Source organism: Acetobacterium wieringae, assembly GCF_001766835.1.
Lineage (GTDB): Bacteria > Bacillota > Clostridia > Eubacteriales > Eubacteriaceae > Acetobacterium > Acetobacterium wieringae.
Window position 1 is genome coordinate 1 of the sequence record NZ_LKEU01000024.1, and the last position, 115,343, is coordinate 115,343.

A 115,343-nucleotide genomic window follows, 5' to 3' on the forward strand; every position below is an offset into this window, starting at 1 on the left:
TTTTTCTTCATTTGAGAGATTTGAATTTGTTTTTTTTTAAGCCAATCGACATCCAGTGTTAATTCGCCTATTTTCTTTACGAGCAGCTCCTTTTCATCTTCATGCTCCTGTTTGAGTTTGTCAACATCTTCATTTTTCTTATTGAAGACGGCTGACATATTGGCGATAAATTCGGTTTTCCAACGGCTTAACAATTGCTGAGATACTTCATGCTTTTTTGCGATCTCAGCTAACGTATTTTCTTCTCTGAGGATTTCCAGTACGATGGTTGCTTTTTCCTCAGGGGTCCAGGTTCGTCGTTTTTTACTCATGTGTATAGTTTATCTTATTTTCTGGATTTTGTGTCCAACTATTTGTGAACATTATATTGAAATGGACAGCTTGGGAGAGAAAGAACAATGGAAACTTAATTTTCTTGCAAATGCTGAAAATTTTGAGTTGAAAGAAATAGCTTCAATAGAAACTCCGGTACGTAGTATCGATATTGCAAATATCCAATTAATCGTGTGGCTTATACCTGCAGAAAGCAAAGTTTTTGCCGAAGATTTTTTTGCGAAGTTCTATGATGTAACAATTGTCGGTACTACGCTAGCCCTTTGTCGATAACATAAAACCAGGCAATCATTTTGCCTGGTTTTTGTGCTATAATAAGATACCCTAATAAATCAAAGGAAAAAAATAATGGCAGATAATAATAAAAGTGGCATTCGCCAAAGCTATATCAATGAACTGAATGACTTGATTGGTTATCAAATGGAAAATCAGGTCCTGCTGGATGAATACGTACTGGAAATTTTAAAACGACTGACCCTGATTACAAAACGGGAGGTGTTGATCTGCACCAATGACAAAAATCGGGTTCAATGGGTAAATATTGGTGATGCATCCACTGTCAATATCGGCAATGCGGAGATGCTCTATCATGTCAAGGCCCTCAATAAATACCGGGTCATTCACACTCATCCCGGTGGCAATCCGCGGCTGTCGGCTGAGGATTTTTCGGCGGCTAAAAAACAGAGCCTCCAGTGTATTATTGCCATTGGTGTCGACGAAAAAATACCGACCAGCTTTAGCATTGGAGTACCGGTGGTAGAAGAAGGAACCATGGAGTATGGTCAGGGACTGTTCAAAACCCTTAAGGAACTGAACAAATTTCCGCTGGAACACTACATCCTGTTGGCTGACCGGTTTATTAAAGATGACCCCAATAATCGCTTCGATGCCGAGGATGAAGAGGAACGGGCATTACTGATCGGATTGGATCTGCCGGGAAATAAGGGCATTGAACTGGTGGATTCGATGGAAGAATTACGGCAACTGGTCAAGACAGCCGGTGGTATTGTGGAGGAAGAGGTTTGTCAGTCAAAAAGTCAGATCGATCCAACCTTTTATGTCGGTAAGGGGAAGCTCCAGGAACTGATCAAGGTGATTCAGAATCATGACATTAACCTGATTGTCGCTAATGATGAACTCAATTCCCGGCAAATAGCCAACATTGAAGCCGCCACCGGTACCAAAACGGTTGATCGTACCACTATTATTCTGGATATTTTTGCCCGCCACGCAAAAACCAAAGAAGGCAAGCTTCAGGTGGAACTGGCCCAGCAGAAATACCGGATGAGTCATTTAAAAGGTCTGGGGATTGTAATGTCCCGGACTGGCGGTGGTATTGGCACCCGAGGCCCTGGTGAAAAGAAACTGGAAACGGATCGCCGCCATATCCGCAAACAGTTAGAAGAGCTGGAAGCCCGGATTGAACGGATCAATAAGAGCAATCAGCTCAACGCCGTCCAGCGCAGTAAAAATAAAATCAAAACGGTCAGCTTAATTGGTTATACCAACTCTGGGAAGAGTACCCTCTTTAATCGGCTGACTCAAAGTGAAGTGGTGACCAAAGATGGCCTTTTCATTACCCTTGATTCGACCCTGCGAAAGGTCGATCCGGAACATGGTGAGTATTTGGTCTCAGACACTGTTGGCTTTATTGACAAACTACCCCATGATCTGATCAAAGCGTTTAAAACCACCTTGATGGAAGTCGAAACCGCTGATCTATTGCTGCATGTGGTGGATGTGTCCAATCATAATTATCAGGCTCAGATCGCTGTGGTTAACCAGGTGCTGTCGGATATTGGTTCCGGCAATAAAAAAGTCATAATGATTTATAATAAAATCGATAAGCTGACCCCGGAAGAACAGGATGCTTTGTTGCAAAAGAATCAGGTGGCGGTTGAGGAACTGGCTTTGTATATTTCCGCAAAAGAAGAGATGGCAATCGAGAGTCTCTTTGAAACCATCAATCGGGTGCTGGTAGGAGAAAAACGGGAAATGCAGATGCTGATCCCTTATGATGACAATAAATCACTGGCACTTCTGCATGAGATGAAAGTGGTTTTGGCGATTGACTATCAGGCTGACGGCAATCTGGTGACCATCGAAATGACAGATGATTTTCCGACCCATCTGTTTGAAAAGTATCAGGTGACAGAGGTATAAGTGTGGAAGATTACAAAACGGTATTAATTCCTGATGAAACGGAGATTGAAATCAAGAAGTCCCGCTTTATCAATATGGTCTTTCATATTGAAACCGAAGCAGAAGCTGAAGCAATTCTCGCCGAAATCCGAAAAAAGCATTATAAAGCCACCCATGTCTGCTGGGCCTATGTGCTTAACACCAATCCCCGGCGCCAAAAAGCCAGTGATGACGGCGAACCTTCCGGTACCGCCGGTAAACCGATTCTGGAGGTCATTGATCATCGGGAGCTTAGAGATGTACTGGTGGTGGTCATTCGCTATTTTGGCGGCGTGAAGCTGGGTACCGGCGGTCTGATCCGGGCCTATGGCGGCGGCGCCAGTGATGTCCTGAATCATTGTACCGTGGTCAAAAAGCAGTTTTCGGATCAATTGCAAGTGGTGGTCAGTTACGCAAGTTATGGGGGCCTGAGCAACGGTTTAATGGAACGGGAGGTGATTCCGGTAAATGAAGATTTTGGCGAAAATGTCACCCTGTTTTTTCAGATCCCGGTGGCGGAAACAAACGGATTTTTAGCCTGGATCGAGGATAAAACCAATGGTACGGCCCAGGTTATTCGTAGTGAACCAGCTTTTGTGGATGTTGTGGTTAGTTTATAACAACAATGATTCTAAAATTGTTGTTGTTATAAAGTGAAAGGTTATGAAAAAGATGCATCGTTAGATAAATAACTAACGAGCGAAACCCTTTACAAATGCCAAAAAGTTGGATATAATTGCCATAGTAAAAAATTAATGCTGAGTTTTAAATTAGCATGGATACAATAATGTATTCTAATTTAAAACAAAGAATAAAAATATCGAGGGGTTACTTTCGATATTTTTTCTTTTTTTTGCAAAAATTTCCGGTCAGGAAAATTTCTGTGGCACTCTAAAGGTTTATTCGTTATAATAGCAAGGCTTACACGAGCAATCAACCAGGAAGGACCAGGATATGAGTAAAAACAACCGTGTCGCATTTCTCTTTAAGCTGCTGTTGCTGGCTTATTTGGGATTTCTAGTTATATTGACGCTATTACCCGATGCTTCTAATATTACCTATGAGACTACCGTAAACTTGATACCGCTGACTACGATTGATAACTTTTTTTATGACATTATGGTTAATGGCTTTATTGATTGGGAGTTTTTGGCAACCAAACCAACGAATCCAACAGAAATTCTTTTATACACCTTTACCGATTCGTTCAAAAACCTGGCCGGAAACATCATTTTGTTTTTACCGCTGGGGTTCCTATATCCGTTAGCACGAAAAAACAAGGTCGGCTTCTTCCATGTCTTTGTGGTGATACTGGGAACCACCTGTGCTATCGAGCTGATCCAATACTTGTTTTTAGCCAGTCGTCGGGCGGATGTCGATGATATTATTTTAAATCTGATTGGCGGTTTGATCGGTTATCTGGTTTATAAATGGATTGAGTAGTGAATAAGGGGAAAAGATGGCAAAGAAAAAAAGTATTTTTGTCTGTCAGAGCTGTGGTTATGAATCGCCCAAATGGATGGGTAAATGCCCGGAGTGTGGGCAGTGGAATAGCATGGTGGAAGAGTTGGATTTTTCTAAGCAGGGAAGTAAGGAAACGATTCGGGAACGGGGCGTTTATTCTAAACCGAAGTCCCTAGCGGAGATTACCTATACTGGGGACACCCGCTACCCGACCTGCAATGAAGAGTTTGATCGGGTTCTGGGTGGCGGGATTGTCCCTGGGGGGATGATCTTGCTGGGCGGTGACCCGGGGATCGGGAAATCGACGTTGCTTCTGCAGACCACTGAAGCCCTGGGAAATCAGGGCTATAAGATTTTATATATTTCCGGCGAAGAGTCGGAACAGCAATTAAAAATGCGGGCAGAGCGAATGAAGGTAAAATCTGAAAAGATTTCTTTCTTATCGGAGATTAATATTCCCTATCTGCTGACGATTATTCTAGAAGAGCGGCCAGATATTGTCATTATCGATTCGATTCAGACCATGTACAGCCCGGACATCAGCTCAGCTCCAGGCAGTGTCAGCCAGATCCGTGAAAACACCGGCGCACTGATGCAATTGGCCAAAAAAGATAATATCGCAATGGTGTTGGTGGGGCATGTCACCAAAGATGGGGCCATTGCCGGTCCCCGGGTGATGGAGCATATGGTTGATACGGTGCTTTATTTTGAGGGCGAAAAATATCACGCTTATCGGATTCTAAGGGGTGTCAAAAATCGTTTTGGCTCCACCAATGAAATCGGGATTTTTGAAATGACTGAAAATGGCTTGCAGTCGGTAGCCAATCCATCGGAGATGATGCTCGACAGCCGTCCCGAAAATACCTGTGGATCGGTGGTGGTGCCCTGTATTGAGGGGTCCCGGCCGTTGCTGATTGAGCTGCAGGGGCTGGTTTCGCCCACTGGCTTTGGAAATCCCCGACGAATGGCCACTGGCATGGATTATAACCGGATGGTATTATTGCTGGCAATTATGGAGAAGCGGCTGGGAATTCAGATGCAGTCGGTGGATGCGTACATCAATGTGGTGGGTGGCATCAAGGTGGATGAACCCGCACTCGATCTGGGAGTAATTGCTGTACTTTACTCCAGCCTCCGGGATTTTCAGATCCCCGGCGATTTGATGATTCTGGGCGAGGTGGGATTAACGGGTGAAGTCCGTAACATCCAGCACATCGAAAAACGCCTGATCGAAGGAAAAAAACTGGGCTTTAAGCGTTGCATTATCCCCAAAGGCAACCAGAAAGGCTTGAAAATTGCCGGAATGACGATTCTCCCGGTAGATAGTATTCGTTCGGCCCTGGACATTTTACTGTAGACCATCCGGTGGGTTGAAATAAGTGAATTTGACTGCTGGTTTGCGGCAAAAATTTATCCTTTGATTTCCGTAGAAAACCGTGTATAATTAAGTTATCCCAAAGTGTTCGTTTTTTACTTTATTTTTGAACCTACATCAATACTCAGGGAGTCTGATTGTTCGCTGGCAGATGTTAGGCCTCATTATATCAGTGGAAAACAGAAACTAGAGACAAGACACCCACCTAGCTTTCGCTAGGGCGTCAAAAATGGAGTACGACACGTTGGGATAGCACCTAAGGGTGCTTTTTTTGTGTTGTAATATTTTTTTGTTTTGGTACAATGGGTAAAGCATGTTTGAATTTTGAAGGAGGGCTTATGTACGAATATATGATCGGGAGCTTGGAAGAACAAGCCATGGATTATGTGGTCATTGATCAAAACCGCATGGGATATAAGGTAAAGGTGTCGACCAATACATTAAATGAGCTGCCGAGTCTGCATTCGGAGGTCAAGCTGCACCTTCATCAGGTGATCAAAGAAGACGAAGTTTCGCTGTATGGGTTTGCCACCACCGATGAACGGGAGATTTTTAGAACCATGATCGGGATTTCCGGGATCGGACCCAAAGCAGCTATGGGACTTTTGTCGCAGTTTAGCCGCAACGAGCTGATTGGCCATATTGTCAACGATGATCCTAAAAGCATTGCCAAGGCCCCGGGAATTGGCATAAAAACGGCCAGTCGGATTATCCTGGAGCTGAAGGATCGCTATAAGGATGTTTCAGTCGGAGATCTGAAGTCTGTTTCCTTACAGGCTAAAGATGATACGGTTACCCAGGCGATTAACGGACTGGTGGGATTGGGTTATAGTATTTCAGAAGCTTCCGAAATGGTAGCCCGGGCATTTACCCCCGAGAGTAGCATTGAAGCGCTGATCACCGGGGCGCTTCGCTCGGCTAATCCATTGAAGGGACGATAACACATGAAAGAACGAATCATCACCTCTGATTTTACGGAATTGGATGTTGAAATAGAAAAAAATTTGCGACCCCAGGGTCTGGATGAGTATATCGGGCAGGAAAAAGTAAAAAAACAGATGGGTATTTTTATCAAAGCTGCTCAGAAGCGGAAAGAAAGCCTGGATCATGTGCTTCTTTATGGACCACCGGGGCTGGGAAAAACCACCCTGGCCAATATCATCGCCCGGGAAATGGGGGTCGGAATCAAAACCACCTCTGGCCCAGCCATTGAAAAGGCTGGCGATCTGGCAGCCATTCTGACCAGTTTAAAAGAGGGCGATATCCTCTTTATTGATGAAATCCACCGGCTGCAGCGCTCGGTCGAAGAGGTGCTTTATCCAGCCATGGAAGACTATGCTCTGGATATCATCATCGGCAAAGGCCCGGGTGCCCGTTCGATCCGGCTGGAGCTGCCACCCTTTACTCTGATTGGTGCCACCACCCGGGTAGGCCTGTTAACCTCACCATTACGGGATCGTTTTGGAGTGATTCAGCGACTGGAATTGTATAATCCGGAGGAGCTGGCCACCATTATCCGCCGTTCTTCCGGCATTATCGGCATCGAAATGGATGACGAAGGGGCGATCGAACTGGCCATCCGCTCCCGGGGAACACCGCGTATTGCCAACCGCTTGTTAAAACGGGTTCGGGATTATTGTGAAATCGAAGGCCGGGGTATTATCGACCTCAAGACCACCCGGGAAGCCCTGGATCTTTTTGAAGTGGATGATGTCGGGCTGGATGAGATCGACCGGATTATGTTAAAAACCATCGTGGAAAAATTTGACGGTGGACCGGTCGGGATTGACACCCTTGCTGCTGCCATCGGTGAAGAAAAAAACACCATCGAAGAGGTGTATGAACCCTATCTGATTCAACTGGGTTTTCTTTCAAAAACACCTCGTGGTCGGATGATCACTAGCCGTGGTTATGCCCATTTGGGACTGGAGGACTATGTGAATGAGGCACAAAGTCCGCAGCAGCTAAAAATAAATTTCTATGACAATGAGGAAGGTATTGATGAATAAAACGGACTTTTATTATGATCTCCCGGATGAACTGATTGCCCAGTGTCCCCTGGAAAAAAGGGACAACTCCCGGCTGATGGTGATTAACCGGGAGAAGAATACCATTGAAGATCATAAATTTTTTGAGATTACTAATTATTTACGACCTGGAGATTTGCTGGTGATGAATAACACCAAGGTATTACCGGGACGGTTATTCGGGACCAGGGAAGATACCGGTGGAAAGGTGGAGATCCTGTTGCTGCGGCATCTGTCCCAGAAAGACTGGGAAATCATGGTCAAGCCAGGAAAACGGGCCCGGGTTGGGGCCCGGATTGTTTTTGGTCCCGAGCTAAAGGGTGAAATCACGGGAACCACCCAGGGGGGACTCCGAATAATCAGTTTTGAATATTCCGGTGTGTTTGAGGAAATCATTGACGAGATCGGCCTAATGCCGGTGCCGCCCTATATTCATGAAACCTTGACAGACAATAACCGCTATCAGACCGTTTATGCCAAGCGGGAAGGCTCGTCGGCAGCTCCTACCGCTGGGCTTCATTTCACCCCGGATCTGCTTTCGAAAATTGAAGCCATGGGGGTGGAAATTGCCGAGGTGACCCTCCATGTGGGCATTGGCACCTTTCGTCCAGTTAAATGTGATGTGATTGAAGAACATCATATGCATGAAGAATATTATGAGGTGCCGGAAGAAACAGCCAGGGCTGTTAAACGAACCAGAGAACGGGGTGGCCGGGTTATCGCTGTGGGGACCACCTCGGTGCGGACCCTGGAAAGTAATGCCAAGCTACATGATGGGGTGGTTACTCCTTACACCGGGGTAACGGATATTTTTATTTACCCGGGCTATGAATGGGAGGTGGTGGATGCTTTGATCACGAATTTTCATCTGCCAGAATCGACCCTGCTGATGCTGGTCTCAGCCTTTTATAACCGGGAAGCGATTATGAAAGCCTACCAAACGGCCATTGACTGGAAATATCGTTTTTTCAGTTTTGGGGACGCCTTGTTTATTGAGTAAAATAGGTAATTGCAAAACTGCCGTGAGCTTTGCGCCCAGTTTTGCACGAAACAATTTTTACACTGTACGGCGGACAGTTCGCTGAACTGTTCGCCTACACGTTACAAAATTGTTTTCGCGAAGGCAACGAGCCAATCACAAGCTTGCTTGTAGTTGGCGACTGCCCGCGAACAATAAGAAATTCGCATCGCAATTTCTTATTGTTGTGGAAACCGCACACAAAGCTATCATTGTTCGATGGTTTTTCATTTCGCAATTACCTATATTGAGTAAAAAATAGGAGAAAAGAATGAGCGAATTTCGTTATGAATTGATTAAGGAGTGTAAGGACACCGGAGCCAGACTGGGAAAGATCCATACCAAGCGGGGGGTTATCAATACCCCGATTTTTATGCCAGTGGGAACCCAGGCGACGGTGAAGTCCCTATCATCCGAAGATTTAGTGGAGATGGATGCCAATATAATTCTGGGCAATACCTACCATCTTTATTTGAGACCCGGCCAGGAGATTATGGATAAGGCTGGCGGGATCCATAAGTTTATGAACTGGAACCGGCCGGTGCTCACTGACAGCGGCGGCTTTCAGGTATTTTCTTTAAATGACTTAAGAAAGATCACCGAAGATGGCGTTGAATTTATTTCACACCTGGATGGCTCCCGACATTTTATGACCCCGGAAAAGGCCATTGATATGCAAAATTCCATCGGGGCCGATATCATCATGTGTTTTGACGAGTGTGCCCCGGCTGGTGCCGATTATGAGTATACCAAGAAATCCATGGAAATGACCACCCGCTGGGCGCGGCGCTGTAAAGAGGCCCACAAACGCCCCGAGGATCAGGCTTTGTTTGGGATTGTTCAGGGGGGGATGTTTGCTGATCTGCGGGCGCAAAGTGTAGAACAGCTCACTGACATCGGCTTTCCGGGTTATTCCATTGGCGGACTCAGTGTGGGGGAACCCAAAGATGTGATGTATAAGATGCTGGATGCCACCACCCCGCTTTTACCCAAAGATAAACCCCGCTATTTAATGGGGGTTGGTTCCCTGGATGCGCTGTTTGAAGGCACGATTCGGGGCATTGACATGTTTGATTGTGTGCTCCAGAGTCGGATTGCCAGAAACGGCACCGCTTTTACCAGTCATGGTAAGGTGGTGGTTCGGAATGCTACTTATAAGGAAGATTTTACACCGGTTGATCCTGAATGTGATTGTTTCGTTTGCCGAAACTACACCCGGGCCTACATCCGTCATCTCATTAAAACCAATGAAATTTTAGGGGCCAGGTTATTGACATATCATAATTTATACTTTACACTTGTAACGATGAAGAAAATTCGACAGGCCATAATGGATGACAATTTATTAGCCTATAAGGAAGCTTTCTTTGAGAAATTCGGTATAACTGAATAAAGATGAAGGAGAATGTGAATGTTTGGAATTGATTTTACATTAATTCTCCCGCTGATTTTAGTACTGGTGTTTTTTTATTTCTTTGTTTTACGACCACAGCAAAAACAGCAAAAAGAGATTAAAGAAATGCGATCCAGTATGAAACCAGGGGACGAGATTATTACAATTGGCGGATTTTATGGAATCGTCTATGCGATTGGTGAAGAAAATGTTACCATCGAGTTATTGCCAGATTATCATAAGGCGTTGATTACCAAATCGGCCATTGCCCGAATTGTCAATGTTGGGGACGCTGTTGTTGCAACAGAAGATGACAATTTTGAAGAACTAGAAGATCTGGATAATGAAGAAATCGTTGTCGATGCTGAATTTGAAGAAATCGACGAAGACAAAAAATAAAGAGAACGGACCTGCACTCGGCGACCCGGATTTTAGCGGGTCTGCCGGTAATTGTCGGGAAAAATTATTTTTGAAGGGAGTGAACAATTTGAAGCACATTAAAATCATTAAAGAAGGTAAACTCACTGACGTGAAGAACAGAGGATGCGGGGAATGTCAAACTTCCTGTCAATCTGCCTGTAAAACATCCTGCACCGTAGGAAATCAAAAATGCAAACAAACGACTGAAAAATAATAAACAAGCCTGAAAGGGGCTGTCTCGTAAGAGATAGTCCCTTTTTTCATGATGGGAGAAAAAATGATACATAAATATAAAAAGAATGGTCTCAATATTGTTTTGGACGTGGATACCAGCACAGTACTGACGGTTGACGAACTGACCTTTGAAGTGCTGGATCACTATGAAGGTAAAACCAGAGCCGAAATCATTGCCAGCTTTCAAGAAAAATATTCAGTGACCGAACTCAATGAATGTCTGGATGAATTGGATGGTGTCAAAGCGGCGGGGCTATTGTTCCGGGAAATGAATTATCAACGGGAAAACTATGCCAATGAAGATCTGATCAAGGCTTTGTGCTTGCATGTCGCCCATGACTGCAATCTGAAATGTGCTTATTGCTTTGCTGCGCAAGGTGACTTTGATGGCGAAAAACTGCTGATGCCGCTGGAAGTTGGCAAAAAAGCCATCGATTTTATCATCGCTCAGTCCAAAAACCGAAAAAACCTGGAAGTTGATTTCTTCGGTGGTGAACCGCTGATGAATCTGGATGTGGTTAAGCAATTAGTGGTGTATGGCAAAGAGATGGCCGCTAAAAACGATAAGCAGTTCAAATTCACAATGACCACAAATGGGGTGCTGTTAAATGCCGAAACCCGGGAATATCTAAACGAAACGATGGATAATATCGTGCTTAGTCTGGATGGTCGTAAAGAAGTCAATGATCAGATGCGGCAAACGGTCAATGATCAGGGCTCTTTTGATGTGATTATCGACAACATCAAAGCGATGGCTAAAATGCGGGGTGATAAAGATCATTATGTCCGGGGCACCTATACACATCATAATCTTGATTTTGCCAAGGATGTTGAGTTTTTGGCGGCAAAGGGTTTTAAAAGCATTTCGGTGGAACCGGTGGTGGCCGAGGCAACTCACGATTACGCCCTGACCGAGTCCGATCTCCCCACTATCATGGCAGAATATGATGCGCTGGCCTTGTCTTACCTCACGCGTCATGAAGCAGGACTGCACTATAACTTTTTCCATTTTAATGTGGATCTCGATCATGGCCCCTGCGTTTACAAACGGCTGTCCGGATGTGGGGCCGGTAAGGATTATGTGGCCGTAACGCCGGAGGGGGACATTTATCCCTGTCATCAGTTTGTCGGCAATGAAGCATTTAAGATGGGGGATGTGAGTAATGGCATCACCAATGGCGAGATCAAAAAAATCTTCGATGCTGGCAACCTGCTAGAAAAAGAAGACTGTCAAAGCTGCTGGGCCAAATATTTTTGCGGTGGGGGCTGTCATGCCAATGCCTATAACTTTAACGGTACGATTATGAAACCTCATTTCGTCAGCTGCGAAATTGAGCGGCGGCGGGTGGAAAATGCCATTATGATTTCAATTATTGAAGGCGAACAGGAATAAGCGGTTAAGGTTTGCTTGGACTACCGTACCGATCAATGACCAAGGGGTCAGACCCTTGTTAATCTGTTGTTCGCTGCGGAATCGGACAGGCGATGCCGTGTCCGCTCCGATGCGTAGGGTCTGACCCCTAGGTCACAACATGATGTAACAATTGTCGGTACTAGGCCAGTTAGAAAACACCAAATAGTAATGTGTCACCTGGATTTTTTGACAAGAATGGATATTTGTGGTAGATTAAGGTATCTACATTAAACAAACCTTCAGATTATTCTGCGACTTGAAGCATCATATCAGCACAGCAAAATCGAGAAAAATCATAACATTCATTCTAAAACCATCTACAACCCATGGAGGCACATATTGGAAAAGAAATCACTGGACGATTTAACGGTTGTTGAATTGCGTAAACAGGCGGAAAGTCTGGGTATCGAAAAAACCAGCCGCCTTAAAAAAATTGAACTGATCGAGGCCATTGAAGAAAAATTGGAGTCCTCGGCAGAGCAATTGGCGCATCAACATCATCAGCATGAGATAAAGGAAAAAGAAGTATTGACAGACACTAACGAAATATCGGAAAAAAAAGCAGCTGAAAAAAATAATCCAGAAAAACAGCTGGCCCAAACCCATTCGCGGATCACGAATGGGTCAAACGGCACCCGATCACCCTATTATAAGATTAAAGATTCCATGGATAATGTGGTGGTAGTGGAAGGGAATCTGGAAATTCTACCGGAAGGTTTTGGTTTTGTTAAAAACAAAGAGATGAAATCCAATGAGGAATTCGTCTATATTTCCGGTTCGCAAATCCAGAAATTCAAACTGGAAACCGGGGATGTCTTAAGCGGCAAGGTACGGCCGCCCAAAACTGGCGAAAAATATTCAGCGATGCTGTTTCTGGAAAAGGTCAACGGCACCAAAACGGCAGATATTATCCAGAAGATCAACAGTATGCTTTATGTTGATGACAAAAAGGATCGGGATCGCTTTAAAAATTCCCAGGAAGGAATCCTGGATGTTAACCCCGATGGTTTTGGATTTCTGCGAACCAACCATTATCTATCTGGCGACCATGATATATATGTTCCGGCCAATCAGATCCGACGATTTAATCTTCGGACAGGTGATAAAGTTGTCGGTAAGATTAAGATGTCCAGTGAGAATGAAAAGTTTGACGCATTGCTTTATGTCGAAACGGTCAACGGCGCTATTCCCGAAAAAATTGCCAATCGGCCTCGATTTGAACGATTGACACCAATTTTCCCAGAGCAGCGGATCACTCTGGAAACCACCCAGGATGTTGTGTCAACCCGGATGATTGATCTCTTTTCTCCGATGGGTAAAGGTCAGCGAGGACTGATTGTGGCCCCGCCGAAGGCAGGAAAGACGATTCTTTTAAAGGAAATTGCCAATGGCATCACCACCAATCACCCCGAAATCGAACTGATTATTCTGTTGGTCGATGAACGGCCGGAAGAAGTCACCGATATGAAACGATCGATCGATGCCGATATTGTCTATTCGACCTTTGATCAGCCCCCTGAAAATCACATCAAGGTGGCGGAAATCGTACTGGAACGGGGCAAGCGCCTGGTTGAACAGGGCAAAGACGTGGTGATCCTGGTTGACAGTTTAACCCGGTTAACCCGGGGAAACAATCTGGTGGTGTCGCCATCCGGGAGAACCTTGTCGGGGGGGCTCGATCCGGAAGCCTTATTCTTTCCCAAAAAGTTTTTTGGTTCGGCCCGGAATGTGGAAGAAGGTGGCAGTCTGACGATTCTGGCCACCGCTCTGGTGGATACCGGTAGCCGGATGGATGATATCATCTTTGAAGAATTCAAGGGGACTGGTAATATGGAATTGCATTTGGAGCGGGAACTGGCGGAGCGAAGGATCTACCCGGCCATCAACCTGAACCGGTCTGGTACCCGTCGGGAGGAAAAACTGTTATCCGCCGAAGAACTGAAAGTCAGCTTCGATATTCGCAAGCTTTACAAGGGCACTACGGTTTATGATCTCACCGATAAGATTATTTCGATTCTGGAACGCACCAAAGACAATGAAGCATTTATGAAAAAAATTATTGATAAATATAAGGCACAAAATATTTGATCTTTTAAGAAAAGTCTGATATAATATCACGGTTGATAAAATAACAATAAGCAATTAAATAAATAAGAAACGAGGTGGATTCGATGAAAGAAGGCATTCATCCAAATTACGGCAAATCAATAGTTAAGTGTGCGTGTGGAAATACATTTGAAACAGGTTCTATCAAACCAGAATTAAAAGTGGAAATCTGTTCAGTTTGTCACCCATTTTTCACTGGAAAACAAAAACTAGTTGATGCTGGCGGACGTGTTGATCGATTTAATAAAAAATACGGCATTAAAAACGAGTCAGCAGAATAAAAAAGAAGTCGGTTCTTGTAACCGGCTTTTTTCTTGTTCAGTTATGCACGGTTTTTTTGTTTTAAGTTGAGGTAGAAAAATGACCATCAAAGAGATTTTGGATTTTGGACGGCAGGCGCTGGCTCAGGCTGGAATCGAACATCCCGGTTTTGAGGCAGAAATTCTGCTTAGCAGAATTCTGGACACGGATCGGGTTTATTTTTATACCCATTCACAAGAAGCGGTGGATTTAAAACGAGAAGCACATTATCGTAGTGCGATAAAAAGACGGTGTCAATCAGAACCAGTCGCCTATATTCAGGAAAAGAAGGAATTTATGGGGATGGAATTTTTTGTCAACCGGGATGTTTTAATCCCCAGACCCGACACCGAGCCGATGGTGGAGTATCTGCTTAAATATTTACAGCTAAACTACCCCAAGGGTGCTAAAATTCTGGATCTGTGCACGGGCAGTGGGGCGATTGGCATTTCGATCAAGAAATATTTTAAGCAGGCCGACGTCAGTCTTAGTGATATTTCGGAGGCAGCACTGGCAGTGGCTCAGACAAATGCCAATCAATTGGCAAATGGGGATCTGACCTTGTATCATGGAGACCTATTTGCGGCAATCCCGCAAGGAGAAACCTTCCAGGTAATTGTTTCGAATCCGCCTTACATCAGTCGGGCAGAGATGGACCGTCTGGATCGGGGCATCCTTGACTATGAACCCTATATGGCACTGGATGGCGGTGAATCCGGTTTGGATTTTTATCGGCGGATCATTAGCGGGGCCCATTTGTTTTTAGAAAAAGATGGTCTTTTAGCCCTGGAAATAGGGGATCACCAGGCTGATGATGTAACTGATTTATTAAAAAATAATGGATATCGGGAGATTCAAACCATAATGGATCTCAGTGGTCAGATCCGGTGTCTGACCGGAAAAATATCTGTTTGATAACGAAGCGATAATAATAAATTGGGATGACGGTTCATAGAAATTGTGATAGAATGATAGTATTAAATTGAAAAAGAAAAAATTAACATATGCATATCGGAGGTTAACATGGTATCAGCAGGAGATTTTAAAAAAGGTGTAACGTTTGAAATGGATGGTCATACATATACGATCATCGAATTCCAACACGTTAAACCAGGTAAAGGCGCCGCCTTTGTTCGAACAAAGATTCGAAATGTTATTACAGGAGCAGTGGTTGAAAAATCATTCAGCCCGACCGAACGCTATCCGAAAGCACAGGTTGAAACCCGTGAGATGGAATATTTATATGAAGATGGTGGTCTCTATTATTTCATGGATCTGGAATCCTATGAGCAGATCCCATTAAACTTTAATCAAGTTGAGGAAGCCCTAAAATATTTGAAAGAAAACGATATTGCGACAGTAAAGTCGTTAAAAGGCGTGGCATTTTCGGTAGCAGCCCCCAATTTTGTCGAATTGGAAGTTGTCAAAACCGATCCTGGCTTTAAGGGCGACACCGCAACTGGCGCCAATAAACCAGCAACGGTTGAGACTGGAGCAATTATCACCGTACCGCTTTTCGTGGAACAAGGTGATAAGATTCGTATTGACACCCGGACGGGTGATTATATGGAAAGGGTATAAAATGAAATATATTAATGAAAAAGTCGCTTATACCAAAGGACTGGTTGACGGTCTGGAGTTAGATCAGGCTTCTAACGAAGGCAAGGTTCTGGTTCAGGTATTGGATATTCTCGAAGATATTGTTGATGCCCTGGATGGCATTACCGAAGCTCAGGAAGAATTAGAAGAATATGTGGAAATGGTTGATGATGATCTTTCCGAGCTGGAAGAATTCATTCTCGATGAAGACTTCGGTGACGATGATGATTACGAATTTGACGAAGAGGAATATTACGAGATCATTTGTCCCGAGTGTGGCAATGTTTATATTACCGAATTTGAGTCGTTTGAAAATAACACCGTAGCGTGCCCGGACTGTGGCGCCCCATTTATCCTGAATGAAGAAATTTCATGCTGTGGCGAGGATGGTTGCGACTGTCATCAGGAAATCTAAAGAACATAGGTAACTAAGATGAAACTAGAAATGAAAAACAATCAGGCACCGAATATCAATGACGAAATGATCGCTTCGATTGTCAGCTTGGCGGCTACTGGCGTTAATGGTGTAGCACGTATTTCATTAAGAATCACCGATGAAATCATGGATAAACTCTATCTTGCCTCAACAATTAAAGGGGTCAAAATAGCCAGGGATCCGGAGGGTTTGCTGATTTGGGTTTACGTGATTACCGAACCAGGTGTCGACATTATCAAGGTTTCTAAAGCAATTCAAAAAAAAGTAAAGGTTGCCGTGGAATCCATGGCCGGTTTTCAGGTAGCTGCAATTAATGTCCGAATAGAAGGTTCAGGCATCTAGGGGCGAAAGCCCCTTTTTTAGAATATTAGAATCAGAAGGAGAAGCGCATGAGTCGAAAAAAAGAACGGGAATATGCGTTAAAAGGGGTATTTCAATTAGATTTTCATCCGGAACCAGGAGATTTCACTGAAAGTATTGCATATTTTTTAGAGGATAATGAGCTCGATCTGACTTATGGAAAGACTCTGATCGATACGACCGAAACTCATCTTCCAGAAATCGATGATATTCTCGATGACTATCTCAAAAGCACCTGGAAAATTGATCGCATTCCAAAGGTGGAAAAATCAATTCTGCGTCTGGCCATTTGTGAGCTGAAATATATGGACGAAAAAGTACCATTTGAAGTTGTCATTAACGAGGCAATAGAGCTCACAAAAAAATTTGGAGATGAGGATGGAAAAAATTACGTTAATGGTATCTTGAATAAAATCGTTAAGGATGAACTCAATGAGTGCCCTTAGCCTTGGTATCGATACCAGTAATTATACAACTTCGGTTGCCTTGGTAGACGAAAATGAAAACATGATTTATAACAAGGGCATCCTATTGGAAGTGAAGTCAGGAGAAAGAGGGCTTCGTCAATCGGATGCCCTTTTTCAGCATGTCCACCATTTGCCGATACTCCTTCAGGAGTTGCCCCGGGGCCGGGAAATCGAGATTATCTGTTATTCTGAGCGTCCCCGACCACTGTCTGATTCCTATATGCCAGTTTTCCGTTCGGGAGAATCACTTGCGTGTTCGCTGGCCGGGGTATTGGGGATAGAACGGCTGGCGGTGAGCCATCAGGAGAATCATATTCGGGCGGCCATTTATGGGAGCGGATCCCCAGATTTGGAAGCGATCTTTTGTGCGGTTCATTTTTCTGGTGGCACATCGGAAATATTGCTGGTTGAAAAAAAGACGATTGGTTATAAGTGCGACATTATTGCAACGACCCGGGATCTCAATGCCGGGCAATTGGTTGATCGGGTTGGGGTTCTGATGGGATGTGATTTTCCGGCAGGTAAGGCGCTGGAAGTACTGGCAAACCAGGTGAATCCGGCATCCTTTAACAGTAATGTTTTTATTTCTTCAACCATGAAGGATCTGGATTTTCACTTTTCCGGACAGGAAAATCAGGCCCGCCGCCTTTTGGAAACTGGTGTGGAACCGCCGGTAGTCGCTTATCTGGTGCTTAAAGCCATTGCCAAAACGCTCTCTAAAGCCATTGGCGGTTTGGCAAAAAAATATCCATTTCAGTCGGTGCTTTTTTCTGGTGGTGTGATGTCCAATCAGATTATCAAAAAAATAGTGATTAACGAACTGCAAGCGACCGGACTGAAGCTTTATTTTTCGCCTGGGGAATATTCCCGGGATAACGCCGCTGGCAATGCTCTGATGGGTATGGATTATTATAAACATGCGAGGTACAGTCAGTGATGAAGGCAAAAATTCTCAGCGTGTCTGAGGTTAATCAATATGTTAAAACGCTTTTGGAGTCCAATAGTCTGCTAAAAAATCTGATAATCCAGGGTGAACTTTCCAATGTCAAGCGGGCGGCTTCGGGACATTTGTATTTTTCACTAAAGGATGCAGGTAGTAAAATTGATTGCGTGATGTTTAAAAATGTCGTTACGGGTCTTAAATTTCTGCCCAAAGAAGGTCTGAAGGTCACGCTTCGGGGGAGTCTGGGCGTGTATCTGCCCAGTGGTCAATACCAGATTACGGTACGTTCCATGGAACCCCAGGGATTGGGGGACTTGTTCCAGGCATACCTGGTATTAAAAGATGAACTGGCATCCAAAGGTTATTTTGATCGGGATCATAAAAAAAAGCTGCCAGAAATAATCAGCCGGGTAGGTCTGGTGACGTCACCGACAGGGGCGGCCATCAAAGATATAATTTCAATTATTAAACGCCGAAATCCGCTGATGGATATTGTCATTTATCCCAGTCTGGTTCAGGGTGACGAAGCGGCCGGAACGATAATTAAAGGGATTCAAGCCTTCAATACGGCCCGGTCTGTGGACGTGATTATTATCGGCCGGGGTGGCGGTTCCATCGAAGACCTCTGGGCATTTAATGATGAACGTCTGGCCAAAGCTATTTTTGAATCGGAGTTACCGATTGTTTCGGCGGTGGGGCATGAAATTGACTATACGATTGCCGATTTTGTGGCTGATTTACGAGCACCGACCCCTTCTGGAGCAGCAGAATTGGTAGCGGAAGAAACTCTGAGTATGATTCAGAACCTGGTTGCTCAAAAAAAAAGGCTGAGTCAGAGCATGGCAGCGACTATCGACAGAAACCGCCGACTGTTGTTGCAGATCAGAAAAGAGCTATTGCGTTATCGACCGCAGGAACGCATCGAAGAGAGACGTCTTTTTTTGGATATCATTAACGAACGGTTGGTTCGGGCGTTAATGGGGCAACTTAAAAGTGAGCGACAGCAATTGATCAATATTAAAACCCGGATTGAAGCCATGAGTCCGGTAAATGTACTTAAAAAAGGCTATGTTCGGGTGACGGATAACTATGACAAGTCCGTTGTTTCGGTCGCCGGTTTACAGGTTGATCAGCCGGTGACGCTCCACTTTGTGGACGGTCAGGCCAAAGCAAGGATTCAATCCACGAAGGAGACTAGATAATGGCAGTTAAAAAACTGAAAACAAAAATGAATCGTTTGGAGGCCATTGCCGAATTATTGGAAGGTGATGAGCTGGAAATCGAAGCATCCATGAAGCTTTTTGAAGAAGGAATGAAGCTCATTAATGAGTGTAACGCAGATTTGGACACCCTGGAAGGAAAAATAACCATCATGATTGATGGCGAAGAAAAAGAATTCGAGGGGAGTTTGGAGGTATGAGTGGGTTCAAAATTCAGCTAAGGGATCGGGTAGCAAGAATCAATGAGGAGCTTGGAAAAGTTTTTCAACAGAATCTGGATACACCAGAAGTAATTATCGAAGCCATGAAATATAGCCTGTTTGCCGGAGGAAAAAGACTGCGTCCGATGTTAATGATGGAAACCTGCCAGGCTCTTGAAGGGGATGTAGAGGTAATCAAGCCGCTGGCCATGGGGATTGAGATGATCCATACCTATTCGTTGATCCATGATGATTTGCCAGCCATGGACAATGATGATCTGAGACGGGGCAAGCCGACTAATCATAAGGTGTATGGCGATGCCATGGCCATTCTGGCTGGAGACGGGCTGTTGAATTATGCAGTTGAAATCATGCTACAGGGCACCCAGGGACTTACGGGAAGAGCGTTGACAAATTATCTTTGTGCCATGAAATGTATCATGGGGGCTTCCGGTATTCTGGGAATGATTGGCGGTCAGGTGGCCGATATCCTCAGTGAAGACAAGGTTATCGGGCTCGATGAAATGGACTATATCCATTTGCACAAGACGGCGGCCTTGCTGGAAGCCTGTGTCCAAAGTGGCTGTATTATCGCCGAAGCTGAACCAGCCACCCAGGGACGACTGATCAGCTATAGTCACCGAATTGGGTTGGCTTTTCAGATTGTTGATGACATTCTGGATATTGAAGGTAATGAGGCCGATCTGGGCAAACCCATCGGTAGTGACGAGAAAAATCATAAATCCACCTTTGTGTCACTCTACGGGTTGGAGGCTTCAAAAATCAGGGTTGACGAGTTGGAAGCGGAAGCCATCGAACTGCTTAGACCAATTGGCGAACGGACTGTTTTTCTTCAGGAATTAGCCAGCTATATCTGCCATCGCCGAAAATGAAATCCAAGTTTTTAGAATCACTCCAAAAGATGTTTAAGTTGGTTAAAAGATAATTGGAAAAAGGAAACAGACCCATGAAAAGAGGAAAAATTGAAAGAACGTTTAGATAAATTATTGGTGAGCCTGAATTATTTTGATACCCGGGAGCGGGCTAAAAAAGCCATTATGGCCGGGTTAGTTCAGGTCAATGACCAGGTCAGGGACAAGGCTGGCGATCTGGTGGACACTGAGGCGATGATTCAGGTCAAGGGTAGCGATCTGCCTTATGTCAGTCGGGGCGGTTTAAAACTGGAAAAGGGACTGGCAGTCTTTGATCTGGAGGTGGCAGGAAAAGCCTTTATCGATATTGGCTCATCCACCGGAGGTTTTACCGATTGCTTGCTACAAAATGGTGCTACAAAGGTGTACGCAGTCGATGTCGGTTATGGACAGCTGGACTGGAAGTTGCGCACCGATTCCCGGGTTGTTTCCATGGAACGAACCAATTTTCGCTATTTGACAACCGAGAATATTTCAGAACTGGTCGATGGTACCGTGATGGATGTCTCATTTATTTCAATAACCAAATTGATTCCGGCGATCAAATTGTTTATGAAACCTGGAGCTCGGGGGATCTGGTTGATTAAGCCGCAATTCGAAGCAGGACGGGAAAGAATTGGTAAAAACGGTGTTATCCGGGATAAAAAGGTGCATGAATCGATTTTGCTTGAAGTGATGACTGCCATCGAAAAGCAGGGATTTTTGATCAAAGGTCTGGACTTTTCTCCGATACAGGGGCCTAAAGGCAATATTGAGTTTTTAGTTTTTGTTGAAAATACCGAACCCGAGATTGAGGGAAACTGGGCATCACTGATTCATCAAGTGGTAACCATCGCCCATGAAAGTTGCAAAAAAAAGAAAGAACCCCAGGACGAATAGGATGTGAGTACGATTGGAAGCTGAATTTAAAAACTTTAAGGAAATCGGTATTTATCTCAACATGGATAAGCCGGACAGCCCTGCTTTGGCAGAAAAATGCATCGGTTATCTAATCCAGCACGGCTTTAAAATAGCCCTACTGGAAGGCCAGATAAAATATCCCCATGAATGTGTTATTTATTATCCTAAAAACCTTTTTTACCGAAAGCCGGATTGTATTCTGGTGCTGGGCGGGGATGGCACGCTTTTATTTGTAGCACGGAAAGTTTGTTTTTATTCGATACCAATTTTTGGCATTAATCTGGGTAAATTGGGTTTTCTTACCGAAGGCGAGGCGGGTAATTATGAAGAGGCGCTTAAGAATTTAACTTCTGGAGATTATTACATCGAAGAACGGATGATGTTAAGTTGCAGCATCAAAAAAGAAAATGAAAGCGCCTGCTTTTATATGGCATTAAACGATGTTCTGGTTAAGAGTCGGGGCTTTCGAATGATGGATATTGAAGCCCGGGCTAACGGCTCAACCATTGACAAATTTCGGGCTGATGGGTTGATTATCGCCACTCCCACCGGATCCACCGGTTATTCTTTGGCTGCTGGAGGGCCAGTGGTGTCACCCCAGGCGAGAGTGATGATTCTTAACCCGATCTGTCCCCATCGACTTCATGACCGATCTTATATTTTGCCGGAGGATGAGGTCATCAAACTGGAATTCGGAGATCGTGAAAAAGACATTATGGTTACCTTTGATGGACAGACCACCGTTTCGATTTCACCACAAGATGCGGTTAAGGTCAAAAAGGCCACCTATTGCACCCGGTTGATTCGGCTCAACCAGATGAGCAGTTATGACCGGCTACGAATCAAGCTTTCCAGTGAGTATTAAAAAATCAAAAGGCAAAAATAACTAACACGACAACAGGTGGCGATCTTGACAAACTTTGGAGAAAGAAGGGAAAGACATGAAAGTATCGAGACAATTAAAAATTATTGAAATCATTGAAAATAATCTCATCGAAACTCAGGAAGAGTTGGCCCAGGCATTGAAAGATGCCGGGTTTCCGGTAACCCAGGCCACCATCTCCCGAGATATTAAAGAATTGAAGCTGATCAAAGTGAGCAGTCACGATGGTATTCAGCACTATGCCCCATTAAAGGACATTGGTACTATTTATAATGAACGGGTTACGGCAGTTTTTAAGGAGTCGGTGCTTACGATTGACTATGTGGAAAACACCATTGTCCTGAGAACCCTGCCAGCCATGGCCCAGGCAGCGGCTCTGGCCATTGACTCAATGGATTGGAGTGAGATTGTTGGAACCATTGCCGGAGATGATACCATTTTTGTGTTGGTTCGCAATCGGGATATGGTTGGAGAAATTGTCGGTAAATTTAAAAAGTTGATGAAATAGGGAGGGACTGATGCTGAGAAATCTTGTTGTTAACGACTATGCGCTGATTGATCATCTGGTGGTGGATTTTCATCCAGGTCTCAATGTGATCACCGGAGAAACCGGAGCCGGAAAATCCATTGTCATTGACGCTTTGACATTGGTTCTGGGTAACCGCGGTAATAAGACCAACATCCGTCAGGGCAAGGGCAAGATGACGGTACAGGGACTTTTTGATGTCAGTGACCAGCCAGCTCTGATTCAAAAATGCGAAGCATATGGTATCCCCATGGAGGATGGTCAGTTGATTTTAATCCGTGAAATCGATGATCGGGGTCGTAATATTTGCCGCGCCAATGGTCTGATTATCACCGTCACCCAATTAAAAGCAATCGGTGATGAGCTCATTGATATCCACGGCCAGCATGAACATCAATCCTTGTTCAAAAGGGAGAATCATCGCCAGCTACTGGATGCCTTCGGCGGCGAAAAAAGCCGAAAATATCGAGATCAGATAGCTGCTGCGGCAGGCGAGATTAAACGGATTCACGAGTTGATTGCAGAATTGGAAACAAATGAACGTGAGTTGGAGCGAGAAAAAGAAGCCTTGCAGTTTGAAATCAATGAAATTGAAGCGGCGGCTCTTGTTGTTGGTGAAGATGAAGAACTGGAAGGGGAAAAACGGATTCTGGAAAACCGGGAACGTCTTTTTACACACACCAGCAGAGCCTATGAATTGCTAAGAGGAGAAAACGCCGAGCAGCCCCCGATTCTTGATGCCCTTAGTCTACTGGCGGCAAGTATGACTGAAATTGCCAAAATAGACACAAGTTTTGAGGAACGTCTGGAGACGGTTAATGGCATTTTAAGTGAAACAGAAAATCTTTCGTTTGAAATCCGTTCATATCTCGAAGATATGGAGTACAGCTTGGGTGATTTGGATGAGATTGAAACCCGACTAAGCATCATTGCCAAGTTGAAGCGGAAGTATGGTCATGATATTACCGAAATTCTTTGCTACGCCAGAGAGAGCAGCATTCGTTTAAAAAACCTGTTGAATCGGGATGAAAATCTGCAGAAATATTATCAGGAATTAAGCGGTCTTCAAGATAATTATAATAAGATCAGTAATAATCTCTATCAATTGCGTTTAAAAACAGCCAGTGCGCTGAAAAAGGCCCTTGAGAATGAGTTGGCGGAGTTAGCTATGGAAAAGACTCAGGTTGAGATTTCAGTGGAACATGATCCGGAGCGGGTCAGTGTCCATGGTCAGGATCTGGTGGAGTTTTTAATATCTGTCAACCCGGGTCAGGCACCCAAACCACTCGGGAAGGTGGCCTCAGGAGGGGAAATATCCCGAATTATGCTGAGTTTAAAAAGTATTTTCGGAAATCTGGATGCCATTGAAACGATGGTGTTCGACGAAATTGATACCGGGATCAGCGGTCGAACTGCCCAGGTGGTAGCCGAAAAAATTCAGGCCCTCAGTGTTACGCCACCCAGAGGCCGACAGATTATTTGCATTACCCATCTGCCCCAGATTGCGGCGATGTCCGACCAGCATTTTATGGTGCAAAAGCTTGCGCAGAATGAGGGGGTAGAGGTACGATTTTTACCCTTGGATGAAAAGGGTAAAAAAGAGGAGCTTTCCCGAATGCTGGGCGGCGCAGAAGTAACCCGAAAAACCTGGGAACATGCCCAGGAAATGCTGGAATTAAGCCAAAAAATAAAAAAATCGAAAAAAAGTAAAGAAGACAAAATATTATCTTAACATTTGATTGGTTATTAGATAGAATAAAGATTGTTAAAAATATATTTATTTAAGGAGATATAAATTGGAAAGAAAAGTACCCATCGGGTTGTCTAACAAACACATTCATGTATCACAGGCAGATTTAGAGGTATTATTTGGTAAAGGCTACCAATTAACACCAATGAAAGATTTATCACAACCAGGTCAATATGCCGCCGAAGAAAAAGTAGATGTGGTTGGACCAAAAGGAACTTTAAAAGGAATTCGTATTTTGGGACCCGTTCGACCAGAAACCCAATTGGAAGTTTCTGTTGGCGATGGTTTCTGTTTAGGGATTCAAGCACCACTTCGTAATTCCGGCGATATTGCAGATACGCCTGGCGTTAAAATTGTCGGACCAGCTGGCGAAGTCGAAATTGCTAAAGGTGCCATCGTTGCAGCCCGACACATTCATATGAGTCCAGAAGAAGGCGCAGCATTTGGCTTGAAAGACAAAGATATTGTTTCGGTAAAATTAGATGGACCTCGAGGTTTGATTTTTGACAATGTCCTGGTACGGGTTCACCCAGAATTTAAATTAGACATGCATCTTGATGTTGAAGAAGGAAATGCTGCCGGAGCTAAAAACGGTCAATTGGCAACAATTCTTTAATTATGATTGCACCAAACCCAATCGCATTTACTGCATTTGGCTTTGATGTCAGGTGGTATGGGGTTTTAATTGCCTCGGCATTACTGATCGGATTGTTCATCGGGATAAAACGGGCACCCAAATATGGGCTTGATCCTGAGATCATTATGGATTTCTTTTTGTATATGACCCCAGCGGTGATCATCGGAGCCCGACTTTATTATGTCATCTTCAGTTATGACTATTATCTGGCCCATCCGGAAGAAATCATTGCGACCTGGCATGGTGGGTTGGCTATTCATGGCGGCATTATTGCTGGAATCATTGTGGCTATTATCTTGTGTCGGGTTAAAAAGATCAGTTTTTTTGCGCTGGCCGATGTTTTGATACCGGCGCTGCCCTTAGGTCAGGCGATTGGGCGCTGGGGGAATTATTTCAATCAGGAAGCCTATGGTTCGCAAACCGATTTGCCCTGGGCCATTACGGTCAATGATGCTGCTCTGGGAATCATCAGGGTGCACCCGACTTTTCTGTATGAATCGGTCTGGAATCTGCTGGTTTTTGGTTTTATCTTTTTCTATGAAGACAAAATTAAAAAGGTCGACGGCGAATTACTTTTTGTCTATCTTGGCCTGTATTCCATCGGGCGTTTTTTCATTGAAGGCCTGAGAACCGACAGCTTGATGTTTATGGGGCTGAGAACTGCTCAACTGATCAGTTTGGCATTGGTGGCAATAGGCATCGGCGGGCTTTGGTATTTGCGCAAAAATGAAGATCGCTTTGTGAATTCGATGATTAGAAAAAAATAATTTTAGTACTAAGATAAAAAGACTATCAGCGATAAACGGATAGTCTTTTGTCTTTTTTGCACAGCGAGACGCAACATCGATTGCCGACATCAGGACAATCGGTTCATCCCCCGATACTGAATCGCTTCGGATAAATGGTTGACTTGAATGGTTTTGGATCCATCTAAGTCGGCAATGGTACGGGCTAACTTTAAAATCCGATGGTAGCCACGGGCACTGAGTTTCATCTTGGTATAGACATTTTTCATCAGGTTTTCTTCAGCTGGGCCAAGTTTACAGTAAATCTCCATAAGTTTTGGCGTAAGCTGGGCATTATAAAAAATATCCAAATTCTGATAGCGTTGATTTTGTCGTTCACGGGCAGCATCGACCCGTTTTTTGATAACAGAAGAACTTTCACCCTTGGGTTTGGTCTGAAGCTCATCGTAGGTGGTGCTGGGAATCTCCACAAAAATATCCAGTCGATCCAGCAATGGTCCGGATATTTTGCCTTGATAGTTTTTAATCTGCTGGGGCGTGCAAATACATTCATGGGCTGGGTCTGTGAGATAACCGCAGGGACAGGGGTTCATTGAAGTGATCAGGGTAAAGCTGGCCGGAAAAGTCAGCGAGGCGTTGACCCGGGAAATCGTCACCTCCTGATCTTCAATCGGCTGACGCAACACCTCCAGAGCCGATTTTTGGAATTCCGGCAGCTCATCGAGAAAAAGCACCCCCAGGTGGGCCAGTGAAACCTCACCAGGCTTGGGGATTCGGCCACCACCAACCAGTGAAACTTTAGAAATGGTATGGTGGGGAGAGCGAAAAGGACGTTGACTGATGATGGCATTATTTTTCAGGAGTCCGGAAATGCTGTGAATCTTGGTGATCTCAAGCGCTTCGTCCAAGGTGAGATCCGGCAGGATGGAAGGAAAACCTTTAGCCAACATGGTTTTTCCCGACCCGGGAGGTCCGCTCATCAGACAGTTGTGAGCCCCGGCGGCGGCAATTTCTAACCCCCGTTTGGCCAGATCCTGGCCCCGGATATCGGAAAAATCGATGCTGTGACAGCTGTTTTCAACATTCAGGAGAGAATCAAGGTTGATTATAAAGGGGTCGATGACGAGTTCCTGTTTCAAAAAGGAAACTGCTTCGTGAAAATCTTTTACGGGATAAACATTCACATTCTGAACCACCGCTGCTTCATGACGGTTATCAAAGGGCACCAGAATGTTGGCAATGCCAGTTTCTTTAGCCGCCAGTACCATCGGCAGCACCCCATTAACGCTTCTAATTTCGCCGCTGAGGGATAGTTCTCCGATAACCAAAAAGCTCTCGGGATGATCCCAAGTCAGTTGCTCTGAGGCAGTCAGGATGCCCAGAGCAATGGCCAGATCAAAGGCTGGGCCTTCTTTTTTGAGATCGGCTGGAGCGAGGTTAATGGTGATTCGTTCCATCGGATATTTGAAACCATTGTTTTTGATGGCTGAAAAAACCCGATCCTTGGATTCTTTAATGCCGGCATCTGGTAGACCGACCAGTGAATATGCGGGCAGACCCCGGGAAATATCAATTTCGACTGTGACAATAACGCCATTAACACCCAGTAATCCGCTACTTTTTATCTGTGATAACATGCAAAGTTTACCTCCACCTTATTATGGACATTATACCGGAAATAAACGTAAAAATATAGAGAAATAATTTGATGGTTATGGTATTATGATAAAACAAGTTAAAAAATGAAAAGGAGGTGCCCATGGAAAAAACGACAAAGGGAACCTTATATGTGCTCATTGCCATGATGTTATTCAGCACCGGCGGGTTGTTTATCAAGCTGATCAATGCGAATGCCTTTACGATTACATTTGGTAGGGCAATCATAGCGGGTCTTATTTTTTTGCCCATGATTCAATGGAAGAAAATCAAATTTTCGAAATATTATGTTGGTTTGGTGGTCTCCTACTGTTATTTATGCATGATGTTTGTACTAACAACAAAGATTACAACGGCAGCTAATGCCATTATTCTTCAATGTACGGCACCACTATGGCTTTACTTGTTTTACGTGGTCAAAGGGAAAAAAATAACAAAGCGTGATTTGATTCCACGACTGTTTATCTTACTGGGGATCATTCTAATACTAAGTGCGGCTGATGGTGGAAACCCCTGGGGTGATCTGCTGGCTTTAACCAATGGGATTGCCTATGCGGCAGTTCAGTATTTACTGGACAAAGACTATCCCATATCGGATGCTTCAATTGTGGGGTTAAACAACCTATGGTTGAGTTTGATCATTCTGTTAACCATGTCCAGTCAGCTGGACTTCACCGGCATCTCAGTTTATGGTTGGTTGGGCTTGATTTTTCTGGGTGTTTTTCAGATTGGTATTGCTTATCTCTTTTTATCAGGGGGGGTGCGCCTGATTTCACCATTGAAAGCCTCGATTCTATCATTGGCCGAACCCATACTCAATCCGATTTTCGTGTTCTTTTTTGTGGGAGAAACCCCGTCATTTCTTTCATTGACCGGTTTTGCGATCATTCTGATGGGGATTGGTCTGACAATGGTACCCCCTAAGACGCATCTAAGCGAGATTAATGAGTAACTCAAAATATCAAAGATTAAAAAACCACAACGCATTTTGCAGTTGTGGTTTTTTAGGTTGAAATTCAGATTGATTATTCCGGTTGAGCTGCACTTTGCTGCTTCGGTTTAATAAAGAGAAGAACGATCGCAATGGCAGCAACAGTGATCATTGAAACATAGAAAGGAAATTTAATATTAACCATCATGTCAACGCCCATAACTCCAGCTAAAAGAGCGAAGAAATAAGCCGAACAGAATCCACCGACATTCATGGATGCCATGACAATTCCCGAGGCGGTGGGCATCTGGCTGGGATGGACGGCTGCGCCCAAATTCATGAAGATGCTTGGCATGATAAAACCTAAACCAACACCGGCAACAGTTGTACCAATGTACATAAAGGCAATGGAATTTCCCAGACCAATACTGACCATGGCGACAGCTATTAAAGCAACGCCTAATGGCATGGTATTACTTTTGAAAATACCGAAGACTTTCGCAAAAATTAAACCTCCCAGCATTCCGCCAACTGTGAACATCGTCAAGACGAGGGCAGCATCTCCAGCAGTTCCCATACCACCGGCAGCGATAATTGAAGACATGTTAACCAGCATCGGGTAAATCAGAACCATCAAGAAGAAAATTAAACCGGCAAAAGCAAACACGGCCCCGGGTAATTTGGGCTTTGCTTCGCCAACTGCTTGAACGGGAGCTTTTGCTGGCTCAGGCAGGAACAGAATAATCACTAAGGTTATAATCCCTAATCCGTGAACTAAAAACGCATATTCCCAGGAAATTGTCGCCGCAAAACCACCGAGTAATTGGAAGAGAATTCCACCTACGTTGCCAACGACACCGCTGAGGCCCATCATTTGAGCCCGTACCTCACCATCAAAGAAAGCGATAATCAGTGCGGCGCCCAAAGGTGTAACAATCCCGAGTCCAATACCGAAGATGGCTCGAACGATCAGAATTGCCGTAAAACTGGAAGTCGTCATAAAATAGGGGGCCATACCACCACCGATAAAGAGAATCATACCAATGATTAACAGCGTTTTGTATTTTACAACACCACCGGCAAGTCGACCGGAGATCAGGGTAGCCGGAACAGACATTAATACTGCCAGAGTAGAAACAAGCAACAGGGATGTAAATGGAACATCAGGGAAGGCCGCAGCAATACTGGCGATAGCCGGTGTGATGGTACCAACCCCCATTTGGACAAAGAAAACCGATAATACTGCAATTTTTAGGAACGTATTATTTTTCATAATTTCACCTCTTCTAAAAGATATCACCCTGGAATCAGACCAGGATGTTTAAAGTTTACCCAGCCCCGATTTTCGAGATGGGTATGTAGCCAGTCAGCCGCGAAAAATAACATGATTAGTTAGGATTCAAATGTCATTTAAACGTTTGCTGTTTGGCTTGGTTCACAACGGATAATAGCAAGGGGGTTATAACATGCGTTTTTTAAATCCTCCTTCTTAAATTGGTGTGCGAATCACCCCCAAAAGCACTATTTCAATCACTGAGCCGAAAAATAGTTCGATAAAGCTAAGATAGTGGTTCAGTGATCAATAAGTTATACAAGTACAATATTAGTTACGTTTAAGTGTATGATGATAATAGCATGCAAAATCGGGAATGTCCAGCATTATTTACATTAAAAGTGAATAATTACGAAAATATATAGAATTTTACACATTTATAAACGTTTAAAACATGAATTATAAAAATTTTACAGTGATGAGTGGAGCGTTAAAATAGTGTGTTGACGTTATGTAGTTCAAATATTAATTGAAGTTAAAAAAAATGGGAGAAAGAGTATAAAAAAACAGCGCCATGTTAAGCATGACGCTGTAAGGATACCGGAGAAGCCAGAAAAAATGATACGATCAGACAATGTTAAAATTTTTTTCGATTCGCACGGTAAACATTTTTTCGATTTCGTAGGATTCGCTAATTACCTGTTTGATAAGTTCTGGATCAAGACCCATATTGTTCAGCAATAGATGAATACTGGAGTTAATGAAATCTTGAGAAGAACAATCAATAAGCCCGGCATCATAAGCAAGATTAATACCTTGTGTAGCACCGGCGCTGGCGAACGCAATAAAGGCAATCTCAAAGTCGCTGTAGTGAAGGTCGCAGCTTTCAGCCAGATTGCGGTAAAAATCGGTGACCACACTTTGTTCCTTGTAAAGAACATTTTCTCCCAGTAAATCGTAGTAAAATCGACTGAAATTTTTATTGAATCGCATATTGTTGTTCAATACCCGCCACTCAACGGCGGTTTGAAGTAAAAGGGTTGTTTCGAGCCCTAATTTGTAAAGATTTTCGGTAACCTTCGCTTTGATAGTCGACATGAGTTCGTTATATAATTCAATTCCAAGGCCGCCTTTTGAACCATAATAATAATTGATCAGACCAACATTCGCCCCGGATTCTTTGGCAATCTTCAGGCAGGTGGTGCTGGTATAGCCATATTCATAAAATAAGGCTTTAGATGCCTCATAAATCTTTTCCTTGGTTTCTTTACCAACCTTGTATTTTCCCATTTTATACTCTCTATTTCTATATTTTAATTCTGTGTAAAAATGCGTAAGATATAGCTAAAGCATACCATATTTCTTTGTGAAAAACAAGACAAAGGAAGCTAAAAAAACTTTCTTGATTTAATTGCGTTGTTAAGACAGGGCATTTAGCGTTTAATTCTGAACTAACCATTGGTGGTTCAATGCGATGGCTTTGCGAACCTGCTCTTCGGCTGGTCCGCCAATAATATTTCGTTGGTTGACACAGACATTCAGATCGATGGCAGAAAAAATGGATTCATCAAAAACTGGTGAGATACTCCGGTATTCGTCCAGGGTCAGTTCATCCAGACTTTTTTGCTGTTCCAGCGCAAAAAATACTAACTTACCAATGATTTCGTGGGCATCACGAAAGGCGATCCCGTGCTTAACCAGCCAATCAGCGGCATCGGTGGCGTTGGAAAATCCGCCGGCGGCTGCCTTTTTCATGGTTTCCTTATTAACGGTCAGGGTTTTGATCATTTTGGCAAAAGTGATCAGACAGATCTTAATGGTATCATAGGTATCGAATACTGGTTCCTTATCCTCCTGCATGTCCTTATTATAGGCCAGGGGAATCCCCTTCATGGTGGTCAGCAGGCCCATCAGGTTGCCATATACCCGGCCAGTTTTACCCCGCACCAGTTCAGCGATGTCCGGATTTTTTTTCTGAGGCATGATGCTACTGCCAGTACTGAAGGCATCATCGAGAGTGATGAAATTAAACTCGCTGCTGCACCAGAGGATGATCTCTTCCGAAAAACGGCTGAGGTGCATCATTAAGACGGAGGCTGCTTCAAGGAAATCAAGACAGAAATCCCGATCCGAAACGCCATCCAGACTGTTCAGGGAAACAAAGGCAAAGTCCAATTCTGCGGCAACTGCTGATCGATCCAGTGGATAGGTAGTGGTTGCCAAAGCACCGGAACCCAGCGGTAAGGTATCTGCCATCGCTTTAACCTGGGTCATTCGGATCATATCCCGCTTGAACATTTCCACATAAGCCATCAGATGATGGGCAAAAGTAATGGGTTGGGCCCGTTGCAGATGCGTATAGCCGGGCATGATAGTGTTGGTATGGTCATCAGCCAGATCGAGCAGGGTCAGAATCAGGTTGCGAATTAGAGACTTGCAGTCATCGGCAATCTCCTTGACATAGAGGCGCATATCGGTCGCCACCTGATCGTTGCGGCTTCGGCCGGTATGGAGTTTTTTGCCGACGTCACCAATTCGTTCAGTCAAAATGGCTTCGACATTCATATGAATATCTTCCATTGATACCGAAAACTCAACGTTTCCGGCTTCGATATCGATAAGAATCGTTTCTAACGTTTTGATGATCAGTTCAGCTTCGTTGGGATCAATAATATTTTGTTTTCCAAGCATTCGGGCATGGGCAATACTTCCAGTGATGTCCTGTTTGTATAGGCGTTGATCAAAGGATATGGACGAGTTGAAATCATCAGTTAAAAGGTCGGTTTTTTTAGAAAACCGACCTCCCCACATTTTTTTCATTTTATTCTATTCCCCTTTTTCTTCGCGGCTGAGTCGCATTAAAGCACGAACCTTAAGCGGTAAGCCAAATAAATGGATAAATCCTTCAGCGTCCTTATGATCATAAAGATCACCAGTGGTAAAGCTGGCAATTTCGGCATTGTAGAGTGAGTAAGGTGAGGTCACGCCAATGAGAATAATATTGCCCTTATATAACTTTAAACGAACATTTCCGGTAACCGTTTTTTGGGTTTCATCGACAAAGGCTGTTAAAGCTTCCCGCAGCGGTGTAAACCACTCGCCGTTGTAGGCCAGTTCAGCAAATTTAACGGCTGCCTGTTGTTTAAAGCCAAAGGTTTGACGATCAAGACACATATGTTCCAATTCTTCATGGGCTTTGTAAAGGATTGAACCGCCGGGAGTTTCATAAATTCCCCGGGATTTCATCCCTACCACCCGGTTTTCAATCAGATCAACGACACCAATGCTGTGACGGCCACCAATAATATTGAGTTGTTCAAGTAGTTCCCGGCCCGTCATTTCTACACCGTTTAGTCGGACGGGAATGCCCTGTTCAAAGTCAAGACTGACAATTTCAGCCTCATCAGGTGCTTCTTCCAATGGGGTAGTCATTTGCAGTAATTTCTTGTATTGTGGTTCCAGGGATGGATCTTCCAGTTCCAGACCTTCGTGGCTCATATGCAGAATATTTTTATCCCGGCTATAGCTGTTGCTGATCGACATAGGGACCTTGATATCATGCATGACACAATAGTCCATGGCATCTTCCCGGGACTTGATATCCCAAATTCGCCAGGGGGCAATGATTTTTAACTGTGGTGCTAAAGCACCAATGGTCAATTCAAAACGAACCTGGTCATTTCCCTTGCCGGTGGCACCGTGACAGATGGCTTCAGCGCCTTCCAGTTCAGCATATTTTACCAGCACCTTGGCAATCAAAGGACGGGCCAGGGAGGTGCCCAACAAGTATTTTTTTTCATAAATGGCATCAGCTTGAAGCGCGGGCCACACATAATCTTCGACGAATTCGTCGGTTACGTCTTCAATATATAATTTGCTGGCACCTGAAGCCAGAGCTCTTTCCTCGAGACCGTCAAGTTCAGTACCCTGTCCCACATCGACACACACAGCAATAACATCATAGTCATAGGTATTTTTAAGCCATGGGATAATGGTTGTGGTATCCAATCCCCCGGAATAGGCAAGAATTACTTTTTTCTTCAATTTTATATCCTCCTGATAATTATCTCGTTGGTATAATCAACTTAATCACATGAATGATTATACAATCATTTCAAGAGAAAAGCAAGTATAAAAAGAAAATAATTCGCATAAATTTATAAATATACATAAAAACGCTTGATTATGCATATAAAAACTAGTATAATACAAAAATAATATATTATATATTTAAGAAACTAACAGACAGACTTCACATATTTTGGTAAAATAAATATTTAAAGAGTTTACTTGGATAGTATAAAAATAGAATACTAAGATTGTAGATAAACCGCATCTCGATTTTTTGTGGGATTGTGTGACCCGGTTTGCCTAAACTCTTACTATTCTTAAACAAAGACATTTAAGAAAGGAAGTAAAATAAAATGATTAAAGCATCTGTTATCGGAGGAACTGGTTATGCCGGACAGGAACTGATCCGTATTTTAATGCGGCATCCTGAAGTAGAAGTGGTGACAATCGGAACCAGAAGCTTTTCCGGACAAAAATTCAGTGATATCTATGGAAACTTTCAAGGTATTACCGATCTCGTTTGTGAAGCAACCGACATCAAAGAATTGGCAGAGAAGTCGGATGTGGTATTTTTAGCCTTACCCCATGGAATTGCATCCAAAACCGTTACGGCAGAGGTACTCACAAAAACAAAGGTCATCGATCTGGGGGCTGATTTCCGGATTAAAGATATCGATGTATATGAGGATTGGTACCAAACCGAGCATTTTAACCATTCATTACTGAATGATGCGGTTTATGGATTATGTGAATTGCATCGGGAAGAGATAAAAAAGGCCCAGCTTATTTCAAATCCCGGCTGTTATACAACCTGCAGCATTTTAAGCCTGGCGCCATTAATTAAAAATAATCTTATTGATATGGGTAGTATTATCGTCGATGCCAAATCGGGGGTAACTGGAGCTGGCCGGGGAACAGTCACCGATTTGATGTACTCCGAGTGCAATGAAACCATCAAGGCTTATAAAATCGGTTCCCATCGACATACGCCGGAAATTGAGCAGGAATTGCGGCTATTAAATGGTCAGGATTTTAATATTCTGTTCACCCCCCATCTGGTTCCAATGAATCGGGGCATTCTGGCCTTATCCTATGCTAAATTAACCGCTGACCTGAGTCTGGAAGCGATCAAGGCGATTTACTGTGAATTCTACAACGACGAATATTTTGTCAGAATTCTGGAAAATCGGATGCCGGAAACCCGCTGGGTGAAAGGAACTAATTTTTGTGATATCGGGTTGTCCATCGATCCTAGAACCAACCACGTCATTGTTGTAGGAGCCATTGATAATCTGATTAAAGGAGCCGCCGGGCAGGCGGTACAAAATATGAATATCTGTTTTGGACTGGCTGAAAAAACCGGTATCGACTTTATTGCCGATTTTCCCATTTAAATAAGCAGTGACAAATCAGTTAATAATGGTGTGATATAAGAATATAGAGTCCGCACCGACAACAGATTAGCAGTTGGTCGGTATGACAGTTTGGTGAAAACCTGACGGATCATAGATGATTCATTAAAATACGAGGAGCAAAGACATGAAACTAATAAAGACAGGCGGAGTGACAACCCCCCTGGGTTTTAAAACCGGGGGAATCAATTGCGGCATTAAAAAGAACGAAAAAAATGATCTGGCGATGATTTTTTCAGAGGTACCCGGGGCAACCAGCATCATGACAACCACCAATGTTGTCAAAGCAGCCCCGATTCTCTGGTGTAACAAAGTCATGAATAATCCCTACAAGCAGGCGGTGGTGATCAACAGTGGCAACGCCAATGCCTGCACTGGACAAAAAGGCGAGGAAGCTGTAGTCGCCACGGCCAACAAGGCGGCGACGGTTTTAGGGGTGCAGCCGGAGGATGTGTTGATTGCCTCAACTGGGGTGATTGGGGTGATTTTACCGGTTGAGAAAATCCTGGCTGGGATTGAGACCCTGGGGCCAAAATTGGGAAACAGCCCAGCAGACGGCGAGATTGCTGCCAATACGATTCTGACCACCGATACAGTAAAAAAGACCATTGCCGTCGAGGTGGAAATCGGCGGTAAGTCCGTAAAGATCGGCGGCATGGCCAAGGGCTCCGGGATGATTCATCCCAATATGGCGACGATGCTGTCCTTTGTGACGACTGATGCAAATATTGAACCAGCCCTGCTTGATCAGTTGCTAAAAGAAACCACTGTTGATACTTACAATATGATCTCTGTGGATGGCGACACCAGTACCAATGACATGGTAGCGGTGATTGCCAACGGGATGGCTGGAAATCTGCCCTTGCAGGAAAATACCCCGGATTATGAGATCTTTAGAGAAGCTTTCATATATGTACATAAAACCCTGGCAAAAAAAATCATTCGCGATGGCGAAGGCGCTTCCAAGTTTGTGGAAGTGGAAGTTCGTGGGACAAAAACCAAAGAGGATGCCCGCAAGCTGGCTAAATCGGTTATCACCTCCAGTTTGGTCAAAACCGCCTTATTTGGGGAAGATGCCAATTGGGGTCGGGTGCTCTGTGCCTTGGGCTATTCCGGGGCTGAATTTGATCCCTTGAAGGTTTCCCTGGTTTTTTCCAGTCAGGCTGGGATGATTACCCTCTTAAACGATGGTGCCCCGATTGCCTTTGATGAAGATGAAGCGAAGAAAGTGCTGTCCGAAACAGATATTTATATTGTGGTTGAAATGGAAGAAGGCGATGAAAAAGCTGTGGCCTGGGGATGTGATTTGTCCTACGATTATGTCAAAATCAACGGCGATTACCGAAGTTAAATAGAAAAGAGTAAATAATGGAAAAATATATTGAAAAGGCCAAGATTCTGATCGAAGCTTTGCCCTATATCCAACAGTTTAAAAAGAAAACCATGGTCATTAAATATGGTGGTAGTTTTATGTATGATGAGGCCAGAAAGCAGTCGGTGATGGATGATATTTCGCTGATGCGTCTGGTGGGCATCCGTTTGATCATTGTTCATGGCGGCGGCAAAGATATTTCCGGAATGCTGAGTGACTTGGAAATCCAGACCGAATTTGTCGAAGGGTTGCGGATTACCAATGAAAAGGTGGTCGAAATTGCCGAAATGGTCTTATCCGGAAAAATCAACAAGGAAATTGTCCAGCTGCTTCAGAACCGTGAAATGAATGCTGTCGGCCTTTCAGGAAAAGATGGCGGGATGATCAAGGTGAAGAAGAAATTTGTTAATAATCTGGACATCGGTTTTGTTGGGGACATTATCCGGGTTGATAACCGGCTCTTGAATACCCTGTTAAAGGACGATTATCTGCCAGTGATTGCGCCGATTGGCACGGATAAAACCGGCCAGAGCTACAACATCAATGCTGATCATGTGGCTTATGCCATTGCCAAGGCAGTCAAAGCTGAAAAGCTGATTTATCTAACCGATACCGACGGGGTCTACATGGATCCGGACAATCCGGATTCGATTATCCGGCGCCTTTTCGCTGAAAATGTGCCCAAACTGATTGAAGAGGGGATTATTTCCGGCGGGATGATTCCCAAGGTGGAAAACAGTGTCGATGCCCTGAATCAGGGAGTCAATTCGGTTCATATTTTAGACGGCAAGGTGGAACATTCAATGCTACTGGAATTGTTCACGGCTGCCGGGGTCGGAACGATGATTCGTCGTTCCATTATATAAGGAGGACAATATGGATTTAATAACACGAGGAAGTAATGTGATCATGGAAACCTATAAGCGTTTTCCTCTGGTCTTTGATAAGGGTCAGGGCTGTGTTCTGACTGATCATAATGGCAAAGAATATTTGGATTTTGTGGCTGGGATTGCTGTTGATGCCCTGGGTCATTCCCATCCGGGTCTGCTGGCAGCAATGCAGGCACAAATGGAAAAACTGGTTCATATTTCCAATCTTTACTGGTCCAAACCGGGCATTGAACTGGCCGAAATGCTGACCAAGGCCAGTGGCCTGGATAAGGTATTCTTTTGTAACAGCGGGGCAGAAGCCTGTGAAGCGGCCTTAAAACTGTGCCGGGTGTATGGCAAGCTTAAAAAAGACGTGGAAGCAGTGGAAATCATTGCCATGAATCAATCTTTCCATGGCCGAACTTATGCGGCGATTACTGCTACAGGCCAAAAAAAATACCAGGAAAATCTGGAACCGCTGATGCCGGAAATTTATCATGTGCCTTATAACGACATTGAGGCATTGAAGGCGCAGATCAGCCCCAAAACCTGTGGGATTATTTTAGAACCGATTCAGGGCGAAGGGGGAATCTATCCCGCCGATCCGGACTATTTAAAAGAGGTTCGAAAGATCTGTGATGAACAAAACATCGTGCTGATTTTTGACGAGGTGCAAACGGGGATTGGTCGTTCAGGGAAATTGTTTGCTTACCAGCAATATGGTGTTGTACCGGATGTGGTGACGATGGCAAAAGGCTTAGGGGGCGGGGTTCCCATTGGTGGCATCATTGCCAAAGACCATGTGGCCGAAGTCTTTACCCCGGGAACCCATGCATCCACCTTTGGTGGCAATCCTTTTGTGACGGCCACCGCCAAATATGTGATTGAAACCCTGACCGCACCGGGATTTTTTGAAGCGGTGGAGGAAAAAGGGGATTATCTTAAAGCCCAACTGGAAGCCTTAAAAAAAGAGCATCCGGCTATTAAAGAGGTGCGTGGTATGGGACTAATTGTGGGGGTTCAGATTGATGCCGATTTGGGGGCTATCGTTGCCAAAGCGATGGAAAAAGGCTTGTTGTTGATTACTGCTGGCAGCAATGCCATTCGTTTTGTGCCACCGCTGGTGGTTGCCAAAGCCGAAATTGATCAGGCGGTGCAGATTTTTGCTGAATGTTTATAGAAATAAAACGGGGCGATCCGCCCCGTTTCAGACTGTCAGAAAAGATAACCTAGTACCGACAATTGTTACATCATGTTGTGACCTAGGGGTCAGACCCTACGCATCGGAGCGGACACGGCATCGCCTGTCCGATTCTGCGCGCAGGCAACGAGCCAATCATAAGCTTGCTTATAGTTGGCGACTGCCCGCGACCAATGCGAAAGGAGCGTAGCGGATTTCGCATGGTGCAGCGAACAACAGATTAACAATTGGTCGGTACGGTAGTTTATCGACAACCTCAAACGGGGCAATCCGCCCCGTTTTTTTACTGTTTTTTTAGCAAGATAGTCGCTTTGGTGCCCTGATTGATTTCGCTGGTGATGATCAGTTTGCCGCGATGAATGCTGACGATGCTGTCAATGATCGATAATCCCAGGCCCGAACCGCCAGTGGCCCGGGAACGGTCACTGCTGATGCGGTAAAAACGTTCCTTGATTTTGTCAAGCTCGGCGGCGGGGATTCCACAACCGGTATCGCTGACAATGATTTCATTAGTGGTTTTACTATGGACGCGACAGCTCAGGGTGATGGTTCCACCAGTCGGAGTGTACTTGCGGCTATTATCCAGCAGACCGCGAATCGCCTGGATCAGCAGGCCTTCATTACCCCGGACAAAGGCGTGGTCACAGGATTCCATGATGTATTGGTGATCGGGATCAATCATCTGACACTGATAAAAAATCTTTTCCAAAAGCGTCGAAATATCCAGAATAATAAAATCTTCATCAAAATAATTGTTTTCAATTCGCGTAATCAATAATAAATCTTCGACCATCTTATTCATCCCCTGAATTTCATCCCGAATCGCTTCAATTGATTCATCCCGGAGTTGCGGATCATTTTTGCCCCAATCGGATAAAATATCAATATAGCCCTGAATCACCGTTAGAGGAATCCGCAGTTCATGGGAGGCATCCGAAACAAAACGCTTCTGGTTATTAAAAGCGGATTCCAGTTTTTTGATCATCTGGTTTAAAGACATGATCAGCTGATCCAGCTCATCCTTGTTGCCGGTTTCTTCGATCCGCACATTTAAATTGTTTTCGGTGATATTTTTAGCGGTTTCGGAGATTTCAATCAGCGGTTTCAGGGTTTGCTTGGTACCATAAATGCCGATTAGAATTATGGCAATCAGTCCGAGAATGCTGATGGCGATCATCAGAATAAACAGGGTAGTCATGAATACATAACTATCATTGAGGTTTTTGATAATCTGGAGATAGATAATGTCGCCGTCTTCCAGCACATAGTAGGACCCCAGATAATAGTATTCGATCTGGTTGTAGCGCAACGAGTTTACGGTAATGGTTTGATCGTTGTCGTCATTAAAGCTGAACTCGAATAAATGAAAATTATACTTATCGAGGTTTTCAGCAACCAGCAGATCAGTCAGGATTTCGGATGATTGATAGATATTGCCTTGGTTATCCTTGAGTTGATAGGCAATGAGCGAATTATCCTTGACATAGGGATAAAGTTTTTCTGAAATGAATTCCAGTCGTTGGTCAGCTGGTAAGCTGAGTAGGGCGGGCATGTTCTCGTCCAGGGTATTGATGACGTAATTATTAAAGCGGATCATCGTCGCTTTGCTTTCGTTTAAAATAAGTTGCTGGGAGAAAAAGAAAACCATCAAAAACGAAAGCGTTAATACAGCCGTCAAAGCCAGAATAAAAAAGAACACAATGCGATGATATATTTTTAACGGCTTTTTACGACCGGGAATATTTAGCTTATCGAACCACATAGCCCCGCCCCCGAACGGTATGGATCAGTTTTTCATCAAAATCCCGGTCGATTTTGTCCCGCAGATATTTAATATAAACATCAACAATATTATCACCACCGTCATAATCAAAGCCCCAGACCTTGGTGAGGATCTGTTCCCGGGACTGAACCAGATCGTGGTTCAGGACGAGATAATAAAACAGGTCAAATTCGGTTCGGGATAAACTGATTTCCTGGGATTGGCGCTTAACGCTGAAAGCATCCAGATCGATCTCAATATCTTTAAAAATCAAATGGCTATTTGGTGCGGATTCAGGAGCATTTTTTCGAATATTGGCTTTAACTCGGGCCAACAGCTCGTCAAAATTAAAGGGTTTTGTCACATAATCATCGGCGCCAAGGTCAAAACCGGTTACCACATCATTGGTATCGTCTTTGGCGGTCAACAAAATAATTGGCAGGTGATGATTTTGGCTCTTGATATATTTAAGGACATCATAACCAGAGACCTCCGGTAGCATAATGTCAAGTAAAACCAGATCAAAGCCGGGATGTTGATGATAGGCTTCGATCCCTTCCCGGCCAGTAAACGCCTTAACCGTCTCAAAACCGGCATGCTTAAGCTGCAGTTCAATGATCCGGGATATTTTCTTATCATCTTCAATAATCAGTATCTCTTTCATGGGAACCTCCATAACCAATCGATAAATAAAAAGATAAAAGTAGTACCGACAATGACCCTGGAGTCAGATAGAGTGATCATCGATAAGTGTCAGGTCGGTACGGTTGGTTTCGATTATCTTAGAATAATATCATATTTTCCTTGTTTTATATAGCTTTAAGATTTTGGCTCTATAATTAATCTGTTAACTTATAATCAAAATTCAAAAGGTGGAAGGAGTCGCTTTATGCGTATATTATTTGTAGAAGACGAAAAAAAAATAACCGATGCACTCCAGGAATTATGTAAAATACAAAACATCGATTGTGACATTGCCAACGATGGGGAGGAAGGTCTGTTATTTGCTCTAAACCCTATTTATGATGTCATTGTTTTAGATATTATGTTGCCGATCAAAAGCGGCATTGAAATTTTGCAGCAGATCCGCGACCAGGGCATTAACACCCCGGTTTTGATGCTGACGGCCAAAGGGACTATTGATGACAAGGTCAAAGGTCTGGATTTGGGTGCTGATGATTATCTGATCAAACCATTTTCTGCCAAAGAACTGTTTGCCCGGATTCGGGCCCTGGGCCGTCGTCCTGATCACGGGATCAAGGGCGAGACGATTGTTTTTGAAGATGTCAGCTTTAATACCAAAAAGAATATTCTGCAAACTGAAAGCAAAGAATTCAAGCTGTCAGTTAAGGAAGCGAAGATTCTGGAAATGTTGTTAAAGCGCCCCAATCAGGTGTTTACCCGGGAACAAATTCTGGATCGGGTGTGGGGCTTTGATAAAGAGGTCAATGAAAATAATATTGAAATTTATGTTCATAATCTGCGAAAAAAAATTGTCGATACTCAGGTTAAAATTGATACCATCCGAGGGGTAGGATACACGCTTGGGAAAAAATAGGTTGGAGAGTTAAGTCCCATGTTTAAAGAAATCAAACGCAAGATCACCATGTTTAATACCTTGATTCTGGTTATCTTCATGTTCATGTTTATCTTTCTGCTGGGTTTTTTAGTAAACTGGAGTCTTACGCTTTCCGGAGAAATGTATTTGACTACGGTGGCCAAGGAAATCATTTCAAACAATGGACAAACAACCGCTCAACCGATCAATTCCGGGGATTCGGTTCATGATAAATTTGGTTATCAATTTATTATGTGGGACAGCAGCCATGTTGTAAAATCGATGAAGGTCGAAGACCGTAATCTGATTATGCTGGGGTACGAGTTGGCGATTGAAAAAAAGGATGCTCCGCAGTTCAATCTGCTAATCTCAGACAATGTTGAGTATCGGGTTTATACCTTGCCTTACTCCAATAATTCCAACGACTATGTGCTTCAGGTTTTTCAGCAAATTTCGACGGAGCGATCGATTATTGCCTATGTCATTTCATTTTTGTTTTTAATTGGCTTAGGATCGATTGCGGTGTTGATTCCGATATCTTATTTTTTAGCTGGCAAATCCCTGCAGCCGATTAAAGACACCTTTGAGGATCAGAAGAAATTTATTGCCAATGCGTCTCATGAACTGCGAACCCCGCTGACGGTTATTCAAACCAATGTTGAGGTGCTGAAACTCAAAGAGGATGAACAAATCAAGGACAACATGAAGTGGTTAAACAATATTGCCAGTGAAGGGGAAACGATGGCCAAACTCATTTCTGAGTTATTGCTGTTGGCCCAGGCTGAAAATCAGCGCCTGGCTATCGACAAGGAAGTATTTGACATATCCTCGATGTGTCAGCAAATGGTTGAGCTGATGACCGAACTGGCCAACGAAAAGGAAATTGAACTCAGTGAGAATATTTCGCCTGGGATCCAATACCGGGGCGATGAAGAACGACTCAAACAGGCGGTCCGGATTTTAGTGGATAATGCCATTAAATACACACCAGTCGGTGGAAAGGTTCAATTATGTCTGGTTCAGGGAAAGCGCCACCTGGTGATTGAGGTTAAGGATACTGGAATTGGGCTTACGGACGAAGAGAAGGCTAAAGTCTTCAGCCGTTTTTATCGGGTTGACGATGCCCGAAACCGTGAAACCGGTGGTGTTGGGCTGGGTTTGAATATCGCTGATTATATTGTCAAAAAACATAATGGCAAAATAAAAATTGACTCCATCCCCAACAAAGGAAGTACCTTTTCAATTGTTTTGCCAAAAAGTAATCAAAAGCCGGATTCAAAGAAAAACAATATTAAAGGGGATACTCTGCAATAAATGATTTGAAAAAACAACCTGTAACAGAAGTTCAATTTCTTTGTTGGTATTAAGATCATCCCGGTCTTCCAGGATGAACTTAAAAAAAAGAAAGAAATTGGACTTTTTTCGATTATAATAAAATCAACAAATAACTTATAATGAGAAGGAAGAATATGAATATTTTACTTTATCAACCAGAAATCCCCCAAAATACCGGAAATATTGCCAGAACGTGTGCATTGACAGAGACGAATCTGCATCTGATCAAACCCCTGGGTTTTTCATTGGACGAAAAACATTTAAAGCGGGCCGGCCTGGATTATTGGGAGCTTGTCAATGTCAGCGTCTATGACTCCTTTGATCAGTTTCAGGAAAAGAATCCTGATGCCAAACTGTATATTCTGACCACTAAAGCCACTAAGTTTTACCATCAAATTGAGTATGATCAAAATGCTTTTTTGATGTTCGGAAAGGAAACTGCCGGGATTCCCACCGAAATTCATGAAGCCCATCCCGATAATCGCTTTCGTATCCCGATGAGAAATCATGAAAAGGCCCGATCACTGAACTTGTCAAATGCAGTCAATATCGTTTTATATGAGGCGTTACGACAGCATGGCTTTGTGGGTTTGATTTAGGATGCTATTTTCATGAAAATTTCATGAAAATAGCTGAAAATTACATTACTTTACCATAACAGTATGTTATAATTAATTCAATCGAGATCAGGATGGTACACAATGGATCAAACAGGAAGAAAAGAAAAATTCTGGAAATCAAAGTTTTGGAAAAAATACTCGAACTATTTGTTCTTTGTTTTTCTAATCAGTGCAACAGCAATTGTTATCTTAACACAAGTTGATCCGGAAACCTTTTTAAGAACAATTAAACAAGCCAATGTTTATTGTCTCATTTTGGGGATTGGTTGTGTTTTCATCTATTGGATCTTGGAAGCTTATATGCTGCTAAAATTGATGCGGCGGGATAATCCCAATGAGAGCTTTCATTTTGCCTGGACTGTGACCATGGTTGGTCAGTATTATAATCTGATTACCCCCAGTGCCACCGGGGGTCAACCCCTGCAGCTCTATGAAATGTCGAAAAAAAATTATGGAATCGGTTCCGGAACAGCGGTGCTGGTGCAAAAATACGCACTGTATCAGGTAACGGTTACCTTTTTGGCCATTGTCGCCACCATTTTCAGCATTACAGCCTTGCACCAGAGCCTGGATGCTGCCAAATGGCTGATTGCCATAGGCTTAATCGTAAACATCGCCGGAGTGGTACTGATCTTTATTCTGGCCTTTAATGCCAATGCTGCCAAAGCGATTATGCTTGGCTGTGTGCGTCTTTTACTGACGCTTCACATCATAAAAAATGCCGAAAAATATTTTGAAAAAGTCAATCACTTTATTAAGGAATACCAGATCGCCATTGATGCCTTAAAAAGCCATAAACTGCAGACCTTAAAATTATTTGCTGTTTCAATCGTGCAGATCCTGGTATTTTACTCAGTCAACTATTGGGTGTATCGATCATTGGGTTTGAATGAAACCAATGCGCTGACGATTATTTCCTTGCAAGCGATTCTTTATGTGGCGGTAGCCTTTGTGCCGACACCAGGTGCTGCCGGCGGGGCAGAAGCGGGATTTTTATTGTTGTTTGGGCCCATTTACGGCTCTGGCAATACCGCAGTCGCGATGATTCTCTGGCGCCTGATTACTTTTTATTTCGTCATTCTTTTTGGTGGGATCTATCTTTCGATTTATTCCATCAGAGTTGGCAAAGAAAAGGCCCAGCAAATTGAAGAAGAATGTGATGATCAAGTTGATAATCTATAGAAAATATTAAACAACAAGGAGATTTCAGTGAGAAAAATTGGAGTTTTGCAGATTGTCGATCATGTCGCTGAAATGTGTATTGAAGCCAATACATTTTTATCAGATGATATGATGGAGGGGCTGCGTCGGGCGAGGCAATTAGAAGAGTCTGAAAATGGTAAAGAAATTTTGGAAACCATGCTCAGTAATTTTGAAGTCGCAAAAAATAAAAATATACCCATTTGCCAGGATACTGGCATGGTGGTGATGTTTGTCACGTTTGGTCAGGATCTGATCATCGAGGGTGGCAGTCTTGAAGAAGCCCTCCAGGCTGGCGTCGCCAAAGGTTATGAAGAAGGCTATCTGCGAAAATCCGTGGTTGCCGACCCGTTTATCCGAACAAATACCGGCAATAATACCCCGGCGGTGATCCATTATCAGGTCGTGCCTGGTGATGGCTTAAAAATAAAGATTTTACCCAAGGGCTTTGGCAGCGAAAACACCAGTGCTCTGAAGATGCTTAAACCGGCAGATGGGATGGCCGGGGTTAAAGAATTTGTGCTCCAGACCGTGGAGACTGGCAGTCCTAATGCCTGTGCACCAATTGTGGTTGGGGTGGGCGTTGGCGGTACCATGGAAAAAGCGGCGATCATGGCCAAAGAAGCCTTGAGCCGACCCTTGGGTGAACACAATCCGCTGGAACATATCGAAGCGCTGGAAGAATATCTGCTTGAAGCCAGCAACGCTTTGGGAATTGGCCCAATGGGACTTGGGGGAATCAACACGGTACTTGGGGTTAACGTGGAAGTCTTTCCGACCCATATCGCCGGTCTGCCGGTGGCGGTTAATATCACCTGTTACGTTAATCGACATGTGGAAAGGGAATTATAAAATGGCTGTTGTAGAGATCAGAACACCTTTAACTAAAAAGGATCGAAAAAAACTAAAAGCCGGTGACCATGTGCGGATTTCCGGGATCATATATACAGCCCGGGATGCAGCTCACAAGCGGATGATTGAAGCGCTGGAAAAAGGTTTGCCTTTGCCGATGGATTTTACTGATGAAATTATATATTATGTTGGGCCCTGTCCTGCGAAACCCGGAGAGATCATTGGCTCAGCCGGACCAACCACCAGTGGTCGGATGGATACGTATACCCCGGAACTGCTGGATCGTGGATTGGCTGGTATGATCGGCAAAGGAAATCGAAGTGAACGGGTCATCAATAGTATGGTAAGTAATGATGCCGTTTATTTTGCCTGTGTCGGCGGTGCCGGGGCCTTATTGCAGGATTGCATCAAGTCAGTCGAAATCATTGCCTATGAGGATCTGGGAACGGAAGCAATTCGAAAAATTGAAGTTAAAGATTTTCCGGCGATTGTCGTGATTGACACCAAAGGAACCAATTTATACGAAACTGAAAGAAAAAAATTCACAAATAAGCTATGGATTTAGTGGGAGGAAACATGAAAAAAGCACAAATGGTTATTGAAACATCATTAAGAGCAGGTGGTACTGATCCGATCTTTCGAATCGCCGGAGAAGCGGCAAACCGTACCAAAGAATTGGGACCGGAAGCCGTTATAAATTCAACCATTGGAGCACTGATGGACGATGATGGCGAATTGGTAACATTCAAATCAGTGTATGACACCTTAAAAGGCCTGCCGAATCACCTGATTGCCGATTATTCTGGGTTAGCCGGGCAACCGGATTTTTTAGAAAAGATCACGGAAGCCTGTTTTAAAAACTGTAAACCAGAAGGTTATATTCGGGCGGTGGCAACCCCGGGGGGAACCGGAGCAGTCCGCCATTCGTTCTGTAATTATACCGAACTGGGAGATACAATCTTACTGACAGACTGGTATTGGGCCGCTTATGCGACCATTGCCGATGAAAATCATCGCAAAGTCACAACCTTCCCACTTTATAATGAAGCGGGTGGATTCAATTTAGAAGGCTGGAAAAAAAGCATCCTGAAGCTGCTGGAAAAACAGCAGCGGGTATTAACGGTTCTTAATACCCCAGCCCATAATCCCACTGGCTATACCATTTCCCTGGAGGAATGGCAAGCGATCAAGACCTTTGTCACCGAAACCGCCACCGCCCAGCCGACATCTAAAATTATCCTGCTGGTGGATCTGGCCTATATCGATTTTGCTGGCGAAGGGGATGAGGCTCGTCAGTTTATGAAAATGCTGACTGGGATGCCGCATAATGTTTTGACCCTTTATGCCTTTAGTTGTTCCAAGGGTTATACCATGTATGGACTGCGAAACGGCGCCATTCTCTGTGTTGCGCCCACCGCAGAAATTGCCGATGAATTTGCCAATGCCTGCACCTATTCCAACCGCGGTAACTGGTCAAACGGCACCCGGGGAGCGATGGAAACCATCACCAAAATCTTCGGCAATGACGAATTATATAATCAGGCCATGGCTGAGCAGAGCTTCTATAAAAGCATTTTAAGACGTCGGGCCGCTGCTTTCGTGGAGGAAGCCAATAAAATCGGCCTGAAAATGGTTACCTATTGCGATGGCTTTTTTATCAGTATCCCCTGTGATAAACCCCAGGAAGTCAGCAGTCGTTTAATGGAAAATAACACCTTTGTTGTGGCATTGGGAAAAGGTCTCCGTTTTGCACCCTGCGCCGTTTCAGAAGAAAAATGTCGCCGATCACCTCAGCTGATTCTGGATGCCATCAAAGAGGTGGAAGGCCGTTAACTATTGGCATTAATAATATAGGTGGCTGCGAAGCAAATAAGTGCTTCGCAGGCATCTGTTGTTGTGAATTTTGAAAGGAAAAGAGATGAGAGTAAAAATCGTTGATGTTGCCAGAGAAGCAAATGTTTCCGTTGCAACAGTATCCCGAGTTGTTAATAATATTCCGTTAGTAAACGAAGAAACCAAGGAACGGGTATTGGAAGCCATCAAAAAAACCGGATACAAACCCAATGCCATTGCCAGAAGTCTGAAAATTCAGAAAACCAATACCATGGGAATCATGATCCCGGATATTACTAATCCTTATTATACCGAAATCGTCCGGGGCGCCGAAGATGTTTGTGGTATCTATCATTATAATATCATTTTAAGTAATACCGACTTTGATCCTGAAAAAGAAAAAAAATCGCTGAACGTGCTGGTTGAAAAACAATGCGATGGAATTATCTATGTGGGTAAAGATCTCAGTGACGAAATGCAGGCTGAGTTGATTGATGCGCCCAGCGAGGTTGTTTTAGGTTGTATTCCTGATGACAGTGGCGTGCTCAGTGGCGTTTTGATTAATAATGAAACAGCAGCCTATGAGTTGGCGACTGAGCTGATAAAAATGGGCCATAAAAAATTCATGCTGTTTTTTGATGAGTTGGAAGAAGGCTATATTTATCAGGAACGAAAAAAAGGTTTTATTAAAGCCTTTGAAGAAAATAACATCGAATTTGATGACAGCCGCATCTTAAGAGAAAAACTGAGTCTCTCCGGTGGTTACACGATGATGCAGGAAGCCATTAATTCCGGGATCGATTTCACCTGCGTTTTCTGTTTTAATGACCAGACGGCACTGGGGGCGATTCGCTGTGCTGAAGAAATGGGCAAGAAAATTCCTGAAGACATCAGCATCTGTGGCTTTAACAATTTCTGGATTGCGGAATGGACCAGACCGCAGATTACCACAGTAGCTCAGCCGATGTACGATATCGGCGCGATTGCCATGCGGATGCTCATCAAGCTGTGCGAAAAAGATGGCGATCGGACCGTTAAAAATGTTTATGTACCGCATGAGGTTCATATTCGTGGTTCGGTTACTGAGATTAAATAATAGCCGGGGCTTTTATGAAATACATTGATTGGAAAGAAACCGACCCACAAAAGAATCTGGCCTTTGAAGAATATGTCTTTAATCAAATGGATAAAGACGAGAGTTATTTTCTGTTGTGGCAGAACGATAATGCCGTAATTGTCGGAAAACACCAGAACACCATTGAGGAAATTAATCAGGAATATATCAAAGAAAATGATATCAAGGTTGTTCGTCGCCTTTCTGGTGGTGGGGCAGTTTACCATGATTTAGGAAATCTCAACTTCACCTTTATTGTTAATGAAGCGGGTCAGGAACAGTTTGACTTTCAGACCTTTACCCGCCCTCTGGTGGAAGCGCTTAAAACGCTGGGGGTCAATGCAGAATTCAACAGCCGGAATGATCTTGCCATCGATGGAAAGAAATTTTCCGGCAACTCCCAGTATGCTAAACGGGGGCGGATTCTTCACCACGGTACGATCCTGTTCAATTCAAATCTGGCTACCATTCAGAGTGCTTTGAAAGTAAAGAAAGATAAAATTGAATCCAAGGGGATCAAATCAGTTAAAAGTCGGGTCACCAACATTGTCGACTACCTGGATGAAGACTATACCCTGGAAGATTTTAAAGCGGCGCTGCTAAAAGCGATGTTTGAAAATGACAATTTGGAAATGATCACCCTTTTAGAGGAAGAAATCCAGGCGATTGAACAGTTGAAAACAGAAAAATATGCAACATGGGATTGGAATTATGGAAAATCGCCCCGGTATAATTTGCGAAAAGAACGAAAATGCGACTTTGGTCTGATTACAGTTTTGCTTCAGGTTGAAAAGGGTGAAATCAAAGAGCTTCACTTTTATGGCGATTATTTTGGTAATGGGGACATTCAGGAACTGGAAACGCTGCTAATTGGGGTAAAACCAACCGAGGAAGCGCTGTCAAAGGTTCTCAAAGACATCGCGCTGACTGATTATATTAATGGGTTGGATGTAAAAACTTTAATTGACTTAATACTATATTAAACGCAGCAATTAGGCATTGGAGTAGCTGGTCAGCGTGATTGAGTTAAATCATACTGCGTTGACCAGTTTTTTCTATTGAGCCTGAAGAAAGGAAGTTCATTGGAATCAAATATAACACGGCTAAATTATCATGGCAAAGAATTGGTTTTGATTGGGACGGCTCATGTTTCCAAAAACAGCGTCGATGAGGTTCGGGAAACCATAAAAAACGAACAGCCGGATTCCATCTGCATTGAACTGGATCAGCAGCGCTACGAGGCCATTAACCAGAAAGACAAATGGTCCAATACGGACTTGGTTCAGATCATCAAAAGCAAACGGGCGGGTTTTATGTTTGTCAATATTCTGTTGTCCAACTACCAGCGTAAGCTGGCCGAACAATTCGGAATTGAATCCGGCCAGGAAATGATGGAAGGAATTGCTTGTGCTAAAGAGTACGGAGCGGAGCTGGTACTGGCTGATCGCAGCATCCAGATTACTTTTAACCGAATCTGGCGGGGCTGCAGTTTATGGGAGAAGGTCAAGGTGCTGTTCTCGATTATTCTCAGTGTGGTGGATGATGAAGAAATTACTGAAGAAGATCTCGAAAATCTGAAATCCGATGATATGTTGACGGCCGCACTGTCAGAAATGGGTTCGGCTTTTAAAGGCGTCAAAAAATATCTGGTCGACGAGCGGGATCAGTATTTAGCCTATAAAATCAAGCATGCTCCGGGACATAAGGTTGTGGCCGTGCTGGGAGCGGCTCACGTGCCGGGGATCAAAGAAGAAATTTTTAAAGACCAGAATATTGCCGAGCTGGAGGTGATCCCACCGAAATCCAATGTTGGCAAGGTGATTGGTTGGATGATCCCGATTATTTTGCTGGCGCTGATTGTGGTAACCTTTATTGCCAGTCCCAGCTCGGGATGGGAGCAAGCTAAAAACTGGATTCTCTGGACTGGTCTGCTGGCAGCGTTGGGCACCCTGCTGGCAGGTGGGCATATTCTATCGGTATTGACAGCTTTTGTAGCGGCTCCAATTACGACCCTGCATCCATTACTGGCAGCAGGATGGTTTGCCGGCATGACCGAAGCGCATTTCCGTAAGCCCAAAGTGGAAGATTTTGAATCCTTGCCTAAAGACTTGGGTAGTATCAAAGGCCTCTGGCGCAACAAGGTGACTAAGGTGCTGATGGTCGTGGTATTTGCCAATCTGGGAAGCAGTATTGGCACCTGGCTGGGTGGGCTTAACATTATTGGGATTTTTATTAATACCTTTTCCTGAGAAGTGAATAATGCTTCCTGCAGGACGTTTAAATATGCATCAGCTTTCAAAAAAACTTGTTAATGTTTACAAAATAATATATAATTAACACCATTAGGAATTTAGAAAGGAGAAACGATGAAAAGAAAATTATTAGGTTTATCACTGGTTGTTTTATTGTTATCAGCATTGATGCTGACTGGTTGTTCTTCCGGAGGATCAAAAACATCAGAAGATGCATTAGCCGATGGCGTGTTAAGTATCGGTGTGGATGATACCTACCTGCCAATGGAATTCAGAGATGATCAAAACGAACTGGTTGGCTTTGATATTGACTTTGCCAACGCTTTAGCTGAAGAATTAGGGGTCAAAGCGGAATTCCAGACAGTAGCCTGGGATGGTATTTTCAACGGTTTAAATGCAAAGCAATACGATGCTATCATTTCCAGCACCAGTATAACACCTGAACGCCTTGAAGGTTTCAGTATGTCTGATCCTTACGTTGCCAACGGGATTGTAATTGTTTCACGAAAAGATGCAACCCCGGTTAAAACATTCAAAGAACTTGAAGGAAAAACTTTGGGTGCTCAGATTGAAACCACAGCTGATATCGCAGCCGAAAAATTAAAGGTTGAAGAAGGCGTCAATGTTGAAATTAAAAAATTTGATGGAATGCTGGATGCATTTGCAGCCCTTCAAGGTAAACAAATCGATAACGTCATCACTGATGTCGGGGTCGCCATGTACTATGTAGCTCAGAATCCTGATCTCTATGTTGTCAGCTCTGATGTTTTAACCAATGAGCCGATTGGGATTACTTCCCGTTTAGCCGACACGGCGACAACCGAAAAGTATAATGAAGCCATTAAAGCTTTGCAGGAAAGTGGCAAAATGTCAGAAATTTCAATGAAGTGGTTTGGTCAAGATATGACAAAAGATATTGACACTGAACTAGTAGTCATTGAATAGGATTATCAATAATTGAATAAATAAATGGAATAGGACTTGGTACAGTTGCTGTGACAAGTCCTGTTCATATGTTTATAGACAGCAGCGTACTGGTAAATGTCTCAAACTTGGCCAGTCTGTATGTGTCAATATACACCTGAGCAAATTTTCGTGAGGGTTGTAGACAAAGTAATTAAGCGGTTAATGTCTTTTTCTGTGATGCGGTATTAGAAGCGTCATCCGAGATGAAAAAGGCTTTGTCTGCAGTCTGACATGGAGCGCTGTTCAAATTTTTTATGACGAAGGGAAGATCAACGTGTTAACTGAAATCCAATTATGGGCAATTTTAAACGGAACCATTGTAACAATTGAGATTGCACTAGTAGCAATCGTTTTTGGTGCGATTTTCGGCGTAATTGTAGCTCTTGGGCGACTCTCAAAAAATAAGGTAGCCAATGGCCTATCCTGGTTTTATATCTGGTTTTTTAGAGGAACCCCTTTATTGCTCCAATTATTCATTATTTATTATGCCATCCCGATAATCTATCTGGATGCAACGGGTATCACATTTGAAGTCAATCCAATGATTGCAGCATTTGTGGCGTTCTCCTTAAATGCCACAGCCTATCTGGCCGAAATTATCCGGGCGGCCATTGAGTCCATCGATGGAGGGCAAATGGAAGCGGCTAAAGCCCTGGGAATGAGTTATCGCCAGGCGATGACAAAAATTATTATCCCCCAAACCTATAAACGGCTGGTTGCTCCTTTGGGTAACGAGCTGATTATGCTGTTAAAAGATACGTCACTGGTATCGACCATTGCATTATTTGATTTGCTGAGAACCACCAAAACAATGGCGAGTGCGACCGGATCGTGGATTTATTACATTTATGCCGCCGCCATCTATCTGTTCTTAACAACGATTATTCAGGTTGTATTTGATATGATGGAAAAGAAACTGGGAATTTACGAAAGATAGGGAAAAAAATATGAGTATGGTAAAATTAGTGAACGTACGAAAGTCTTTTGGAGATTTGGAAGTGCTCAAGGGTGTTAATCTCGAGGTTTCGCAGGGCGAAGTCGTCTGTATAATCGGTGCCAGCGGTTCAGGAAAAAGTACCATGTTACGGTGTCTTAATCATCTGGAACGGATTTCTGACGGAGAAATTTACATTGAAGATGTCCTGTCAGATAAACGGGCCAACAATAAAGACCTGATGAAGATTGATCCGGTCACCGTGCAGTCCTTGTGCACCGATTTGGGCATGGTTTTTCAAAATTTCAATCTCTTTCCTCATTTGACGGTACTGGACAATGTGACTATTGCTCCTCTGATTGTCAAGAAAGAGGATAAAAAAGTAGCTGAAACCAGAGCCCTGGATTTATTAAGTATGGTTGGTCTCTTTGAAAAGAAAGATGAGTACCCATCCCGTTTATCCGGTGGTCAACAACAGCGGGTTGCTATTGCCAGAGCTTTGGCCATGGATCCCAAAATTATGATGTTTGACGAACCAACCTCAGCGCTGGACCCTGAACTGGTTGGCGAAGTTCTGGCAACCATGCGGCAATTGGCTGAAAAAGGGATGACAATGCTGATTGTTACCCATGAAATTGGTTTCGCCCGGGAAGTAGCCGATCGGGTTATTTTCATGGATGGAGGGGTCATCTGCGAAGAAGGCACCCCGGAAGAAGTACTGCTTAATCCTAAAGAAGAGCGAACAAAAAGCTTTCTTAATAAAATTCTATAAACAAATTAAAAAATTGTCGATTCGACAATTTTTTTTTATTTGCTTTACACTACATGTCATGATACAATCATCACATGCAAACTTTTGGAGGGATCAAAATGTTACTGGCAAATTATCATGTTCATTCAGATTATTGCGATGGTAAAAATACCCTTGAAGAAATGGTGAAGGCCGGAATAGCGGCAGGACTTATAAGTATGGGTCTGTCCAGCCATTTCCCCTTACCTTTTGCAAATGACTGGACAATGAAGGAAGAAAATGTCGAAGCTTATCTTAATGATATTAACGATCTGAAAACAAGGTATGCATCACAAATTGAACTTTACTGTGGTATGGAAATTGATTTCTTTATCGATCGTCAGGATATCAGTGATCTGGCTAAAGTGGTTAGGCCCCAGCTGGATTATACGATTATGTCGATTCATACCATGGGAATAACCACTGGCGATGCGGTATCCTATATTGATGAATCCCCGCAGGACTTTGAAAAAGGCCTAAAAAAATACTATCGGGGTGACACCCGGAAATTTATTAAGGATTACTACCAAAGTATCGAGATCATGGCAAAAACATTTGAACCGGAGATTCTGGGACATATTGATTTAATCAAGAAATATAATCAGAATAATTATTTTTTTGATGAAAATGAGGACTGGTATCAGGAAACAGTATGCGTGTGTCTGGATGGTATCGCAGAAACATCGACCCGGATGGAAATTAACACCGGTGCAAATATGCGGACACCCGGGGTGGGACGTTACCCTTCTGATTGGATGATACCGGAGATGAAAAAACGAAATATTCCGATCACAGTCGGTGGCGATAGCCATTCAGTTGAGGGAATTGTCTATGAATATAACCAGGCAGAAAAATATTTAGCAGAATGTGGCTATCGTGAATATTGGGTACTGAAAAAAGGCCGATGGGAAGCACAGCCTCTGGGAGTGTAGTATGGATAAGCTTGATCGCAATAAAATCCTGTACACTCTCATCGTGCTTGTTTTTTTGGGCGTTTTTTGGGGTTGGTATCATTTTAAAGAAAGTAGTGACACTGCAATCAGCATTTCCGATGCCACTGCATTAGAAAATGGCGCAGACGAAAACAACCAGTCGGATCAGGGGCAAATGATGGTTCATATTACCGGGGCAGTGAAACAGCCGGGTGTTGTTTCTTTAAAACCCGAAGCCCGGTTGATTGAGGCCATTGAGCTGGTGGGTGGTTTAACAGAGACGGCTGATGTGGATTCGCTGAATCTGGCCAGAAAAATTCAGGATGAAGAGAAGATTCACATTCCTGCTATGGGCGAGGTATCAGCAACAGCGGTGTCCAGCGAGAATGATAAAGTAAACATTAATACTGCCAGTCTGGAAGAATTAAAGAGCTTGCCTGGCGTCGGTGATGTGATTGCCCAAGGGATCATTGATTACCGGGAAAAAAATGGTGGATTCAAGCAATTGGAAGAACTAAAGAATGTCACTCGAATTGGTGATAAAGTTTACGACGGCTTATCCGAATCAATTGTGATATGAAAAAGGTTACATACAAACATAATGATAAAAAATTATCAACAAAGATCAAATAATTATTTTATATGTTTACAATATAAAGATATGTGTTATACTTAATAAAACGGTGAAAGGGGTTGGAAATGGAGTTATCAAATCGACAGAAAGAAATAATCGAGATTGTAAAAGAAAAGCAACCCGTGAAAAGCAATGAGATTTCGGAGCTGCTTAATATCAACCGGGCGACGATTCGGCCGGATCTTAAAATACTCACTATGATGGGTATTTTAGAAGCAAAACGAAAAGTCGGCTATTATTATACGGGGCGATCATTGCTTCACATTTTGGGGAGCTATATCAAAACCATTAACGTCATGGACATTCAAACCGAGCCAACAGTGGTTGAGGAAACCTCATCCATCTATGATGGCATTATTACGATGTTCACAAAAAATGCCGGAACCTTATATGTAGTCGACGGAAAGTACCTTTCCGGGATTGTCTCCCGTAAGGATTTTATCAAAGCCATGATTGGGAGAAAAGAGGTAGAATCGCTGCCGATTCCGATGATCATGACCCGAATGCCCAATATTATTTATCTGGAACCAACGGAATCTGTCTATGACGCTGCTTATAAAACGATGTTTTATGAGGTGGAATCGCTGCCCATTGTCACTAAAGAAATAGATGAAAAGGGTGTTCAGCGGTTGGTGCTGATTGGTAAGGTGTCACGAACAAATATTACCCGCTATGTGGTAAACATGGGGAAAAGTGTTGAAGAATGAGGTTGAATCTTGAAAAGCATAGTAATATTCGTTGTTTCCGATACGCCTACCGAAATTGGTGAGCTGCTGGTAAAAGCAGGTACAAGTGTATTTGAAAACTCCATCCGGGAAGTGCGTTTTCATCCCTTTGTGGATGATAAGCTGAGTATTGACTACCTGTTGGATTTGGCAAAACAGGAAAATGGGTTGGTGGTGTATCGCTTTGCTTCAATTGAATTAAAGCATCATATGGAAACCGAATCCCAACTAAAGGGTGTGCCAATCTACGATGTGATGGGCTCGCTGATGGAGACGCTGAGAAGCATCACCGGAGAAGAACCGGTCAGGAACCTCAAATCCAGCCTGGAGCTGGATGCCCACTATATGAAAAAAATCGAGGCCATCGAATTTGCGGTGAAATACGATGATGGTAAAAACACCTCCGGTCTGGATCAGGCGGATATTATTTTGATTGGCGTTTCAAGAACTTCTAAGACACCAATCAGTATTTATTTGGCCAACAATAATTACAAGGTAGCCAATATTCCGCTAATGCCAGAAGTTGAACCGCCAAAAGAATTATTTGAAATACCAAAACATAAAATATTTGGGCTGATTCTGGATCCTAACCATCTGGTCAGTATCCGCTCAGAAAGAATCAGGGCCATGGGGCTCACCGGAACATCAAATTATGGAAGTTACGAAAGAGTGATGTTGGAGTTAGAAAAAGCACAACAGCTTTTCGATAAATTGGAGTGTACAGTCATTGACGTCACATCAAAAGCAATTGAAGAAATTGCAGCGATCATACTTGCAAATATAATCAGGAGGTAGAGGAAATGTCAAAAAAATGGGTTTATTTGTTTAAAGAAGGTAATGCAAACATGAAGGAACTGCTGGGGGGGAAGGGTGCTAACCTTGCAGAAATGACAAACATCGGTTTACCAGTTCCCGGGGGCTTTACCGTAACCACCGAGGCCTGCACTGAATATTATAATCAGGACAAAAAACTTTCTGACGAAATTGTCGGTCAGATCAATGAATACATGAGTATTCTGGAAAAAGAATGTGAAAAAGAATTTGGTAATGCAGATAATCCACTGTTGGTTTCAGTTCGTTCAGGTGCCAAGTTTTCAATGCCAGGAATGATGGATACCATCTTAAATCTCGGCCTTAATGACGAAACCGTGGCCGGTATTGCCAAAGCAACGGATAACGAACGGTTTGCCTTTGACAGCTACCGCCGCTTTATTCAAATGTTTGGTGATGTGGTCCAGGAAATCGGTAAAGAAAAATTTGACCACGTACTGGAAGCCGCCAAAGAAAAAAATGGTTATAAAGACGATACCGAATTGACTGCTGATGATCTTAAAGAAATCGTTGTTGCTTATAAAAAAATTGTTAAAGATGAAACTGGTGAAGATTTCCCGTTAGATCCCAAAGAACAATTATTAATGGCGATCGAAGCGGTATTCAGATCATGGAATAACAATCGGGCCATCAGCTACCGAAACATGAATGATATTCCTCACGACATTGGCACCGCTGTTAATGTTCAGTCGATGGTGTATGGAAACATGGGCAATGATTGCGGGACTGGCGTCGCCTTTACCCGAAATCCGGCAACCGGACAGAAAAAACTATTTGGTGAATTCCTGATTAACGCCCAGGGAGAAGACGTGGTGGCAGGAATCCGAACTCCTAAAGATATTAATGAGTTGCAGGATATTATGCCGGAGGTTTTCAAACAATTCCATGAAACCGCCGAATTATTGGAGAAACATTATAAAGACATGCAGGATATTGAGTTCACTATTGAAAAAAGCAAACTCTTTATGCTGCAAACCCGAACCGGAAAACGAACTGCCGCTGCGGCTATCTGTGCCGCCGTGGAAATGGTCGAAGAAGGGCTGATCACCAAAGAAGAAGCCATTTTGCGACTGGATCCGATTGCCCTGGATCAGCTGTTGCACCCAACCTTTGAAGCAGCCGCACTATCAGCAGCCGAATTGCTGGCTACCGGTCTGCCGGCTTCACCAGGTGCCGCCACCGGTAAAATTTATTTTACGGCCGAAGCGGTTTGTACTGCCGTTGCCAATGGCGAAGAAACACTGCTGGTCAGAAAGGAAACATCCCCAGAAGATATTGAAGGCATGTATGCTGCCAACGGGATTTTAACCGCTCGTGGTGGCATGACCTCTCATGCGGCAGTTGTTGCCCGGGGGATGGGAAAATGCTGTGTAGCTGGATGCGAATCCATCAAGGTGGATGAAGCCGCCAAACAATTCACTGTTGGCAATCAGATTTTCAAAGAAGGAGATTACATCTCATTAAACGGAAGCACCGGTAGTGTTTACAAGGGTGGCATCAAAACCGTTACCCCTGAGTTGTCAGGACATTTTGGCCAGATCATGGCCTGGTCGGATGAATTCCGAACCCTAAAAGTTCGAACCAATGCCGACACCCCCAAGGATGCCTCTGTTGCGGTTCGTTTTGGTGCCGAAGGTATTGGCCTCTGTCGTACTGAGCACATGTTCTTTGATGAACATCGGCTACCTAGCGTCCGACGAATGATTCTCTCCGAATCAAAAGAACAGCGGGAAAAAGCCCTGGCGGAAATTCTGCCAATGCAAAAAGAAGATTTTATTGGCATCTACAAAGCCATGGAAGGTCGACCGGTGACCGTGCGTCTGCTTGACCCACCACTGCACGAATTCCTACCCAAAGAAACCAAAGACATCGAAGCTTTGGCTGCCGATATGGGCTTTGACGTGGAAGATATGATCACCATCATTCAGGGCTTGGAAGAATTCAACCCGATGCTCGGTCACCGTGGGTGTCGTCTGGCGATTACCTATCCGGAAATTGCTGAAATGCAAACCCGGGCGATAATGGAAGCGGCCATTGAAGTCAAAGAAAAAGATGGCTTTAATGTAATCCCGGAAATCATGATTCCTTTAATTGGTATTAACGAAGAGTTAACCTACCTGGAAAAGGTAGTCAGAAACACAGCGGAACTCATTAAAACCGAAAAAAAATCAGATATCGAATACCTGGTGGGAACGATGATGGAAATTCCCCGGGCTACCCTGATTGCTGATCAGATTGCTGAAACAGCTGAATTCTTCTCATTTGGAACCAATGACCTGACTCAAATGACCTATGGTTTCTCCCGGGATGATGCCGGTAAGTTTATTACCGATTATAAAGACAAAGGGATTCTGCCTAATGACCCCTTCCAGAGCATTGACGTCGAAGGTGTTGGTAAACTGGTTGAAATGGGTGTCACCCTGGGCCGTAAAACCAAGCCTGACTTGAAAATCGGTGTTTGTGGTGAACATGGCGGCGATCCCAAATCGATTTTCTTCTTCCACAGTGTTGGACTGAGCTATGTTTCCTGCTCACCATTTAGGGTGCCAATTGCCCGCCTGGCCGCAGCTCAGGCAGCATTAAGCAACAATAAAAGTGCCTTTACTGACAAATAAACGATTATGAAACCCTTCGGGGTTTCTTTTTTTTAGAAAAAGTTCTATAATAAAGAGAAATCAACAAATACAACAATGAATAATAGAAATAGAGGAACACGATGAAAATTTTAGTTTGTGGCGGGGCCGGTTATATTGGATCACATGTGGTCAGGGTGCTGGTGGAGCGGGGGTATCAGGTAGTGGTACTGGATAACTTCTCAACCGGGCATCTGGGAGCGGTACCGAAAGAGGCAGTAATTGAAGAAGGCGATATCCGGGATCGGGTCTTTCTTGGGCAGGTCTTTCAGGCTCATCCGATTGACTGCGTGATGCATTTTTGTGCCAACTCGCTGGTGGGTGAGTCGATGGTAGAGCCGCTCAAATATTATCACAATAATGTCTATGGCACCCTCTGTCTGCTGGAAACCATGGTCGAACAGGAGGTCACGCGGTTTGTCTTTTCATCAACGGCGGCGGTGTATGGCGAACCGGAGCAGAGCCCGATTACCGAGAACAGCAGCAAAAAGCCCACCAATACCTATGGTGAGACAAAACTGGCGGTCGAAAAAATGCTGCCGTGGCTGGATCAGGCCTATGGCTTAAAATCGATGACCTTCCGTTATTTTAATGCCGCTGGTGCTCATCCCAGCGGGGAGATTGGTGAAGACCATAACCCCGAAACGCATTTACTGCCACTGATTTTAAAAACAGCCCTGGGCCAGCGGGATAAAATCAGTATTTTCGGGGAAGACTATCCCACCCCCGATGGCAGCTGCATCCGGGATTATATCCATGTCATGGATATTGCAGCCGCTCATATTTTAGGGATGGAAAAACTTTTGGCAGGTGGCGAAAGTAATATTTATAATTTAGGTGACGGTAAAGGGTTTTCCGTTAAAGAAGTGATTGACAGAACCAGGGCCATCACCGGAAAAGCCTTTGCAGTGGAGATTGCAGACAGACGAGCTGGCGATCCAGTTGAGCTGATTGCCTCATCAGAAAAAGCCCACCAGGAGTTGGGCTGGAAACCGGCGCATTCTGATTTGGACACGATTATAAAAACAGCCTGGAAATGGCATCAAAACCATCCCCAGGGCTATGGCGAATAAAGTGTTGTTATCAGTATGCTTAAAGATTTGTCATTCTTCTTTGGTGGTATCATAAAACTGAAAACCTCCAGAAAGATTAAATACATTTTTAAAGCCGTGGTTAAGTAAGATGTTCTGGGTTGCATTACCGGTAACACCCTTATTACAATAAGTAATCACTGGACGGTTCTGATTAAGCAGCGTCAGTTTGTGGCGCAGATCCTGATGGGGAATGTTCTGCGCTTTTGGCAGATGATCGGTAGTATAGTGTTCAGTTATTCGAGTATCAACGATTTGATAAGTTTCCCCATTATTCAGTTTTTTTTTAAGTCGGCGGGGGTGATCAGTTTTCGTCCATTGTTCAGGGCATTATCCAGAATCATCCCGGTATAATGGATCGGATCCTTGGTGGTGGAAAATGGTGGCGCATAGCCGAGATCCAGATCAAAGAATTCAGCCACGGTGGCCCCATAGGTAATCAGGGTGACAAAAACATCCAGGCGTTTGTCAACTCCTTCGTAGCCGATGATCTGTACGCCTAAGAGTTTTTGGGTGGCCCGATCAGCGATAGCCTTGATCAGCATTTCCCGACCACCATAATAACCTGGTTTGTCGGGCTTGATATTATGGACAATTTCGATATCATAACCTTCCTTAAGGGCTTCTGCTTCGGATAAGCCGGTGCTGCCGATGCTGATATCAAAGACCTTAAAAATGCCGGTGCTTAAGTTACCCGGATAAATCACATTGCCGCCAGTGATATTATCGCCGCAGATCCGTCCGGTTTTATTGGCAGTTGAACCCAGGGGCCGGTAGTGAGGTTTTTTGGTGACCGATGACCAGGTCTCGATACAGTCGCCACAGGCATAAATATCAGTATCAATGGTCATCATCCGTTCATCAACCCGTAGGGCTCCGGTGACACCCAGCAATAAGCCAGCTTCCCGGGCCAGGCTAACATTGGGCTTAACTCCGGTGGCGACAATAATCATCTCACCAGGAACAAGGCTGCCATCTTCCAGAACCACGCCCTGAGCGGTGGCTTCAACCACATTGGCATTTTTCAGGATGGGAATGGCTTTTTGTTTGAGCAGCTTTTCCAGATATTGAGACATATCCGCGTCAAGGTTAGGAGTCAATTTACCGGCCCGTTCCACCAGGGTTACCTGAATGCCGCAGGCCAACAGATTTTCCATCACCTCAAAACCAATAAAGCCGGTACCCACTACCACCGCTGTTTGGGGCTTATGGTTGTTCATAAAGGTTTTGATTTTCAGGGCATCTTGGACATTGCGGAGGAAAAAAACATTTTCCAGTTCAATTCCTTTAATCGGAGGGACAAAAGCCTGGGCGCCGGTACTGATTATCAATTTATCGTAGCGATCTTCGAAAATGGCTCCCGTTTCCAGGTTTTTGATAATAACATTTTTATCACAAATATTAATTTTTAAGACCTCATGGTGGATATGGACATCAATATTGTATTTGGTCTTAAAAAATTCGGGTGTTCGAGGGGTCAATTCCATGATTGATGCGACTTTACCGCCAATAAAATAAGGAAGTCCACATCCGGAATAGGATATGTCCTGATCTTTTTCATAGATAACTATTTCGGCCGAATCATCATTTCGTCGGGCTTTGGCTGCCGCCGAGGTGCCTCCGGCAACTGCGCCAATGACTATTATTTTCATGGTTATCTCCTTTAGTTTAAATCAGTGTCTCACCAAATAGTAATAAAAATCCCTGTTTAAAAATCGTAGTATCTTCATTATAATCAAACAATGATGCAAAAGCAATGACCATTTGAGGCTTCCAGAGACAAATAACAGTAACAAAACCATAGGTATAGGTAAATTATAGCTACCCTGGCGACAGTAAAAATTTACCCCATGAAATCAGTTTCAAGAAATGAGAAAAGTGATAAAATAGTAAAGCTGAGAAAATGGAATTATCCTAAGTGGCCGGGATTACAATCCGGGAAAAATTTGGTATAATGGAAACAGTAATAAAACTTTGAAAAGAACAGATGAGGAGAAATCATGTTAAAACTCGAAAACATTTCATTTGAAGTTGAAAATGAAAAAGAAATTTTAAGGGATGTTAATTTAACCATCGAAAAAGGTAAGTTTATCGCCATCACTGGACCAAATGGTGGGGGCAAATCAACGCTGGCTCGAATTATTTCTGGCGTATTAAAGCCCACCAAAGGTAAAATTACTTTTTACGGTGAAGATATAACCGATTTGTCGATCACAGAACGGGCCCAAAGAGGGATCAGCTTTGGTTTTCAACAGCCGGTGCGTTTTAAAGGGATCACCGTTCATGATTTGATCAACATTGCTAAGGGTGAGGAGCTATCGGTGATGGATGCCAGCCATTATCTGTCAGAGGTTGGTCTCTGCGCCAAGGATTATATCCATCGGGAGCTCAATGATGGCTTATCCGGTGGGGAAATCAAACGAATTGAAATTGCCACCATCATTGCCCGCAATACCAAATTGTCAATTTTTGATGAGCCAGAAGCCGGTATTGATTTATGGAGTTTTAATCACCTTATAGATATTTTTCTAAAAATGCATCAGAGTCAGGAAAACTCGATTGTCATCATCTCCCATCAGGAGCGTATTTTAGATGTAGCCGATGAAATCATCGCCATGGTTGACGGTGCCATTGTCAAGCGCGGTGCGAAAGAAAGTGTGCTGCCGGAGCTTTTGCATTGTGAAGATCCCAAAAACTGTTTAAATTGTCATGATATATTGGAGGCATAAGTAATGAACGACATTGCAAAAAAATTATTAAAAGAAGTCAGCGGCTTGGATGAAATGCCCAAAGGTGCTTATAATATCCGGGAAAACAGCAAAAGTGTGGCTAGGCAGTCCAGCGAAAACATAGAGATTGTCAGCAAAGAAGATAAATCCGGCATTGATATTATTGTCAAGCCCGACACCAAATCCGAAAACGTCTTTATCCCGGCCCTGGTATCCTGTAGCGGGGTTCATGACCTGGTTTATAATGATTTCTTTATTGGTGAAAACGCTGATATCACCATTATTGCCGGTTGTGGCGTCAGCACTGGGGATAGCTGTGATGGCTCGGAGCATAACGGGATTCATCGGTTCTTTCTGGGAAAAAATTCGAAAGTCCGCTATGTTGAAAAACACATTGGCGAAGGAACCGGTACAGGAAAACGGGTTATTGATCCGGTCACTGAGGTGATTCAGGAAGAAGGCAGTTACATGGAAATGGAAACAACCCAGATCAAAGGGGTTGATTCCACCCGCCGCTTTACCACCGCCAAACTTAAAGATGGGGCCAAGCTGGTGATTAAAGAAAAACTGATGACCCATGGCGAGCAATTTGCTGAGTCCAAGTTTGAAGTGGATATGGATGGTGAAGATTCTAGTGTTAATCTGATTTCCCGTTCCGTCGCCCGGGATTATTCGACACAGACATTTTTGTCAAAAATTAATGGCAACACCCGTTGCATGGGTCATTCCGAGTGTGATGCAATCATTATGGATCATGGTGTGGTTCGAGCAGTACCGGAAATTACCGCCAATAGTCTGGATGCGACCCTGATTCATGAGGCTGCTATTGGCAAAATTGCTGGTGATCAGATGATTAAGCTGATGACTTTAGGCCTAACCGAAGGGGAAGCAGAAGCGAAAATTATTGATGGTTTTTTAAATTAATTTATACCGATTAGGTGAACCTCTGATTGATGGCATCAGAGGTTCATTTTTATCCGATCTTAAACATGCTGAATATACACGCATCAATCGGGTAATAAATCATGTAATTATTGAATTACATCTGATGGGATAAAAAAGTGATCTAAAAAGAATGACACAATTAATCTGGCGATAAATTATCGCTAAACCAGGTTTTACTGGATACATGGATCGGACTACCTGCCAAGAATGGCATGCTTAATGATTAAGGGGAAATGTAGCATGAAGAAAGAGCCAGACGTCAATACCCTTCATTTAGAAGAGCCACTAAAGCAAAACACGCCAAAGATTCGGGTAGGGCTTTTAAAGTATTTTACTAAGCCCTCGACCCTGGGAGTGCTTGTTTTATGTGGGTTGCTTTTCGTGGTTTTATTTTTGCCGCCGGTTATTGGAATGGGCGATGATGGTAGCACTGCGGCGATTATAACAGGCAGTGACCTTTATAATTTGGGAGAACTGACCCCGAAAGAAGCGATGGCTTATTTTCAAAAAAATTGGGGCATCATGGAATATTACAACGATTCTGACAATGGCCAGATTACTTCACAGACACCTTTTCTCAATGCCGCCAGAAATCTGGATCGGGCTTATACCTGGGATGGGCTGTTCGATATGCGTTTTTACGGTGCTGTGATCGCGATTTTTTATTTGATCGCAATGTATTTTTTATTTGAAACGGTCACTTATGGCAAACGGGCCAGGTGGTCCTATGTCATTGTTGGGTTGGGAGTAATCATCTTTGGCGATACTGCCTACACCGCCTGGATTAATTCATTTTACCCCCAGGCCCTCAGTTTTTTTCTGGTGATGATTCTGGGAACGTCGCTGATTCTGATGGGCCAGAAAAAGCTGAATGATTATCTCTTAATCGGCTGCTTTTTTTTAAGTGGATTGCTGCTTTGTCTCTTGAATCAGCAATATGCTCTACTGGGATTGTTTCTGGGAATTCTGGGGATCAGTCTTAAATACGTCAGTGCCGATAAATATTATATCCGGATCTGTGTTGTTGGTGGCAGCCTTTTGATGCTGTGTTCACTGACAGCTTTTTTTGTAATGCCCAATGGACTGACAAATCTTAGTGCCTACCACAGTATGACCCGGGGGGTATTGATGACGGCTGAAAACCCGGAGCAGGCCCTGAAAGAATTTTCAATCAATCCCCAATATGCAGTGCTCACCGGCACCTCATATTATCAGGCGATCGCTCCGGAAACCATGGACAGCCAGGAAATGGAGAGTGCCTTTTTTAGTAAGGTAAACCCTACTGGCGTGGCCATTTATTATCTGGCCAATCCCGGTCAATTGTATGAAATGCTTAATCGTTCGGTGGACAGCAGTTTTAATATCCGGCCAGCCTGGCTGGGAAATTACGAAATAACCCAGGGTTATGCCCCCGGTGCCCAAACCAGTTTTTTTACCCTCTGGAGTTTTCTTAAAGCCAATTACCTACCAGGAAATTTCGGTTTTATTATCATCTGGATGGGGGTGATTATTGGTGTCTATGTCCGCTTTTTTAGGAAAGGTATCATTGAAAAAAATGAGCGCAATACCCTGCGCTTTGTCGGCCTGATGACCTGGCTGTTTATCGGACTCTGGGAATTATATGTGGCCATTATCACTTCGGGCGATGCGGATACGCTGGGGCATTTATTCATATTTTCGCTGACCTTTGATCTGATTTCATTTATTATTTTGGGTAAATTTATCCATTGGATTGAAAAACAATTACGTAAGGTGGATTGGGAGGCCCGAAAACAGGCGTTTTTAAATCGCAACAAGAATAAGCAAAAACAGCGGGAACAGCGGGGATATCGATTATGAAACGGCGCATTATGAGCTTTATCATCGTATTTTTAATAATTTTGCCGATGTCACTGATCGCAGCCACTGAAGTTGTCAACCAGGAAGCTATCGTCAACAGTCCCCAGGATGTGCTGTTGATTTATGATCAGTTGGCGGTGGACACGGTTTATCGCAATAATCTCAGTGAGGTGGAAACCCTGCTGAGTTCGCTGTCGCAAACGGCCGAAATCGTGTCGATGGACGATTACCCTGGCGGGCGGCTGTTGGCTTATCAAAAAGTGATTGTCCTGAAAAATACCCAAAACACCATCAATAATCCGGCCCTTATTGCGGATTGTCAGAACTATTCCGGAGCAATGATTTATATTGGTTTTGCAGCACCGGAATTGGTTCCCGGGCTGGCGGGTTTTCCCGTCAATCGTCAGCTGGGCCGAACCGTTTCGGTGAACCTCAATGGCTTGGCCATCAACAGTATCTGGATCGATGAGTTGCAGGTGATTGATGCCACACCGGATTCTGGCGAAGTCACCATCGGAGTTGGAACAGCAAGCTATCCGTTTGCCAAAACCAGCGGCCAGCTGACCTATGTTCCGACCTTTATCGGCCAGCCGGGGTTTACCCTGGGATTGGGAGAACTGCTGCAAGACTGGTTTGGACGAATTAACTCAGTCCATATGACCCTGTTGATTCCGGATATCTATCCTTTTTCGGATCTGAACATGGTGATTGAAACAGCTGATGCTTTTTACGCCAATGGCATCCCATTTACGCTTGGGGTGGCACCGTTAGATGATAATATCGATTATCCGGCGATGGCCCGATTTTATCAGGTGCTCCGCTATGTACAGTCAAGAAATGGAACCATCTTGATTCACCGCCCCAGTCCGGCGACGGTGTCCGATAGCAGCACGGTGCTATCGGAAAAAATGTATACGGTTATTGCGAAGATGGTGGAAAATGGGGTGTATCCCTTGGGACTGGTAACTGACGAAAGTTTGTTTTTTGATGCAGTCGATGCGGTTAATCCCCTCAATTTATTTTCATCAGGGATAATTATGTCGGATACCAGCATCGCTGCGCCGGGGCCAAAAGCAAGCTGGGCCCTGAATTCAGCCAGTATGGCAGTGACACTTGAAACCGTAATAAATAGCAGTAGTCAGAATCGTAATTTTGGCAACTACCCCATCAATACCACCATTGTCATGGCGCTACCGGAAAATAAGGACGTGCTGACTGCACAGCTGAATACCATCAATCAAAAATGGCTTTCTCTGACGAACTATCGGCAGCTGGACAATCAGTGGACCATCGGACAGAATACCGTCATTAGTGGCCCGGCAGGGATTTGGGTCAATGGCCTTCCGGTTTCACTGACATATGACGAGGAACCCATCAGTGATGATTACGCATACCAGAAACCGCCGGAATACAGTCTGGAAAAAATTTTTACCGCAGGCAACGCCTTTTTACTGACAGTGGTGGGGATTATTATCGTGGTTTTTATCATCATTGTGGTTTTCAGCCGTCGGGTCTATCTCAACAAATTTCGAAAAGTGGTGGATCAGGAGCAAGACGATCAGCCAGTTAATCAAAATGATAAAAAGGAGGGCAACACCCCATGAACGTATTTGATTATATAATGGTGATCAATATCTTTTTAATCTGGAGTCTCCTGTTTGTTAACATTGTCCTGATTGTGGCCGGATATGTTTACTATCTTAAGGTGGAGCAGCAGAAACCGCCAGAAATATCCGGGGAGTACCCCTTTGTTTCGATTATGGTACCAGCCCATAATGAAGGGGTGGTGATCGTCAAAACGGTGGCAGCACTGTTGGCCTTTGATTATCCCGAGGATCGCTACGAGATTATTGTGATCAATGATAACTCATCCGATAACAGTGCTGAGCTACTCAAAGAAATCCAGGACGATAACCCCGGTCGCAATCTGGTTGTTATCAACACTGATAATATTACCGGTGGCAAGGGCAAATCCAATGCCCTGAATATCGGTTATCAGCAGGCTAAAGGCGAGTTTATCGCCATTTATGATGCCGACAATACCCCGGAACACAAGGCTCTGAGATATCTTGCCGCTGAACTTAAGGCCGACGATTCGCTGGGGGCTGTGATTGGAAAATTCCGCACCCGGAATAAGGAGGTCAATCTGCTGACCCGCTTTATCAATATTGAAACCCTCTCTTTTCAGTGGATGGCCCAGGCCGGGCGGTGGCAGCTGATGAAGCTGTGCACGATTCCGGGAACCAATTTTATTCTGCGTCGAACCATCATCGAGGCAATCGGTGGATGGGACGAAAAGGCGGTGGCAGAAGACACCGAAATCAGCTTTCGGATCTATTTAATGGGCTATAAAATTAAATTCCAGCCCAAGGCGGTGACCTGGGAACAGGAACCCCAAACCATGGGGGTCTGGTTTAGACAGCGAACCCGTTGGGTCAAGGGCAATGTTTATGTGCTGATAAAAAATATTGGTTATCTGGTTGATAAAGAGGCCAGAAAAATCCGCTTTGATATTTTTTATTTCCTATCCACTTACTTTTTGCTTTTAACGGCACTGGTGGTGTCGGATATTATCTTTTTTATGAATATGGCCGGGCTGGTTTCCACTTCCATCCAGGGATTTAGCAACCTGCTCTGGTTTACCGCTTTCGTGATGTTTGTTTTGGGGGTATTTATTGCCCTGACAACGGAGAAAGGCGAGATGAGTGTCGCCAATTTCTTTATCATCGCCCTGATGTATTTTACCTATTGTCAGATGTGGATCATCGTAACGGTGTATGGGGTCTATCAGTATTTTAAAGACCGGATTAAAAAGCAGGACAGCAAATGGTATAAAACCGAGCGCTTCCAGGGCTGAAATAGTAATCAATGATATAGGTAATTGCGAAATGAAAAAGCACCGAGCAATGGTTGCTTTGGGTGCAGTTTCCACAAACAATTTTGTAACGTGTAGGCGAACAGTTCAGAGAACTGTCCGCCGTACAGTGTAAAAATTGTTTCGTGCGAAACTGGGCGCAAAGCTGACGGCAGTTTTGCAAACGCCTATCAACGATATAATAGGAGGAGAAAATGAAACGATCGACGATTACAATAGTTTTGCTGGTTTTGCTGTTGGGGCTATTGATTGAGCCGGCCAGTGCGGCCAACTTTGGTGGGGTGCCCCAGTCTGATCTACGGACCGAACCCCAGACCTTTGTCACCAGTTTTTCGGATCAATCGATGAAGGGTTTGTTTTCGACCGCCGAACAAACCTTCTGGATTGCCAAAGACTGGGATGTGGAAACCGTCCTTTTGCATCTGGAATACCGGGCCACCCAATTGGCAGACACCCAGCTATCCAGTCTGACGGTGGCCATTAATGGGACATATTTTTATTCATTACGGCCGGCTGATAATTCCGGCAACCGGCATGGCATTGATATTTATGTACCGCTGGAGTTGCTCCAGCAAGGTTACAATAATATCCGGATTGATGGCTATATGCGAACCCAGAATGCCCTGCCCTGTGTGGATGATGTCAGCGAAGCCAACTGGTTGGATCTTTTCAAGGAATCAACCGTTTCGGTACGATTTGATAAAAACGCTTTTACCACCAGTATTGCCTCCTTCTATAATCGTTTTTTTGAGGTGGATGCTTTGCGCTATGGAGAATCGGCCTTTATCATTTCGGATTCAGATAGTCCGGCGGAGCTGAATGCGGCGCTCCTGGGCGTTTCCGGGATCTCCAACCAGACGATTTATACTGACGGTTATTTTCCGATTTTGACTCTCAGTGATCCCGCTGGGAATCTTTCCCGGAATCGGATCATCATTGCCCGGTATGATCAGTTACCGGAAAACTACCGGAACCAGGCTGACCAGAACGGTATCGATGATGAGAATGCTGTGCTGGTTTTGCTTAATGAAGGGTCAGGAATTAATACCCTGATCATTACTGCCAAAAACGACGTGGCCCTGATCAATGCCGGTCGGATGTTGGGAAACCCGGCCTTGATGAACCAGTTGCAGGCGCCGGTAAAATTGCTGGGAAAAACCGAAGATATTAAAACCGAAGTCTATGAAGCGGAAACCTATATCAGTTTTGCCGGTTCAGAAGGAAGCTATTACAATGGAGCCTTTCATCAGGTCAAGGAGTTTACCATCAATTACCCGGCCAACCGAAGCCTGACCAATGCCAGTGAATTTTACCTGAATTACCGCTATTCAGAAAATCTCGACTTTGACCGGTCGCTGATGACGGTATCTATCAATGATGTTCCCGTCGGCAGCAGAAAACTCTCTCAGAGTAAGGCGGGCGGCGATGAGGCCACCATCCCGATTCCCATCGACATTGATATTGGTAGTTCCTTCCAGGTCAAGGTAACCTTTGATCTGGAAATAAAAGAGCTGTGGTGCAGCTTGCGGCAGGGGGACATGCCCTGGGCCTACCTCACGCCAAACACAATGTTAAAAATTAACTCCGTGACCAGTCAGGATCTGATTTTTGAAAATTATCCAGCCCCCTTTGTGACTGATTACAGTTATAATGCGGTCAGTTTGGTGGTGCCCGATCAGCTGGATGGTGAAACCGCCAACCTGCTGGCCAAAATGTTCCGGGTGATGGGTCGTTATACCAGGGGAAATACCGGGGAGTTAACGGTTCTTTACCCTGACGAAATGAATGAAATAGCACTCTATTCTAATATTATTGCGGTGGGAACCTACGAGAACAACAGTTTTATTAAGAGTAATAATGACAAACTATATTTTAAGTTCAGCGAAGATGGCACCACCTTCTTGTCCAATGAGAAACTGGTCATCGACCCAACTTACGGCAAAACCCTGGGGTCGGCCCAGCTGTTGACTTCCCTATACAGCAAACCCGGTCGGGCCAGCCTGATGGTGGTGGCCCCGAATCAGACCGGTCTGGTGGCGATTGGCAATAATCTGGGCGAAATGAAAAACCTGGGGCGATTATCGGGGGATGCTGCGTTAGCCGATACCAATGGCAATGTCCAGAGTTATCGCTTTAAAGCGCCGAAAAATCCCACCATTGCGGTGGTACAGCAAATTTCGGTAAACCAGGAAGCCCAGATTTTTCTGCTGGTCAGCATTATGGTTATTATTCTGCTGGCAGCAGGTCTGATTATGGTGGTAAGGAAGAACGGCATTGAGCTTAAGAAGGGAGGTTGGCGAAAATGAAAAATCGCGATCATGTATTATCTGATCTGGGGATTGTATTTTTTCTGGTACTGACCTTCGTCACCATTACCTTTACCGCCCAGGATGCTGACCATTATGTTCAAAACCTGGTAATGTTGAATGTGACCTTTCTGGTGATCTTAATTACTTATTTCAGCAATATCACCCTGGGTCTGGTGACCAACGGCGTGGTGATCTTTTTCTATATATCCTATACGATTTTTCTGGTGCTGGTAAACGGTGAGCCGCTGACCGCCTCCTCCTATTTCTGGATTGTGCTGTTGCCCCTGTACACCTATGTCGTCAGCTTGATGACCAGCAGAAATCAGGCACTACAGAATCGGGTTAATGAACTTGAAGATGAAAATGTCAGCTTATCGACGGTGGATCCGGACACCGGCCTGCGAAACTTTCGGACCCTGGTCAGCGATGCCAAAATTTTTATTGGGATGTCAAAGCGGGGACAGATCGAGTTATCCCTGATGATGATCAAATTTCGGCACTATAAAGAGATCAAACGAATTTTGGGTGAAGAACGGCTGCCGTTGTTTATCCGTCAGATGACTGAGGTTTTGCATCGCAGTCTCCGGGCAGAGGATACCTTGTACCTGATTGAAAAAGAGGATATCATCTTTGGTCTGTTTTTGATTACCGATACCGCCGGAACCAGAATTGTTGAAAAGCGGATCAGAGATCATATGAAAACCGAAGAGTTTTATACCATTACGGCTCCCTACGAGGTAGAAATTGATTTAAAAATCGGGGTCTTTCATTGTGATAATTGTAAGAATGGCGAGATGGTTTCGCCGCTGGAATTTATTGAAAAGGCCCGAAAAGAAATGGAATACGATGTCGGCTAAGGGGCTAATACCCGGGAACTCAAAAGACCAGTTATTGCGTCACAATAGCTGGTCTTTTTATTATTTTTTAAAATAAGCCGCAATGGCCTGACAGATGCGCAAGGCGGCCCTGCCGTCGCCATAGGGGTTGACCGCCTGGGCCATGGTCTGGTAAGCCAGAGGGTCATCCAGCAGATGCTGGGTGATCCGGATGATATCGGCTTTCACCACGCCGCCCATGACAACGGTTCCGGCGGCGACGGCTTCCGGGCGTTCGGTTTCCTTACGCAGTACCACCACTGGCTTTCCCAGAGCCGGAGCTTCCTCCTGAATGCCGCCGGAATCGGTGAGCACCAGGTAGGCCCGGCCCATCAGGTTGGACATTTCCTCATAGTCCAGCGGGGTAAGAATATGAACCCGGTCAAGATCAGCTAATAATGGCAGGGCTGTTTCGGCAATCAGCGGATTGGGGTGCATCGGAAAGACCACTTCCACATCCGGATTAGCCAGCACCAGTTCCCGGATGGCAGAAAAAATCTCTACCATCGGGGCACCGATATTTTCCCGGCGATGAGAAGTCAATAAGATGACCCGGCGTGTGTCATAGTCAATGGCGTTAAGGATCGGGTTGACAAACTGGTAGTTGTCCTTGACGGTCATTAATAAGGCATCAATGACCGTATTCCCGGTAATGACGATCCGGTTTTCGGGAATGTCTTCGCAGATCAGATTATCCCGATTGCCAACAGTGGGCGAAAAATGCAGATCCCCCAGCTGACTGATCAGGGTCCGGTTCATTTCCTCCGGGTAGGGGGAGTATTTATTTTTGGTTCGCAAACCAGCTTCGACATGGCCAATCGAGATTTGTTCATAAAAAGCCGACAGGGCAGCGGCAAAGGCCGTGGTGGTATCGCCATGAACCAGAATCATATCCGGGGATTCAGCCTCGAGAATTGGTTTCAGTTCATTGAGAATACTGGCAGTGAGATAACAAAGGGTTTGTCCGGGCTTCATCAGATTCAAATCATAATCGGCGGTGATCGCAAAAAGTGCCAGCACCTGATCCAGCATTTCCCGGTGCTGGGCTGTCAGGGTGACCAGGGTCTGAAAACGGGGATCTTTTTTTAAGGCAATCACCAGAGGCGCCATTTTGATGGCCTCCGGCCGGGTTCCAAAAAGAAGCATGACTTTAATTTTTTTCATTTTACTCCCTCTCATCATGTTTGTCATATCGTCGAAGCGATCACTTGTTATAAACCAGACCCAGCAGAGCCTGGAGGTTGTCGTAGGAATAGGCGTTATTGTTGTAGCCGAAACCGCCGTATAAGGGACTGAGGGGATCGCTGTTCTGATGCTTTTTTAACTGGCTCAGGGCGTTGCCGGTTAAAAATTCATTCCCCAGGGCGGCGCCAATCTGGGCGGTAAGACCGTAGGCGGCCGACGATTCCTGAGCGTCCAGGGCGGCTCCAGTTTGGGGATCGTAATAGGAGTAAAGGGTTCCACTGGCGGTGCGCTCTTCCAGCCATTCGACAGACTGTTGCGAATAAATCCCGGCTTGAGCCAGATTCAGCATCGCCATCAGGCTGTCGAGAATGTTTATTTTTCCATCAGCATCGCTGTATTTTTTTTTAAACGGATCATAGCTTTTATGATAAAGCGGCAAGCTTTCGCCAATAAAGCTGCCCAGTAGAATTTCTTGATTGATGGTGACAGCCGGGGTCATTTCAGGCTTGGCCGCCGCCAGCATCTGGATGGCCGAGAGATTGATATAGGCCACCTCCACGGTTTTATCCTGGGTGGGGCTGGCACTGCTGTAATAATTAACCAGGTAGCCGGACTGAAATCCCTTTAAGGGCAATTGATTTTCCAGAGTTTTAAAAATTTCTGCGGCAGCATCATTATGAGGCCATTGGTTTTTGGACAGGGCCAGGGTTTGGTAAATCCGCAGATCATCAATGGTGGCCGAAACATCGGTGATCGGATTGCTGTTTTCGACAATCCGCCACAATAAGATATCATCAACCATCAGATAATTTTTAATATAGTTGGCAGTGTCGTTAAATAGTTTTTGATCGCCAGTTAAGCGGGCATATTCCAATAACAGTCCCATCGATTCAGAAAGTACTTCATGACCAGCTGATAAGTCCCCGGTTTGGGCAGTGCTCTGATAATTGGTGTAAATACCGCCATATGGTGAGGTCAGGTGATCGTCGATAAAGGCCCGACAATTAAGCGCTTCCCGGGAAAGCGGGTCGACTGGAATCAGCGGTTCCGAAACAAGGGTGGTGTAATTAGCCAATTTAGTATTATCCTCGGTGTGGGGCAGTAAATTTACCCACAGTAAAACAATCAAGCCGGTCAGGACAACAAAGATAAACGATCGTCTAAGCGTTTTTGCCATGTTTTCGCTTCTTTCCTATTTTTGAAGAACCGCGCAGCATCACCTTTCGAACCAGGTTGACCGTTGAAGAAATCATAATGATCCCCACGGCCAGGGCACCCGAAATCAGCAGGGTGTGTACCCCGGTGGTGATGCCAAGATCCATTTCGCCGTTGATAAAATAGAGCATCGTATAGTAAATGCCGCCACCGGGAACCAGTGGAATCAGGGCTACCGCCAGATAAATGGTGGTCGGCGATTTGGTCAACCGGGCCAGCACCTCAGCATAAAGGGAGATGGCAATGGTAGCCAGCAGATAGAGAATGACATCATTGCTGATGACCAGCTGACAAACGACATAAACCAGTTGGCCCAGCAGCCCTCCCAGAGCCGAAAGCAGCAGCTTGTTGCGGGGAATATTAAAGACGATGGCAAAGGCCAGGGAGGCTCCAAAGGCATATAGACAGGGTGTGATATAATTCATTTTCAACCTCCCCAGAATGGTCGTAACAAACTTAATGGAACGGCGACCCCGGCAGCAATGGCGGCGCCGATCAGCAGTGCTTCAATGCCTTTGGTCAGTCCGGAGAGATAGTCCCCGGCAATAATGTCCCGGATCGAATTGGTGATCGCCAGCCCGGGTACCAGGGTCATAATCGAACCGATAATAATGGTGTTCATATTGGTGGTCAGACCCAGTCCGGTGGCGGTAACCGCAACCGTGGAGGCAATGAGCCCGCCAACAATATTGGTAAAAAAAACATTGGCTTCAAAGCGTCCCATAATGTCCATTTGCAGTTTAATGCCAATACCAATCAAAAATCCGATTCCGCTATCGACCAGGCTGCCGCCAAAAAAGAGCGTGAACATCTGGGAAATAAAGGCGAAAGCCAGGACATGAAGATAATAAGGATAAGAAGGGATGGTATCGATACGCCGGATTTCTGCGATCAGGTCTTTGTAGTTGGTGGGTTCATAGCAGATCTGACGGGATAAATGATTAATTTCTGAGACCTTGGTCAAATCAATTTTACGGGAATGAATTCGTTGGGTTCGGGTCAGGGGAACCTCCCCCTCCAGGGTAACCGAGAGTATGATGGTGGTGGGCACAACAAAAATTTCTGCTTCTTTGGCGCCCAGGGCAATACTGATCCGATGCATCGATTCCTCCACCCGGTAGGTTTCAGCACCATTGGAAAGAAGGATCACCCCCATTTCCATGGCCACATGACTGAGCTGGGTAATGGTCATTACAGTTCGTCCTGGATGGCATCAAGAATCCGGTGGGCAACCGCATCCTTAGACAAAAGTGGCAGGGCTTCGGTTTTTTCCAGGGTGATAATCGTCACCCGGTTGGTGGTGGTATTAAACCCGGCACCTTTTTCCTTTAAATTATTGGCCACCATCATATTCACATTTTTGAAATAAAGCTTTTCCTTGGTATTTTCAATCATATTTTCAGTTTCCATCGAAAAACCGCAGATAAATTGGTTGGGACGTTTCTTTTCACCAATAGTTTTTAAAATATCAATCGTCGGCGTCAGATGAATGACTGCCTTTCCATCGCGTTTTTTGATCTTTTCCGTGGCCACGTCGCTGGGTTTGAAATCAGCAACGGCAGCAGCCTTAATGACAATATCGGTGGTTTCAAAATGATCCATCACCTGGGAACACATGTCACTGGCGGAAACAACCGGAACAACATTGACAAAGGCCGGAGGTGTGATGGCGGTTTTGCCGGTGATCAGGGTCACATTGGCACCTCGCAGCATCGCCGCTTGGGCCAGGGCATAACCCATTTTTCCGCTGGAATGATTGGTGATGTAACGAACCGGATCGATGGCTTCACAGGTGGGACCGGCCGTGATTAAGATGTTTTTGCCTTTGAGATCATGAAAAAAGGCAATTTCCCGGAGAATGTGGTTGATCAGCAGCTCTTCATCGGGGAGTTTGCCAGCGCCGACATCTTTACAGGCCAGCATCCCGACCGCCGGATCGATGATCTGATAACCCAGTTTTTTAAGACTGTTCAGATTATTTTGAACAATCGGGTTTTCGTACATGGCGGTATTCATGGCTGGGGCAATCAGCTTGGGACAGTGGCAGGCCATGATAGTTGTGGTGAGCATATCGTCAGCAATCCCGGCATTGATTTTTCCAATGACATTGGCTGAAGCGGGTGCCACCATAAAAAGATCGGCCCGTTTGGCCAGACTGATATGGGCCACATCATAACGGATATTGCGGTCAAAGGTGTCCACAATACACTTATTACCGGTTAAACTTTCAAAGACCAGGGGGGCGATAAATTCCTGGGCGTTTTTGGTCATGATGACTTGAACATCGCAGCCCATTTTGGCCAGACTGCTGGCCACATTGGCCATTTTATAAGCGGCGATGCTTCCGGTAATACCCAGAACAACGGTTTTATTTTTTAATAGATTTTTCATCGGCTTTCCTTTTCCAACTGTTTTCATTAATTTTCATAATCATTATACCAAACCCGGGGGCCAGAAGTAAATCCAGGATCAAAGTAAATTTTTATTGAAAATAAATAAAAAAGACGTTAAAATATAGATGCATTGTATCCGGCTTGACTGGAACGATAGCAGGAGGTAAAAATGAAAAATATCAAGACCAAGGATTTGGTCAAGTTATCCTTTTTTGTGGCGATTATCGTTTTGTTGGCAGTTACCCCATTTCTTGGTTATATCCCGCTGGGATTCACCCGGGCGACCATCATTCATATTCCCGTCATTATTGGCAGCATTATGCTGGGGCCGTTTTATGGTGCTTTTCTGGGATTTGTTTTTGGACTGACCAGCCTGATCAATAATACCTTTAACCCGACGGTGACGTCCTTTGTGTTCACTCCCTTTTATTCGCTGGGAACCTATTCCGGTAACTTCTGGAGTCTGGTGATCTGTTTTGTTCCCAGAATTCTGGTTGGTGTGGTTCCTCATTATGTCTACACAGGCATGAAAAAGATAAAAAACAACGATGTCTTGGCGCTGGGCTTTGCCGGGGTAGCCGGATCGCTGACTAATACTCTACTGGTGATGAATTTTATTTATCTGTTTTTCGGACAGAGCTATGCTGAAGCCAAAAATGTGGCCGTGTCCACCTTATACGGTGTCATCCTTTCGGTTATCGCCATCAATGGTTTGCCGGAAGCGATTGTAGCGGGAATACTCACAGTCGCCATTTGTAAGGCGTTGTTGCGGTATACCGGAAAACCGGCGCTGCAATAAGTCTTGGTACATAAATTTTAAATTTGCAAAAAAACTGTTTTGGGTTTACTCCCCGGAGCAGTTTTTTTATTTAGTAAATCGGTTTTATTACTTTGCGATCCCGTAGAAAAAATATATAATGGGTATAAAATACCAGAAAGCCAAAAAGGAGTTGTGATGAAGAAGATTAACAAAGTTCTTGGTTGGGTATTGGTGTTAATGATGGTTACTGGCTGTTTTGGCACCACCGCCTTTGCCGCCACCGTCAACGACGATCAGACCATCACCCTTAAGATCATTCATACTAATGACACCCATTCCCGTTATAGTTACAGTGTTAAAAACAACACCATCGGTTATGCCAAGCTTAAAACCATCATCAATCAGGAAAAGCCCGATCTGGTGGTGGATGCCGGGGATATTTTTCATGGCCAGTCCTTTGCCACCATCGAAACCGGCGGTTCGATTGCCGAACTGATGGCAGCGGTGGGTTTTGATGCCCTTGCACCCGGCAATCACGATTTTAATTATGGCAGCGCCCGGTTACTGGAGCTGAGCACCATGGCCAATACTAAAATTTTAGGCAACAATGTGACCTATAGCGAATCCGGCAAGCCCTTTTTTAGTGACGATTATCTAATTAAAGACATTGTTGTGGATGGTGAAGTCATCCGAATTGGTGTCTTTGGATTGATCAGCCCGGATATTTACTCCGATACGGCCCCGGCCAATGTGGCGGGGTTGACCTTTGGTACCCGGGAATCGGTGCTGGTCGCCGCTCAGCAATCGGTGGCGGCGCTGGAAGCCCAGAACTGCGATGTGATTGTTGCCCTGACCCATATCGGTGATTCGGATAATGGCACCTTAATGCGCAGTGATGCCATCGCCGAGGGCGCCCCGGGAATCGATGTGATTGTTGATGGTCATACCCATGATGTCGAAAACCGCGAAGTCAACGGCACCCTGATTGTTCAGACTGGCTGCTACTCCAGTGCCGTGGGTGAGGTTGAATTGACACTGAAAAAAGCAGTGGCGCTGGCGGGCCGGATCGAAGTTCCGGAAGCGGAGAATTGGGAAGTAGCACCAACCGAAACAGTAGCAGCCAGCGAAACCGCAGCGGATGACGAAATCACGGCAGAACTACCTGAACTGGAAGTGTCAGAAGAAATCCCAGCGGAAGCTGGATGGGAAGCAAGTGAGAGTGATGAAACCGACGTCGAAGGAATCCAAGTTTCAGATGAAGAACGTATCGAGTCGCCGACGCCAGAGATTCAACTTGATGCGACGGAAGTTACCTATACGGTTGTGAGTAAAACCGAAAACCTGACGACCGTTGCTCAGGCAACCGATGAGTTGATTCCCGCTGACCCAACGGTAACAGCCTTAACAGTAGCGATTGAAGCTCGGGAAGATCCCATCAAAAAACAGGTGGTTGGCAATACCCCGGTTAAACTGGGCGGTGCCACTGAGGATATCTGGCAGGATGTCCGGCTGGGTGAGTTGAATCTCGGTCGAGCCTTATCTGATAGCTATCGCTTTGTTACCGGTGCTGAAATTGCTGTGGAAAATGCCGGGGGAATCCGGGCCCAGATTCCAGCCGGGGAGATCACCAAAGGTCAGGTGATCGACGTCCTACCCTTTGGTAATTATCTGGTGACCAAGCAGGTGACCGGAGCAGACATCAAAAAGATGCTGGAAACCAGCATCGAAATCGGTGTTAACAACCAGATTGCCAAAGACAAAAATGACAATTCCTGGCCCGGCAACAGCGGCAGCTATCTTCAATGGAGTGGCATCACCGCCGCCTATGATTTAACGAAACCAGCGGGCCAACGGGTGTATTCGGCCAAGGTCGGTGGAGTGGATTTGGACCCCAATCGCACCTACACCCTTGCCTGCAATAATTATCTGGCCACCAGCAAAGACTACCCGGGCTTACAGGCGGCAGCCATCATCAATGAGTATTCAGCCTGTGACGAAGCCTTTATCAACTATCTGCAGAACGCTGGTAACGACCGTTTTATGGCAGCTATTAACACACCTAATGTAACCGCCGGAACCGCCCCGCAACCGGTACCCAATCCGCAGCCAGTGCAACTGGGCCAAAAGCAGTCGGCCAATAATCCCCGTACCGGCTATGGACAATGGGGCTGGGGACTTGTTTTAGGCAGGTAATTACTAAAGTGTGCGGAGCTTTGCTGCCTGTTTACATCAAAAAATTTTCACACTGTTCGGCCTACAGGCTGTGGCCTGTTCGCCTACACGTTACAAAATTGTTTATGAAAACAGACATCAAAGCAATCGAGTTTTTCGGTGTAAATTACCGAATTGCTTTGATGTTCAATGAAGGGAGGTGCCATCTATCGACAAAAAATACAGCTTTCAGGAGCTGATGGCCCTGGCCATCGAGACCGCCAAAGCCGGGGCCGAAAAAGGCGAGGTTCCCATCGGGGCAGTGCTGGTTTGCGATGGCAAGATCCTGGTCCGGGCCCATAACCAGAAAGAAAGTCTGGCCGACCCAACTGCCCATGCCGAAATGCTGGTGATCCGGTCCGGGGCCGAAAAACTGGGGCGCTGGCGGCTGGACGACTGTCAGCTCTATGTTACCGCCGAACCCTGTGTGATGTGTATGGGGGCCATTATTCAAGCCCGGATTCCGGTGCTGGTTTATGGTGCTGCCGAAAAGAAATTTGGCGGGGTCGAATCGACGGCCCGGCTGGGCCAACACCCGATGCTCCCCAAACAGATGGCAATCTACCCGGGTATCTGTGAACAAGAATGTGAAGAAATACTGAAAGATTTTTTCAAACAAAGGAGAAATGAAGATGAGTAGCAAATCAAAGGTGTATTTTACGACCTTACGGACAACGGGTTCCAATAATATTTTAAAAAAGCTGGAAAAACTGGTTACTGCCGCCGGGATGAGTGAGATCGATTTTGAAAACAAATTCGCAGCCATTAAGATCCATCTCGGTGAACCGGGAAATCTGGCCTATTTAAGGCCCAACTATTCCAAGGTGATTGTCGATATGGTTAAGGAAAAAGGCGGCAAACCCTTCCTGACTGATTGCAACACCTTATACGTGGGGCGGCGCAAGGACGCCCTGGAACACCTCGATGCCGCCTACGAAAATGGTTATAATCCCTTCACGACTGGTTGTCATGTTATTATCGGCGATGGTCTCAAGGGTACCGATGATATTGAGGTTCCGCTGACTGGCGGCGAATGTGTCACCAGTGCTAAAATCGGCCGGGCGATTATGGACGCCGATGTCTTTATCTCAATGACCCATTTCAAAGGCCACGAAAACACCGGCTTCGGCGGCGTCCTGAAGAACATCGGGATGGGCTGCGGTTCCAGGCGGGGCAAGATGGAAATGCATTCCAACAGCAAACCCTTTGTCAAAGAAAAGAAATGCCGCAGCTGCAAGATGTGTGGCAAAATCTGTGCCTTTGGGGCCATTTCCTATCGGGTTGAGGATGGCAAAGCCCGGATCAAGGATGAGCTCTGCGTTGGCTGCGGCCGCTGTATTGGGGTCTGTCCCTTTGATGCCATTTCGCCCAAATATGATGAAAGCAATGATGTCCTCAATAAAAAAATTGCTGAATATACCAAGGCGGTGTTGGATGGCCGTCCGCATTTCCACATCAGCTTTGTCATTGATGTTTCTCCCAACTGTGATTGTCATGTCGAAAACGATCTACCGATTATTCAGGATGTTGGCATTTTTGCCTCCGTCGATCCGGTGGCCCTGGATATGGCCTGCGCCGATGCCTGTAATAAGGCCCGGATTCTCCGGGGCAGCTGTGCCGAGGAGCGGATTATCGAAAGTGAAGCCGAGGATCTCGCCAATCTTGATGTCTTTACCCTGGTTCACCCCGAAACCAACTGGCAGGTCTGTGTTGATCACGCTGTCAAGCTGGGGCTGGGCAATAAGAAATATGAGATCACCGAGGTTTAAGCCTTGGCTTTACGATGGTTTAAACTAGAAACCGATATCATGATTTCTCTGATATTTTGTGATTGACAAAGGCAGAATAAATCGATATAATGACTCAAATACTTAAAGTAAGTAAAATAATAATCAAATAAAACAACTGCTATGACCAAGAGAAAGATACCGATAATTGTATTTAAGAGAGTTGGAGGATGGTGTAATTCCAATAGTACAATGGTATGTAATACTCACTTGCGAGCTGCCAACCTGAACATTTACCCAATTAGTAGGGAAGGCCGTGATCCCGTCCGGGATGTCAACGTTAAATGACTATGGTTAGGTTCGCCTTGCGTTCAGACCAGAAGAGGAAATAGTTGTAAAGCTATTTTAAATTTAGAGTGGTACCGTGGATACTGATATCCGCCTCTGTTGTTATACAGAGGCGGATTTTTTTAGTTTACACAACTAACGTGAGTATATAATGGTCACATCAAGTGAATTTATATAATTAGAAAATTAAATTATTGAAGCATTTCAAGGAGGAAATTTAAAAAATGGCAAAATTATTTTACGATGCGGATTGTAATCTGGGGTTACTCGATGGAAAAACAGTTGCAATTATTGGATACGGAAGTCAGGGTCATGCTCATGCCCTGAACCTGAAAGAATCAGGGGTCAATGTCATTGTTGGTCTTTATGAAGGCAGCAAATCCTGGGCGATTGCTGAAGAAGCCGGCTTAAAAGTTATGACTGCCGCTGATGCCACCAAGGCTGCGGATATTATCATGATTCTGCTTCCTGATGAAAAACAGGCAGCAATCTACAAAGAAAGCATTTTACCAAACCTTGAAGCAGGCAACAGTCTGGTTTTTGCCCATGGTTTTAATATTCATTATGGCCAGATTATTCCCCCAGCTGACGTTAATGTTTTCATGATCGCACCAAAGGGACCAGGACACACCGTTAGAAGTCAATATCAGGAAGGCCGTGGGGTTCCCTGTCTGATTGCTGTTTACCAGGATCCATCCGGCAATACCCATGATCTGGGTCTGGCTTATGCATCCGGAATCGGCGGCGGCCGGGCTGGTATTCTGGAAACAACCTTCAAAGAAGAAACCGAAACCGATCTTTTCGGTGAACAAGCGGTTCTTTGTGGTGGGGTTACTGCTTTAATGAAAGCTGGTTTTGAAACTTTAGTTGAAGCCGGATACCAACCAGAAAGCGCCTATTTTGAATGTGTTCATGAAATGAAACTGATCATCGATTTAGTTGTCCAGGGTGGACTGGGCTACATGCGTTATTCCATCAGTGATACCGCTGAATATGGTGATTACATCACGGGCAGCAAAATTATCACTGAAGAAACTAAAAAAGCCATGAAGGGTGTTCTTAATGACATTCAGGATGGTACCTTTGCCCGTAACTGGATCCTTGAAAACCAGGCCAACCGCCCATACTTCAACGCTGTAAGACGAATTGAAACAGAAACTCAGGTAGAAAAAGTTGGCGCAGAATTACGAACCATGATGTCCTGGATTAAAAAATAACAGACACAAAAAGGATAACCCAGTACCGACAATTGTTACATCATGTTGTACGCATCGGAGCGGACACGGCGTAGCCTGTCCGATTCCGTAGCGAACAACAGATTAACAATTGGTCGGTACGGTAGTTTATCGACAACCTCAAAGGCAGAAGTCCTTCTGCCTTTTTTTATAACAAAAAAACAAAATAATTAGGAGGAGATGCAATGAGCAGAATAGTGAAAATATTTGATACCACCCTTCGAGATGGGGAACAGTCACCGGGTTGCAGTATGAACCTGAAAGAAAAATTAGAGATGGCGAAACAGCTCGAACGTCTGAAAATTGACGTCATTGAAGCCGGGTTTGCCATTGCATCTCCTGGTGATTTTGAATCGGTTCAACTGGTTGCCAATGAGATTAAAAATGCCACGGTGGCCAGTCTGGCCCGCAGTACCGAAAAAGACATTACTACCGCCTACGAAGCCTTAAAAGGGGCGGTCAACCCCCGGATTCATTATTTTCTGGCAACCTCGGATATTCACATGGAATACAAACTGCGGATGTCCCCGGACGCGGTGCTGGAAAAAGCCATTGCCATGGCCAAATTTGCCCGCAACCTGTGTGGCGAGGTGGAATTCTCTGCCGAAGATGCCTCCCGGACCCGACCGGAATTCTTATACCAGGTGCTGGAAGGGGTAATCAATCAGGGGGTTACCATTGTCAATGTCCCTGATACGGTGGGTTATACCACCCCTGGTGAATACTTTAAATTCATCGAGGGCATCCGCAACAACGTCCCCAACATCGACAAGGCCACCATTTCGGTTCATGTTCATAACGATCTGGGGCTGGGAGTGGCCAACTCCCTGGCGGCCATTCAGGCCGGGGCCGGTCAGGTGGAATGTACCGTTAATGGCATCGGCGAACGGGCCGGCAACGCCGCCCTGGAAGAAATTGTCATGGCCCTGAAAACCCGCTATGACGTTTACCAGGTGGATACCAATATCGACACCACACAGATTTATCGTTCCAGTCGCTTGTTATCCAAGTTGACAGGGGTTCGCGTCCAGCCCAATAAAGCCATCGTCGGCGAAAATGCCTTTGCCCATGAATCCGGTATTCATCAGCATGGGATGATGGCCAATAAAGAAACCTATGAAATCATGACGCCGGAATCGATTGGCTTAAAAGAAAACAAAATGGTGCTGGGTAAACACTCTGGCAAGCATGCATTTGTTGATAAACTGACCTCGCTGGGTTATACCTTAAGTGATGAAGAAGTACTGGATTTATTCAATCAGTTCAAGGTTCTGGCGGATAAGAAAAAAGTTATAACTGATAAAGATATTCTGGCCTTGGTCGAACAAAAACAATTGGCCATTCCCGAGGTTTATTCCCTGGATCGCTTTGTTATCAGCACCGGGAATACCATTTCCACCGCTGCCACCATCCGCTTACGGAAAAATGGTGATCTGATCGAAGCGGTATCGCTGGCCGATGGACCGATCAGCGCCGGGTTTAAAGCCATCAGTGAATTGGTTGACTGTGAACTGACCCTGATTGATTATGGGGTGACCGCTGTTACCGATGGCACCGATGCCCAGGGTGAAGCCCAGGTAAAAATATCCGACGGCACCCATGTCTACCATGGCCGGGGACTCAGTACCGACATTATCGATGCCAGCCTGAAAGCCTATGTTGACGCCGTAAACCAGATGCTTTACATAAAAGACAGTCAAAGCACAGAAACCCAGGAACAAGTAAGTTCAAAACCGTGATAAGGGGGAAATGGGAATGTCAGAAAAAATATTAGTCTTTGATTCAACCCTCAGAGATGGGGCCCAGGCCGAAGGAATATCTTTCTCGGTAGAAGACAAAATCCGGGTGGTTGAAACCCTGGATAAAATGGGAATTGATTACATTGAAGCCGGAAACCCCGGTTCCAACCCCAAAGATATTGAGTTTTTTAATCGCATCAAAGGGATCCGCCTAAACCATGCTAAGTTAGTGGCTTTTGGCAGCACCCGCCGGGGGGGCATTGCCGTTGAGGATGATGCCAATCTCAAAGCGATTCTGGAAACAGAAACCCCGGGGGTAGCTATTTTTGGCAAAAGCTGGACCTTTCACATTACTGATATCATCAAAACGACCCTGGCCGAAAATCTGAAAATGATCGAAGAAACAATGGCCTATTTAAAAGCTCAAGGAAAAGATGTCACCTTTGATGCTGAGCATTTCTTTGACGGTTACAAAAACGACCCAAATTACGCTATTGAAGCCCTGCTGGCGGCCCAGGAAGGGGGCGCCGATTGTCTGGCCCTCTGTGACACCAATGGCGGTACCCTGCCCTATGAAATTGAGAAAATTGTCACTGACGTCCGCCAGAAATGTCGGATTCCCCTGGGGATTCATTGCCATAACGACAGTGGGCTGGCGGTGGCCAACTCACTGATGGCCGTTCACGCTGGTGCCCGTCAGGTTCAGGGAACCTTCCTGGGCTATGGCGAACGTTGCGGCAATGCCAATCTGGCCACCATTATCCCCAATCTCCAGCTAAAAATGGGTTTTCAGTGTCTGGCTGATGCGGAACTTCAAAAACTGACGTCTTCAGCGATTCGGATTGCCGAAATTTCCAATTATGCCCTGACCGGGCGGGAACCCTTTGTCGGTAAATCAGCCTTTGCCCACAAGGGTGGCATGCATATCGACGCCGTTATGAAAAATCCGGCTTCTTTTGAGCATGTCTCACCGGAAGCAGTCGGCAACGAACGGCGGATTCTGATGTCCGAAGTTTCCGGCCGTAGCACCATTATCCAGCTGATCAACGAGGTTGACCCGAGCCTGACCAAGAAGTCCGACGAAACCACCCGGGTGATGGATCGCATCAAAGAGCTGGAATACCAGGGCTATCAGTTTGAAGGGGCCGAAAGCAGCGTCAAACTGCTGATCCGCAAAGAGCTGGGGATGCACAAGCCATTTTTCACCCTGGAAGATTTCAAAACCATTGGTGAACAAACGCATACCAAAGAAGCCCTCAGTTCCTCAGCGGTGGTTAAAATCAACGTCGACGGTCAATCGGAAATCAATGCGGCTGAAGGGGATGGTCCGGTCAATGCCCTGGATAAGGCCCTCAGAAAAGCCCTGGAAGTCTTCTATCCCAAAATCAGCGAGGTCCGCCTGACCGACTTTAAGGTCCGGGTTATTGATTCCAAATCTGCCACTGCCTCCAAGGTTCGGGTGCTGATTGAAAGCTCTGATGGCGTGGACATCTGGACCAACGTCGGGGTTTCCACCGATATTATCGAAGCCAGTCTGATTGCCCTGATTGATTCCATTGAATATAAGCTACTTAGCGATGAAGAACGAGCTGCAAATTAACAAAGTAATCTAAATCATGTCTAGTTGGGGCGGTCATCTCTCCCTGAACATCGCCGTTAATTATTAAGCACAAGGGGACGGTTTTTCTTGTGTCAACTATCAATAATTTAACCGGAGGACACAAAAGAACCGTCCCCTTGTGCGACCACAATTTATAAAATAAAAACTGAAACATAACGAGGAGAACAAATGAATTATAAAATAGCCGTAATTCCCGGTGACGGGATCGGCCCTGAAATTGTTGGGGCCAGTATCAAAGTTTTAGATAAAATTGCCGAAAAATTTAACCATACTTTTGACTATACCGAGGTTCTGGCCGGTGGTGCCGCCATCGATGCTTGTGACAACCCATTACCCCAGGAAACCGTGGACATTTGTCTGGCCAGTGACGCCGTGCTGTTGGGTGCCCTGGGTGGGCCTAAATGGGACAACCTACCGGGAGATAAACGACCCGAAGCCGGTCTGCTGGGGCTGCGAAAAGCCCTGGGCCTCTATGCCAACCTGCGACCAGCGATTCTTTATCAGGAACTCAAAGCCGCCTGTCCGTTAAAACCGGAAATCATCGGTGAGGGTCTGGATATCATGGTCGTCCGGGAGCTGACTGGCGATGTCTATTTCGGCGAAAAAGGCCGAGAAGGCGATTTTGCGGCCTGGGATATCATGAAATACACCCGGCCGGAAGTGCTGCGAATTGCCAAAAAGGCCTTTGAAATTGCCATGAAGCGTGATAAAAAAGTCACCAATGTCGACAAAGCCAATGTTCTGGAAGTTTCCCGCTTCTGGCGCAGTTGTGTGGAAGAAGTGGCCAAAGACTATCCCGAGGTCGAACTGAACCATTTATATGTGGATAACGCTGCGATGCAACTGGTTATCAACCCCAAACAGTTTGACGTCATTGTCACCGGCAACCTGTTCGGCGATATCTTATCCGACGAAGCCAGCATGATCACCGGTTCCATCGGGATGCTGCCATCCGCCAGCATGGCTGACGGCAAATTCGGGATGTTTGAACCGATTCATGGTTCGGCTCCGGATATTGCCAATCAGGACAAAGCCAACCCGATTGCCACCATCGTTTCGGTAGCGATGATGCTGCGCTATTCTCTGGATCTGACTACCGAAGCCGATGCCATCGAAGCCGCTGTTCAAAAAACCCTGTCCCAGGGCTACCGCACCGGTGATATCTTCAGTGAAGGGATGACCCTGGTTGGCACCGTTGAAATGGGCCAGAAAATAATCGAAAACCTTTAGAAATTTCTGAACGAACATAAATTTCGGTTTGTAGTGGCGGTTGTCAACCGCCTGCCGCCCCGGTAATTCAAATCAAAAAATATTTATTTTGTAGGGGCGAGGGTCTGACCCCTTGGTCATCCGTGATCGCCCGCACCCTCAATTCGAGTTATTAGAAAATATCAAAACCATAACAGAAAGGATATCAAATGAAAAGTGATCGTGTAAAAAAAGGCGTCGAAACAACGCCGCAACGTTCTTTATTCAAAGCGATGGGTTATATCGACGAAGAACTGGAGCAACCTTTAATCGGGGTGGTCAATTCCTTTAATGAAATTATTCCCGGTCATATCCATTTAAATACCATCACCAAAGCGGTCAAGGAAGGCGTTCGCATGGCTGGGGGAACCCCCATCGAATTCCCGGCTATCGGGGTATGCGATGGCATCGCCATGGGTCATGTCGGGATGAAATATTCCCTGGCGTCCCGGGAACTGATTGCTGATTCCATCGAAATCATGGCCACCGCTCATTCCCTTGATGCGCTGGTTTTGATTCCCAACTGCGATAAGGTGGTTCCCGGCATGCTGATGGCCGCCGCCCGGCTCAATATTCCCGCCGTGGTGGTCAGTGGTGGTCCGATGCTGACCGGTAAAGCGGTGGGTCAGAAAGACACCGACTTAAATACTGCCTTTGAAGCGGTGGGGGCTTATAACGCTGGTAAAATTGACGAAAAAGAGCTGAAATCCTTTGAGGACTCGGTTTGCCCTGGCTGCGGGTCCTGCTCGGGAATGTTCACTGCCAACAGCATGAACTGCCTGACTGAAGTGTTGGGGATGGGATTGCCTGGCAACGGCACTATTCCCGCCGTTTTTGCTGAACGGGTCCGATTGGCTAAAAAAGCCGGGATTCAGGTCATGGAAATGTGGAAACGGGACATCAAACCCCGGGATATTATGACCGATGCCAACTTCAGAAATGCCCTGGCCTGTGATATGGCCCTGGGCTGTTCGACCAATAGTATCTTGCATTTGCCAGCCATTGCCAATGAAGCCGGGGTCTGCATTGATCTTCAGGAAGTCAACGAGATTTCCGCCAAAACCCCCCACCTGTGCAAACTGGCCCCGGCCGGAAATCACCATCTGGAAGATCTATACTTTGCCGGTGGCATTCAGGCCGTGATGAAAAGCCTGGCCGATGCCGATCTGATCGATACCAGTTTAATGACGGTGACCGGCAAAACCATTGCTGAAAACCTGACCGGTGTCTACAATAAAAACCAGGAAGTCATCCGTCCACTGACCAATCCCTACAGCCCCACCGGTGGACTGGCGGTGCTCTTTGGTAACCTGGCCCCGGATGGTGGTGTGGTCAAACAAGGGGCCGTGGCACCGGAAATGTTAAAGCACGAAGGCCCAGCCCGGGTGTTTAACTCCGAAGAAGAAGCGACCGCTGCCATCAAAGCCGGTAAAATTGTGGCCGGTGACGTGGTGGTGATCCGTTATGAAGGCCCCAAAGGCGGCCCGGGAATGCGGGAAATGTTGTTCCCAACCTCGGCCATCGCCGGCATGGGACTGGATAAGGATGTTGCCTTAATCACAGATGGACGTTTCTCGGGTGCCACCCGGGGCGCCTGTATTGGTCATGTTTCGCCGGAAGCGGCGGCGGGTGGCACCATCGGTTTGATTGAAGAGGGCGACATCATTGCCATCGATATTGTCAACCGTTCTCTGGCCGTAAAGGTGGACGATGCCGTTCTGGCTCAGCGTAAAGCTGCCTGGGTACCGCTGGAACCCAAGATCAAAACCGGTTATCTGTCCCGCTACGCCCGACTGGTAACCTCCGCCTCCACCGGCGCCGTCTTTGAAAAATAAAAAAATACAAAAACTGATAATAAACAAACCTGAATTCTGGTTCGTAGGGGCGAGGGTCTGACCCCTTGGTCATCCGTGATCGCCCGCAAACGACCTGATAAGCTAACCAATCTCAACCAAAACAGAAAGGAAGTGAAGATTTGAATAACAAAGAATTATTATTAGGGTCGGAAATCACCGTCCGCTGTCTGGAAGAACAGGGCATCAAACATGTCTTTTCATTCCCCGGCGGGGTGGTCATTCCATTATTTGATGCCTTCTACCGACTCGACCATGATATTACCGAAATTGGCCCCTGTCATGAACAAAATGGGGTTCATGCCGCCGACGGCTATGCCCGAACCAGTGATACGGTGGGGGTCGCCATTACCACCTCCGGCCCCGGCGCAACCAATGCCATCACTGGGATTGCCAATGCCTATTTGGATTCAGTGCCGCTGGTTGTCATCACCGGGCAGGTGGCTTCACCTTTGCTGGGCAAGGATTCCTTCCAGGAAATTGACATCACCAGCGTGACCATGCAAATTACCAAGCATAATTATCTGGTCACCAAGGTAGAAGACCTGGCCGACACCATCCGGGAGGCCTTTGTGATTGCCCAATCGGGACGGCCCGGCCCGGTTGTAATCGATATTCCCAAGGACATCTTCCTGGCTAAAACCGAATACCAGAAAATGTTTATCCCCAAGTTGCGCCAGATCTATCCGGACATCAAGGAATCAAAGATTTTAGAAGCGGTAACCGCTATTAACAAGGCCCAGCGACCAATGATCTATGCCGGTGGCGGGGTGCTTAAATCCAAGGCTCATGAAGAACTGCTGGCCTTTGCCGAAAAATCCGGCATTCCGGTGGCCAACTCGCTGATGGGCCTGGGGGGCATTCCCCGGGATCACGAGCTGTCGATGGGTATGGTGGGGATGCACGGCTTCCAGGAAACCAATCTGGCGGTTATCAATTCCGATCTGCTGATCGCCATCGGCGCCCGCTTCAGCGACCGGGTCACCGGTAACTGCGATGCCTTTGTCCGCAATAAAACGATCATCCATATCGATGTGGATCCCACTGAGTTTGCCAAAAATATTCCCGCCGAAATTCAGATTCAGGGCAATATCAAAGATGTGCTGCCACTATTGACCAAAGACATTGAAGAAAAGACCTATCCGGAGTGGTATAAAAGAATTAAAGAATGGGTTATTCCCTGTGCCGAAAAAGGGGATTACCACCCCAAGAATATTCTTAACACCATCAACGCCGCTTACCCGGAAGCCTTTGTGGTCACCGAGGTGGGCCAGCATCAGATGTGGGTGGGCCAATACTGGAACGTCAAGCGTCCGGCTCAGTTTATTACCTCCGGCGGTTTAGGCACCATGGGCTATGGACTGGGGGCATCCATCGGCGTTAAACTGGCCAATCCCGATGCCGATGTGCTGCTGGTGGCTGGTGACGGCAGTTTCCGGATGAACTGTCAGGAGCTGATCACCGTCAGCAAGTATAAGATTCCCTTAAAAATCTTCCTGTTTGACAACGAATCATTAGGGATGGTCCGGCAATGGCAGAAGCTCTTTAGCGACAAACGCTATGCCCAAACCGACATCGTTCAATGTACCGACTACATCATGCTGGCAGCTGCCAGTGGGATTCCCGGCTACAAAGTCACCAACATGGACGAACTGAATCAGACACTGGAAGCAATCAAAGATCAACCGGGCCCCTTACTGGTCCACGTCAAGATCTCCAACGAAGAAGGGGTTTACCCGATTGTCCCAGCTGGCTGTGCCATCGACGAGATTTATTACGAATAAAAAGAGACCGAAAAAAAAATCACCGTGAGCTTAGCATCACGGTGATTTTTACTTCCGACAATTTAAAAAAAAGTTGCTTCAAATGATTTATTCATATATACTTTTAAAGGACGAATTCAATTAAGCAAAATTAAGCACTTGCGAGACACAACGGACAATGTGTCAATAAAGCACAGGGGGATGGTTCTTCTTGTGTCAACATTAATTATTTACCGGAGTGCATAAGGGAACAAGCCCAGGGGGATGGTTTTTCTTGTGTCAACAGCAATTATTTACCGGAGTGCATAAGATGACAAGCCCAGGGGGATGGTTTTTCTTGTGTCAACAGCAATTATTTACCGGAGTGCATAAGATGACAAGCCCAGGGGGACGGTTTTTCTTGTGTCAACATTAATTATTTACCGGAGGACACAAAAGAACCGTCCCCCAGTGCGACCCTGTGCGACCCCTGTGCGCCAAAAATGTATAAAAGAAGGGAATTGTGAATGGAAGAAATAAGCTTAAGAGAGATACTGGATCTATTACAGGAAAATTGGAAGATGATTGTCATCATTACCCTGGTTCTGGTAGGGCTGGCAGCAGCGGTCACGCTGTTTTTTATTGACAAAACATATAACAGCAGCACCACCCTGATTGTAGGCCGACCCGAAGGTTATACCAGTACCGTTTCGGATACAGCCAATGAATTGCGGATCAATCAGCAACTGGTTGGAACCTACAGCGAAATTGCCAAAAGCAAGTCAGTCATGACAGAGGTGAACTCAGCCTTGAATTTAGGACTCAGCGATGGACAGCTGGCCGAAATGATCACCGTTTCCACCGTCAATGATACCGAGTTGATAAAAATCAGCGTGACCTCAGAAGACCCGGTGCTGGCGGCATCGATTGCCAACAAAACTGCCGAAAAATTTATGACCAACGTGGCCGAACTGATGAAGATCAATAACCTTCAAATTGTCGATGAAGCCGTTGTGAACAGTGCCCCGGTGGGCCCCAATTTAAAGCTTAACATGGCCATTGCCTTTCTGATGGGAATTATCTGCAGTGTGGGTATCATCTTTGTGAAAGAAGCCTTGAACACCACTGTTAAAACCATCGATCAGCTTAAAAAACTGGCTGACGATGTGTCAATCATTGGTGTGATCCCAGAATGTGACGAATTGACATTAAAGGGAGGAAATTAATGCAAAAGACAATTGTTACACATTTAACCCCAAAGTCCCCCGTTTCTGAAGCCTTTCGGAACATGCGGACCAATATATTGTTTTCTGATATCGATAATGAACGGAAGGTTCTGGCCATTACCAGCAGCGGTGGCAGTGAGGGAAAAACCACTATCCTGGCTAATTATGGGGTGACCCTCTGTCAAAGCGGCAAGCGGGTCTTAATTGTCGACTGTGATTTGCGAAAACCGCAGGTTCATCGGCGTTTTGAGCTGGATAATACCACCGGTTTAACTAATCTGTTATTAAAAGAAATTAAAACCGTCGACGCTTTCCGGCGAATTGAAGTCCCCAATCTTTTTGCTATTTCCGCCGGACCGATTCCCCCCAATCCTTCAGAAATTCTGGCCAGCCGCCGGATGGCAGAAGTAATCGCTGAATTAAAGCTGCACTTTGATTATATCCTGCTGGATACACCGCCCTTGGGGATGGTCACCGATGCCGCTGTTTTAAACCCGGTGGTTGACGGCTATATTGTACTGGCGTCACTGGGATCGGTACACCGGGATGGGTTACTCCATGTGTTGGACACTTTGTCAAAAATCAATGCACACGTGGTTGGCATTGTAGCAAACAAGGTACCGGTATCAAAAAGATTTTCCAAATACGGTTACTATAGCGCTTATGGTTATTATGGCGATGAAAGCAAATCGGACAAAAAAGCTAAAAAAGAAAAGAAAAGATGGGGTAAAGCAATCAGTAAGCCCAGCAGTGAACCAATGATTGAGCAGAATTTTGAACAGAAAGCTGAACCTGTCAGCATTGACTAGCAGATCATAAAATCAATACAATAGTTGACATGAGCTCAGTTAAAATGCTAGAATAACTCAACAATCATTAAAAACACGAAGGAGGGTTTAATGAAACGAACATGTTTAAAACTTGTTATGATGCTCATGGTGGTGGGAATTTTTTTGACATTCGGGTCAGTGGTTTTCGCCAGCCCCAATGATCAGGTCATTGGGGCGGTTGAGGGGTCATCCCTGCCAGGTTCCTATGCATCCCAGATTACCAGTTTTCTGAGAGATTCCGATAAGGTGCTAACCCAGGAATCAGCTGATGCCATCTGTGGTAATATCTATGCGGCGGAAAGCGTTCTGCAGCAGGCGATGGCCAATGGTGGTCTGACTGATGCTGACATGATGACCATTCAAGGGTATTTTGATGCCGCCTGCGGTGCCGCAGACTATGTGGTTGCCGATGTGTCGACCCAACCCGGCGGTGGTGCCAGTGTTACCGTTTACGATCCGGAATCTCAGAAATCAGCAACCATTCAGGGGAATGCTACCAGTGTGGCAGGATCTTCTTCAGCCGGAACCGTGGCAGCAGCCAATGGTGGAGCCACAACAGAAGTGAAGGCCGCAGCGTCAGGAACCACCGTGATCACCAAAACCGGCCTGGATAACCGCTTGTTTATTGTTGCCGGATTGCTGGCCTTGCTGACAATCGGAATCAGCATTGTTGTTTATCGTAAAATCAAGACCCAAGCATAAAGCATATGAACGAACCAACAAATATAGAATTAGAGAGAATAATGAGATGATAAAAGAGAAGACAAACAGATATAACGAGTCCTCTCGCAGCAAGAGAAAAAGCAAGGTGGGGGCATTATGGTTTGCCCCCGTTTTTCTTTTATGCGTCACCTTGATTGTCCTGACATTAGCCTGCCGTCCCTATATCGATTTCGCCTTTTCAATGGCCAGAATGTTTTTAGTCGATGAGCGGTTAACCTACAATGGCGAGACAATCACCACCGCACCGGGAGCGTTTCCCTCTTTCGGCGAGGAATTCGGAAAACTGAAAATTGAAAAAATAAGTTTAGTCGGCCCCCTTTATCAGGGAGATACTGAAGAGGTGCTCAGCAAGGGGATCGGCCATTTTTATGGATCGGCCCTCCCGGGCGAGGGCTCCAATGTGGTTTTTAGTGCCCACCGTAATACCCATTTTGCCCAGCTCGGCGCTTTGACCCCTGGCGATCGGATTACCCTGGATACTTCCGGCGGAGTCTTTGTCTATGAGATGGTGGATGCTGTTATTATTTCTGAGAATGACGAACAGTATGTGATGCCAACCACAAATGAGGTGTTGACCCTGCTGACCTGCTACCCCTTCGATTTTATCGGAGAAACCACGCAGCGTTATATCGTTCGCTGTCGCTTGATCAGTGGCCCAGAAAATGCCTGGGGAGGTGTCTAAAGTGTCAATTGCAAAAGATGTACTGAGAATTCTGATCGCCTTTTTTCTGGGAATGGTGTTAATTGCCTTTCAGACTGTTTTATTCCTGGATATGATCCTGCTTAACCCCATTTCATATTATGAGTATGTCAACACCCCAGCCTATTATGACAAACTCAAAGAACAGATTGATTTTGGCCTGGAAGAAGTGGGCCGCTATACCAATATTCCCGGGGAGGTGCTCACCAGTGCCGTCACCGATACCGAAATCAAAGATTATTCCCAAACTGCTGTTAAAGAGATGATCGCTTATTTACGGGGGGACAGACTGGACTATACCCTAAAATATGATACCACCAAGCTGAAAGCCAATATTGAAAGCTACGCCAAAGACTTTGCAGCCCAAAAGAATCAGCCCTACAACGAAACCCTGGTAGCTGAAGTCGAGCGGATCAGCAGTATGGCAGGAACCCGGATTGAAACCTATACCATGATCATTGATCCAACCTTGCTGAAACAAGTTGGAGTCGATAAAAAAATCCAGCTAGTGCTCAGCAAAATAAGGATGGCTGAATTGGCTTTGATTGTAGCAGCAATGGTGCTGATCTTACTATTATGGCTGACCAATAAACATCATCGAATGCGAACCCTCTGGTGGACCGGTTCATCATTGATGGTCAGTTCAGTTGTTTTACTGATCCCCGGTCTTGTTATCAATTTCATGAATGTGGCTGGCCGGGTGGGATTAAAAGACAGCTACGTTACCTGGGTTCTGGAACGCTCAATCAACGCCATGCTCATGAAATGGAATCTGATGCAGACCTTGTTTCTAGTAATTGGAATCCTGCTGATGGTGATCTATCTTTTATACCGTCGCAAGCAAATCAAAAAATCAAAGTAAGCATAAAGAAAATCAAGAAACTTTGACATTTGCTAAAAATCCGATTAATTTATCATAAATCATTTCAAAAAAAAAGAAAAAATCATGTCACACAACTTGCCACAGATTGATATGTTTTTTTTTTTATGTTAAAATTAAGAAAACATGGATAAAAACTATAATTTAATTAGAACAAGTAAATTATTCTTAATAATGACTTAAAGAGTTAAGCGTAAGCACAAGGGGACGGTTTTTCTTGTGTCAACCAATAATCATTCCACCGGAGGACACAAAAGAACTGTCCCCTAGTGCGATTCGATTATGTACAGGTAAAGGAGATAATAATGTCAAAATCAAAAAAAGACCGAATGAATCGAATAGTGGCGTTGATGGTGTTAGACCTGATGGCCTTTTCAGCTTCATATTATCCTAGATTCCCGGAATTTATAACGAGGGAGGATCAATCCCCAAGGCTTGATAAAGATCCTTTTGCTTTTCTGTAACTTCACCAAGTACTCGACCATGCCCGGGGGCTTCAAACAGTTCAATCAGATCCAGTTCATCAATTAATCCCTGCAGTGACCATTTCTCAAAAAGACCGGCATCCTGCATCCGTTTTTTCACGTAGGATAAATAAATAAGCGCAATAAATTCGATAAACAGCTTGCCGTTTAATGATAATTCTGAAGAAACTTGCATTCTTCGAAAATTCAGCCGTTCTTTTAAGTTGCCGAATCCCTTTTCGACGATATCTTTGCTACGATAGATCGACAATGCCTCGAACGGGTCGCTGACTTCATTTGAAAGCAATGCGAAATAGCCATAATTCCTGGCAGCTTCCCGCATGACATCCTCTTTAGGGACGACTTTACGACCACGCTTCGGTGTGTCAGTAACGGTAAAATACCGGTCATAATCCTTGCTGCGGTAATCCTTGCGTGAATTATTGATCAAATCGTTGTAAAGGCTGGTGTAATAGTCATTCATGTCAGCCTGATCCTTTGCCGCTTTTTCCGGATTATAAAAGAGCAACAGATAGGCACGACGTTTGTCTTTGATTGTATCCCCTTTATAGGGCCGTTCCTGTTCGTAATCCCATGAAATGGGTCGGCATATCCCATGGGTTCCGAATTGGGTTTCCAGACTCGTCCAGAGTTGCAGATTAGCACGTTCTTCTTCGAGAACGCTTTTGACAAAATTCAGGCCAAGTTTCACGCCGATGATGAACTTCTGATGGTTTTTATACAGTAAATCAATGTTTTTCTTACTGTAGAAGCCACGGTCTAAAACGACCCGAATTTTTTTATAACCCATGACATCGAACTCGGTCATCAATTGTTTGATGGTTTTGACATCAGTAATGTTTCCCGCCAGTTTGCGATAATAAAAGGGCAGGCCGGATTCTTCGCCGAACAACAATGCCAGGTTGATTTGCGGCAAGCGGTCATGTTCCTTATTTCGGCCTTTTTTCACCTGGCTGAGCACTTCAGAATAGCTGGAGATGGAAGTAATATCAAAAGCCCAGTATTCCTTTTCAATCCGTCGCCGACCTTGTTTTTCGAAAAAACGCATCCGGTTTTCTTCATCAATGGATTGGAACAACTCACTGCTCCGTTGCGAAGGAATATCTTCACCGTAGGGATGGATATGAAGCTTTTGCCAATGTGAAAATCGACTCAATGCGTTGTTTTCTTCCAGGATTAGATAATAGGCAATGGACTGAATCTTCTTGTAGTCTTCAGGAAAACAATCCTTGAGATCAGCAGTCAGCCCAAGTGCTTTACCGATCTGATCGAACAGGTAAGTAGCCCCGAAAAAGCAACGTTGATATTTTGTGATTGCAACCGGACCGGGTTTTGCCGGTACCAATTCAGCTTTGTGATCCTTCTTTTTATAGCTACGAGTCGATATTATATCTCCCGTTACGGGATCAACTTTACCAAGAAGTTTTCGTTTTGCTCTGGATTGCTTCTTTTCTTTATCCCAGTATGATTCATTCTGATAAGCATAGGTAATTCCAGTTTTTTTGTTTGTCTGATAGATAATCCCCATAAAGCTATCACCACCCTCGTTATACATTATAATATATAACGAGGTAAAAGTAAATACAAAACAGGCTTAAACCATTGATTTTAAAGGGTTTTTAACGAAATTTCTCGTTACACTTTCCGGGAACCTAGGATATTATCTCGCCTACTTGCTTAGATTTAACTTTATCATCCCCCTAGGTGTATTCTGGAACATGAGCACATTTTTAATCGGCGGGATTCTGGTTAAACTTATTTTTTATCTGGTGTCAGGCATGTACAATACCCTTTGGCGCTACGCCAGCATTGAAGAGTTGCTGCAAATTGTCATTGTTACCTTTGTCGCCAATGCCATCACCGATATCGGCTTCAAACTAATCGGGGCCAGCTTACCGGCATCGGTGCTGGTGCTCAATCTGATGTTTGATCTAATCTTTGTCGGGATGATCCGGGTAACCTATCGACTGGCCCGGCGGATTAAAATAAAACAAATCAGCTCCGAAGCAAAGAGCGAAGAGCGGGTGCTGATTTTTGGAGCCGGTCAGGCTGGGATTGCAATGGTCAAAGACCTGATGATTAATTCTAAAACTAAGCGTTACAACATTGTCGGGTTTTTAGATGATGACCCTCATAAAGAGAATAAAAAAGTCAAAGGCATTCCGATTCTGGGCAACCGCTATGCTTTCAAAGAAGTGGCCAAAGCCTATGATGTTTCCCAGATTATCATTGCCTGTCCGGCGGTTCACAGCAAAACCATCAAAGAGGTGGCTGAGCTGGCCAACGAAACCCAGGTACCGGTTAAAATCTTGCCCAGCCTGGACGAAATCCTCAATTACAACGTCAGCGTCAGCCGTCTGAGAGATCTGCAAATTGAAGATCTGCTCAACCGGGATGAGGTGGAGCTTAATAAAGATCAGATTTCCAGCTTTATCCGTGGCAAACGGGTGATGGTTACCGGCGGCGGCGGCTCCATCGGTTCAGAACTGTGCCGCCAGATTATCCGCTATTGTCCCAGCCAGATGATCATTGTGGATATTTACGAAAACTCCCTTTACCATCTGGAACTGGAACTCAATAACTTTCTGGAGAACAACACCTGTATTGGCACCACCATCGATCTGGAAATTGCCTCGATCCGGGATAAAAAGCGGATTAACGATGTCTTTGAGAGCTATCGGCCCCAGGTGGTGTTTCACGCCGCGGCACATAAGCATGTGCCGCTGATGGAAAAAACCCCCAAGGAAGCGGTCAAAAACAATATCTTTGGCACGAAGAACCTGCTGGATGCCGCCGTTAAATATCAGGTTGAGAAATTCGTCCAGATCTCCACCGATAAGGCCGTAAAACCCACCAACGTGATGGGAGCCACCAAACGAGTCTGCGAAATGCTGATCCAAACCTATAATAAAACCAACCAAACCGAATTTGCCGCCGTCCGCTTTGGCAATGTGCTGGGCAGCAACGGCAGCGTGATTCCGGTTTTCAAAGACCAGATCGCCGCCGGGGGACCGGTCACCGTTACCCATAAAGACATCACCCGCTTTTTTATGACCATCCCCGAAGCCACCCAGCTGGTGCTGGAGGCTGGCAGTATCGCCAAAGGCGGCGAGATCTTCGTGCTGAATATGGGCGAACCGGTAAAAATTATTGATCTGGCTGAAAAGATGATCCGGCTGTCCGGGCTTGAACCCTATCATGATATCCCGATTGTATTTTCCGGGCTGCGCCCTGGTGAAAAGCTTTACGAAGAGTTATCCTATAATTTAACAAACTTTGATTCCACTAAACATGAAGATATTTTTGTGGAAAACATCTGGCCCTTTGATAAAGACTGGATCGATCAGGAGTTGGGGCGGCTTAAACATTATGCCGAAACCGGCAGTGATGAAGACGTGATTCAGCAGCTTAAATCCCTGGTGCCAGACTACTTGCCAAACCGAAATAGTCCGGTTACAATAGAAAAGGTAATCGAACTAGAAAAAGTCTAAGAAGGGATTTGTGATGATCGATATACACGCACACTTATTGCCAGGAGTGGATGATGGGGCAGTGACCCTTTCAGAAAGCCTGGCAATGATACGACGGGCAAAAGAACAGGGCTTTCGGGGGATTGTCTTAACCCCTCATTTTTATCCGGATGCGGATATGGCATCAAGTCTGGCTGAAAACCAGAAGATCCTGACCGCATTAAAACAGGCCGTCCGGGAATTGGGTGTTGAGATCTATCTTTTTTTAGGCAACGAGGTTTTTTATTCCCAGGAAACCCTGGCGCAGCTGGAAAAAGGCGAGTATACCACATTGAATAGCAGCCGTTATCTGCTGGTGGAAACCATGCGGCATTCACTGGATTGCTACAGCTTTACGGTTTTTCTTAATCAATTGCGAGCCCGGGGCTACACTCCTATTCTGGCACACCCGGAACGGTATGAGTTTATTCAGAAAGATCCCAATATTCTGGTGCGGCTGATCCTGGATGGCAATTTGGCCCAGCTCAATCTGCTCAGTTTGATTGGCCATTACGGCAGCACGGCTCAGGCCACCGCCGAAATCCTACTGACCCACAACATGGTTCACTTTATGGCCAGTGATGCCCATGCCCCCAAAGCCTATGACCGCTTTGGTGCGGCCCTGGAAGCGGCTAAAAAACTGGTTAGCGAAAAGCGGGTGGCAAAACTCTTAGAAGAAAACCCCCAACGGGTGCTGGTTAATGAAAAAATAGAAACCATGGAACCCTGCTATTATGAAGAAGCCCCAAAGCGCAAAAAGAGCCTGCTGGGAATCTGGAAAAAGCAGGTGCAGATTGGGTAGCTTTTGTTTGATGAGATGAGGAGTAACAATTATGGTTTATAGGGCAATTAAACGAAGTGTGGATATCATTCTTTCCCTGTTGGGGCTGATCCTTTTGAGCCCGCTTTTTTTGATCTTGATTATTGCCATCAAGCTGGATTCACCGGGCCCGGTACTGTTTAAGCAAAAGCGGGTGGGTATTCATAAAAGCCATTTTAATATCTTAAAATTCCGGACCATGTATGCCGACACCCCCAAGGATGTGGCCACCCATCTGCTGGCCAACCCGGATCAGTACATTACTAAAATGGGTAAGTTCCTCAGAAAAACCAGCCTGGATGAGCTGCCCCAGATTATTAATATCTTAAAAGGCGAAATGAGCATCGTCGGACCACGGCCAGCGCTGTGGAACCAGTATGACCTTATTGCCGAACGGGACAAATATGGTGCCAATGAGGTGCCGGTTGGTTTGACGGGGTGGGCTCAAATTAATGGCCGGGATGAATTGCCAATTGAAGTGAAAGCTATGCTTGATGGGGAGTATGTGGAGCGGCGCGGGTTGTGGTTTGATGTGAAGTGCGTATTTTGTACAGTTGAGTGCGTTTGTAAGCGTGATGGGGTTGTGGAAGGTGGGACAGGTACCTTGATCCGCCAGGAAGTGTCGAGTGTGAAGGAACAGGGCTAATAAAGGCGGAGCTGTTTGCAGCAATAGATGGGTTGACAATAAAGGATGGAATGGTCAAATTGCATGAGGGGATTTGTGGTGAAAGATGAGTTTAGCAACCAGGAAGCGACAGATGATTTGAAATGCGATTAAGAGATGGGTTTTAAGAGTGCGTCTTTTAGTGGCATTTTTTGTGCGCTTTGGGAAAGATAAACAGTTTAAAAACGATAGATTGGAATATATTATTGAATGAAGGGTTTTGCGGGATTTAGAGTTAGCATGATAGTGGATAGTATTATTAAGATGAATTGAAATGCGATTAAAAGATGGTTTGTTATCATTAAGTACATCTTTTAATGGCATTTTTGTATTTTAAAGAATTGTTGCAATGGAATGTCTTTTAAAATGAGATATAAAGTGATAGGAAACAAAGAGTGTAGTAAATTGTTTTTGAAAATTAACACAAATAATAAAAGAAAACAAAAGGTGTCGTTTGAAGCAGGTAGATTTGAGGGCATAGTCAAAGAAGAAAATTTTGGTTTTACACTTATTGAATTAGTTTCAGTTATTGCGATCATCAGTGTTTTAATTGGAATTGCTATTCCAACATATTGTGGGTTTATGCAAGTGGCAGAAAGTAGGCTTTGTGAAGTAAATCGAAGCGTGATTGAACGTTTATACACTGCATATCTTTTGGAAAATGAGCATGCAGATAGACTGTTTAATCAATTCTTTATCGAAAATTTTGATGAGATTTGTCCGGCTGATGGTGCGATAGGCTATGTTGATGGTAAAGTAAAGTGTAGTGTGCATATTGATAAAAATGAAAGCGCTGACGATGAGCAGGCTGGAGGGGAAGTGCCTTGGCTTTGATATCTCAAAAATAAAAATGTAAATGGTCTATAAAATAATAACACCAGAATAATCATGGGTTGCAGAAATTGGAAATCTATAGTTGTCATCTGAGAAAGCCTAAGTTACTTTTTTGGTTGTTTATTACGACGTGAGTATGGTGAAAGGATAAAGAGGATGTAGATCAGTAATATCAAGGGTTTCAGCATAACTACAAAATGTACTAATGTTACAGAATGGTTACACGTCTAAGCATCCAATCACGAGGTGGAATCATGCAAGATATAGTGCTGAATTAAGCACCACATACTACATATAGACAAATAAATAATGGTGTTCTACACACCACCAATATACATTTACATAGAGCAGGAGGAACTATCATGGTTTACTTAAAAATCAAAAGATTAATAGATATTATACTTTCATCATTAGGACTTATCATATTATCTCCTGTTTTTTTAGTACTGATTATAGCTATCAAGGTTGACTCCCCTGGACCTGTTCTCTTTAAACAGAAAAGAGTAGGGATCCATAAGAGTCATTTTCATATATTGAAGTTTAGAACTATGAGAATTGATACGCCGAAGGACACGCCAACACATCTGTTAGAAAATCCGGATCAATGGATTACTAAGGTAGGAAAGTTCCTAAGACGGACAAGCTTAGATGAGCTACCACAAATCATTAATATCTTCAAAGGTGAGATGAGTATCATCGGTCCAAGACCAGCGCTTTGGAATCAGTATGACCTGATTGAAGAAAGAGATAAGTACGGTGCTAACGATGTGCCTGTTGGTCTTACTGGCTGGGCGCAGATTAATGGTAGAGATGAACTTGAGATTGATGTTAAGGCGAGACTTGATGGAGAGTACGCTGAGAAGATTGGTTTTTTGATGGATGTCAGATGCTTCTTTGGGACGATATTTAGTGTTCTTAGAAGTGATGGTGATGTTGAAGGTGGGACTGGAACTAGGTCTAAAACCGAGACAAATAACAAGACTGAGAAATCAAAAATCTGAGACTCCTGATATGAGCAGCATATCAAATAACAGTCCACTTGATTGAGGTGACAAAATGAAAAATATCAAAAATATATTAATCACTGGAAAGAACAGTTACATAGGTACATCTCTTGAGAATTGGCTCATGAGAGAACCTGATAAATATAAAGTAGATACGGTTGACATGAAAGATGGATCATGGAAAGAGAAGGACTTTTCTCAGTATGATGTTGTGTTTCATGTGGCCGCTGTCGTGCACCAAAAAGAACAAACTGAAATGAAAGAGCTCTACTTTAAAGTGAATAGAGATTTACCTGTAGAGGTGGCTAAGAAAGCAAAAGAAGCAGGCGTCTCACAATTCATCTTTATGAGCACTATGGCTGTTTATGGGGAAGAAGGTAAACTCGGACAAGAAGTAGTTATTAACCGTAATACACCGGTTAATCCAAAGACTTTCTATGGTGTAAGTAAGGTTGAAGCTGAGACAGAGTTAGGTAAATTAAATGATGATGGTTTTAGAGTTGTTGTGTTAAGACCACCAATGGTCTACGGGCCAAATTGTCCAGGTAATTATGCCAGATTGGAAAAGCTGGCTGTTAAATCACCAATATTCCCTTTAATAGATAATAAGCGAAGCATGCTTCATATAGACAAGCTTTGTCAGTTTGTGAAGGAATACATTGATGAAGAAGCTCAAGGGTTGTATTTTCCACAAGATAATGAATATGTAAATACAAGCCTAATGGTTAAAGAACTGGCTGAGAAGAATGGCAAGTCAATTCATTTATCTAAAGCTGTTGGGATTGCTATAAAGCTAATCGGTAAAAGGGTTAATTTGATAAATAAGGTTTTTGGCAATTTGGTTTATGAAAAATAGTTGAGAAATTGAGGGTGTAAATGTATGGAGAAGAATGTACTTCTGTTATGTCAATATTTTTATCCAGAACATGTATCTTCGGCAATCTTACCTGCTCAACTAGCAGAAGATTTAGCTGAAAGTGGCCATGATGTTAGTGTTATTTGTGGATGGCCACAAGAATATCATGATGGAAATTCAGTTACTCAGAGAGAGACATACAAAGGAATTAATATATATAGATTGAAGTATGGCAACTTTAATAACAAAAGTAAGTTTGGTAGAATGATTAACTTCTTTTCTTTTTTTATGTCTGCCCTAATGAAGCTACCTAAAATTATGAAATATCAAGTTGTTATGGTATATTCCAATCCACCGATTCTTCCAATTATCGGCTATTGGGCAAAGAAACTGGCTAAAGTTAAGTTGGTTTTTGTGGGTTTTGATTTATATCCGGATAACGCAATAGCAATAAATGCGATAAGTGCTGATGGTGCAATCAGTAAGATGATGAAATACATCAATAAGAGAGTCTACTTAAATGCTGATCGTGTTATTGCAATTAGTAGCGATATGAAGAATTATATGTTGGAAGCCCATAAAGAATTAGATGAAGAAAGAACAATAGTAATTCCTAATTGGTACACTGGAGAAATTGAGCATTCTGGAATTATCAAAAATGATGAATTCAAGAAATTGCGAGAAACGTATCAACTAATTGTTCTTTATACAGGCAACATGGGGGAGGCACAAGAGCTTGATACTATAATAGATTCAATCATCAATATGAATAAATCTAGTAAGTATGAAAATGTTCTATTTGTTTTCACTGGACATGGCAGTAAAAAAGACAAAGTTGAGCAGAAATTAATGAATGCGGGAGTTGGTAATACAAAATTTTATGGCTTCCTTAAAGGTCAAGATTATAAAGATATAATGAATATTTCTGATGTGTGCTTGGTTAGCTTGAAAAAGGGAATTGAGGGACTGGGTGTTCCTAGTAAAACATATGGATACTTAGCATATGGAAAACCGGTGATATCAATAATGTCAGATGAAACAGAGTTAGCAAAAAATATTACGGCTTATAAGGCAGGTTTTAATGTTATTCAAAATGATGTAGATGGATTTATTACTTCAATAGAGAGCTTTTTAGCAAATGAAAACTTAGTAAAAGATTACGCAAAGAACTCATATAGACTTCATAACGATCTTTATAAAAAAAGCATCTCGCTAGAGAAATATAGCCGTATGGTTGATGAAATAATCAAATAGATAAAGGAGAACAGAAATGTTTAAAAATAAAACCCTTCTAATCACAGGTGGAACAGGCTCTTTTGGAAATGCTGTTATGAAGAGATTCTTACATACAGATGTAAAAGAAATCCGTATTTTTTCTCGTGATGAAAAGAAACAGGATGACATGAGAAAACAATACAAAAACGATAAATTGAAATTCTATATAGGGGACGTAAGAGACTTGGCTAGTGTTAAAAATGCGATGCATGGAGTAGATTATATATTTCATGCAGCCGCACTTAAGCAAGTACCATCATGTGAGTTCTTTCCTCTTGAAGCAGTCAAGACAAACGTAATGGGAACAGACAATGTTCTAACGGGAGCAATTGAGATGGGCATTAATAAGGTTATCTGTTTATCTACGGATAAAGCGGCATACCCTATCAATGCAATGGGCATCTCAAAAGCCATGATGGAGAAGGTATTTGTAGCTAAAGCAAAGACTGTTGATCCTGACAGAACACTTATTTGTGGTACTAGATATGGTAATGTGATGGCTTCAAGAGGGTCAGTAATTCCACTTTTTATAGATCAGATTAAGAATGGACAACCTTTGACTGTTACAGATCCTAATATGACAAGATTCTTGATGAGTTTAGAAGAAGCTGTTGAACTTGTTGTATTTGCATTTGAGAATGCTGAAGCAGGGGATATTATGGTACAAAAAGCTCCTGCATCAACAATTGGCGATTTAGCGCAAGCTGTTAAAGAACTATTTAACGCTGAAAATGAGATTAAAATCATTGGTACTCGCCACGGAGAAAAGTTGTACGAAACGCTTTTAACTAAGGAAGAACATGTAGGTGCACAAGACATGGGCGGGTTCTATAGGGTTCCTGCAGATAAACGAGATCTTAACTATGATAAATATTTTATTGAAGGAAATGAAGAGCTTCAACAAGTAGAAGATTACAATTCTCATAATACAGAGAGACTCAATGTTGAGCAGATTAAAGAGAAGTTACTAGAACTTGATTATATCCAGGAAGAATTAAAAAACTGGGAGGGAAGATAATGAAGGTCCTAACCCTTGGTGGAACAGGCATGGCGGGGCATACCATTTCAATATATTTTAAAGAAGCTGGTCATGATGTAACTGCTTTTAGTAGAAGCAAAGTGGATTATTGCAAGAATGTAAATGGTGATATCACTGATTTTGAGAATCTAAAGAAGATTATCAATGAAGGTCAATATGACGCAATTATAAATGCCATAGGAATATTAAATCAAGATGCAGAAGATCATAAATCAAATGCAGTCTTATTGAATAGTTACTTACCGCATTTTCTAAGCGATACGACAAAAGAAATGAAGACGAGAGTTGTTCATATGAGTACGGACTGTGTTTTTTCTGGAAAGACTGGTGGTTACTCAGAGACTTCATTCAGAGATGGAGAAACTTTCTATGATAGATCAAAAGCGTTGGGTGAACTAGAAAATAGTAAGGATTTAACTTTTAGAAATTCAATTATTGGTCCTGACATGAGCGAAAGAGGAATAGGTCTTTTCAATTGGTTCATGAAGCAAGAAGGTCAGATTAATGGGTTCACCAAAGCCATATGGACAGGCGTAACAACATTGACATTAGCAAAAGCAATGGAACAGGCCCTAAAAGAAAATCTAACAGGACTTTATAATCTGGTTAATAATGAAAGTATAAGTAAGTATGAGTTATTAAAGCTATTCAATAAGTATATGAAAGACGAACAGATTGAGATTGTACCTAGTGATAATCTTTCACTAGATAAATCTTTAATTAACAATCGAACAGATTTTTCATTTAAAGTACCTAGTTATGAAGCTATGGTAGCTGAGATGAAAGAATGGATAGATAATCATAAAGATCTCTATCCACATTATTTCAAGTAGGGGGCAAGTTTAAATGAAGAAATTAAAATTAATGACAATCGTGGGTACTCGCCCTGAAATCATAAAACTCTCTGAAGTGATTAAGAAAAGCGATAAGTACTTTGAGCATATATTGGTTCATACAGGTCAGAATTATGACTATGAACTGAACCAAGTGTTTTTTGAAAATCTAGGAATAAGAGAGCCCAATTTTTATCTTAATGTTGTAGGTGATAATTTAGGCCAAACCATGGGGAATGTATTAGCTAAATCTTATGAAATAATGGTGCAAGAGCAACCAGATGCTTTACTTGTTCTAGGTGATACCAATTCATGCCTAAGTGTAATTTCTGCCAAGAGACTTAAGATTCCAATTTTCCATATGGAAGCAGGGAATCGATGTTTTGATGAAAACCTTCCAGAAGAGATTAACAGGAGGATTGTTGATCATACAAGTGATGTAAATCTTTGTTATACAGAACACGCAAGGAATTACCTTAATTGGGAAGGTGTTCCAAAAGAACGGACTTATGTTGTTGGTTCGCCAATGGCTGAGGTGTTAAAAGTAAACAAAGAGAAAATCGACGACAGTAAGGTACTCGAGTCATTAGGATTAGAAAAAGGTAAGTATATTCTATTATCAGCTCATCGCGAAGAAAACATCGATAACGAAGATAATTTCATGGCCTTAATGAATGCTGTCAATGCCATGGCTGAAAAATATGATTTTTCGGTTATCTACAGCACTCATCCAAGAAGTAAGAAGTTCATTGAGCAAAGAGGATTTAAATTCCACTCAAATGTAAGAAGTTTGCAGCCATTTGGATTTGCTGACTATAATCATCTTCAACAGAATTCGTTTTGTGTAGTGTCAGATAGTGGGACTATTGCAGAAGAGGCTTCTTATTTTAGGTTTCCTGCAGTTTCTGTGAGAACTAGTACAGAGAGACCAGAAGCCTTAGATAAGGGTAATATGGTCATTGGTAGCATAACAACTGAACAAGTACTACAAGCTGTAGATATGGCTGTAGAGATGAATGCTCAAGGAGATACAGGAGTAGATGTGCCAAATTATGTAGATGAGAACGTGAGCACAAAGGTTGTTAAGTTAATTCAAAGCTATACGGGGATTGTAAATAAGATGGTGTGGAGGAAAAACTAAAATATGAAGATAGATGATAACTTGAGTATATCAAAACAAAAGATTGCATTAGTGCTACCGAGTAATATCAGATATGCTCCTTTTTATCGGAAGTATGAAGATATTCTAGTTAAAAACGATATTCCATTCGACCTTATATATTGGAATAGAGAAAATATAATTGAAGATATTTCGGGAACATTGCATTCTTATAGTTTGAAAGATCGTGTTAATTCTAAAAATTACCTAAAAATTATTAAGTACTTTGGATTTGCAAGATATGTAAAAAAGAAGTTAGAAAGAGAAAAATATAATAAAGTTATTTTCCTTGGATCCAATGCTGGTACTGTAGCCCTATTATCTTCTCACCTAGCAAAAAAGTTCAAGGATCAGTATTGGTTAGATATTAGAGACTATACCTATGAGTACTTTGGCATCTACTACAAATATATGGAAACAGCTATAAAGAACTCATTTGCGACAGCTATTTCTTCAGAAGGATATAAAATTTTCTTGCCAAAACATGATTACATTAATGTTCATAATATTGATATTAATAGTATTGAAGCTTCGTTAGAAAAAAGGTCAACTATTATTGATGAAATAACATTACCTATTAGAATCAGCTTTATTGGTTTAGTAAGGTATTATGAGGAAAATAAAAGATTGATTAAAGCTCTTGGTAATGATTCTCGATTTTTGATTCAATACTTTGGACAAAACTCGGATGTCTTAAAAAAATATTGCGAAGAAAATAATATTAGAAATGTTAATTTTGTTGGAAGATTTGAACCGTGTGAGACAGCGGAGTTTTATTCAAAAACAGATATAATTAATAACATTTATGGAAACAATGGTTTAGCTGTAACGACAGCCTTATCAAATAAATTATATTTTGCCGCTGCTCTTAATATTCCTATCCTGGTCTCTCCAAATACTTATATGGATGAAATAACTAAGCAGTATAGTTTTGGATATTCTGTAGATTTTGATGCTAATAACTTAGCTGATGAATTATTCCTCTGGTATGAGCGTTACAGAAATAATAACAAGAATCAGAATAAATTATTATGGTCTAAAGCAATAGAGGAGAATAAAGAATTTGAGAGTAAGTTTATGGAGTTTATAAGCTTTTGAATACATTGGCAGAGAGAATTGGTGATTATGATGAAATTTTTAATTGTAACTCAAGATATGAATATAGGAGGGATTCAGAAATCACTTTTAAATTTACTTAATAGAATTAGTGAGGAAAATCATAATATTCAATTACGGTTATTTAATAAACAAGGTGATTATTTGGGATTTTTACCTAGCAATGTGAAAGTAGACGATTGTGGTTATTTTATAAGTGCAATATCGGATTCAAAGAGGGATTTGTTGAAGAATAGAAATTATATAAAGTTAATAGTCAAAATAATCTTAATGGGTTTTGCAAAGGTTACTTCACCAAATTTTATATACAAGATGTTATTTAAATTAGATAAAGACAAAACTGAATATGATGTAGCTATTTCTTTTTCTCAAGATAATTATACAGCAGTGTTTTCAAAAGGTTGTAATCAGTACGTAACGGATTATGTTACAAGTAATATTAAAGCAGCATTTATTCATTCGGATATAATTAATGAATCAGCAGATATCGAAGATATGAGGAAGAAATATAGATTGATGGATGCTGTGATAAATGTATCAAACTCAGGTAAAAAGACTTTTGACGAAATCTTTCCTGAATATAAATCAAAATCATTTGTTATGAAAAATTTATTCAATGAATCAGAAATAACAAAAATGGCTAATCAGTCTTATGGAATAACTAATCCTGAAAAATCACTAAAATTGGTGACTGTTTCAAGACTTAGTTATTTAAAGGGTACAGATAGAATTTTAAAACTAGCTAATAAACTAAAAGAGATAGGGTTTCATGATTACGTTTGGCATGTAGTGGGAGAAGGTACAGGAGAATACGAATCATCTAGATTAAGACAATGGGCAAAAGAAAATAATATTGATGACAAATTGATTTTCGTTGGCAACAATCCTAATCCATATCCATATATTAAGAATTCGGATGTATTTGTTTTTCCAACAAGAACAGAAGCTTTTCCAATGGTAACTATAGAGTCTCTTATACTAAATACACCGGTTGTTGCATGTAGATACTCATCAGTAGATGAACAAATAACAAATAACTACAACGGATTGGTAATTGAAAATAATGATGACGCTTTTCAACAAGGTTTAATAAGTTTAATGTCTGATGGATTTAGAAAAATTCATGACTGGACTGAAAGCCTAAATTCCTATAGTTATGAAAATGAAAAGAATTACTCTGAGTTTAACAGAATTATTGGAGAATTGGAAGAAAAATGCCGTGCTCATGATAGGGTAGATAGGAAGTGACAATTTGAAAACTGATAAATTACGGTATTACAGTGTGGTAATCTTATATTTCTTTATGTTAGTAATTTTCTTGATGATATCATATGGTTCTGACTTATCAATAAAACGATTGACTTATATAGCAATTTTTCAGTTAGTATTAAGTTTAACCATCTTAACTAAGCGGGGCTATGGTCTTTTTTCATTACCATCATTATTTTTGATCGTAAGTTTTATATTCCACTTAAGCCATTTGATATTAATTTTAATCGATACCCCTGTTATTAAGTGGTATGATTTGAGAGGCTTCACAAGTACAGAAACATATATAAAATCGATTGTCTTTACAATTAAAGTACAAGCGTTTGTTCTATTAGGAATATTGTTAGCAAAAAAGAAATCAAAACGGAATGAATTCAACAATATGATTTCTCAAGAGAAAGAAAGTATTGATAAGCGAATTATTTATAAAGTAGGTCTCATCTTGATTATGATTGGTATTATACCCAGGCTCTATGTGGACATTAATAGATTTCTTCTATTTCTTAGTGGAAATTATTTGGCAACCTACAATTTGAGCTTATCAGGCGTTATTGTAGTTATATCTGGAATGGTAGATACAGGGATAATTTTGGTGTTGATTGGGAAAAAAGGAAATCCGGTTTTCTGTAAACGGGTATTCATATTTTCTTTGATATATTTAACTTTATTCATGTTCAGTGGTCATAGAGCTAGTTCGATAATAACAATTATTACTTTAGCATACGTATATTTTGATATTATCAAATCATTGAATAAGAAATCAGTATTATTTTGGGGATTTATATCCTACTTGTTTGTATTTCTTATAGGATTAATTGCTGATATTAGAATGTTAGGTGATTTTAGTATTAAAACAATTGCTGAGCATGCAGCAAAATTAATCATATCATCTCCTTTGCTAGAAATATTAGGTGAATTTGGAACGAGTTTGAAATCTGTTATATATAGTATAATGACATTTCCTGAAATAAGTAGCCATTCTTATGGTACTAATTATTTAAAAGGTCTTTTACTTGTATTCCCAAATATTGGCGGATTCCTATCATCAATAATAAGTGAAATAACTTATGTATTTCACTTTCAGAATTATGCAGCAATGGGCGGTTCATATATAGGTGAATTATATTATGCTGCTGGTGATTTGGGGATGCTCTTTGCTGTGTTAGTAGGTTTAATTCTTGGACATGTTAGCAATAGACTACTATATGCAAAAAACATAAAGAATTGGATGGTGTATGCTCTATATATTGTTGTTTTTCCCAATATACTCTGGTGGAGTAGAGATTTCTTCTACACTATGATAAGAGAAATTGTATGGACAATAACTCTTATGTTGGTGTTGTTTACATTTTTTAAAAGTCGTTCAAAGTATAAATCTAAAACAAATATTTCTGTGTCTTAAAACTAATAAATTATTTGAAATACAAATTTTGAAAGAGTGATTTTTATGAAAAGAAAAATAATGGTTGTCTTTGGTACTAGACCGGAAGCGATAAAGATGTGTCCGTTAGTTAAAGAACTGAAGACAAGAGAAAAAATGAATACAATTGTTTGTGTAACTGGTCAGCATAGAGAAATGTTAGATCAGGTACTTACGGCTTTTGATGTAGTTCCTGACTATGATTTATCTATCATGAAGGCGAAACAGACTTTGTTTGATGTTACAATTAATATTCTTGAGAAGATGAAAGCAGTTATTGAAGAGGTTATGCCGGATGTTGTTCTAGTTCATGGAGATACATCAACTACTTTCGTCACAGCCTTGGCCTGCTTTTATTTACAGATTCCTGTGGGACATGTAGAAGCGGGTTTGAGAACTTATGATATACACTCTCCTTATCCTGAAGAATTTAATAGACAAGCTGTTGGTATTGTATCAAATTTCAACTTTGCACCAACTGAAATGTCAAAAAAAAATTTATTGAAAGAAGGCAAGGATCCCTCAACAATCTATGTGACTGGCAACACAGCTATTGATGCTCTTCGGACTACGGTTCGAGCCGATTATAATCATGAACACTTAGAATGGGCTGCAGATAGTCGATTAATCATGATAACTGCTCATAGAAGAGAAAATCTTGGAGAACCAATGAGAAATATGTTCAGAGCTATCAAACGAATTGTTGATGAAAACCCCGATATAAAGGCGATTTATCCGGTTCATATGAATCCTATTGTTAGAGAAGCTGCTCAAGAGATACTTGGAGATACAGATAGAATTCGAATTATTGAACCGCTTGAAGTATTAGATTTTCATAACTTCTTATCTAGATCTCACTTAATTTTAACCGATAGTGGTGGAATTCAAGAAGAGGCACCAAGTCTTGGGAAGCCAGTTCTTGTGATGCGAGACACCACAGAAAGGCCTGAAGGTATTGCAGCTGGAACTCTTAAATTAGTAGGAACTAATGAAGAGGTAATTTATATGACTTTTAAGCAACTTTTAGAAGACAAGAATGAATACGAAAAGATGAGCAAAGCAAGCAATCCTTATGGAGATGGTTTTGCGTGTAAAAGAATAGTTGATATTTTGAGTAACTTATAAGAAAGGGGGGCTGATAGGTGTGGAACGAGATCTTGTATCAATAATTATTCCAGTATACAATACGGAGAAATACCTAAAAAGGTGCATAGATAGTGCACGTAATCAAACTTATAGAAAGATTGAGATTATTTTGATAAATGACGGTTCTACTGATAAGAGTAAGGATATTTGTGATGACTATTGTTCTAAGGATAAACGAATTAAGGTTGTTCATAATAAAAACAGTGGGGTTTCGTCAACAAGAAACTGCGGACTAAGTCTTGCAAATGGTGAATTTGTTCAATTTGCAGATTCTGATGATTATTTGGACATTCATTATACAGAAAACATGTTACGGAAGATGAAGTTAAATAGTGATCTTGTCATTTCAGGTTATAATATAGTGAAGAGCAGTGGAGGGCAAACCGCTATAACAAAAAACAATCCCAGTATAAAAGGGGATATTTCAAAAAAAGAATTTAAAGAAAATTTTGGATTGTTCTTTTCAGAGTCTTTAATTAATTCTGTGTGTAATAAAATATATAGAAATGAAATAATCCGAAAACAGAATATTGTGTTTAGAGAAGAAATTAATATGGGTGAAGACCTATTGTTCAACTTAGAGTATTTTAAGCACTGTGATAAGATTAATATTCTAGACGAATCTCTATATAATTACACTGACTTTGTCAGTGATTCGCTAACTCAGTCGTATAAATATAATTATTATAACGTTCAGAAATTATTATATAATGACATTCGTAAGTTTTTGAAAGAGGATAATTATTATACTGGTCATAATATTAAATTCGTTGAAAATGTTTATATAGAAAATATTATTAATTGCATAGATAATTTATTTCATACGAATAGCCTTTTGGGTAAGAGAGATATCTTAAATGAGATGTTAGAGATTGTAAATGACACTTATTTGAGCGCTTATCAAGCTACACAATATAACGGAAGTTTTCGAAATAGAATCGTAGTTATCTTAGCTAAAAATAAGAAAATTGAACTATTATTTAGATATTTTCAAATTAAAAGCTATTTGAAAAAATTGAGGATAAAAAATGTTAGGTAACGATATGTGTGATTTAATCAGTGTAATTGTGCCAGTATACAAAGTAGAGAAGTACTTGGAAAGATGTGTAGACTCAATTTTAAAACAGACCTACATTAATATCGAGGTAATTTTAGTAGACGATGGATCACCTGATTTGAGTGGAGATATATGCGATCAATATAAAATGAAAGATTCCAGAATAAAAGTAATTCATAAAGAAAATGGCGGATTGTCAGATGCAAGGAATGTAGGCATCGAAATGGCATCTGGTAAGTACCTAACTTTTATTGATAGTGATGACTGGATAGACATACATTACATCTATAAATTGTACACGCTTTTAAAAAGTACAAATTCTGAGATAGCTGTATGTGATTTCTTACGCACTTCAAACGAAAAAAATCAGTTTGACAATACAGATATTGAGATTCGCGAATTTTCAAATATTGAAGCGTTAGAACAATTGAATGGAGAATTGAATGTACAAATGGTTATAGCTTGTGCAAAATTATACAATAGTGCTTTGTTTCAAAAAATCAGGTTTCCTATTGGTAAGTTACATGAAGATGAGTTTACAACATATAGACTGATATACAATTCACCTAAAACGGTATTAACTACAGAGCGACTTTATTATTATTGGCAAAGAGATGACAGTATAACAGGCACAAAATTTAATTTGAGAAGTAAACTTGATGCAATTGAAGCCATTGAAGAACGAGCACTATTTTTTGAAAGAATAGGACAACCGGAATTAAAAGCTAAAACCATAAAAGATTTATTCTATGTGTATAAAAATACAAACGACAGTGTCAAAGGTCTAGAAAAAAATGAGCAAACTGAGCTGTTTAGAGAAAAGAAAAGAATACTCAAGTTTAGATTGAGAGAAACAAATCAAAAAATATGTTTTCGCATATTATACGAACTATATTTTATCTCTCCAAAAGCTACAGCTTATATTCTTGATAAACTCA

The 115,343-nt window shown here is 43.5% G+C and carries 107 protein-coding genes and 1 other RNA gene (1 of these 108 running past the window's edge); 92 read left to right on the forward strand and 16 right to left on the reverse strand.

The genetic code is table 11. The annotated features are described in order from the left end of the window. Positions 1–311 (reverse strand): transposase (locus tag ACWI_RS05815; RefSeq protein WP_070370492.1); only part of this gene is annotated, 311 nt, incomplete at its 3' end. Between the two features lie 70 nt (positions 312–381). On the opposite strand from ACWI_RS05815, the gene ACWI_RS05820 reads away from it, so the two are divergent. The 30 genes from ACWI_RS05820 (at position 382) to lgt (ending at position 25,885) form a co-directional block, all read left to right on the forward strand. Continuing rightward, positions 382–606 (forward strand): hypothetical protein, encoded by a 225-nt coding sequence (locus ACWI_RS05820; protein WP_139142327.1) that lies wholly within the window; start codon positions 382–384, stop codon positions 604–606. A 75-nt stretch (positions 607–681) separates the two neighbouring features. Further along, entirely contained in the window at positions 682–2,496 is a 1,815-nt protein-coding gene (gene hflX, locus ACWI_RS05825) for a GTPase HflX (RefSeq protein ID WP_070370494.1), read from the forward strand. 2 nt (positions 2,497–2,498) lie between these two features. Then, positions 2,499–3,134 (forward strand): YigZ family protein, encoded by a 636-nt coding sequence (locus ACWI_RS05830; protein ID WP_070370495.1) that lies wholly within the window; start codon positions 2,499–2,501, stop codon positions 3,132–3,134. A gap of 334 nt (positions 3,135–3,468) precedes the next feature. Continuing rightward, positions 3,469–3,957 (forward strand): VanZ family protein, encoded by a 489-nt coding sequence (locus ACWI_RS05835; RefSeq protein WP_070370496.1) that lies wholly within the window; start codon positions 3,469–3,471, stop codon positions 3,955–3,957. Positions 3,958–3,973: 16 nt separating this feature from the next. Beyond that, positions 3,974–5,335 carry a DNA repair protein RadA gene (gene radA, locus ACWI_RS05840; protein WP_070370497.1) on the forward strand — a complete coding sequence of 454 codons (1,362 nt, stop codon included), beginning with the start codon at positions 3,974–3,976 and terminating at the stop codon, positions 5,333–5,335. Positions 5,336–5,426: 91 nt separating this feature from the next. Further along, a non-coding RNA gene (gene ssrS, locus ACWI_RS05845) (6S RNA) lies at positions 5,427–5,608 on the forward strand. Between the two features lie 83 nt (positions 5,609–5,691). Next, a complete protein-coding gene (ruvA, locus tag ACWI_RS05850; protein WP_070370498.1) occupies positions 5,692–6,294 on the forward strand; it encodes a Holliday junction branch migration protein RuvA in 603 nt (200 codons plus the stop codon). Between the two features lie 3 nt (positions 6,295–6,297). Next, positions 6,298–7,362, forward strand: coding sequence for a Holliday junction branch migration DNA helicase RuvB (gene ruvB / locus ACWI_RS05855; protein ID WP_070370499.1), 1,065 nt, complete (start codon positions 6,298–6,300; stop codon positions 7,360–7,362). Continuing rightward, positions 7,355–8,380, forward strand: a complete 1,026-nt coding sequence (gene queA, locus ACWI_RS05860; RefSeq protein WP_070370500.1) for a tRNA preQ1(34) S-adenosylmethionine ribosyltransferase-isomerase QueA — start codon at positions 7,355–7,357, stop codon at positions 8,378–8,380. Before ruvB ends, queA begins: the two co-directional genes overlap by 8 nt. 289 nt (positions 8,381–8,669) lie before the next feature. Further along, positions 8,670–9,791, forward strand: coding sequence for a tRNA guanosine(34) transglycosylase Tgt (gene tgt / locus ACWI_RS05865; RefSeq protein WP_070370501.1), 1,122 nt, complete (start codon positions 8,670–8,672; stop codon positions 9,789–9,791). An 18-nt stretch (positions 9,792–9,809) separates the two neighbouring features. Beyond that, complete coding sequence (yajC, locus tag ACWI_RS05870; protein ID WP_228882821.1) at positions 9,810–10,190, forward strand: preprotein translocase subunit YajC; 381 nt, start codon at positions 9,810–9,812, stop codon at positions 10,188–10,190. An 88-nt stretch (positions 10,191–10,278) separates the two neighbouring features. Next, complete coding sequence (gene scfA / locus ACWI_RS18455) at positions 10,279–10,425, forward strand: six-cysteine ranthipeptide SCIFF (protein WP_083837856.1); 147 nt, start codon at positions 10,279–10,281, stop codon at positions 10,423–10,425. Positions 10,426–10,488: 63 nt separating this feature from the next. After that, positions 10,489–11,838: a thioether cross-link-forming SCIFF peptide maturase gene (gene scfB / locus ACWI_RS05875; protein WP_070370595.1), complete on the forward strand. Its 1,350-nt coding sequence runs from the start codon at positions 10,489–10,491 to the stop codon at positions 11,836–11,838. Positions 11,839–12,198: 360 nt separating this feature from the next. Further along, positions 12,199–13,947 carry a transcription termination factor Rho gene (gene rho / locus ACWI_RS05880; RefSeq protein WP_070370502.1) on the forward strand — a complete coding sequence of 583 codons (1,749 nt, stop codon included), beginning with the start codon at positions 12,199–12,201 and terminating at the stop codon, positions 13,945–13,947. An 83-nt stretch (positions 13,948–14,030) separates the two neighbouring features. Continuing rightward, a complete protein-coding gene (gene rpmE, locus ACWI_RS05885) occupies positions 14,031–14,246 on the forward strand; it encodes a 50S ribosomal protein L31 (RefSeq protein ID WP_070370503.1) in 216 nt (71 codons plus the stop codon). Positions 14,247–14,325: 79 nt separating this feature from the next. Next, on the forward strand, positions 14,326–15,180 hold the full coding sequence (gene prmC, locus ACWI_RS05890) for a peptide chain release factor N(5)-glutamine methyltransferase (protein WP_070370504.1): 855 nt from the start codon (positions 14,326–14,328) through the stop codon (positions 15,178–15,180). A gap of 108 nt (positions 15,181–15,288) precedes the next feature. After that, the gene (efp, locus tag ACWI_RS05895; protein WP_070370505.1) at positions 15,289–15,846 is read left to right on the forward strand and encodes an elongation factor P; all 558 of its coding nucleotides are present in this window, start codon (positions 15,289–15,291) and stop codon (positions 15,844–15,846) included. 1 nt (position 15,847) lies between these two features. Further along, a complete protein-coding gene (locus ACWI_RS05900; RefSeq protein ID WP_070370506.1) occupies positions 15,848–16,279 on the forward strand; it encodes a CD1247 N-terminal domain-containing protein in 432 nt (143 codons plus the stop codon). An 18-nt stretch (positions 16,280–16,297) separates the two neighbouring features. Then, positions 16,298–16,642, forward strand: coding sequence for an Asp23/Gls24 family envelope stress response protein (locus tag ACWI_RS05905; protein WP_084633527.1), 345 nt, complete (start codon positions 16,298–16,300; stop codon positions 16,640–16,642). A 47-nt stretch (positions 16,643–16,689) separates the two neighbouring features. Then, on the forward strand, positions 16,690–17,106 hold the full coding sequence (gene nusB, locus ACWI_RS05910; protein WP_070370507.1) for a transcription antitermination factor NusB: 417 nt from the start codon (positions 16,690–16,692) through the stop codon (positions 17,104–17,106). After that, positions 17,093–18,064 carry a Kae1-like domain-containing protein gene (locus tag ACWI_RS05915; RefSeq protein ID WP_070370508.1) on the forward strand — a complete coding sequence of 324 codons (972 nt, stop codon included), beginning with the start codon at positions 17,093–17,095 and terminating at the stop codon, positions 18,062–18,064. The genes nusB and ACWI_RS05915 overlap by 14 nt, the downstream gene beginning before the upstream one ends. After that, complete coding sequence (xseA, locus tag ACWI_RS05920) at positions 18,064–19,272, forward strand: exodeoxyribonuclease VII large subunit (protein WP_070370509.1); 1,209 nt, start codon at positions 18,064–18,066, stop codon at positions 19,270–19,272. The genes ACWI_RS05915 and xseA overlap by 1 nt, the downstream gene beginning before the upstream one ends. Beyond that, a complete protein-coding gene (xseB, locus tag ACWI_RS05925; RefSeq protein WP_070370510.1) occupies positions 19,272–19,490 on the forward strand; it encodes an exodeoxyribonuclease VII small subunit in 219 nt (72 codons plus the stop codon). The genes xseA and xseB overlap by 1 nt, the downstream gene beginning before the upstream one ends. Then, entirely contained in the window at positions 19,487–20,383 is an 897-nt protein-coding gene (locus ACWI_RS05930) for a polyprenyl synthetase family protein (protein ID WP_070370511.1), read from the forward strand. Before xseB ends, ACWI_RS05930 begins: the two co-directional genes overlap by 4 nt. A 90-nt stretch (positions 20,384–20,473) precedes the next feature. Beyond that, positions 20,474–21,301: a TlyA family RNA methyltransferase gene (locus ACWI_RS05935; protein ID WP_070370512.1), complete on the forward strand. Its 828-nt coding sequence runs from the start codon at positions 20,474–20,476 to the stop codon at positions 21,299–21,301. A gap of 13 nt (positions 21,302–21,314) precedes the next feature. Further along, positions 21,315–22,187, forward strand: coding sequence for an NAD(+)/NADH kinase (locus tag ACWI_RS05940; protein ID WP_084633528.1), 873 nt, complete (start codon positions 21,315–21,317; stop codon positions 22,185–22,187). 76 nt (positions 22,188–22,263) lie between these two features. Beyond that, positions 22,264–22,713, forward strand: coding sequence for an arginine repressor (locus tag ACWI_RS05945; protein WP_070370513.1), 450 nt, complete (start codon positions 22,264–22,266; stop codon positions 22,711–22,713). 10 nt (positions 22,714–22,723) lie between these two features. Then, positions 22,724–24,463: a DNA repair protein RecN gene (recN, locus tag ACWI_RS05950; RefSeq protein ID WP_070370514.1), complete on the forward strand. Its 1,740-nt coding sequence runs from the start codon at positions 22,724–22,726 to the stop codon at positions 24,461–24,463. A gap of 64 nt (positions 24,464–24,527) precedes the next feature. Continuing rightward, entirely contained in the window at positions 24,528–25,097 is a 570-nt protein-coding gene (gene pduL / locus ACWI_RS05955; protein ID WP_070370515.1) for a phosphate propanoyltransferase, read from the forward strand. Between the two features lie 2 nt (positions 25,098–25,099). Then, complete coding sequence (gene lgt, locus ACWI_RS05960) at positions 25,100–25,885, forward strand: prolipoprotein diacylglyceryl transferase (protein WP_070370516.1); 786 nt, start codon at positions 25,100–25,102, stop codon at positions 25,883–25,885. 89 nt (positions 25,886–25,974) lie between these two features. On the opposite strand, the gene ACWI_RS05965 is transcribed toward lgt, so the two are convergent. After that, positions 25,975–27,501, reverse strand: a complete 1,527-nt coding sequence (locus ACWI_RS05965; protein WP_070370517.1) for a YifB family Mg chelatase-like AAA ATPase — start codon at positions 27,499–27,501, stop codon at positions 25,975–25,977. Between the two features lie 122 nt (positions 27,502–27,623). On the opposite strand from ACWI_RS05965, the gene ACWI_RS05970 reads away from it, so the two are divergent. Then, complete coding sequence (locus ACWI_RS05970) at positions 27,624–28,472, forward strand: DMT family transporter (protein WP_070370518.1); 849 nt, start codon at positions 27,624–27,626, stop codon at positions 28,470–28,472. A gap of 73 nt (positions 28,473–28,545) precedes the next feature. On the opposite strand, the gene ACWI_RS05975 is transcribed toward ACWI_RS05970, so the two are convergent. From ACWI_RS05975 to ACWI_RS05990, 4 genes are all read right to left on the reverse strand, one after another. Continuing rightward, the gene (locus ACWI_RS05975; RefSeq protein WP_070370519.1) at positions 28,546–29,724 is read right to left on the reverse strand and encodes an MFS transporter; all 1,179 of its coding nucleotides are present in this window, start codon (positions 29,722–29,724) and stop codon (positions 28,546–28,548) included. Positions 29,725–30,351: 627 nt separating this feature from the next. Beyond that, entirely contained in the window at positions 30,352–31,014 is a 663-nt protein-coding gene (locus ACWI_RS05980) for a TetR/AcrR family transcriptional regulator (protein ID WP_070370520.1), read from the reverse strand. 150 nt (positions 31,015–31,164) lie between these two features. Next, on the reverse strand, positions 31,165–32,544 hold the full coding sequence (gene argH, locus ACWI_RS05985; protein WP_070370521.1) for an argininosuccinate lyase: 1,380 nt from the start codon (positions 32,542–32,544) through the stop codon (positions 31,165–31,167). 6 nt (positions 32,545–32,550) lie between these two features. Then, positions 32,551–33,768 carry an argininosuccinate synthase gene (locus ACWI_RS05990; protein ID WP_070370522.1) on the reverse strand — a complete coding sequence of 406 codons (1,218 nt, stop codon included), beginning with the start codon at positions 33,766–33,768 and terminating at the stop codon, positions 32,551–32,553. Positions 33,769–34,148: 380 nt separating this feature from the next. Between ACWI_RS05990 and argC the strand changes: the two genes are divergently transcribed. The 4 genes from argC (at position 34,149) to ACWI_RS06010 (ending at position 38,628) form a co-directional block, all read left to right on the forward strand. After that, entirely contained in the window at positions 34,149–35,189 is a 1,041-nt protein-coding gene (gene argC, locus ACWI_RS05995; protein ID WP_070370523.1) for an N-acetyl-gamma-glutamyl-phosphate reductase, read from the forward strand. A gap of 145 nt (positions 35,190–35,334) precedes the next feature. Further along, entirely contained in the window at positions 35,335–36,558 is a 1,224-nt protein-coding gene (gene argJ, locus ACWI_RS06000; RefSeq protein WP_070370524.1) for a bifunctional glutamate N-acetyltransferase/amino-acid acetyltransferase ArgJ, read from the forward strand. A 17-nt stretch (positions 36,559–36,575) separates the two neighbouring features. Further along, on the forward strand, positions 36,576–37,445 hold the full coding sequence (gene argB / locus ACWI_RS06005) for an acetylglutamate kinase (RefSeq protein WP_070370525.1): 870 nt from the start codon (positions 36,576–36,578) through the stop codon (positions 37,443–37,445). Between the two features lie 10 nt (positions 37,446–37,455). Continuing rightward, the gene (locus ACWI_RS06010; protein ID WP_070370526.1) at positions 37,456–38,628 is read left to right on the forward strand and encodes an acetylornithine transaminase; all 1,173 of its coding nucleotides are present in this window, start codon (positions 37,456–37,458) and stop codon (positions 38,626–38,628) included. Positions 38,629–38,932: 304 nt separating this feature from the next. Here ACWI_RS06010 and ACWI_RS06015 read toward each other — a convergent pair whose 3' ends face one another. Together ACWI_RS06015 and ACWI_RS06020 are read right to left on the reverse strand one after the other, a co-directional pair. Continuing rightward, complete coding sequence (locus ACWI_RS06015; protein WP_070370527.1) at positions 38,933–40,411, reverse strand: sensor histidine kinase; 1,479 nt, start codon at positions 40,409–40,411, stop codon at positions 38,933–38,935. Continuing rightward, on the reverse strand, positions 40,398–41,075 hold the full coding sequence (locus ACWI_RS06020; protein WP_070370528.1) for a response regulator transcription factor: 678 nt from the start codon (positions 41,073–41,075) through the stop codon (positions 40,398–40,400). The genes ACWI_RS06015 and ACWI_RS06020 overlap by 14 nt, the downstream gene beginning before the upstream one ends. A gap of 225 nt (positions 41,076–41,300) precedes the next feature. Here ACWI_RS06020 and ACWI_RS06025 point away from each other — a divergent pair, with 225 nt between their 5' ends. From ACWI_RS06025 to galE, 19 genes are all read left to right on the forward strand, one after another. Then, on the forward strand, positions 41,301–41,969 hold the full coding sequence (locus tag ACWI_RS06025; protein ID WP_014355748.1) for a response regulator transcription factor: 669 nt from the start codon (positions 41,301–41,303) through the stop codon (positions 41,967–41,969). Positions 41,970–41,987: 18 nt separating this feature from the next. Further along, entirely contained in the window at positions 41,988–43,283 is a 1,296-nt protein-coding gene (locus ACWI_RS06030; protein WP_070370529.1) for a sensor histidine kinase, read from the forward strand. A 155-nt stretch (positions 43,284–43,438) separates the two neighbouring features. Further along, positions 43,439–43,903: a tRNA (uridine(34)/cytosine(34)/5-carboxymethylaminomethyluridine(34)-2'-O)-methyltransferase TrmL gene (gene trmL, locus ACWI_RS06035; protein ID WP_070370530.1), complete on the forward strand. Its 465-nt coding sequence runs from the start codon at positions 43,439–43,441 to the stop codon at positions 43,901–43,903. A gap of 102 nt (positions 43,904–44,005) precedes the next feature. After that, on the forward strand, positions 44,006–45,106 hold the full coding sequence (locus ACWI_RS06040; RefSeq protein ID WP_070370531.1) for a lysylphosphatidylglycerol synthase transmembrane domain-containing protein: 1,101 nt from the start codon (positions 44,006–44,008) through the stop codon (positions 45,104–45,106). Positions 45,107–45,133: 27 nt separating this feature from the next. Beyond that, positions 45,134–45,976, forward strand: a complete 843-nt coding sequence (locus ACWI_RS06045; protein ID WP_070370532.1) for a fumarate hydratase — start codon at positions 45,134–45,136, stop codon at positions 45,974–45,976. A 1-nt stretch (position 45,977) separates the two neighbouring features. After that, positions 45,978–46,541: a Fe-S-containing hydro-lyase gene (locus ACWI_RS06050; protein ID WP_070370533.1), complete on the forward strand. Its 564-nt coding sequence runs from the start codon at positions 45,978–45,980 to the stop codon at positions 46,539–46,541. Positions 46,542–46,552: 11 nt separating this feature from the next. Next, complete coding sequence (locus ACWI_RS06055; protein ID WP_070370534.1) at positions 46,553–47,809, forward strand: pyridoxal phosphate-dependent aminotransferase; 1,257 nt, start codon at positions 46,553–46,555, stop codon at positions 47,807–47,809. A gap of 85 nt (positions 47,810–47,894) precedes the next feature. After that, entirely contained in the window at positions 47,895–48,905 is a 1,011-nt protein-coding gene (locus tag ACWI_RS06060) for a LacI family DNA-binding transcriptional regulator (RefSeq protein ID WP_070370535.1), read from the forward strand. A 14-nt stretch (positions 48,906–48,919) separates the two neighbouring features. Beyond that, a complete protein-coding gene (lplA, locus tag ACWI_RS06065) occupies positions 48,920–49,906 on the forward strand; it encodes a lipoate--protein ligase (protein ID WP_070370536.1) in 987 nt (328 codons plus the stop codon). Positions 49,907–50,005: 99 nt separating this feature from the next. Beyond that, a complete protein-coding gene (locus ACWI_RS06070; protein ID WP_084633529.1) occupies positions 50,006–51,172 on the forward strand; it encodes a TraB/GumN family protein in 1,167 nt (388 codons plus the stop codon). 117 nt (positions 51,173–51,289) lie between these two features. Continuing rightward, complete coding sequence (locus tag ACWI_RS06075) at positions 51,290–52,120, forward strand: transporter substrate-binding domain-containing protein (RefSeq protein ID WP_070370537.1); 831 nt, start codon at positions 51,290–51,292, stop codon at positions 52,118–52,120. A gap of 295 nt (positions 52,121–52,415) precedes the next feature. Then, entirely contained in the window at positions 52,416–53,078 is a 663-nt protein-coding gene (locus tag ACWI_RS06080) for an amino acid ABC transporter permease (protein WP_070370538.1), read from the forward strand. Positions 53,079–53,088: 10 nt separating this feature from the next. After that, a complete protein-coding gene (locus ACWI_RS06085) occupies positions 53,089–53,847 on the forward strand; it encodes an amino acid ABC transporter ATP-binding protein (RefSeq protein WP_070370539.1) in 759 nt (252 codons plus the stop codon). 98 nt (positions 53,848–53,945) lie between these two features. After that, positions 53,946–54,797: a histidinol-phosphatase HisJ gene (gene hisJ / locus ACWI_RS06090; protein ID WP_070370540.1), complete on the forward strand. Its 852-nt coding sequence runs from the start codon at positions 53,946–53,948 to the stop codon at positions 54,795–54,797. A gap of 1 nt (position 54,798) precedes the next feature. Beyond that, entirely contained in the window at positions 54,799–55,377 is a 579-nt protein-coding gene (locus tag ACWI_RS06095) for a helix-hairpin-helix domain-containing protein (protein ID WP_070370541.1), read from the forward strand. Positions 55,378–55,496: 119 nt separating this feature from the next. Beyond that, positions 55,497–56,138: a helix-turn-helix transcriptional regulator gene (locus ACWI_RS06100; RefSeq protein ID WP_084633531.1), complete on the forward strand. Its 642-nt coding sequence runs from the start codon at positions 55,497–55,499 to the stop codon at positions 56,136–56,138. Between the two features lie 9 nt (positions 56,139–56,147). After that, entirely contained in the window at positions 56,148–56,951 is an 804-nt protein-coding gene (locus tag ACWI_RS06105) for a pyruvate, water dikinase regulatory protein (RefSeq protein ID WP_242871581.1), read from the forward strand. Positions 56,952–56,956: 5 nt separating this feature from the next. Continuing rightward, entirely contained in the window at positions 56,957–59,602 is a 2,646-nt protein-coding gene (ppdK, locus tag ACWI_RS06110) for a pyruvate, phosphate dikinase (protein ID WP_070370544.1), read from the forward strand. Between the two features lie 101 nt (positions 59,603–59,703). Beyond that, the gene (gene galE, locus ACWI_RS06115; RefSeq protein ID WP_070370545.1) at positions 59,704–60,693 is read left to right on the forward strand and encodes a UDP-glucose 4-epimerase GalE; all 990 of its coding nucleotides are present in this window, start codon (positions 59,704–59,706) and stop codon (positions 60,691–60,693) included. Positions 60,694–60,723: 30 nt separating this feature from the next. Here the strand turns inward: galE and ACWI_RS19320 are convergent, their stop codons facing one another. Both ACWI_RS19320 and ACWI_RS06120 read right to left on the reverse strand, forming a co-directional pair. Beyond that, positions 60,724–60,990 carry a rhodanese-like domain-containing protein gene (locus tag ACWI_RS19320; RefSeq protein ID WP_341465148.1) on the reverse strand — a complete coding sequence of 89 codons (267 nt, stop codon included), beginning with the start codon at positions 60,988–60,990 and terminating at the stop codon, positions 60,724–60,726. Beyond that, positions 60,987–62,363: an FAD-dependent oxidoreductase gene (locus tag ACWI_RS06120; RefSeq protein ID WP_242871582.1), complete on the reverse strand. Its 1,377-nt coding sequence runs from the start codon at positions 62,361–62,363 to the stop codon at positions 60,987–60,989. The genes ACWI_RS19320 and ACWI_RS06120 overlap by 4 nt, the downstream gene beginning before the upstream one ends. Positions 62,364–62,711: 348 nt before the next feature. Here ACWI_RS06120 and ACWI_RS06125 point away from each other — a divergent pair, with 348 nt between their 5' ends. The 7 genes from ACWI_RS06125 to ACWI_RS06155 all read left to right on the forward strand — a co-directional run bounded on the left by ACWI_RS06125 (position 62,712) and on the right by ACWI_RS06155 (position 72,265). Continuing rightward, on the forward strand, positions 62,712–63,440 hold the full coding sequence (locus ACWI_RS06125; RefSeq protein ID WP_070370546.1) for an ABC transporter ATP-binding protein: 729 nt from the start codon (positions 62,712–62,714) through the stop codon (positions 63,438–63,440). A gap of 3 nt (positions 63,441–63,443) precedes the next feature. After that, complete coding sequence (locus ACWI_RS06130) at positions 63,444–64,364, forward strand: SufB/SufD family protein (RefSeq protein WP_070370547.1); 921 nt, start codon at positions 63,444–63,446, stop codon at positions 64,362–64,364. 261 nt (positions 64,365–64,625) lie between these two features. Beyond that, positions 64,626–66,224, forward strand: a complete 1,599-nt coding sequence (gene wsfD / locus ACWI_RS06135) for a glycan biosynthesis hexose transferase WsfD (protein WP_070370548.1) — start codon at positions 64,626–64,628, stop codon at positions 66,222–66,224. Then, positions 66,221–67,828 (forward strand): DUF2334 domain-containing protein, encoded by a 1,608-nt coding sequence (locus ACWI_RS06140; protein WP_070370549.1) that lies wholly within the window; start codon positions 66,221–66,223, stop codon positions 67,826–67,828. Before wsfD ends, ACWI_RS06140 begins: the two co-directional genes overlap by 4 nt. Then, on the forward strand, positions 67,825–69,081 hold the full coding sequence (locus ACWI_RS06145; protein ID WP_070370550.1) for a glycosyltransferase family 2 protein: 1,257 nt from the start codon (positions 67,825–67,827) through the stop codon (positions 69,079–69,081). The genes ACWI_RS06140 and ACWI_RS06145 overlap by 4 nt, the downstream gene beginning before the upstream one ends. 212 nt (positions 69,082–69,293) lie before the next feature. After that, positions 69,294–71,405 carry a cellulose biosynthesis cyclic di-GMP-binding regulatory protein BcsB gene (locus tag ACWI_RS06150; protein ID WP_070370551.1) on the forward strand — a complete coding sequence of 704 codons (2,112 nt, stop codon included), beginning with the start codon at positions 69,294–69,296 and terminating at the stop codon, positions 71,403–71,405. Next, a complete protein-coding gene (locus ACWI_RS06155; RefSeq protein WP_070370552.1) occupies positions 71,402–72,265 on the forward strand; it encodes a diguanylate cyclase domain-containing protein in 864 nt (287 codons plus the stop codon). Before ACWI_RS06150 ends, ACWI_RS06155 begins: the two co-directional genes overlap by 4 nt. A gap of 60 nt (positions 72,266–72,325) precedes the next feature. Here the strand turns inward: ACWI_RS06155 and wecB (ACWI_RS06160) are convergent, their stop codons facing one another. The 5 genes from wecB (ACWI_RS06160) to coaBC are packed head-to-tail and all read right to left on the reverse strand — an operon-like array spanning position 72,326 to position 77,074. Next, positions 72,326–73,447 (reverse strand): non-hydrolyzing UDP-N-acetylglucosamine 2-epimerase, encoded by a 1,122-nt coding sequence (gene wecB / locus ACWI_RS06160; RefSeq protein ID WP_070370553.1) that lies wholly within the window; start codon positions 73,445–73,447, stop codon positions 72,326–72,328. 40 nt (positions 73,448–73,487) lie between these two features. Next, positions 73,488–74,645: a hypothetical protein gene (locus ACWI_RS06165; RefSeq protein ID WP_070370554.1), complete on the reverse strand. Its 1,158-nt coding sequence runs from the start codon at positions 74,643–74,645 to the stop codon at positions 73,488–73,490. Next, positions 74,629–75,108 carry a threonine/serine exporter family protein gene (locus ACWI_RS06170; protein ID WP_070370555.1) on the reverse strand — a complete coding sequence of 160 codons (480 nt, stop codon included), beginning with the start codon at positions 75,106–75,108 and terminating at the stop codon, positions 74,629–74,631. Before ACWI_RS06170 ends, ACWI_RS06165 begins: the two co-directional genes overlap by 17 nt. 2 nt (positions 75,109–75,110) lie before the next feature. After that, positions 75,111–75,875 carry a threonine/serine exporter family protein gene (locus tag ACWI_RS06175; RefSeq protein ID WP_070370556.1) on the reverse strand — a complete coding sequence of 255 codons (765 nt, stop codon included), beginning with the start codon at positions 75,873–75,875 and terminating at the stop codon, positions 75,111–75,113. Further along, complete coding sequence (coaBC, locus tag ACWI_RS06180; protein WP_070370599.1) at positions 75,875–77,074, reverse strand: bifunctional phosphopantothenoylcysteine decarboxylase/phosphopantothenate--cysteine ligase CoaBC; 1,200 nt, start codon at positions 77,072–77,074, stop codon at positions 75,875–75,877. The genes ACWI_RS06175 and coaBC overlap by 1 nt, the downstream gene beginning before the upstream one ends. A 171-nt stretch (positions 77,075–77,245) precedes the next feature. Between coaBC and ACWI_RS06185 the strand changes: the two genes are divergently transcribed. The 15 genes from ACWI_RS06185 to ACWI_RS06255 all read left to right on the forward strand — a co-directional run bounded on the left by ACWI_RS06185 (position 77,246) and on the right by ACWI_RS06255 (position 95,901). Continuing rightward, positions 77,246–77,875 carry an ECF transporter S component gene (locus tag ACWI_RS06185; protein ID WP_070370557.1) on the forward strand — a complete coding sequence of 210 codons (630 nt, stop codon included), beginning with the start codon at positions 77,246–77,248 and terminating at the stop codon, positions 77,873–77,875. Between the two features lie 156 nt (positions 77,876–78,031). Beyond that, positions 78,032–80,029: a bifunctional metallophosphatase/5'-nucleotidase gene (locus ACWI_RS06190; protein WP_070370558.1), complete on the forward strand. Its 1,998-nt coding sequence runs from the start codon at positions 78,032–78,034 to the stop codon at positions 80,027–80,029. A gap of 178 nt (positions 80,030–80,207) precedes the next feature. Continuing rightward, positions 80,208–80,687, forward strand: coding sequence for a nucleoside deaminase (locus ACWI_RS06195; protein ID WP_228882886.1), 480 nt, complete (start codon positions 80,208–80,210; stop codon positions 80,685–80,687). Beyond that, positions 80,680–81,816 carry a DUF362 domain-containing protein gene (locus ACWI_RS06200; RefSeq protein ID WP_070370559.1) on the forward strand — a complete coding sequence of 379 codons (1,137 nt, stop codon included), beginning with the start codon at positions 80,680–80,682 and terminating at the stop codon, positions 81,814–81,816. Before ACWI_RS06195 ends, ACWI_RS06200 begins: the two co-directional genes overlap by 8 nt. Positions 81,817–82,346: 530 nt before the next feature. Continuing rightward, positions 82,347–83,339, forward strand: a complete 993-nt coding sequence (gene ilvC / locus ACWI_RS06205) for a ketol-acid reductoisomerase (protein WP_070370560.1) — start codon at positions 82,347–82,349, stop codon at positions 83,337–83,339. Positions 83,340–83,542: 203 nt separating this feature from the next. After that, a complete protein-coding gene (locus tag ACWI_RS06210; protein ID WP_070370561.1) occupies positions 83,543–85,096 on the forward strand; it encodes a 2-isopropylmalate synthase in 1,554 nt (517 codons plus the stop codon). Positions 85,097–85,112: 16 nt separating this feature from the next. Further along, on the forward strand, positions 85,113–86,696 hold the full coding sequence (cimA, locus tag ACWI_RS06215) for a citramalate synthase (protein WP_070370562.1): 1,584 nt from the start codon (positions 85,113–85,115) through the stop codon (positions 86,694–86,696). 189 nt (positions 86,697–86,885) lie between these two features. Continuing rightward, positions 86,886–87,947: a 3-isopropylmalate dehydrogenase gene (leuB, locus tag ACWI_RS06220; protein WP_070370563.1), complete on the forward strand. Its 1,062-nt coding sequence runs from the start codon at positions 86,886–86,888 to the stop codon at positions 87,945–87,947. A gap of 188 nt (positions 87,948–88,135) precedes the next feature. Next, on the forward strand, positions 88,136–89,800 hold the full coding sequence (ilvD, locus tag ACWI_RS06225; protein WP_070370564.1) for a dihydroxy-acid dehydratase: 1,665 nt from the start codon (positions 88,136–88,138) through the stop codon (positions 89,798–89,800). A gap of 140 nt (positions 89,801–89,940) precedes the next feature. Further along, positions 89,941–91,602, forward strand: coding sequence for a biosynthetic-type acetolactate synthase large subunit (gene ilvB / locus ACWI_RS06230; protein WP_070370565.1), 1,662 nt, complete (start codon positions 89,941–89,943; stop codon positions 91,600–91,602). Positions 91,603–92,087: 485 nt separating this feature from the next. After that, on the forward strand, positions 92,088–92,786 hold the full coding sequence (locus ACWI_RS06235; protein WP_070370566.1) for a YveK family protein: 699 nt from the start codon (positions 92,088–92,090) through the stop codon (positions 92,784–92,786). After that, positions 92,786–93,595, forward strand: a complete 810-nt coding sequence (locus tag ACWI_RS06240) for a CpsD/CapB family tyrosine-protein kinase (RefSeq protein ID WP_070370567.1) — start codon at positions 92,786–92,788, stop codon at positions 93,593–93,595. The genes ACWI_RS06235 and ACWI_RS06240 overlap by 1 nt, the downstream gene beginning before the upstream one ends. A gap of 90 nt (positions 93,596–93,685) precedes the next feature. Then, positions 93,686–94,318, forward strand: coding sequence for a hypothetical protein (locus ACWI_RS06245; RefSeq protein ID WP_070370568.1), 633 nt, complete (start codon positions 93,686–93,688; stop codon positions 94,316–94,318). A 46-nt stretch (positions 94,319–94,364) separates the two neighbouring features. Further along, on the forward strand, positions 94,365–95,021 hold the full coding sequence (locus ACWI_RS06250) for a class D sortase (protein WP_084633532.1): 657 nt from the start codon (positions 94,365–94,367) through the stop codon (positions 95,019–95,021). A 1-nt stretch (position 95,022) separates the two neighbouring features. Then, positions 95,023–95,901: a hypothetical protein gene (locus ACWI_RS06255; RefSeq protein WP_070370570.1), complete on the forward strand. Its 879-nt coding sequence runs from the start codon at positions 95,023–95,025 to the stop codon at positions 95,899–95,901. A gap of 423 nt (positions 95,902–96,324) precedes the next feature. Here the strand turns inward: ACWI_RS06255 and ACWI_RS06260 are convergent, their stop codons facing one another. Further along, positions 96,325–97,932, reverse strand: a complete 1,608-nt coding sequence (locus ACWI_RS06260; protein WP_070370571.1) for an IS1634 family transposase — start codon at positions 97,930–97,932, stop codon at positions 96,325–96,327. Positions 97,933–98,122: 190 nt separating this feature from the next. Here ACWI_RS06260 and ACWI_RS06265 point away from each other — a divergent pair, with 190 nt between their 5' ends. The 16 genes from ACWI_RS06265 to ACWI_RS06340 all read left to right on the forward strand — a co-directional run. Beyond that, the gene (locus ACWI_RS06265; protein WP_084633533.1) at positions 98,123–99,895 is read left to right on the forward strand and encodes a polysaccharide biosynthesis protein; all 1,773 of its coding nucleotides are present in this window, start codon (positions 98,123–98,125) and stop codon (positions 99,893–99,895) included. A 13-nt stretch (positions 99,896–99,908) separates the two neighbouring features. Continuing rightward, a complete protein-coding gene (locus tag ACWI_RS06270) occupies positions 99,909–100,715 on the forward strand; it encodes a tyrosine-protein phosphatase (RefSeq protein WP_070370573.1) in 807 nt (268 codons plus the stop codon). A gap of 31 nt (positions 100,716–100,746) precedes the next feature. Continuing rightward, the gene (locus ACWI_RS06275; protein WP_070370574.1) at positions 100,747–101,379 is read left to right on the forward strand and encodes a sugar transferase; all 633 of its coding nucleotides are present in this window, start codon (positions 100,747–100,749) and stop codon (positions 101,377–101,379) included. A gap of 396 nt (positions 101,380–101,775) precedes the next feature. Continuing rightward, positions 101,776–102,231 carry a prepilin-type N-terminal cleavage/methylation domain-containing protein gene (locus ACWI_RS06280; RefSeq protein ID WP_070370575.1) on the forward strand — a complete coding sequence of 152 codons (456 nt, stop codon included), beginning with the start codon at positions 101,776–101,778 and terminating at the stop codon, positions 102,229–102,231. Between the two features lie 362 nt (positions 102,232–102,593). Further along, positions 102,594–103,232, forward strand: coding sequence for a sugar transferase (locus ACWI_RS06285; protein ID WP_070370576.1), 639 nt, complete (start codon positions 102,594–102,596; stop codon positions 103,230–103,232). 55 nt (positions 103,233–103,287) lie between these two features. Beyond that, complete coding sequence (locus ACWI_RS06290; RefSeq protein ID WP_070370577.1) at positions 103,288–104,091, forward strand: NAD-dependent epimerase/dehydratase family protein; 804 nt, start codon at positions 103,288–103,290, stop codon at positions 104,089–104,091. A gap of 24 nt (positions 104,092–104,115) precedes the next feature. Continuing rightward, complete coding sequence (locus ACWI_RS06295) at positions 104,116–105,345, forward strand: glycosyltransferase family 4 protein (protein WP_070370578.1); 1,230 nt, start codon at positions 104,116–104,118, stop codon at positions 105,343–105,345. 16 nt (positions 105,346–105,361) lie between these two features. Beyond that, positions 105,362–106,384: a nucleoside-diphosphate sugar epimerase/dehydratase gene (locus ACWI_RS06300; RefSeq protein ID WP_070370579.1), complete on the forward strand. Its 1,023-nt coding sequence runs from the start codon at positions 105,362–105,364 to the stop codon at positions 106,382–106,384. Then, entirely contained in the window at positions 106,384–107,238 is an 855-nt protein-coding gene (locus ACWI_RS06305; RefSeq protein ID WP_070370580.1) for an SDR family oxidoreductase, read from the forward strand. The genes ACWI_RS06300 and ACWI_RS06305 overlap by 1 nt, the downstream gene beginning before the upstream one ends. Positions 107,239–107,251: 13 nt before the next feature. After that, on the forward strand, positions 107,252–108,379 hold the full coding sequence (gene wecB, locus ACWI_RS06310) for a non-hydrolyzing UDP-N-acetylglucosamine 2-epimerase (protein WP_070370581.1): 1,128 nt from the start codon (positions 107,252–107,254) through the stop codon (positions 108,377–108,379). A 3-nt stretch (positions 108,380–108,382) separates the two neighbouring features. Beyond that, positions 108,383–109,495: a glycosyltransferase family protein gene (locus ACWI_RS06315; protein WP_070370582.1), complete on the forward strand. Its 1,113-nt coding sequence runs from the start codon at positions 108,383–108,385 to the stop codon at positions 109,493–109,495. Positions 109,496–109,522: 27 nt separating this feature from the next. Next, positions 109,523–110,761: a glycosyltransferase gene (locus tag ACWI_RS06320; protein ID WP_084633535.1), complete on the forward strand. Its 1,239-nt coding sequence runs from the start codon at positions 109,523–109,525 to the stop codon at positions 110,759–110,761. A 4-nt stretch (positions 110,762–110,765) separates the two neighbouring features. Further along, on the forward strand, positions 110,766–112,184 hold the full coding sequence (gene wzy / locus ACWI_RS06325; RefSeq protein WP_070370584.1) for an O-antigen polysaccharide polymerase Wzy: 1,419 nt from the start codon (positions 110,766–110,768) through the stop codon (positions 112,182–112,184). 45 nt (positions 112,185–112,229) lie between these two features. Next, positions 112,230–113,327 carry a non-hydrolyzing UDP-N-acetylglucosamine 2-epimerase gene (wecB, locus tag ACWI_RS06330; protein ID WP_070370585.1) on the forward strand — a complete coding sequence of 366 codons (1,098 nt, stop codon included), beginning with the start codon at positions 112,230–112,232 and terminating at the stop codon, positions 113,325–113,327. A gap of 19 nt (positions 113,328–113,346) precedes the next feature. Next, positions 113,347–114,387, forward strand: coding sequence for a glycosyltransferase family 2 protein (locus ACWI_RS06335; RefSeq protein ID WP_070370586.1), 1,041 nt, complete (start codon positions 113,347–113,349; stop codon positions 114,385–114,387). Beyond that, positions 114,377–115,343, forward strand: the 5' portion of a protein-coding gene (locus ACWI_RS06340) for a glycosyltransferase family 2 protein (RefSeq protein ID WP_070370587.1). 29 nt of this gene lie beyond the right edge of the window; only the first 967 of its 996 coding nucleotides appear in the window; the start codon lies at positions 114,377–114,379; its stop codon lies beyond the right edge, outside the window. Before ACWI_RS06335 ends, ACWI_RS06340 begins: the two co-directional genes overlap by 11 nt.

Coding starts and splice junctions, on each gene's coding strand:
- hflX (WP_070370494.1), top strand. CDS start 682: ATGGCAGATAATAATAAAAGTGGCATTCGCCAAAGCTATATCAATGAA.
- ACWI_RS05835 (WP_070370496.1), top strand. CDS start 3,469: ATGAGTAAAAACAACCGTGTCGCATTTCTCTTTAAGCTGCTGTTGCTG.
- radA (WP_070370497.1), top strand. CDS start 3,974: ATGGCAAAGAAAAAAAGTATTTTTGTCTGTCAGAGCTGTGGTTATGAA.
- ruvA (WP_070370498.1), top strand. CDS start 5,692: ATGTACGAATATATGATCGGGAGCTTGGAAGAACAAGCCATGGATTAT.
- ruvB (WP_070370499.1), top strand. CDS start 6,298: ATGAAAGAACGAATCATCACCTCTGATTTTACGGAATTGGATGTTGAA.
- queA (WP_070370500.1), top strand. CDS start 7,355: ATGAATAAAACGGACTTTTATTATGATCTCCCGGATGAACTGATTGCC.
- tgt (WP_070370501.1), top strand. CDS start 8,670: ATGAGCGAATTTCGTTATGAATTGATTAAGGAGTGTAAGGACACCGGA.
- yajC (WP_228882821.1), top strand. CDS start 9,810: ATGTTTGGAATTGATTTTACATTAATTCTCCCGCTGATTTTAGTACTG.
- scfB (WP_070370595.1), top strand. CDS start 10,489: ATGATACATAAATATAAAAAGAATGGTCTCAATATTGTTTTGGACGTG.
- rpmE (WP_070370503.1), top strand. CDS start 14,031: ATGAAAGAAGGCATTCATCCAAATTACGGCAAATCAATAGTTAAGTGT.
- prmC (WP_070370504.1), top strand. CDS start 14,326: ATGACCATCAAAGAGATTTTGGATTTTGGACGGCAGGCGCTGGCTCAG.
- efp (WP_070370505.1), top strand. CDS start 15,289: ATGGTATCAGCAGGAGATTTTAAAAAAGGTGTAACGTTTGAAATGGAT.
- ACWI_RS05900 (WP_070370506.1), top strand. CDS start 15,848: ATGAAATATATTAATGAAAAAGTCGCTTATACCAAAGGACTGGTTGAC.
- ACWI_RS05905 (WP_084633527.1), top strand. CDS start 16,298: ATGAAACTAGAAATGAAAAACAATCAGGCACCGAATATCAATGACGAA.
- nusB (WP_070370507.1), top strand. CDS start 16,690: ATGAGTCGAAAAAAAGAACGGGAATATGCGTTAAAAGGGGTATTTCAA.
- ACWI_RS05915 (WP_070370508.1), top strand. CDS start 17,093: ATGAGTGCCCTTAGCCTTGGTATCGATACCAGTAATTATACAACTTCG.
- xseA (WP_070370509.1), top strand. CDS start 18,064: ATGAAGGCAAAAATTCTCAGCGTGTCTGAGGTTAATCAATATGTTAAA.
- xseB (WP_070370510.1), top strand. CDS start 19,272: ATGGCAGTTAAAAAACTGAAAACAAAAATGAATCGTTTGGAGGCCATT.
- ACWI_RS05930 (WP_070370511.1), top strand. CDS start 19,487: ATGAGTGGGTTCAAAATTCAGCTAAGGGATCGGGTAGCAAGAATCAAT.
- ACWI_RS05945 (WP_070370513.1), top strand. CDS start 22,264: ATGAAAGTATCGAGACAATTAAAAATTATTGAAATCATTGAAAATAAT.
- recN (WP_070370514.1), top strand. CDS start 22,724: ATGCTGAGAAATCTTGTTGTTAACGACTATGCGCTGATTGATCATCTG.
- lgt (WP_070370516.1), top strand. CDS start 25,100: ATGATTGCACCAAACCCAATCGCATTTACTGCATTTGGCTTTGATGTC.
- ACWI_RS05965 (WP_070370517.1), bottom strand. CDS start 27,501: ATGTTATCACAGATAAAAAGTAGCGGATTACTGGGTGTTAATGGCGTT.
- ACWI_RS05970 (WP_070370518.1), top strand. CDS start 27,624: ATGGAAAAAACGACAAAGGGAACCTTATATGTGCTCATTGCCATGATG.
- ACWI_RS05975 (WP_070370519.1), bottom strand. CDS start 29,724: ATGAAAAATAATACGTTCCTAAAAATTGCAGTATTATCGGTTTTCTTT.
- ACWI_RS05980 (WP_070370520.1), bottom strand. CDS start 31,014: ATGGGAAAATACAAGGTTGGTAAAGAAACCAAGGAAAAGATTTATGAG.
- argH (WP_070370521.1), bottom strand. CDS start 32,544: ATGAAAAAAATGTGGGGAGGTCGGTTTTCTAAAAAAACCGACCTTTTA.
- argC (WP_070370523.1), top strand. CDS start 34,149: ATGATTAAAGCATCTGTTATCGGAGGAACTGGTTATGCCGGACAGGAA.
- argJ (WP_070370524.1), top strand. CDS start 35,335: ATGAAACTAATAAAGACAGGCGGAGTGACAACCCCCCTGGGTTTTAAA.
- argB (WP_070370525.1), top strand. CDS start 36,576: ATGGAAAAATATATTGAAAAGGCCAAGATTCTGATCGAAGCTTTGCCC.
- ACWI_RS06010 (WP_070370526.1), top strand. CDS start 37,456: ATGGATTTAATAACACGAGGAAGTAATGTGATCATGGAAACCTATAAG.
- ACWI_RS06015 (WP_070370527.1), bottom strand. CDS start 40,411: ATGTGGTTCGATAAGCTAAATATTCCCGGTCGTAAAAAGCCGTTAAAA.
- ACWI_RS06020 (WP_070370528.1), bottom strand. CDS start 41,075: ATGAAAGAGATACTGATTATTGAAGATGATAAGAAAATATCCCGGATC.
- ACWI_RS06025 (WP_014355748.1), top strand. CDS start 41,301: ATGCGTATATTATTTGTAGAAGACGAAAAAAAAATAACCGATGCACTC.
- ACWI_RS06030 (WP_070370529.1), top strand. CDS start 41,988: ATGTTTAAAGAAATCAAACGCAAGATCACCATGTTTAATACCTTGATT.
- trmL (WP_070370530.1), top strand. CDS start 43,439: ATGAATATTTTACTTTATCAACCAGAAATCCCCCAAAATACCGGAAAT.
- ACWI_RS06040 (WP_070370531.1), top strand. CDS start 44,006: ATGGATCAAACAGGAAGAAAAGAAAAATTCTGGAAATCAAAGTTTTGG.
- ACWI_RS06050 (WP_070370533.1), top strand. CDS start 45,978: ATGGCTGTTGTAGAGATCAGAACACCTTTAACTAAAAAGGATCGAAAA.
- ACWI_RS06055 (WP_070370534.1), top strand. CDS start 46,553: ATGAAAAAAGCACAAATGGTTATTGAAACATCATTAAGAGCAGGTGGT.
- ACWI_RS06060 (WP_070370535.1), top strand. CDS start 47,895: ATGAGAGTAAAAATCGTTGATGTTGCCAGAGAAGCAAATGTTTCCGTT.
- lplA (WP_070370536.1), top strand. CDS start 48,920: ATGAAATACATTGATTGGAAAGAAACCGACCCACAAAAGAATCTGGCC.
- ACWI_RS06075 (WP_070370537.1), top strand. CDS start 51,290: ATGAAAAGAAAATTATTAGGTTTATCACTGGTTGTTTTATTGTTATCA.
- ACWI_RS06085 (WP_070370539.1), top strand. CDS start 53,089: ATGAGTATGGTAAAATTAGTGAACGTACGAAAGTCTTTTGGAGATTTG.
- hisJ (WP_070370540.1), top strand. CDS start 53,946: ATGTTACTGGCAAATTATCATGTTCATTCAGATTATTGCGATGGTAAA.
- ACWI_RS06095 (WP_070370541.1), top strand. CDS start 54,799: ATGGATAAGCTTGATCGCAATAAAATCCTGTACACTCTCATCGTGCTT.
- ACWI_RS06100 (WP_084633531.1), top strand. CDS start 55,497: ATGGAGTTATCAAATCGACAGAAAGAAATAATCGAGATTGTAAAAGAA.
- ppdK (WP_070370544.1), top strand. CDS start 56,957: ATGTCAAAAAAATGGGTTTATTTGTTTAAAGAAGGTAATGCAAACATG.
- galE (WP_070370545.1), top strand. CDS start 59,704: ATGAAAATTTTAGTTTGTGGCGGGGCCGGTTATATTGGATCACATGTG.
- ACWI_RS06120 (WP_242871582.1), bottom strand. CDS start 62,363: ATGAAAATAATAGTCATTGGCGCAGTTGCCGGAGGCACCTCGGCGGCA.
- ACWI_RS06125 (WP_070370546.1), top strand. CDS start 62,712: ATGTTAAAACTCGAAAACATTTCATTTGAAGTTGAAAATGAAAAAGAA.
- ACWI_RS06130 (WP_070370547.1), top strand. CDS start 63,444: ATGAACGACATTGCAAAAAAATTATTAAAAGAAGTCAGCGGCTTGGAT.
- wsfD (WP_070370548.1), top strand. CDS start 64,626: ATGAAGAAAGAGCCAGACGTCAATACCCTTCATTTAGAAGAGCCACTA.
- ACWI_RS06140 (WP_070370549.1), top strand. CDS start 66,221: ATGAAACGGCGCATTATGAGCTTTATCATCGTATTTTTAATAATTTTG.
- ACWI_RS06145 (WP_070370550.1), top strand. CDS start 67,825: ATGAACGTATTTGATTATATAATGGTGATCAATATCTTTTTAATCTGG.
- ACWI_RS06150 (WP_070370551.1), top strand. CDS start 69,294: ATGAAACGATCGACGATTACAATAGTTTTGCTGGTTTTGCTGTTGGGG.
- ACWI_RS06155 (WP_070370552.1), top strand. CDS start 71,402: ATGAAAAATCGCGATCATGTATTATCTGATCTGGGGATTGTATTTTTT.
- wecB (WP_070370553.1), bottom strand. CDS start 73,447: ATGAAAAAAATTAAAGTCATGCTTCTTTTTGGAACCCGGCCGGAGGCC.
- ACWI_RS06165 (WP_070370554.1), bottom strand. CDS start 74,645: ATGGCAAAAACGCTTAGACGATCGTTTATCTTTGTTGTCCTGACCGGC.
- ACWI_RS06170 (WP_070370555.1), bottom strand. CDS start 75,108: ATGAATTATATCACACCCTGTCTATATGCCTTTGGAGCCTCCCTGGCC.
- ACWI_RS06175 (WP_070370556.1), bottom strand. CDS start 75,875: ATGACCATTACCCAGCTCAGTCATGTGGCCATGGAAATGGGGGTGATC.
- coaBC (WP_070370599.1), bottom strand. CDS start 77,074: ATGAAAAATCTATTAAAAAATAAAACCGTTGTTCTGGGTATTACCGGA.
- ACWI_RS06185 (WP_070370557.1), top strand. CDS start 77,246: ATGAAAAATATCAAGACCAAGGATTTGGTCAAGTTATCCTTTTTTGTG.
- ACWI_RS06190 (WP_070370558.1), top strand. CDS start 78,032: ATGAAGAAGATTAACAAAGTTCTTGGTTGGGTATTGGTGTTAATGATG.
- ACWI_RS06200 (WP_070370559.1), top strand. CDS start 80,680: ATGAGTAGCAAATCAAAGGTGTATTTTACGACCTTACGGACAACGGGT.
- ilvC (WP_070370560.1), top strand. CDS start 82,347: ATGGCAAAATTATTTTACGATGCGGATTGTAATCTGGGGTTACTCGAT.
- ACWI_RS06210 (WP_070370561.1), top strand. CDS start 83,543: ATGAGCAGAATAGTGAAAATATTTGATACCACCCTTCGAGATGGGGAA.
- cimA (WP_070370562.1), top strand. CDS start 85,113: ATGTCAGAAAAAATATTAGTCTTTGATTCAACCCTCAGAGATGGGGCC.
- leuB (WP_070370563.1), top strand. CDS start 86,886: ATGAATTATAAAATAGCCGTAATTCCCGGTGACGGGATCGGCCCTGAA.
- ilvD (WP_070370564.1), top strand. CDS start 88,136: ATGAAAAGTGATCGTGTAAAAAAAGGCGTCGAAACAACGCCGCAACGT.
- ACWI_RS06235 (WP_070370566.1), top strand. CDS start 92,088: ATGGAAGAAATAAGCTTAAGAGAGATACTGGATCTATTACAGGAAAAT.
- ACWI_RS06240 (WP_070370567.1), top strand. CDS start 92,786: ATGCAAAAGACAATTGTTACACATTTAACCCCAAAGTCCCCCGTTTCT.
- ACWI_RS06245 (WP_070370568.1), top strand. CDS start 93,686: ATGAAACGAACATGTTTAAAACTTGTTATGATGCTCATGGTGGTGGGA.
- ACWI_RS06250 (WP_084633532.1), top strand. CDS start 94,365: ATGATAAAAGAGAAGACAAACAGATATAACGAGTCCTCTCGCAGCAAG.
- ACWI_RS06260 (WP_070370571.1), bottom strand. CDS start 97,932: ATGGGGATTATCTATCAGACAAACAAAAAAACTGGAATTACCTATGCT.
- ACWI_RS06265 (WP_084633533.1), top strand. CDS start 98,123: ATGAGCACATTTTTAATCGGCGGGATTCTGGTTAAACTTATTTTTTAT.
- ACWI_RS06270 (WP_070370573.1), top strand. CDS start 99,909: ATGATCGATATACACGCACACTTATTGCCAGGAGTGGATGATGGGGCA.
- ACWI_RS06275 (WP_070370574.1), top strand. CDS start 100,747: ATGGTTTATAGGGCAATTAAACGAAGTGTGGATATCATTCTTTCCCTG.
- ACWI_RS06285 (WP_070370576.1), top strand. CDS start 102,594: ATGGTTTACTTAAAAATCAAAAGATTAATAGATATTATACTTTCATCA.
- ACWI_RS06290 (WP_070370577.1), top strand. CDS start 103,288: ATGAAAAATATCAAAAATATATTAATCACTGGAAAGAACAGTTACATA.
- ACWI_RS06295 (WP_070370578.1), top strand. CDS start 104,116: ATGGAGAAGAATGTACTTCTGTTATGTCAATATTTTTATCCAGAACAT.
- ACWI_RS06300 (WP_070370579.1), top strand. CDS start 105,362: ATGTTTAAAAATAAAACCCTTCTAATCACAGGTGGAACAGGCTCTTTT.
- ACWI_RS06305 (WP_070370580.1), top strand. CDS start 106,384: ATGAAGGTCCTAACCCTTGGTGGAACAGGCATGGCGGGGCATACCATT.
- wecB (WP_070370581.1), top strand. CDS start 107,252: ATGAAGAAATTAAAATTAATGACAATCGTGGGTACTCGCCCTGAAATC.
- ACWI_RS06315 (WP_070370582.1), top strand. CDS start 108,383: ATGAAGATAGATGATAACTTGAGTATATCAAAACAAAAGATTGCATTA.
- ACWI_RS06320 (WP_084633535.1), top strand. CDS start 109,523: ATGATGAAATTTTTAATTGTAACTCAAGATATGAATATAGGAGGGATT.
- wecB (WP_070370585.1), top strand. CDS start 112,230: ATGAAAAGAAAAATAATGGTTGTCTTTGGTACTAGACCGGAAGCGATA.